Source organism: Nitratireductor sp., assembly GCF_017794765.1.
Classification (GTDB): Bacteria; Pseudomonadota; Alphaproteobacteria; order Rhizobiales; family Rhizobiaceae; genus Nitratireductor.
Window position 1 is genome coordinate 403069 of the sequence record NZ_CP051236.1, and the last position, 111887, is coordinate 514955.

The following is a 111887-nucleotide window of genomic DNA, read 5'->3' on the forward strand; positions in this document are numbered from 1 at the left end:
CCCAGAGTTCCTGCCCGCGCGCCGCATCGGGCGCGACGGCGGAAGCAAAATAGGGCGCGAAGACAAAGGTGATGATGAGCGTGTGAAAGGGTTGCTGCGCCCAGTCAAAGAACATCCAGCCCCATATGCCACGGCGGGGCACGGTTCCGTGCTCCGCCGGTGGCATGTTCATCCCGGCGTCTTCCGGCGCCCCGGCGAGATCAGACACTCAAATCGCTCATCAGACCCGAGGCCACAGTGAGGCGCGACACGCTGATTTCGCCGCCCTCCACGAGGGACTGCAGCCTCTCGCGCACGCGCACCACATGCTCACCGCCGGCCTCGACCCATTTTTCCGCCGGATCCTCCTCCTTGCCATAGTCGGTAAGCGCGGCGATCGTCATCCCGCGCCGCGCCGCGCTGATCATGTCGGTCGCGCGGAAAAGCGCCAGCCCGTCATAATAGTCCGACGGCACGATCGTGTGCGCGGCGTCCTCGATGCGCCCGATGCGAAACGCATCGGTAATGCCGAAGAACGCTTTCGCGGCCTTTTCCAGCGGCGCACCGGCTTTCTCGGCCACCAGTTCGATATCGGGCACCATCTCCGCGACCGAAAGGAACGCAAGCTTCTTCGCCAGATCCTCCGGCGCGCCAAGCGCCACAAGTTGCGCCCGGCGGTTTTCCAGGCGCTCGCGCATGAAGGCCGGCAGCATCGGCATGAGCTTGCCTTCCAGCGCCTTGCGCGCAGCCCGCAGCCGGTCGATCCGTGCGCCGACGGTTTCCTTATCGCTGTCGTTCTTGAGCTGCCAGGACGTCGCCGAATAGATCAGCCGCCATACGAGCTGGTAGAGATCGAGCTGCGCCATACCGTCGATATTGTTGTCCAGCGCATCGATGGCCTTGTAGATCCTGCGCAGTTCAAATCCCTCACGCACCACGGCGAAGGCCGCGACGATGTCGGCTGCCGGTCGCCCTGTCAGGTCCTGAAGCCGCGTCACGAAGCTGGGTCCGCCGCGGTTGATCACGTCATTGGCCAGTTCCGTGGCGATGATCTCGCGCTTCAGCCGGTGCGAACGGATTTCGCTTTCGTATTTCTTCGCCATACGGCCTGGGAAATAGGCGAAAAGATCTTCCTCCAGATGCGGCGCGTCCGGCACCTTGCTGGCGACGATCTCGTCGAAGAGCACGATCTTCGCATAGGCAAGCAGCACGCCCACCTCGGCGCGCGTCAGCGGCTCACCCCGGCTTTCCCGGTCCGCCAGTTCCTGCGGACCGGGCAGGAACTCCACCGCCCGGTCGAGCAGCCCGCGCTGCTCGAAGAGGGTCATCATCCGCGCCTGATGCGGCATTTCCGGGATGCCACGCTTCTGAACCTGCGAGATCGCGAGCGTCTGCTGATAGTTGTTTGCCAGAACCAGCTCGGCGACTTCATCCGTCATTTCGGCCAGAAGCTTGTCACGCGCCGGCCGCTCGAGCGCGCCGGAACGCATGGCCGCCGCCAGCGCGATCTTGATGTTCACCTCAACGTCGGAAGAGTTCACGCCGGCAGAGTTGTCGATGGCGTCGGAGTTGCAGCGCCCGCCATGGCGGCCAAACTCGATGCGCGCCAGCTGCGTCATGCCCAGATTGGCGCCCTCACCGATCACCTTGGCGCCCACTTCGCGCGCGGTGACGCGGATTGCATCATTGGCCCGGTCGCCCACGTCCTGATTGCTTTCCGTGTGTGAGCGCACATAGGTGCCGATACCACCGAACCAGAGGAGATCGACCGGTGCTTTCAGGATCGCGGTCATGATCTCGGTCGGCGAGGCGGTTGTCTTGTCGAGCCCGATGGCATCGGCTGCCGCCTTGCTGAGCGTGATCGATTTCTGGGCCCGCGAAACGATGATGCCGCCCTTGGAAAGCTTGCTTGTGTCGTAATCCTGCCAGCTCGAGCGCCCCATGTCGAAAAGACGCTTGCGCTCGGCATAGGACACCGCCGGGTCAGGGTCTGGGTCAATGAAGATGTCGCGATGGTCGAACGCCGCCACCACCTTGGTGCAGGTGGACAAAAGCATGCCATTGCCGAACACATCGCCCGACATGTCGCCAACGCCCACTGCCGTGAAAGGTTCGGTCTGTATGTCGCGGTTCATCTCGCGGAAGTGCCGCTTCACCGCTTCCCACGCGCCCCGTGCGGTGATGCCCATCTTCTTGTGGTCATAGCCGGCGGAACCGCCGGAGGCGAAGGCGTCGTCGAGCCAGAAATCATGCGCCTGGCTGATCGCATTGGCGGTGTCGGAGAAGGTCGCCGTTCCCTTGTCGGCCGCCACCACGAAATACGGGTCGTTGCCGTCGTGGCGCACCACGCCTTCTGGCGGAATGACCTTGTCGCCATCCAGATTGTCGGTCAGCGACAAAAGACTGGAGATGAAATTGATGTAGGCCGCGCGGCCTGCCTCGAACACCTCCTGGCGGCTGCCATTCTCCGGCAGGCGGCGCGGGTAGAAACCGCCCTTCGCGCCCACCGGCACGATCACAGCATTCTTGACCTGCTGTGCCTTCACCAGGCCCAGCACTTCGGTGCGATAATCCTGTGCCCGGTCAGACCAGCGCAGGCCGCCGCGCGCCACCGGTCCAAACCTGAGGTGAACACCTTCCACCTCTGGCCCATAGACGAAAATCTCGCGCCACGGCCGCGGTTGGGGCAGGCCCGTGATGGCGCGAGAATCGAATTTCAGCGCCAGTGAGCGGACTGTCTCATCGGCTTTTGGCCGATAATGATTGGTGCGCAGCGTTGCCTCGATCAGGTTGAGGAAGCGCCGGATGATCGTGTCGTCGTCGAGGTTGGGCACCGCATCGAGATCTGTCTCCATCGCGCTCTTCAGCGCCATTGCCTCATCGCGAGCCTTCGCCTTCCCTGCCTTGGCAGGGTCGAAGCGCAGTACGAACAATTCAAACAGCTTTCGCGCGATATGCGGATAGCGGTTCATCGTCGCGGCGATGAAATCCTGGCTCTGCGGAATGCTCGCCTGATGCAGGAAGCGGCTGTAGGCGCGCAGAATCGCGATCTCGTCGACGCGAAGGCGGGCTCTCTGCGCCAGTGCGTTGAGCCGGTCGTCGTCATGTTCCTTGCGCCAGACAGAAAGGAACAGTTCCTCGAACAGTACACCGTTGTCCGAAAGATCTATTGGCCCATCGAACGCGTTTTCCAGCTCCATGTCATGGATGAATATCTGGGCGCTCTCTTCATCGTCGGCATCGCCGACTTCGAAGGTGCGCTCGGAGATGACACGGAAGCCCATGTTTTCAAGCAGCGGAACGCGCTCCGTCAGCGGAACCGGGGTGCCGTGATGATAGATCTTCAGTGCTGCCTGCGTTTCATCCTGATCATCATGCCTGTGAAAATCGATGGCGATGGGATTGCTCTCGGAGAGCTTGGCCATACGCTCGGCATCGATTAGCGCCGTTTCGGCAGAAAAACCATTGCGGTAGCTCTCTGGAAACGCCGCGGCGACGGCTGCGAGCCTGCGGTCTGCCCCGGTTTCTTCCAGCGCTTCCTGCAGGGCATCGTCCCAGGTTCGCACGATCTTGCGAATGCCCGCCTCAAGCGTCTCCGTATCGATGCGCGGCGTCTTGCCGCCAGAACGTCCGATGATGAAATGGACACGTGCCAGTGTGCCTTCAGGGAAGGCCGGATAATAGGCTGAAACCCGTCCCTTGAAGACGGTCTTGAGGTAGTTGCCGATCTCGATACGAACCTGTGAATCGTATCGGTCCCGCGGCACGAAGACGATCACGGAGACGAAACGGTCGAACTGGTCGATGCGGTAGAGCGCGCGGACACGAGGCCGCTCTCCCAGCGCCAGTATCGCTTCCGCATGCTTGCGCAGGATCGGCAGACCGATCTGGAAAAGCTCGTCGCGTGGATAGGACTCCAGAACGTTGATCAGTGCCTTGCCCGAATGGTCGGTCGGTGCAAATCCGGACTTGGCGATAACAGCCTCGGCCTTCGACCGCAGATACGGGATCTTCATCACCGATCGCGTGTAGGCCGTGGAGGTGAACAGGCCGACAATGCGCAGTTCACCGGTCAGTTTTCCCTTGTCGTCAAAGGTTTTGACGCCGATGTAATCGAGATAGGCACGGCGATGAACCACCGATTTGGCGTTGGCCTTGGTCACGATGAACGGATCGGGGCCATGGAGAAAGGCGCGAATCTCCGGAGTGGTCGAAACCGCCTCCTTGCCACGGCGCAGAACGAGAACGTCCGGATCGGCCAGAATGCCCAGCCCTTTCTTGTTGGCGCGCTCCAGCGTCCCGTTCTCCTCGCCTCCCGAATACCGAAACTCGCGCATGCCGAGAAACGTGAAATTGTCGTCGCGCAGCCATTCCAGAAAGGCGATTGCTTCTGAAACAGCATCCTTGTCCAGCGGCACGGGGGCATAGCGCAATTCGGTGATCTGCTGATCGAGCCGGGCAAGCATCGGCTTCCAGTCGACCACCGCCGCGCGCACCTGCGCCAGTGTTGCGTTGAGGCGAGTTTCCAGCTCCTTGCACTGGTCATCGGACAATCGGGGAAGATGGACGTGAATGAGGCTGATCTTGTCCTCACCGGCAGCGGGTTTTGTGCCGGCTGCGTCGCCGACAATCTCTTCCACGCCTTTTTTGCTGTGGCGAACCACGAGAACCGGATGCGCGACGAGTGTCGCTTCAGCACCGAAATCGCTGAGTTCTCCCAGCACCGAATCGAACAGAAACGGCATGTTGTCATTCACGACCGTCAGGACGCTGACCGCGCGGCCAAGCCGTTCGATCCCGGCAACATTGTCTATCCGTACAACGCTGGTTCCCGGCTTGTGAGCCTTGATGGCGGCGACAGCATCCTCGGCCGCACGCAGCAGCGCTGCCTCGTCATAGGGGTGAAGATCCTCCGCCGGCGTCCGCGCGCTGATGATCTCATGCAGGACCTTGCCCATCGGTCCGCCCTTTTTCGCGGTCTTGGAGGTCTTTGCTTTGGCTACCATGCCGAAAATCCCTGTTGGTTGACCAAACTGGCCCATCGTATTCAGACAAAAGCGGTTTGACGACCCGTCATTCCACCGTGCAGGCTGAATACAACCTATTCCTATCGAAAGGGTGTCTGCATCATGACGAAACCGGTCACTGCACTGCATTTTCCCCCGCTCGAATCGCTGAGCGAGGATACCCGAGCCTATTTCGAAAAGTGCGAGGAGAAACTTGGCCTCGTGCCCAATGTTCTCCGCGCCTACGCGTTCGATGAGAACAAGCTCAGAGCGTTCACGCAGATGTACAACGATCTGATGCTGGGTGATTCGGCTCTGACGAAGCTCGAGCGCGAAATGATTGCCGTCACGGTGTCGAGCATCAACCACTGCTTCTACTGCCTCACCGCTCACGGCGCCGCCGTTCGTCAGCTATCCGGCGACCCGGTGCTGGGCGAACTCATGGTCATGAATTATCGGGCGGCAAAACTTGACCCGCGACAAAAGGCGATGCTTGATTTCGCCGTCAAACTTACCGAAAGCCCTGCAAAGATTGAGGAAACGGATCGGGAAGCGCTGCGCGCGGCCGGCTTCTCCGAGCGCGACATCTGGGACATTGCCGCCGTCGCCAGCTTCTTCAACATGTCAAACCGCATGGCCGCTGCCGTCGATATGCACCCCAATGAGGAGTATCACGCGATGGCGCGCCAGCCGGCAGCAGACTGACCGTCAGGAGCGATCGACGACCCGGCTACCGATACACTCTGATTCGCGTAGTCGGGCCGATGAGCGGCAGAATGCGTGCCATGGCGCGAGGCGATACGGCTATACAGCCCTCGGTGGGCGGGAAACCGGGCTTGGCAATATGAAAGAAAATTGCACTGCCGCGATTGCGGATTGCCGGCCGCATGTTCCAGTCCGACACCATGCAGATATCGTAGAGACGATCCTCGCGCCTCATGCGTTCATGGCTGGCCGGATAAGGAAGACGAACCGGGCGATTGTAATTGCGGTCGCCCGCCGCGTCGCACCACCCATCCCCGTCGTTGATCTGCCGAAGCGAAAAACGGCATTTGGGCGGCCCGGAAGGGGCTCTGTCACCACGAAAATAGCCATAGAGGCACCGCAATTCTCCGATTGGAGTGGCACCATCCCCTTCGCGCTTGAGCATCGCTGTGCCTGTTCGCCCCAGCGCGCATGGAAAGACGAATGGGCCCACCGTCATCAAGCCCTCGGTCGGCCTGCCCGGTCTGCGTCGCACCTCGATCAGAGGAATCGATTTGCCGGCTTCACACGTCATCTTGAGGAATATCCACCTGTCAGCTTACGTTAAATTGATTGGAACAAATGTTCGCCATGGTGTTCTCGCACTGTTAGGTTTCGCATAAAGCGGGAACGGTCAACACTGCAATTCCATTTGAATCGGCAGCATTTTTCCTGGATAGTGGATACAACCATGACGTCACGCACCATCCTAATCGTCGATGATGACGAAGACCTGAGGACGACGCTCGTCGAGCAGCTGTCGCTCTATGAGGAATTCGATATTCTTCAGGAGAACACGGCCACGAAGGGCATTCAGTCTGCACGCAACGCGATTGTCGATTTGCTCATCATGGATGTCGGCCTGCCGGACATGGATGGGCGTGAAGCGGTCAAGCTTCTGCGCAAGGGCGGCTATCGTGCACCGATCATCATGCTGACGGCGCAGGACACCGATTCGGATACGATCCTTGGCCTTGAGGCCGGCGCCAACGATTATGTCACGAAGCCGTTCCGCTTTGCGGTGCTTCTCGCCCGCATCCGTGCCCAGCTTCGCCAGCACGAGCAGAGCGAGGACGCCACCTTCGCCGTTGGTCCCTATACGTTCAAGCCCTCGCAGAAACTGCTCATCGATGAACGCGGCGGCAAGATCCGCCTGACAGAAAAAGAAGCCGCGATCATCAAATACCTCTATCGCGCCGAGCAGAAAGTGGTGACGCGCGACATCCTTCTGGAAGAAGTCTGGGGATACAATTCCGGCGTTACCACCCACACGCTCGAGACCCATGTCTACCGTCTTCGGCAAAAGATCGAGCGCGATCCTTCCAAAGCTGAAATTCTTGTGACAGAAAGCGGTGGTTATAAGCTCGTTCCGTGAGACTGCGCCATGAGGGCGTTCGGGGATCGCCGGGAACGGGTCGGGGACAACGTCAATGGCGCTGGACGATGATATTCGCATTCTGTCCGGCGTGGGTCTGTTTGAGGGATTCACGCGCGAACAGTTGCGCCTCATGGCATTCGGCGCCGAAAGCATGACGCTTTCCGCCGGACGGGAAATCTATGCCGAAGGAGCACCTGCCGACTGCGCCTTCATCGTCGCCTCCGGAAGCGTTGTTCTGTTTACCGAACGGGATGGCGAACGACAGATTGTCGAAAGGCTTGGGCCCGGCGACATGATGGGCGAGTTCGCACTGATTGTCGAAGGCCGCCGTATGACAAATGCGATGGCTGAAAGCGAAACGCGGCTTGTGAGGATCAGTCGTTCAAGCTTTCACCGGATCCTCGAGGAATTCCCCGAAACAGCGGTCCGCCTGCATGAGAGAATTGTCGATAATTTGCAACTCATGATCTCCCGGATGGAGCAAATCGCAGCGCGATTCGCCGACTGATTTTTTTGGAAAACACGCACGTTTTACCCCTTTTTCTTTCAAAAAAGGCGTTTTCGCTGAAAATACGTGAAATTCCCGAAAAATCGGTCAGCCGAAGTCGAAGCCTGCTATGACAGGGACGTGGTCAGACGGCCGGTCCCACCCACGCGCCTCGCGCAGCACTTCGATCCGGTTCAGCGCCGGTGAGAGATTGGGCGACGACCAGATATGGTCGAGCCTGCGTCCACGATCAGAGAGCGCCCAGTCCTTGGCGCGATAGCTCCACCACGTAAAGACTTTCTCCTCCGGCGGTATCTTCTCCCGCATCAGATCCACCCAGCCGCCTTCCTTCCGCAGCCTTTCCAGCCCCTCGGTCTCGACCGGTGTGTGGCTGACGACTTTGAGAAGCTGCTTGTGTGACCAGACATCGGTTTCGAGCGGCGCGATATTGAGGTCGCCGACGAGAATGGTCCCCGAATTGCCGCTCTCTTCGGCGCGCAGCGCATGCATTTCTGCAAGAAAGTCAAGCTTGTGGCGAAACTTCGGATTGATCTCCGGATCGGGCTCGTCGCCACCGGCCGGCACATAGAAATTATGGAGAAGGACGGTGCGCCCCGCGCCCGCATCCAGGGATACGGAAATGTGCCGGCTATCGCCCATCCCGCAAAACGCGCGCTTTTCAACGAGTTTCAGCGGGCGGCGCGCGATGGTGGCAACACCGTGATAACCCTTCTGGCCATGGATCGCCATGTGCTCATATCCAGCCTTTCGGAAAGCCGCGGCGGGGAACTGGTCATCGGCACATTTGGTTTCCTGCAGGCAAAGGACGTCCGGGCTATACCGTTCCAGAAACTGCTCGACGAGCGGCATGCGCAGCCGCACGGAGTTGATGTTCCAGGTGGCGATGGTGAAGGGCATGGAGACAGTCCGGGCTAGAAAGCTTGCAGGAGGCGCAAACCTGCCCGGAACGGGAAAGAATGACAAGCAGATCGGCCTGCCACAAAAGAAAAGGCCGGACTTTCCACAGCCCGGCCACGCGCCAATTCGCAGGTATCAGCGCCCGTTGCGGCTCATTTCATCAACCCGCCGGTAATCGATCTTGAATACGCTTGGATCGAAGGTCACGCCCTGCTGGACATTGAAAATCATGACCGTCGTGTCCTTGCCCTGCGCATCGGTGATGGTCCATTGGCGCAGGTCATATGAATTCGTGTCGAACATCATGGTGATGGTCGAATCTCCGAAAACGGACTTGTCGGACATCTTGATCGTCGTGAGATCATTGTCCTCACGCACGGTCTGGACCTTGTCGCCCGAGAGGTCGATACGCTCGTCGAGAAGAAGCTTCAGCGGCGTTTTCGAGAGCGGGTAAAGGTCCGCCGTGTTGAGCTTCTTGTTCATAATGACCACCGAACTGCCGTCCGAGGTGACACGAAAGCCTGACGGTTCCTCATAGTCGAAACGGATCTTGCCCGGCCGTTCGATATAGAACTTGCCGCCGGTCTGCTCTCCGCGCGGCCCGAATTGCACAAATTCGCCCATCATGGTGCGGACGCTGGAAAAATGCGCCGCGATCTGGTCAGCACTCTGCGCAGCCTGCGCCGCCAGAGGCGCAACGCACAACGCCGACAGAGCGATCGCCGCGATCGCGATACGCCGGGCCAGAAAGTCGGTTACCCCAAAATTCATCGTGTTCGATCTCCACATTTGCCCTCCCGAATAACCAACCAGTAGGGCCGAAATTTGGCTGCAGGTTAACGGCCAGTGCCGACGCCGGTTCCAGCGCCGGGCATGATCAGACCTCGTCCTGCTCCGTCGGCACGAGAATCTCGCGCTTGCCCGCATGATTGGCGGGGCCGACAATGCCCTCTTCCTCCATGCGTTCGATGATCGAAGCGGCACGGTTGTAGCCGATGCCCAGGCGGCGCTGGATATAGCTGGTGGACGCCTTTCCGTCGCGCAGAACCACCGCAACCGCCTGATCGTAGGGATCGGCAGAATCGCCCAGATTGCCGCCGCCCGATCCACCGCCACCGGCAGACCCGCCATCCTCCTCGTCATCATCCTCGGTAACAGCGTCAAGATAATCCGGCACGCCCTGCATCTTCAGGTGACTGACGATGCTCTCCACCTCGCCATCGGAAACGAACGGGCCGTGGACACGCTGTATACGCCCGCCACCGGCCATGTAGAGCATGTCACCCATGCCCAGAAGCTGCTCGGCACCCTGCTCTCCCAGGATCGTGCGGCTGTCGATCTTCGATGTCACCTGGAAGGAGATACGTGTCGGGAAGTTCGCCTTGATCGTGCCGGTGATGACGTCCACCGAAGGCCGCTGTGTGGCCATGATCACATGGATGCCGGCGGCGCGCGCCATCTGAGCCAGACGCTGCACGGCGCCTTCGATATCCTTGCCGGCGACCATCATCAGGTCGGCCATCTCATCGATGATGACGACGATGAAGGGCATCGGCTCGAGATCCAGATCCTCGCTCTCGTAGATCGCCTCGCCCGTCTCGCGGTCGAAGCCCGTCTGCACCGTGCGCTTGATCGTCTCGCCCTTCTTCTTGGCGGCAACGACACGCTGGTTGAAGCCCTCGATGTTGCGCACGCCGACCTTGGACATCTTGCGATAGCGGTCTTCCATCTCCCGCACGGTCCATTTGAGCGCGACGACCGCCTTCTTGGGGTCAGTCACAACCGGGGTCAGGAGATGCGGGATGCCATCGTAAATCGACAGTTCCAGCATCTTCGGATCGATCATGATCAGGCGGCACTGCTCGGGCGTCATGCGGTAGAGCAGCGACAGGATCATGGTGTTGATGGCAACCGACTTGCCGGAACCGGTGGTACCGGCCACCAGAAGGTGAGGCATCTTTGCGAGATCTGCGATCACCGCTTCACCATTGATGGTCTTGCCCAGCGAAAGAGCAAGCTTGGCCTTGCTCGCCTCGAAATCGCGGCTGGCAAGCAGCTCGCGCAGATAAACGGTTTCACGCGTGGAATTCGGCAGTTCGATGCCGATGGCGTTGCGGCCGGGGACGACCGCGACGCGAGCCGCGATGGCGCTCATCGAGCGGGCGATGTCATCGGCAAGGCCAATGACACGCGACGACTTGATGCCGGGTGCAGGCTCCAGCTCATAGAGCGTGACCACGGGGCCCGGACGCACATGGATGATCTCGCCCTTGACGCCGAAATCCTCCAGAACGCCTTCGAGAAGGCGGGCATTCTGCTCCAGCGCATCCCGGGAAAGCGAAGGGTCCTTTGTCGAGGTTTTTGGTTCCGCAAGCAGATGGAGTTCTGGAAGTTCAAAGGTTCCGCTGTCGAGGAAAGAGGGCTGTGCCTCGCGGCGAACACGCGCACCTTCCGCCGGTCTTGGTGCAGGATTCTCAACCCGTTGCGTCGCAGGCGCGGACACTGCCTGCCGCGATGATGCGGCAATAGGCTGCGGCACCGGGGCGTCAAATTCGGGTTCAACGCGCGCGCGCGGGGCTGCAGGCGCCTCGTTGAAGTCCGGCTCAACCCGGGCATCCATATCAAAATCGTCGAAGCCCGTCTCTTCATCCTCGTCCAGATCCATCGCCCGCATCCGATGGCTATCGCGAGGGCCGGCACGGACAAGGTTGCGTCGGAAAAATGCGCAGAAGGACAACCACCAATGGGCCATATAGCCAAGGATGACCGAACCTCCGCTTTCTTCCTCATCGTCCAGCGTATCGAAGGCGGTTTCGTCTTCCAGATCGTCGACGAACTCTTCCGCATCCGGACGCGAGACCAGACCCGCACCGAAGACAAGCAACCAGCCGGCGGGCACCGCGAGAATGGCAGCGATGACGAAACCTGCAAAGCCACGCGGATAAGCGCCCGTGAATTTCGCAGGGACGGAAAGGATCATGTCCCCCAGCACGCCGCCAAGGCCCGTGGGCAAGGGCCAGGTTGGCGGCGGCGCGAAAGCGCCGACAATGCCGGCGGCCAGAACCGCACCAAGGAACCATGCACCGGCGCGCTTCACGGTACGATCAATCTGCCGCCCGAGCAGAAGAAGAGCGCCCCAGCACACCGCAGGCACAAGCCCGATCAGCGCCGCCAGGCCGTAAAACTGCATGGCAAGATCGGAGAAAACCGCCCCGGGATACCCCATCGCATTGGTGACAGGATTGGCAGTGGCATGGCTGAAGCTCGGATCGGCAACGTTCCATGTGGCAAGCGCCGCCACACCAAACGCCACGAAGGCAAGCAGCGCAAGGCCGCCTGCACGCGCTGCCTGACGGCGCAGGAAGGCCTGCAGACCGTAGCTGTTTTCATCCATCGCCAAGAATGCCGAAGACCCGGAACTCATGCGCTCAATTCTCCGCTCGCGCGTTGCTTTCGACGCGAAACGCGCCGTGATGACTCGCCTGTGACCCTAGCGAGCGGATGGTTAAGACGGCATTAACCATGGAGGGGCGGGTTGCAATTTCTCAAATCAATAAAAAAGGGCCCGGCGAACCGGGCCCCTTCAGGAAGGCAACCGGCCCGAAGGCCGATTGTCAGGCAAGTGCTTGCCCGATCAACGCCCATGCATGGGCATGAACTCGGGATAGGCTTCGACACCCACCTCGGCGACGTCGAGACCACTCATCTCGTCTTCCGCGCTCACGCGCAGTCCCATGGTGGCCTTGAGGATCATCCAGACCACGAAGGAGACGACGAAGGTGAAGACACCATAGGCAACGATGCCGACGATCTGGACACCGAAGCTGGCGTCGCTGTTGGTGAGCGGAACGGCGAGCGTTCCCCATATACCTGCAATCAGGTGAACCGGGATGGCACCGACAACATCGTCGATCTTCAGCTTGTCGAGCAGCGGCACGGTGAGCACCACGATGACACCGCCAATGGCACCGATGATGATGGCCATGAACGGGCTCGGCGTGAGCGGTTCAGCGGTGATCGACACCAGACCGGCCAGAGCACCATTGAGCACAAAGGTGATGTCGACCTTCTTGTAGAGGATCTGCGTGAGGATCAGCGCAGCGACGACACCTGCAGCGGCGGCCAGATTGGTGTTGGCGAAGATGCGGCTGATGTCGGATGCATCGGCATTGGAGCCCATGGCAAGCTGCGAGGCACCATTGAAGCCGAACCAGCCGAGCCAGAGAATGAAGGTGCCAAGTGTGGCAAGCGCCATGTTGGACCCTGGAATTGGCGAGACCTTGCCGTCGGAGGAAAATTTGCCATTGCGCGCGCCCAGAAGGATCGCACCGGCAAGAGCTGCCCAGCCACCCACGGAGTGAACCAGAGTGGAGCCAGCGAAATCCTGGAAGCCCATGGCATCGAGCCAGCCGGCACCCCATTTCCACGAACCTGCGATCGGATAGATGAAGCCGGTGAGCACGACGACGAAGATCAGGAACGGCCACAGCTTGATTCGCTCGGCCAGCGTGCCCGAGACGATGGAAGCAGCGGTGGCGACAAAGACCATCTGGAAAAACCAGTCGGAGGCGACGGAATAATCGCCCTCATTGGCCGTACCGGCAGCGGGCCAGCTATAGGGCGCGAAGGTGCCGATATAGCTCGACACATCCACATACATCAGGCTGTAACCCACCACCCAGTACATGATGCCGGCGATGGAATAGAGCGCGACGTTTTTCAAGAGCTGCATGGAAACATTCTTGGTGCGCACCATGCCCGCTTCGAGCATGGCAAAACCCGCCGCCATCCACATGACGAGAAAACCGCCCATGAGAAAGAGCAGGGTGTTGAAAATAAACGCCGTCTCGGAAGCCGAGGCAAATTCCGGGGCCGCCTCAGCGGAATCCTGTGCCAGAGCCGGAAAGGACATGGCTGCCAGCGCGAGCCCGCCCAGCGCCAGCGGACCCGCGGCGCTCTTCAGTGTTCGATACATCATCTGATTCTCCATCGGAATATGCTGCCGCTTAAAGGGCTTCGACGCCGGACTCGCCGGTGCGGATGCGCACCGCCTTGTCGAGCGCGTGGACAAAGACCTTGCCGTCACCGATCTGTCCGGTGCGGGCGGCCTCGACGATGGCTTCAACCACCTGGTCGACCATGTCGGAATCGACCGCCACCTCGATCTTGACCTTGGGCAGGAAGGTCACGGCGTACTCGGCGCCGCGATAGATTTCCGTGTGTCCTTTCTGTCGTCCGTAGCCCTTGACCTCCGTGACGGTGAGGCCTTGGATGCCGAGGCCGGTGAGCGCTTCGCGCACGGCCTCCAGCTTGAAGGGCTTGACGATTGCCATCACTATTTTCATGGCAGTTCACCTTTGCTGTTGCGGGATCCCGCGGGTTGCCTGCATCGCGCGAACCGCCATGCGGACCGCGACAGCAAAGGAGAATCAAATGCCGTGCCAGTTCGAATGAACAAGCTTCAAGCTATTGAAAAATATATTAAAATAATCGGCCCGCTCGGGCAGAGGAGAATCTGGCGCCGCAAGATCTGCGCAATAAATAGGCAAAACTTTCATTTTGCCTATTTTGTGCGCAATCGCACCAGTCCTTCTTGAGCAACAGATGCGATCAGCGTGCCATCAAGCGCATAGAGACTGCCACGGGAGAAGCCACGCGCGCCCTGCGCCGATGGGCTGTCCTGCGTGTAGAGAAGCCAGTCATCAAGCTTGTGCTGTCGATGAAACCACATGGCGTGGTCGAGGCTTGCCATCTGGATATCCGGATCGAACCCGTTGCGACCATGGGCGAAGGTGGAGGTATCGAGCAGCGTCATGTCGGAAAGATAAGCAAGCACAGCGGCCTGCAGTGCCCGATCGTCCGGCACCGGACCCGTGGTGCGGATCCACACGTCCTGGCGCGGCGGCAGCTTGTCGCGGCTGGTATAGTGCTCAATGATGACCGGTCGCACCTCGATGGGACGCTCGCGCGCCCAGTAACGCCGGATGTTTTCCGGCACACGCTCGCCAAACTCGGCCAGAAACTCGCGCTGGGTGCGCAGATTTTCCGGAGGCGTGACGCCCTCAGGCATGGGAAGCTGATGATCGAGGCCGGGCTCCTCTTTCTGGAAAGAGGCGGAGAGCGAAAAGATGGCGTGGCCATGCTGAATGGCAACCACGCGGCGGGTGGTGAAGCTGCCGCCATCGCGGATGCGATCCACTTCGTAGATGATCGGCACTGCCGGATCACCAGGCCGCATGAAATAGCAATGGAGCGAGTGGACATGACGGGCGGCATCGACGGTGCGCTGGGCGGCGACGAGCGCCTGACCGATCACCTGCCCGCCGAAAACGCGTTGCCAGGCCGATTGCGGACTGCGACCACGAAACAGATTGTGTTCGAGCGTCTCAAGATCGAGTATGGCAAGCAGGTCTTGCATGGCCGACGACATGAATGGGCTCCCTCCGGCGCAAAATGTATGGCTGACCGTTTCCAAGACGAAGGCGGGAACCAAGTCAAGCCCCCCCGGATTGGGTCAAAGACACGCTGGAACGCTGATTTAAATGAGGTGCCGCTATGGCCAGGAATACGAAACAGACATCCAGGCGCGAACTCGACATCCTGATCGCCGGGGCCGGCTATGTGGGGCTGGCGACCGCTGTTTCCATTGTGCGCGCCCAGCCAGGTCTCAAAGTGGCGCTGGTGGACGCCGCGCCCGAAGGGGTGTGGCAGCGGGACGGGCGCGCTTCGGCCATCGCGGCTGCGGCCTGCCGCATGCTCAAACGGCTCGATTGCTGGACAGAGATAGAGCCGGAAGCTCAGCCCATCACAGAGATGGAAATCACCGATTCGCGCACCGCCGATGTGGTGCGGCCGGTGTTTCTCACCTTTGGAGGAGAGGCCGGGGAGGGCGAGCCCTTCGCCCACATGGTGCCGAACCGCGTGATGAATGGCGCATTGCGCGCCCGCGCTGCCGAGAGCGGCATTGAGATTATTGACGGTGTCGCAGTCGACGGCTTTGCCAATATGGGTGGCCATGTGACGGTGAGCCTTGCAGATGGCACGACCTGCCGCACCCGGCTTCTCATTGCTGCCGATGGCGTGCGCTCGCGCCTGCGCGACATGGCCGGTATCAAGACGGTGAAGTGGGATTACGGCCAGTCGGGCATCGTTTGCACCGTGGCGCATGAGCGCCCGCACCATGGTCGCGCGGAGGAGCATTTCCTGCCCGCCGGCCCGTTCGCAACGCTGCCGTTGACAGGCAACCGCTCGTCCATCGTGTGGACTGAGCGCACGGAAGATGCTGAGCGCCTCGTGAGCGAGGATGACCTCGTCTTCGAGCAGGAGCTGGAGCTGCGCTTCGGCCTAAAACTGGGCGAGATACGCGTGGAAGGCCCGCGCCGCGCGTGGCCTCTGGGGCTCACGCTGGCGCGCGAATTCGTGAAACCGCGCTTCGCACTGGCGGGCGATGCGGCGCATGGCATCCACCCCATTGCGGGGCAGGGTTTGAATCTCGGCTTCAAGGACGCGGCAGCGCTGGCCGAGGTGATTGTGGAGGCCGAACGGCTGGGCGAGGATATCGGTGCGCTCGACGTGTTGCAGCGCTATGAGCGCTGGCGGCGGTTCGACACGGTGCAGATGGGTGTGACAACCGACATTCTGAACCGGTTGTTCTCCAACGATATCGGCCCGGTGCGGGCGCTGCGTGATTTTGGTCTTGGCCTGGTTGAACGAATGCCGGCCATGAAGCGTTACTTCATCCAGCAGGCTTCGGGACTGGCCCCCGGCACGCCGAGACTGCTGCGCGGAGAGGCGATCTAGCCTTTTGGCTTCAACGCACTATTTCCAATAAGGAGAAGACCATGGCAATGAAACGGCATGCGGACGTCACCTGGAAGGGATCACTGGTCGAAGGCTCGGGCAGCCTCAACACACAGAGCGGTGCGCTTTCGGGCCTGCCCCTCGGTTTCAAGGCCCGTTTTGAGGACGAGAGCGGCAAGACGGGCACCAATCCCGAAGAGTTGATCGCGGGCGCCCATGCCGGCTGTTTCGCCATGCAACTCTCCCACATGCTGGCCGAGAGCGGCACACCGGCGGAGAAGCTGGACGTGCGAGCCGACGTCTCCCTGCAGCCGGCCAAAGGCGGCGGCTTCGAGATTACCAAAAGCGCCCTAACGCTTGTGGGCAAGGTGCCGGATCTCGACGAGGCAAAATTCGTTGAGATCGCCGAGAAGGCCAAGGCCTCCTGCCCCGTCTCCAAGGCGCTCGGCGCAATCGAGATAACGCTGGACGCCAAATACGGCTGACGACACTTTCGCGATGAAAAACCGTCGGCCGACGCAATGGAAGGTCGTTCGATGGCACCACTTCGCAACCAAAAATCAGGCGATGCAGCTAGAATTTCCTTACGAAACAAGTCGTTCGGGAGGAATGGCATGCTGCATACTCACACACCGCGGACGCTGAAAACCGCGGCACAGAAACCCTCACTCACCATAACCGACATCACGGCCGAGGCCGCGAAGCTGGACGCGTTCGATCATCACGAACGCGTCTGGCACGGCCGCGACGGGGAACGTGGTCTGAACGCCATCGTGGCAATCCACAACACCGCGCTTGGTCCCGGTCTCGGCGGTACGCGTGTATGGCCGCACGAGAGCTTCGAGGCGGCCCTCACCGACGTCTTACGCCTGTCGCGCGGAATGACATTCAAGTCGGCGGTGGCGGGCATGGATTTCGGTGGTGGCAAGGCACTGATCATCGCCAATTCCAAGACCGACAAGACGCCGGCCCTGCTTGAGGCCTATGCGGAGATGCTGGCAGCGCTCGACGGCCAGTATTTCACCGGAGAAGATGTCGGTTTCACCGTCGCTGATGCGGATTTTCTGCGCGAGCGTACCCCAAATGTGACCGGCACCACCGTGGGCGGCAGCGGCAACCCTTCGCCCGTGACCGCCCATGGCGTGTTTCTGGGGATCAAGGCCGCGCTGAAGCACCGTGGCGTCGCCACGCTCGACGGCGTGCACGTTGCCGTGCAGGGGCTTGGCTCGGTGGGCTGGACCCTGTGCGAAAAGCTTCACGCGGAAGGCGCGAGGCTTTCGGTGACCGACATCGACGCAGCCCGGATGGAGCAGGCGAAAGACACATTCGGCGCAACACCGATTGCGCTGGACGACATTCTGAAAGTGAACGCCGACGTATTCGCCCCCTGCGCGCTGGGTGGCGTGCTCTCTTCCGAAACGATCCCGGCGCTCGGCGCGCAGATTGTTGCGGGTGCCGCCAATAACCCGCTGGTCCGACACGAGGATGCCCGGCTCCTGATGGAGCGCGGTGTGCTCTATGCGCCTGACTATGTGATCAATGCCGGCGGGCTTCTGAACGTTGCAGCCGAGCTCGCGCCAGGCGGCTACGACCGTGAAGCCACGATGGCGAAAGTGGCGAAGATACCCGAGACTCTCGCAGACATTTTCACCCGCGCCGAGGCACAGAAGCGCGCCACCAACGATGTGGCCGCAGAGATCGCGTTTGAGCGGATTAACGCGGCGCGGTAGCGCTGAACAACTGGCGGGTTGCGCGCGATGGGCGCAGCCCGCTCAGTTCAAACGCGGATCACTTGATCCCCGTAAAGGCCGCCTCACCCCAGACCTGGCGAACGCGTGCATCGCGACCGCAGCCCTCGCGGTAGCCCTTGTAGGCGTCTTTCTTCTTCACCAGCCCAAAGCGGGAGAGGATGCGCTCGTCGCTCTGGTAATAATTCTGGTGGTAATCCTCCGCCGGCCAGAATTTAGCAGCCCCGAGTATCGGCGTGACGACATTGCCACCGAGCGCGGCGCTTGCTTCCTGTTTGGCTTTCTCGGCTGCAGCCTTCTGTGCATCGTCAAGCGCATAGACTGCTGTTGAATAACTCTCGCCCCGGTCGCAGAACTGGCCGCCGGCATCGGTCGGGTCGACCGAACGGAAGAAGATTTCCAGCAACCGGTCATAGCTGACCGTCGCATCGTCGAAATCGATCTTCACCACCTCCCGGTGGCCGCCCGAGGAATAGGTGCGGTAGGTCGGGTTTTCCGTGCTGCCGCCCGCATAGCCGGACACCGTGTCGAGCACGCCGGGGACCTTGTCGAAATCGGCCTCGACGCACCAGAAACAGCCCCCTGCGAATATGGCGGTCTGCTTTTCAGCCGATGCTGGCTGTGAAAACGTCGCAATGGCGGTAAGGGAAAAGGCCGCGGCCAAAAGGGAACGTCGCAACATCGATATCTCTCCTGTATTCGCCACAGAGCTACAACGTAGGCCGGCGAATTCAAATCAACCCGCTACACGCTTGCGTGAGGTGAATGAAGCTGAAGAGAGAGGGCAGCGATCCTCCCTGCCGTGACAGACAGCGGGCAGGGAGGAAAGACGTATTCTAGACGCGGCGCTCGACCATCATCTTCTTGATGTTGGCGATCGCCTTGGCCGGGTTAAGGCCCTTGGGGCAGGCCTGGGTGCAGTTCATGATCGTGTGGCAACGATAGAGCCGGAAGGGGTCTTCCAGATTGTCAAGACGCTCACCCGTCTTCTCGTCGCGCGAATCGATCAGCCAGCGATAGGCCTGAAGCAGCACGGCAGGGCCGAGATAACGCTCGCCATTCCACCAGTAGCTCGGGCACGAGGTCTGGCAGCAGAAGCACAGGATGCACTCGTAAAGCCCGTCGAGCTTGGTGCGGTCCTCATGGCTCTGCTTCCACTCGGTCGCAGGCTCCGGCGTGATGGTCTGCAGCCACGGCTCGATGGAGGAAAGCTGTGCATAGGGCACGGAAAGATCCGGCACCAGATCCTTGACCACCGGCATGTGCGGCAGCGGGTAGATCTTCACCGCATCCTGAGCAACCTCATCCATGCCCTTGGTGCAGGCAAGCGTGTTGGTGCCGTCGATGTTCATCGCGCAGGAGCCGCAGATGCCCTCGCGGCAGGAGCGGCGGAAGGTCAGCGTCGGGTCGATCTTGTTCTTGATGTAGATCAGCCCATCGAGGACCATCGGTCCGCAATCGTCCATGTCGACATAATAGGTATCGACACGCGGGTTTTCTTCATCATCCGGCGACCAGCGATAGATCTTGTATTCGCGCAGATTGGTCGCGCCCTCGGGCTTCGGCCAGACCTTGCCCTCCTTGACGCGGGAATTCTTGGGAAGGGTGATTTCAACCATGATTTCCTCGCCTCAGTAGACCCGCGCCTTGGGCGCGATTTTCTTGGGATCGATGCCGCCGTCTTCCGGCCTCAGCATCGGGTCGGTGTGGACGGGACGATAGTCGAGCGTGACCTTGCCGGCCTCATCGACCCAGGACAGCGTGTGCTTGCGCCAATCCTCGTCGTTGCGGCCGCCCATCGGACCATCCTTGTAGTCCTCGCGGGCATGGGCGCCACGGCTCTCCTTGCGCGCTTCGGCGCTGTAAACCGTGGTGATGGCGTTGGCCATCAGGTTTTCCAGCTCCAGCGTCTCCATGAGATCCGAGTTCCAGATCATTGAGCGGTCGGAGACCTTGACGTCGGGAAGCTCTTTCCAGACGGCGCTGATGCGCTCGCAGCCCTGCTCGAGCGATTCCTGCGTGCGGAAAACGGCGGCGTCTTCCTGCATGGCGCGCTGCATCTTCTCGCGCAGTTCCGCCGTGGGCGTGGAACCCGAAGCATGACGCAGTCGGTCGAAACGCTCCATGATCTTTTCGCAGGCTGCCTCGTTGAGCGCCGGAACGGGAGCTTCACGGTCCACCACCTCGCCGGCGCGAATGGCGGCGGCACGGCCAAAGACCACAAGGTCGATCAGCGAGTTGGAGCCCAGACGGTTGGCACCATGCACGGAGGCACAGGCCGCCTCGCCAACGGCCATCAGGCCGGGTGCTACCGCATCGGGGTTGTCCTTCGTCGGGTTCAGCACCTCACCCCAATAGTTGGTCGGGATGCCGCCCATATTGTAGTGGACCGTCGGCAGGACCGGGATCGGCTCGCGGGTCACATCGACACCGGCGAAGATGCGGGCCGATTCGGCGATGCCGGGCAGGCGCTCGTGGATGACCGCCGGATCCAGATGGTCGAGATGCAGGAAGATGTGATCCTTGTTCTTGCCGACGCCGCGGCCTTCACGGATCTCCATGGTCATGCAGCGCGACACCACGTCACGCGAGGCAAGGTCCTTGGCCGATGGCGCATAACGCTCCATGAAGCGCTCGCCCTCGGAATTGACCAGATAGCCACCCTCGCCGCGCACACCCTCGGTGATGAGGCAGCCGGCACCATAAATGCCGGTCGGGTGGAACTGCACGAACTCCATATCCTGCAGCGGCAGGCCGGCGCGGGCGATCATGCCATTGCCGTCGCCCGTGCAGGTGTGGGCGGAGGTGCAGGAGAAATAGGCGCGGCCATAACCGCCCGTCGCCAGCACCACCATCTTGGCGGAGAAGCGGTGAATCGTACCGTCTTCGAGGTTCCACGCCACGACACCGGTGCACACACCATCGTCGGACATGATGAGATCGAGCGCGAAATACTCGATGAAGAACTCGGCGTGATTCTTGACGGACTGGCCATAGAGCGTGTGCAGGATGGCGTGGCCGGTGCGGTCTGCCGCCGCACAGGTGCGCTGCACGGGCGGGCCGTCGCCAAAATTCTGCATGTGGCCGCCGAAGGGACGCTGGTAGATCTTGCCTTCCTCGGTGCGCGAAAACGGCACGCCGTAATGCTCCAGCTCGTAAACGGCGGCGGGCGCCTCACGGGCGAGATATTCCATGGCGTCGACATCGCCGAGCCAATCCGAACCCTTCACCGTGTCGTAAAGGTGCCACTGCCAGTGGTCCGGGCCCATGTTCTTGAGCGAGGCGGCGATGCCGCCCTGTGCCGCCACCGTGTGCGAACGGGTCGGGAAGACCTTGGTGATACAGGCCGTTTTCAGACCCTGTTCGGCCATGCCGAGCGTGGCGCGAAGGCCGGCACCACCGGCCCCGACGACGACGACGTCGAACTTGTGGTCGACATAGGTGTAGGCGCTTCCCGCCTTCTTTTCTGTTGCCTTTGCCATAACCGGGTTCAGCCTCCGAGGGCGATCTTGACGAGGGCGAGGAGAGAAACGACGCCCAGAATGAGTGTGAAGAAGATGTTGCCGATCAGGAGCGCGACCTTGCCGCCCTCGCCGTGGACGTAGTCCTCAATGATGACCTGCATGCCGAGTTTCATGTGGTAGAGCACCGACAGGACGGCGAAAGCCAGAAGCACGGTGACGACCGGATTGGCGATGGCCGCGCGAACCTCTTCATAGGATGCGCCATTGTTGGCGATGACGAAGCCGATGAAGAAGATGACAAGCGGAATGTTGGCGATGGCCGTGAGGCGCTGACGCCAGAAGTGATCCGTGCCTTCCTTGGCCGAACCGAGACCGCGAACGCGGTTGAGCGGTGTGCGCATGTCGCTCATGATCAAAACCCTCCACGGACGGCATAGCCGATGATCCAGACCAGGATGGTCAGCACGATGGAGACGGCGATAGTGGCCTTGGCCATTTTCGTGGCCGTCGTCTTTTCAAGGCCGCGCCCCGTGTCCCAGACGAGATGGCGAAGCCCGCCGACCAGGTGATGGATCATGGCCCAGGTGAAGCCGAGCAGGACGAGACGGCCGAACCAGGACCCGTAGATGCCGTTGACGGTGTCGAAGGTTTCCTTCGAGCCGCTAGCGGCGGCAAGCCAGATGACGAAAAGCACCATGCCGAAATAAAGCGCGCCACCGGTGATGCGGTGGACGATCGACATAAGCATTGTCGGAATGAGGCGATAGACTTGAAGGTGAGGCGAAAGCGGCCTTGCCTTTACAGTTGCGGTTTTGCTCATGGCTTCCCCAATTCGATACCGGCGCGGCGGGGTGGCTGTTGCGAGAGCGACATCGGGTCCCGAACTCGCGCCCTGCGGCTGTGGCTTTCTAATGCGGTTTTTGCAGTGCGTCAAAGCCGCAAAAGCAATCCTTTGGCCGAATATATTGCAGCACGCGCGCAGGACGACCGGCATTGTGCGACTTCAAACGATTGAAGGCATTTTTTGCCTGTCGACACGGCGGCCCTTCTATCTGCGACAGGTAATTGGCACCTTGCCGCTAACCATCCACAGCGCCTCGCTACCCTCGATCACAACAGCGTAAAGCGACTCGCCGTAGCGGACGCTTTGCCCCGGCGGCGACGCCGGCAAATCCAGCTCCAGCCCCCGAGGGCTGACCACGGATATACCGCCACGCCTCGGGGAAATCGTCATCTCCATACCGTCATCGCAGGCCAGCTTGACCGGTCCTGAAAAAGCAAGTCCGGTGGCCTTGTTCGCCTCCTGAGAGGATGGCGCGACACAACCAGCCAACCCAGGCACGGATGCGGTGAGCAGGAAACCGAGCATGCCGAACTGGCACGTCCGCCATGAAGGCAGTCCTGAAAACGTCATTCGAAAGCCTCTATTGCGGATCTGAAGCCGGCATACGTTCGCTGGACTGCTCAAAACGGATGACATGTGTGGTCCAGTCTGCCGGGGCCGCCATCGCCTCGTAAAGCTTGCGCCCTTCTTCCGGCTGGCGCGGCGCATTGAGCGCGAGGCGCGCCCAGCCGCGCTCTTCGGCCTGATCGGCAATAACATCGACCAGTGCCTTGCCGATACCCTTGCGGCGGTGATCGTGATGTACGAAGAGATGGTCGACCAGGCCATGACGCATGCCGGAAACCGGATCCGGCAGATCGTAGAACAGCGCGAACCCGACCAGGACGCCGTCGAGACTGGCACCGACCACCTCCACGGCGCGATCCTGCAACAGCGTTTCGGCGTAGTATTCGTCGGGACGACGCGGCGCACCGCGCTTCAGCGACTGGGTGTAGGCTGCCAGCAGGGGCGCCAGAACATGCGCATCCTTGAGACGCAGCGGATTGATGTCGATCTGATGATTCTCGCCCATGGAGCACCCTTCCCCGAAATTAACCACGTCTGTCAATCGGCATGTTTGAGAACCATGCTCCACGTGACAAAGGTTAAGAAAGGATTAATGTGTGGAGAATGAGGAGGCCACGAGGATTCAAGGAGCGATGGCGCATGCCTTTACGACCTCTATTCGTGGCAGCGGCCCTTGCGGCCGCAGCGATCACTGTGCCGGCTATAGCCGGAGGTTTTTATGACGCAGGCGGTGGCCGGGTCTATGCGGATGCCTATGGCAATCTGGTGATCCACAGCCGCGCTGGCTTCAAACGTATTCTGGTCGGCAAGGGACACCTGGCTGACGACTATCGCGCGCTCGAGATCGAATCGCCGCGCCAGACCGCCTATCTGGAACGCAGCGGCGGGAAGCTCTATCTGCGCCGCGCCGCACCGTGCAGCGCCGGGGCCCTGATCAAGGGCCGCAGCTATATGTACGGCCTGTCCGAGGGCGAGCTCCCGGTGCTTGTTTCACCCTGCGACTGACCGCGACCCATGAACTATCCACGCACAGCGACCGCAGACTGGGCATTCGCGATCAAGCGGGCAATAACGCCCGTTAACGGGTCCGTGCTGCGTGCCGCCGTGGTCGGCGCGGCGATTGGCGCAGCGGTTGTTCTCGGGATGGAGTTGCGTGAACTGACCGACCGGCAGGGCGGCCTGAAGGCGAGCCTGCGATTGGCATTGGATCATGCAGCGCAGCGTGTGCAGACTGTTGCTGGCTCGGAAAACAGACATCCTCTATGGCAGCGCCCGGCGGAGGATACCGCTCCGCCCCGACGACCGGTTTCATCATCAGCGTCCGGCCTCATTTTCACGACCGGACGAAACGGCGTCCTTTCACTCAAGGGCGTGATCCAGCCGGGGAGCGCCAGCCGTCTGCGTGATGTGCTGACCGCATCGGCATTGCCGATCACCACTGTCACGCTCGATTCTCCGGGGGGTGCGCTTAACGACGCCATGGCCATGGCGCGGTTGATTCGCCAGCGGGGGCTGGCGACCCGGGTTGAGGCCGGCGCGACCTGCGCCTCCTCATGTCCGCTGGTTCTGGCTGGCGGTGCGGAGCGCCATGTCGGCCGCAATGCGACCGTCGCCTTGCACCAGTTCCACAGCCCCGGGAGCCTCTTCGATCCTCGGCAGGCCCTTTCGGATGCCCAGCTGGTGACCGCAAGGATTTCCCGCCATCTGGACGAAATGGGTGTCGACCCGGCCCTTTGGCTGCATGCGCTCGACACCCCGCCGCGTGCGCTCTACGTGCTCTCTCCGGAGCAGATGATCGCTTACCGGCTTGTTACAGATACCCGGTCGCTGGCGCTGAACTAGGCCGGCATGTGCCGCGACAGATTGGCCGGTAGCCGACGCAGCTAGGGCCCTGTCAGCCCTCTTCCACGTCCGGCTGATATTCAAGAATGTCGCCGGGCTGACAATCGAGCGCCCGGCATATCCTTTCGAGCGTCTCGAAGCGGACACCGCGCACCTTGCCCGATTTGAGCAGAGAGACATTCTGTTCAGTGATGCCGATCTGCTCGGCCAGTTCCTTGGAACGCATCTTACGGCGCGCCAGCATGACATCGAGATTGACGATTATCGGCATGGCGATCACACAAAGTCGCGCTGTTCAGCGCGCACCTCTGCCGCCACCGCCATGAGCCGCCCTGCCATATACATGACGCAGGCGATCAGAAGCGCCAGAAGCTCGGAACTTCCAAACCCTATCGACAAGGCCTTCTGACCAGGTGGATTGCCAAGGGTCAGAACGAGGATCATCAATGTCTGCAACAGGATGCTTCCTCCCGCCACGGCCACGAATGCAAGGCTGGCTCGGCGCAGCCAATGGGCCGATTCAACCGACAGCGGCTCCTCTGCTGCAAAAGCACCAAACATCCGCCAGACACAATAAAGCGCAGCCGCGAGCAGCCCGAACTGAACAACCATCAACGCGACCGTGGCACCCACGGCCAAAGGCGTAAAGGTCAGCGGACCGGAAAGAGAAAGACCATTTCGAACAAGCTCCTCGAAACGAGCTGGCTCCCCGCCAGCACTCAGCACCAGCCAGCAAACCGCAAGAGCGATCAGAAGGCCAACACCAAGGACAATGTGCTGCATCAGGCGCCCAAGACGGCGCAATTCGGCCACGTCATGCATCAAATCACCTCTTGCTTGATTTAATTAATGTATTACGATAATTAATTATCCTGTTTCAACCTTTTTCAAAAGGACTATCTCCATGTTTCCCCCAAAATCCATCGGACGCACCGCCCTCCCCCTCTGTGCGCTGGCAGCTTTTACCTTGAGCCTGGCGGCAGGCCCCGCCAGAGCAGAGAATTTTGATCCATTGAGCGCCGATCCGGCCACGCTCGGGATTGCCGTCAAGATCAATGGGAATTTGCGTCTGCAGAAAGGCGATGCCGTGCTGGTGATGCAGCTTCCCAGCGAACGCAGGGAATGGGCGATCGATGAAACCTTCATTCTCGACATCGCCAAGGTCCAACAGGACGTGAAAAGTTCGAACGCGTCCGAGACCACGGATCATTACGAACTGGCGATGATTGCGCCAACCGACCGCAGCCGGTTCAAGGAAGCGCTGAGAAAGGCGCGGGAAGCGAGAAAAGCGACCGCCACCGGCGGGAAAGGGTCGATCAGCGTGTCTGTAACGGGAGGCTGCAAGACAGGCCCACTGGATCCTGCCGTCGCGACCCTGCAGGGCTTTCTGCGCGCCAGCGCAGACGCCCCGCTAGTCCCTTTGACCGGCACGATGAAACTGTCGGATGTTTTCCGGCAGGCCGGCGTGCCTTTTACAGCCATTCCTGACTGTAAGTGAGCGTGGAAGCGGCGGGGCTTAGCCCTGCCGCGGCCACTCGCGAATATCCACGAAATGGCCGGCAATGGCAGCAGCAGCAGCCATTGCCGGCGAAACCAGGTGGGTGCGGCCCTTGAAGCCCTGACGCCCCTCGAAATTGCGGTTCGAGGTGGACGCGCAGCGCTCGCCTGGCTTCAGGCGGTCGTCGTTCATGGCAAGGCACATGGAACAACCCGGTTCACGCCAGTCGAAACCGGCAGCCTTGAAGATCTTGTCCAGCCCTTCAGCCTCGGCCTGCGCCTTCACGAGACCGGAGCCCGGCACGATCATGGCGTTCAGACCGTCCTTGACCTTCTGGCCCTCGGCAATCTTCGCAGCTTCGCGCAGATCCTCGATACGGCCATTGGTGCAGGAGCCGATGAAGACACGATCAACGGCAATGTCGGTGATCTTCGTGCCAGGCGTGAGGCCCATATACTCGAGCGCGCGCTTCTTGGAGAGGCGCTTGGTCTCTTCGGTGATGTCATCCGGGTTCGGCACGACACCGGTAACGGAAACGACATCCTCGGGCGAGGAACCCCAGGTGACGATGGGCGGCAGATTGGCGGCGTCAAGCTTGACGACGCGATCATACTCGGCGCCTTCGTCGGTCCGCAGGGAATCCCAATAGGCAAGCGCCATGTCCCAGGCCTTGCCCTTCGGCGCGCGCGGGCGATCCTTGATATAGGCATAGGTGGTCTCATCCGGCGCAATGAGGCCGGCGCGGGCACCGCCTTCGATGGACATGTTGCAGACAGTCATGCGGCCTTCCATGGAGAGCGCGCGGATCGCTTCCCCCGCATACTCCATGACGTGTCCGGTGCCGCCAGCCGTACCGATCTCACCGATGATGGCGAGGATGATGTCTTTCGCAGTCACACCTTCGGGCAGAGCACCATCCACCTCGATCAGCATGTTCTTCGCGCGGCGCTGGATCAGAGTCTGCGTGGCAAGCACATGTTCGACCTCGGACGTGCCGATACCGTGCGCCAGCGCACCGAACGCGCCATGCGTGGAGGTGTGGCTGTCGCCACAGACGATGGTCATGCCCGGAAGGGTGAAACCCTGCTCGGGACCGACAATGTGCACAATGCCCTGACGTTCGTCGTTGGCGTCGTAATATTCAATGCCGAAGTCGGCGGCATTCTTCGCCAGCGCTTCGACCTGGATGCGGCTCTCGGGGTTCTTGATGCCGAATTTGCGGTCGGGCGAGGTGGGAACGTTGTGGTCGACCACCGCGAGGGTCTTTTCCGGATGACGGACATTGCGGCTGGCCATGCGGAGCCCCTCGAAGGCCTGCGGGCTGGTCACCTCGTGCACCAGATGCCGGTCGATATAGAGCAGGCATGTGCCGTCGTCCTGCTGATCGACCAGATGGTCGTCGAAAATCTTGTCGTAGATCGTGCGTGCTTTGGTCATTTTGTTCATCCCTAGCGGAGCGAAATGGAAGGCTGGCCGGCTAATCTTGTGTCTCGTTGCATTCCCGATCGATAGACTGGATGGGAATGCCGAGCCGGTTGGCGTGTCCGCCTAAGGCAGTCGGCTCAGAAGCGAGCCGGAAACCCGCGCAAAAAAGCGGCTCGGCAGGCGCTTGATGTCCTGCAGAACAAAGCCCTTGTAGGCTGGGTTTCCAAAAAGTGCTTCCATGAGAGGGCTAATACCAGCCTTTCATGGGATCGGCAATCGCCACGGCACGGCCGACTGCCGCTCAGGCTGCCTCATGCTCCACGCAGATATGGGTCGCATCCTCATCACTGAGTGGTTCCTTCAGCAATCCACACAGATGCTTTCCCGGACCGCGCTCACCTTCGCGGAAATGACGGCATTCACGGCACAGGCCGAATGGCCTGCCACCATCGGCAGCGATACGCGCACTGAGCAGCGCCGACAGCCCGATCCGGAGCGCCCGGCGCTCCTCCTCGTTCATCGTTTCCATCGCCGCTTCAAACCGCAGGGTTTCATCCCGTGGCAGCAGGGATAGCGCCGCCTCCGTCAATTCGAGCCGCACCGAGCGCCGGTCGGCAGGGTCGGCGGACTTACGGATCAGTCCGGCGCGTTCGAGAGCCATCAGCGTCTGCGAGACCGTGCCTTTCGTAGCACCCAGATAAGCCGTCAACGCCCCCGGCGTGCGCGAAAAGCGATTGGCGCGCGCCAGATAGCGCAAGGCCTCCCATTGCGCAGGCTTCAAGCCGGCGGCATGGCCGTCATGGGTCACGATGCGGGCAAGGCGCCCGATCATCGCCAAGGCGTCGGAATCGTTCATGGCGAAAAAGTATTGTGTCGACACCATGATTGCAATCCCCTCATTCGCATGCTAGCAATTATGTATCGAGTCGATACTAAAGGAAAATCCGATGACCGTCTCACCCAATCGCAAGTGTACGTTTCTCAGCCCCCGGACAGCGTTCGGAGCCGCGCTTACAACCATGTTCCTTCTGACGGGCTCGCTTGCCGCGCACGAAATTGAAAGCGCGGCCGATGCCGCTATCGAGCCAGCCTTTGATATTCGTCGTGCCGGCGCGACGGCCACCGACCGGCTCATGACCTTTTCGATGGAACTCTCCGGCGAAGCGGGCAGCATAAAGCCGGCGGCGACTGGCGATCTGCCGGGGGCAGGCGTTGCCGCCTATGTCTGGCCGACCGGTCTCGACCCGGCGACGGTCGGTTTCGACAAAGCGTCCGGCATTCTCGCGCTTGCCATCACCGCCCATCCGGATTTCGACGACACGCCGCTGTTCGACGAGAATGCCGACGGCGATCCGGCCAATGACGGCGCAGACTGGCATTCCCACTGGGTGGTACTGGAAAAGGCCGAAGCCTGTGGCGCCGGATACAAGGTGCGCGATGTCTCTCCCGGCGTCGATGCGTTGCCGTCAACCGCACCGATGCTGCCCATCGCACTCGATAGCCCCGGCATGTCGCCGCGTCTCGACGGCAACGCCGTCCGTATCACCGTGCCAATGGCCAACGGTGCCGACGTCGCCTTCGATGCGGTAACGGCCGCGCTGCGCGTGCACCCGCAAGGCAAGATGCCGCTACTTTGCGTTACCGGCGTTCACGACATTGCCTCCGGTGATCTTTCGCTGCCGGGCCGCGTCATTGCGGAATAGGCCATTGGCAGTTTAAGCCCCGAAGCGGCCGCACCTGTGACCGCTCCGGCCCATTGCTGCAGGCCACATCCCGGCACGGGATCTAACGCCGGGCCTGGCTCTTGCGCATGCGCTGTTCGAGCGCCCGAAGGGCAAGAGACAGACCAACAGTCAGAATGAGATAGATATAGGCGACGATCGAGTAGGTCTCGAAGAAGCGGAACGAGCCCGAAGCATAGATCTTGCCCATCTGGGTGATGTCGGCAACGCCGAGCACCGAGACCAGGGAGGAGTCCTTGACCATCGCCACAAAGTCATTGCCAAGCGGCGGCAGGATGGTGCGGATCGCCTGCGGCAGGACGATCAGGCGAAACCGCTGGAAGCGTGAAAGCCCGAGCGCCTTGGCCGCTTCCACCTGGCCTTCGTCCACCGATTGGATGCCTGCACGAAACACTTCGGCGATAAAGGCCGAGTAACCGATACTGAGTGCAATGATGGCGCGCCATAGAAGCGAGATGTCGCGGACCTTAAGCTCATCAAGAACCCCGGCTTCCTGCAATGTCGCCGTCATGGCATTCCAGCCGGTCACGACGATGGGCACGCCGGCAAAGGCGATCCAGAAAAGGAGAACGAGGACGGGCACACCGCGAATGATCTCGACATAGAAGCGCGCAATCTGCCGAAGCGCCAGCGACCCAGACAGGCTCATCAGCGCGATACCGAGGCCAACCGCCGTCGCGAGTGCAAATCCGACAACTGTCACGAACACCGTGATGCCGATGCCTCTGGAGACGATCGCGAAGACCTGCGCATAGAGATCGCTGGTGGCAATGAGAATAGCGACGCCGAGAGCGATGCCCCCGGCGGCAACCAGCCACCAGGGAAAATCCCGCTTGGCAGAAGGTCTGGAAGACGTCACCGCCACAAGCTCTGAATGCTTCTCAAAAGACCGGCGGTCAGGCCGGCGGAACGCGGGTCGGCCACGCCTTATTCACCCATCTTGTATTCGAGAAACCATTTCTTGTTGAGCGCGTCCAGCGTGCCATCTGCCTTCATCGAAGCGATGGCTGCGTTGACGGGCGCGACAAGGTCGGAGCCCCTGGCGAAAATAAAACCGAAATCTTCCGAGCCAAGCGGCTCGCCGAGAAGCTTCAGCGCACCGTTCGACGCGTCCACATAGCCCTGCCCACCCGTGCTGTCGGTCAAAACCACGTCCACATCGCCCGCACGCAGCGCCTGCACGGAAGCGCCAAAAGTCTCAAACAGCTTTATGCGCGGATTGGCCTCGTCGCCATCGAGCACCTCATAGACCGCGGTGTAGAAGGGCGAGGTGCCCGGCTGAGCCCCAACGAGACCATCTTCATAGGCAGCGAAGCTTTTCGCGTCGGTGAAATTCGTTTCGTCGCTGCGCACGAGCATGTACATTTCCGAGCGCATATAGGGATCGGAGAAATCCACCTTCTCCTTGCGGTCGTCCCGAATGGTGATACCGGTCATGCCCATATCGTACTGGCCATCGGAGACAGACTGGATCATCGCGTCCCAACTCGTATTCTGGTAGGTGACATTGATGTTGAGCCTCCTGGCGATCTCGTTCACGGCATCATATTCCCAGCCGACCTGCTCACCGGAGTTGGGATCTATGAACTGCAGTGGCGGGTACGCGTTTTCGGTGACCACGACAACTTCGCGGCCCTGAAGGTCCGGTAGATCGTTCGCATAGGCGGAAAAACCAGAGACCGCGAAAACTGAGGCCGCGAAGGACGCAGCCAGAAGGGACGTGCGCAACGTCATAACCAATCTCCCTGTGGCAGGCCGATGCTCGGCCGGGTGATTGCTTTTCCTTAAAGCAGAGCGATTTCGAGTAAAAGAGCCAAGACGATTTCAAACTGTGGCAGCGGGACCGTCAAATGCAAAAAAGGCGCGCCGAAGCGCGCCTTTTGAGGAATTTCGATGCCGAATGAGACTATTCGGCGTTGTTCTCGGCGGCAGCAGCTTCCTGCGCCTTGGCAGCCTCTTCAGCAGCCTTTTCCGCCGCGAGCGCCTCGGCAGCGGCAACCTTCTCCGCCTCAATGCGGGCTTTCTCTTCGGCAGCGGCCTGACGCACGGCATCATTCAGGCGGCGTGCGCGCACGCCGGTGTTCTCGGTGATGCGAGCCGATTTGCCGCGGCGATCACGCAGGTAATAGAGCTTCGCGCGGCGAACCTTGCCGCGGCGGACCACCTCGACGCCCTCAACGAGCGGAGAGTAGACCGGGAAAACACGCTCGACGCCTTCGCCGTAAGAAATCTTGCGGACGGTGAAGTTTTCCTGGAAGCCGGAGCCGGAACGGGCAATGCAGACACCCTCATAGGCCTGGACGCGGGTGCGCGTGCCTTCGGTGATGCGCACCAGAACGCGAACCGTGTCGCCGGGCTGGAATTCGGGAAGCTGACGCTGTGCAGCAATCTTCTCGGCCTGCTCGGCCTCGAGCTGACGGATAATGTCCATCTCTGTGTCCTCTTGTTCTTCGCGAACCGTCAGAGCGCTCATCCCAGTGGCAGTTTCAACACCGCCTGAAGAGTGCCCTCCGCAAGGAGGAACAGGAGCGAATTCACGTGTTCTTTGGTTAGATCCAAACCGGCCTTGGCCGTTTACGTGCGGGGCACATACACGACATTCCTGCCGGAATCAACATGAGAGACGTCTCAATTGCCGTTTTCATAACGTTTCCAGAGATCCGGGCGGCGCTCACGCGTCAGCCTTTCCGCCTCGCCGCGGCGCCATCTGGCGATCTTCGCATGGTTGCCGGAAAGCAGGACTTCCGGGATGGGCATTTCCTCGAAAAGCTGCGGGCGCGTATATTGCGGGTGTTCCAGAAGCCCACCTTCAAAGCTCTCCTCCTCGCCCGACGCATCATTGCCCATGACGCCTGGCAGAAGACGGATCACCGCATCGAGCATAACCAGAGCAGCCGGTTCACCGCCCGAAAGCACATAGTCGCCGACAGAGATCTCTTCCAGGGCTCGCCCCTCGATCACGCGCTGATCGACCCCCTCAAAACGACCGCAAAGGATGACCGCGCCGGGCCCGGCAGCCAGTTCACGCACCCGCTGCTGATCTAGCGGCCGGCCGCGCGGGCTCATCAGAAGGCGCGGCCTTGGATCTGCCGGCGGCGCGGCATGGTCGATCGCGCGTGCAAGCACGTCGGCGCGCATCACCATACCCGCACCCCCGCCAGCGGGTGTGTCATCCACATTACGGTGTTTCGTCGTGGCGAAGTCGCGTATCTGGACCGTCTCCAGAGACCACTTCCCCGCCTCACGCGCCTTTCCCGCCAGAGAAACATCAAGCGGGCCCGGAAACATTTCGGGATAAAGCGTGAGGATCGTCGCGCGGAACGTCACGTGCTCTCTCCCTCCCCCTCGCGCGGCATCTCGGGATCCTCGTCCTCTACCAGACCGGCCGCGACACGGTCGATCTCGACCTGACCCTTTGATACACGGACATGAGGCACGGCCGCGCGGGTGAATGGAACCATCGCCGAGCCACCTTCGGCCAGCAGAACCTCGAGAATGTCACCTCCCCCGAAATTGTGCAGCGCTCGCACCTTGCCGACCCGCTCTCCCTCGCCATCAACAACCGCGAGCCCGATCAGATCGGCGTGATAAAATTCCTCTTCCTCAAGATCATCCGGCAACGCTTCGCGCTCGACATACAGCGCGGTTCCGTTCAGCGCCTCGGCGGAGGTGCGGTCGCCAATCTCTGCAAAGCGCACCACGACCACGTTCTTTGCCGGCCTCACATTGAGAACGGTCAGCGTGCGTCCATCCTCCGTGCTCAGCGGCCCATAATCTCCAATAGCCAGGGGATCGGCGGTGAACGTCTTAACGCGCACCTCTCCACGCAAGCCCTGCGCCGCCCCGACAATGGCGAGCTGAATGCGGGTATCGCTTGTCTTCTGCCTGTTCATCTGCCTGATTTGCCACTAAGCCGTTCGGAAAAACAGGCTTATGCGCCGTTTTACGGCTTTCCGGCAAGCTTTCCGGCAAGACTTTCCATGCGCGTGGCGAGATCGTTGAGCGCGCCGGTCACGGCCGCGTCGTTCTTGCCGGACTGGTTGAGGGCTTCATCCCGCGTCTTGCGAAGCGTCGCGACCTCTCCTTCCATGGTGCGCATCCGCTTCTGCAGTTCCGAGAGCTCGTCCATCACCATGATCCCGGCCATGACTGCCAGCCGGTGGTCTCCGATCTCACCGAAAGAATCTTTCAGATGCGTGATGTATCGGTCGAAGCGCTGCGCAAGATTGACAAGATGCTCTTCCTGTCCCTCATCGCACGCCATGCGATAGGACTTGCCGTCGATCGTGACTGTAACCTGTGCCATCGCCCGCCCTACCGATCCAGCACGGCACGGATGGTCTCCATGGCCGTGACCAAACGCCGCGAGACTTCGCGGTTCACCTCTTCGAGACGCTTGGCGCGTGCCTCGGATTTGTCGATCTCCTGAGCGAGACGCGCGCGGTCCGCGTTCATGCGCTGCAGTTCGGCATCGGAATCCGCAACCGCGCGGTCCCGTTCCAAGCGTGCCTCAACCGCATCCTCCAGCGAAGACAGCGCCTTGCTCAGGCGCTCGATCGCCCCCTTGAGCGTGCTTTCACCACTCATGGCCGCCACCCCCAGTCGAGCATTCCCGGAACATGCCGGCCGCCAATGCGGCCAAGGCACGCGGTCTCCGAAAATGTTGTGACACAGGCAATCTTGCTTACTCTCATCCGCCCAGTGATGCACCCGGACACGTGCCGGCAGACAAATGCGCGACAGCTTTTACGAGGCCTCGGCTGCGAATCGCTGGCCTTACTAACCAGTTACGCCGAAAAGATTAGGCGGCGTGTGAAGGTCCCGTCAACAAAACACGACGGCTAATCCCCCAAAATGCTGTAACAAGGTTGATACAAAATCCTCCTTCCCCTGGGGCAGGCAGCGGCCTGCAAACCGCACCTTTGTTGACTTCAAGGCCGCAACTGCTATGTGTCGCCTGCTTTTTCCAAAGGGCCCGGGCTGCCCGTGCAGCCTGCCCGACAACTGCCTAAAGCGGACCAGCGAGCAATCATGATCTCACGCGACAAACACGACCGGATGGCCAACGCGATCCGCTTCCTATCGATGGATGCGGTGGAGAAGGCCAATTCGGGTCACCCCGGCCTGCCCATGGGCGCAGCCGACATCGCCACCGTTCTTTTCACCCGCTTCATGAAGCACGACCCCAAGAACCCCGATTGGGCCGACCGCGACCGGTTCATCCTGTCCGCCGGTCATGGGTCGATGCTGCTCTATTCGCTGCTTTACCTGCTGGGTTATGAAGACATCACGATCGACGAGATCAAGAACTTCCGCCAGCTCGGCTCGCGCACGGCCGGCCACCCGGAATTCGGCCATGCGGCCGGTATCGAGACAACGACCGGACCGCTGGGCCAGGGCCTCGCAAACTCCGTCGGCATGGCAATCGCCGAACGCATCCTGAATGCGCGCTTCGGCGATGATCTCGTGGACCATTACACCTATGTTCTGGCCGGCGACGGCTGCCTGATGGAGGGCATCAGCCAGGAAGCGCTGACGCTTGCCGGGCACCTCAAGCTGAACAAGCTGATCGTTCTTTTCGACGACAACCAGATCTCCATCGACGGCTCCACCTCGCTGACAGACTCCACCGACCAGTGCGAGCGCTTCGAGGCTTCGGGCTGGAACACGATGCGCATCGACGGGCATGATCCGGATGCCATTGCCGGCGCCATTGAATCCGCGAGGAAGGCGGACAAGCCGACCCTGATCGCCTGCCGCACGACCATCGGCTTTGGCGCACCGTCCAAATCCGGCACGGCAAAGGTGCACGGCTCCCCGCTTGGTGCGGAGGAAATTGCTGGCGCACGCAAGGCGCTTGGCTGGGATGCCGATCCCTTTGTCGTTCCTTCCGACATTCTTGACGACTGGCGTCTGGCCGGCCTGCACTCCGCCAAGGAGCGCAAGGCCTGGGAAGACCGTCTTGCGGCTGCCGACGCGGAGACACGCGGGGAATTCGAGCGCCGCATGCGCGGAGATCTGCCGGAAACCTTCTCTGCCGCCATGCTCGAATACAAGGAAAAGCTCGCAGCCGAGCCTCCAAAGGTGGCGAGCCGCAAGGCTTCGGAAATGGCGCTCGAAGCCATCAACGCAGTGCTGCCTGAAACCATCGGCGGCTCTGCGGACCTGACCGGTTCCAACAATACCAAGACGAGCCAGACCGGCCCCATCAGCGCCGAGGACTTCTCCGGTCGCTATATCCACTACGGCATCCGCGAGCACGGCATGGCCGCCGCCATGAACGGCATGACGCTGCATGGCGGCATCATACCCTATGGCGGCACCTTCCTGACCTTCTCGGACTATGCCCGCCCGGCGATGCGTCTCGCCTCGCTGATGCAGATTCGCTCCATCTTCGTGATGACGCATGATTCCATCGGCCTTGGCGAGGACGGCCCGACCCACCAGCCGGTGGAGCACTTGGCCGCGCTGCGCGCAATCCCCAACCATCTCGTGTTCCGCCCGGCAGATGCGATCGAAACAGCTGAATGCTGGCAGGTGGCGATCGAAAGCCGCAAGGCGCCATCCACGCTTGCCCTTTCGCGCCAGAACCTTGCACCGGTACGCACCAGCCATGAAGCTGACAATCTCTGCGCCCGTGGCGCGTATGAACTCGCCGGTTCCGAAGACGACGCTAGGGTGACGCTCTTCGCCACCGGCTCGGAAGTGGAAGTGGCAATGAAGGCGAAGTCCCTTCTCGATGCCGCCGGTCACCCGGCCCGCGTTGTCTCCGTGCCGTGTTTCGAATTGTTCGAACAGCAAAGCGATGACTACCGCAAGGCAGTGATCGGCAACGCCCCCGTAAAGGTGGCAATCGAAGCTGGCATTCGGCAGGGCTGGGATGCGATCATCGGGTCCGACGGTATCTTCATTGGCATGACCGGGTTCGGCGCCAGTGCGCCCGCTCCGGAGCTCTACAGGCATTTCGGCATCACTGCCGAGGCTGCTGCAAACGCCGCCCAGAAGCGGCTGGCAGAGATCGGTTGAGGCCAATATCGGGCTTGTTATGGTTTGGGACGGGCGAATGCCTGCCCCACCATCTGGATTCTCGACGCAGACGCCGCTATGAAGCGGCGTCTCCTTCCGTGCCTGCGCACGACCACCCACTCTCCGGAGGAAGTTCATGACCGTCAAAGTTGCCATCAACGGATTTGGCCGCATCGGCCGCAATGTCGTACGCGCGATCTACGAGTCGGGCCGCAAGGATATCGACATCGTCGCGATCAACGATCTCGGCCCAGTCGAGACCAACGCCCACCTTCTGCGCTATGACAGCGTGCATGGCCGCTTCCCCTCCGAGGTGAAGGTCGACGGCGACGCGATCAACATCGGATCCGATTCCTTCAAGGTTTTCGCAGAGCGTGACCCGTCCAAGCTCCCCTGGGGTGAGCTGGGTGTCGACATTGTGATGGAATGTACCGGCATCTTCACTGCCAAGGAAAAGGCATCGCTGCATCTCGATGCCGGCGCAAAGCGCGTGCTGGTTTCGGCTCCGGCCTCCGGAGCCGACCTGACGGTGGTCTATGGTGTCAACCATGACAAGCTTTCCAGCGAACACCGCGTCGTCTCCAACGCTTCCTGCACCACAAACTGCCTGGCGCCGGTCGCAAAGGTTCTCAACGATGCCTTCGGCATCGAGAAGGGCTTCATGACCACGGTTCACGCCTATACGGGTGACCAGCCGACGCTCGATACGATGCACAAGGATCTTTACCGCGCCCGCGCTGCCGCCATGTCGATGATCCCGACCTCGACGGGTGCGGCCAAGGCTGTCGGCCTCGTGCTGCCGGAGCTCAACGGAAAGCTGGACGGCGTATCCATCCGCGTTCCGACCCCGAATGTTTCGGTCATCGACTTCAAGTTCGTGCCGAAGAAGAAGGTCACTGTCGAAGAGGTCAACCAGGCGCTGGTCGCTGCCGCCGATGGAAGTCTCAAGGGCATACTCGCCTATACCAACGAGCCACTCGTTTCCATCGATATGAACCACAACCCGGCCTCCTCCACCTTCGCGCTTGACCAGACCAAGGTGATCGAAGGCGACCTGGTGCGTGTCATGTCCTGGTACGACAATGAATGGGGCTTCTCGAACCGCATGGCCGACACGGCCGTCGCCTTCGGCAAGACCATCTGATACGGTTTACAGGCCATTCTGAACGCCCGGCCGTCGCGCCGGGCGTTTTTCTTTTGGCCCGGCTCTTGCATCTCACTTCCGCCGCACCTTTTATGAAAAAAGAACAGCAACTTGCGGCAGGCGGGATCAAGAGACGCGGATGGATCAGGGAATTTATGTTATTACGCTGGTGGGCACGACCCTCGTGCTGTTTGCCGCATTTTCCAGCGTGATTGCTTTCCGCTTCGGCGCACCGCTGCTTCTCATCTTCCTCGGTATCGGCCTCGCAGCAGGAACAGATGGGCTCGGGCTTGATTTCGACAATGCTGCCATTGCCTATTTCATTGGCTCGCTCGCGCTCGCGGTCATCCTCTTCGATTCGGGCTTCGGCACATCCATAGCTGCGTTTCGGCAAGCCGCAGCGCCAGCGATCATTCTGGCAACAATCGGTGTTTTGCTGACGGCGGGCCTCGTGGGTGTCGCAGCCTATTATGTCACCGGCTTCAGCTGGCTTGAATCCTTTCTGCTGGGAGCCACCGTAGCATCTACAGACGCCGCGGCTGTGTTCTTTCTGCTCCGGGTGGGGAACATCTCGGTGCGTGAGCGCGTTCGCTCGACGCTGGAAGTCGAATCCGGATCGAACGATCCGATCGCGATCTTCCTCACCCTCTCGCTAGTTGGCCTGATCGCCGGTGGCGAGGCCATCAAGGCAGGAGAGCTTGCGGCTGACGTGGCTCTCGGCTTTCTGCAGCAGATGGGCATCGGTCTCGCCGCGGGTCTCCTCGGCGGCTGGAGTATTGTCCGGCTGGTCATTCGTCTCCGGCTCGAGCAGGGGCTCCTGCCAATCTTCGTTATTGCATTGTCGCTACTCGTGTTCGCGCTGGCTGGGGCAGTGGGCGGTTCGGGCTTTCTTGCCGTTTATGTGGCTGGCCTGATCGCCGGCAACGCCAAGCTCCGCTCGACCGCCATGCTCAAACGCTTTCAGGACGGCGTGACCTGGCTGGCCCAGATCATCATGTTCCTCGTGCTCGGTCTCTTTGCCACGCCTTCACAATTTGCCGAGATCGTATTTCAGGCGCTCTTCATCGGCCTGTTCCTGATTTTCATCGCCCGGCCGATTGCGGTGACCCTTTGCCTGATGCCGTTTCGGTTTTCACCGGCGGAAAGCGCGTTCATCTCATGGGTGGGCCTGCGCGGCGCCGTGTCCATCCTGCTTGCGATCACGCCATTGATCGACGAACTGCCCAATGGCCGGCCCCTGTTCAACATCGTCTTCATCATCGTGCTTGTTTCGCTGATCGTGCAGGGCTGGACGGTGGGCCCGCTGGCCCGCCGGCTGGGGCTGACACTGCCGCCACGCATGGGTCCGCTGAACAAGGTGGAACTGGAGTTGCCCGGCTCGGCCCGCCACGAGCTTCTCGCCTATCGGGTGGTGGCGGGTAGCCCTGTGGAACGCGGCCAGCGGATCCCACGCTGGGCGAAGCCTTCCCTCGTGGTACGCGACGGACGCTCGATGACCTACCAGTATGCCGGACGGCTTGCAGCGGGCGATCACGTTTATATTTTCGTGCCTGATCGCTATCCCCGTCTCCTCGACCGCCTGTTTGCCAGCCCCGTGGAGATGGACCCGGAAGACGCAGAGTTTTTCGGAGCCTTTGCAGTCGACCCCGAGCGGCCCGCATCCGACATCGAGGCGGCCTATGCGACCGGTCTCAACGAAGAAGACCAGAAGAAGACTATTGCCGATCTCCTGCGGGAGCGGTTGGGCGGACGCGCAGAGTATGGCGACCGCACGACGCTTGGCGAGATCGAGCTGATCGTACGGGATGTCGACGAGAACGGACGCATAAGCGCCGTGGGACTTTCCGTCGAACCGCAGGCACCGGAAACCCGTTTGCCGCTGCTCCTCAGTCCTCGCGATCTCGTGCGGCGTATTTTTCAAAAACCATAGGCATTGCCAGCTTATAATCAGCACCCTCCATCTTGCACCAGTCGCAAGGCATTGTATGGTCCCGACAAATTCACATCCTTCTTCAACCCGCGGTTCCGGGCGTCCGATTTCTCCACCCCGAGGAACCCCTTAAAGGAGACTTCAACGCGCCATGCCGGATTTTAAGACCCTCGACGATCTCAACGATATCGCAGGCAAGCGTGTACTCGTACGGGTCGACCTGAACGTGCCCGTAAAAGATGGCAAGGTGAGCGACACGACCCGCATTGAACGCGTCGCGCCAACCATCCAGGAGCTTTCCGGCAAGGGCGCGAAGGTGATCCTGATGGCACATTTTGGTCGGCCTAAGGGCAAGCCAGATCCGGCAGCTTCGCTGGAACCCATCGCCTATGCGGTGGAGAGTGTGCTCGACCATCGCGTGCATTTCGCCAGGGATTGCATCGGAACCCCGGCGGCAGACGCCATTGCTGAAATGGCCAATGGCGACATCCTGCTCCTTGAGAACACGCGCTTCCACGAGGGCGAGGAGAAGAACGATCCGGAGTTCGCAAAGGCGCTGGCCGGGAATGGCGATATCTACGTGAACGACGCATTCTCCGCCGCCCACCGCGCCCACGCCTCCACGGAGGGGCTCGCACATCTGCTGCCAGCCTATGCCGGGCGCACCATGCAGGCGGAGTTGGAGGCGCTGGAGAAGGGGCTCGGCAAGCCGGCCAAGCCGGTGCTTGCGATTGTCGGCGGAGCAAAGGTTTCCACCAAGATCGATCTTCTCATGAACCTTGTGAAGAAGGTCGACGCACTGGTTATAGGCGGCGGCATGGCCAACACCTTCCTCGCCGCGCGCGGAACGGAAGTGGGTAAATCGCTGTGCGAACACGACCTGGCATCTACGGCCAAGCAGATCATGATCGAGGCAGCAGAATCCGGCTGTGCGCTTGTCCTGCCCGTGGATGGCGTGGTCGCGCGCGAGTTCAAGGCGGGTGCTGAGAACGAAACGGTCGCGATCGAAAGCGTTCCGTCAGACGCCATGATCCTCGATGTAGGACCGAAGAGCGTCGAGAAGGTGAACGAATGGCTCGACCGCGCCGACACGGTGGTGTGGAACGGCCCGCTGGGAGCCTTCGAGATCGAGCCATTCGATGCGGCAACCGTTGCTGCGGCAAAACACGCGGCACACCGCACCTCAGAAGGATTGCTCGTTTCAGTCGCCGGCGGCGGCGACACGGTGGCAGCGCTCAACCACGCCGGCGTGGCCGAAGAATTCTCCTACGTGTCGACCGCAGGCGGGGCATTTCTTGAATGGATGGAAGGCAAGAAACTGCCCGGCGTGGAGGCCCTTTCGAAGTCGCGTTAAGCAAAATGTGAATAGTCTGTCATTTCAATCGATTAGGGGTCTTAAGGGCGCATTCCGTTTGTCATCGGCATCTGCTATCGCCCGGTCATGAACAGACAGGAGACCTGAAATGAGCGAACGGCTTGAGGATATTGCATCCGCCATGGTGACCCCCGGACAGGGGATTCTGGCGGCGGATGAAAGCTCCGGCACCATCAAGAAGCGCTTTGACACGATCGGCCTGGAATCGACGGAAGAGAACCGCCGTGACTATCGCGAGATGATGTTCCGCGCCGATGATGCTATGAAGAGCTGCATCTCCGGCGTTATCCTCTACGACGAGACGATCCGCCAGAAGGCCGCCGACGGCACGCCGCTGGTGGATGTCATCAAGGCCTCCGGCGCTGTTCCGGGAATCAAGGTCGATGGCGGCGCGAAGCCGCTGGCCGGTTTTGACGGCGAGACCATCACTGAAGGTCTCGATGGCCTGCGCGAACGTCTTGCGGAATATTACGGTCTTGGCGCGCGCTTTGCCAAATGGCGCGGTGTGATCTCGATTTCGAACGATCTGCCAAGCTGGGGGGCCGTGAAGCAGAACGCACAGGCCCTCGCCCGCTACGCGGCACTTTGCCAGGAAGCCGGCATTGTGCCGATCGTGGAGCCCGAAGTTCTGATGGATGGCAAGCCGGGCGATCATTCCATCGACCGCTGCTACGAGGTGACCGAGTGGGTTCTGAAGACCGTCTTTGCCGAGCTCTACGATGCGCGTGTTTCGCTTGAGGGCATGGTCTTGAAACCGAACATGGTGATCGACGGCAAGAACGCCCGCAAGGCGAGCCGCGAGGAAGTGGCTGAAAAGACCGTGCGCTGCCTGAAATCGACCGTGCCGGCCGCGGTGCCCGGCATCGCCTTCCTTTCGGGCGGCCAGTCGGATGAAGAGGCCACGGCGCATCTCTCGCTCATGAATGCTGGCTTCGACATGCCCTGGGCTCTGACATTTTCCTATGGTCGCGCGCTGCAGGCTGCCGCGCTCAAGACCTGGGCCGGCAAGAAGGAAAACGTGGCAGCAGCGCAGAAGGCTTTCGCGCACCGCGCGAAGATGAACAGCCTTGCCGCCACCGGCCAGTGGAAGCAGGACCTCGAGGCTGCCTGATCAGGCGGATTTGAAGACACGGAATCGGCCCGTCGGCGCTTGTCGGCGGGTCTTTTCTTTTGGTCTCCTACGGGAAAAGGCCTACTCTCCCCCACGCAGAAGGATCGTGAGCGAGACCATGGCTAGCGCGATCAGGGCCAGCTTCCAGAAATCTGCCCGCCGCCTGAGGCCCGGAAGGCCGAGCGGCTTTATAATGTGCACGATCATCATCGCCAGGATGAGAAGAAGCAGGATCTTGGTCATGAAGGCCCGATTCGCGAAGTCATGCCCTGTTGTGCCTCCCTGCCGGCCTGCTGTCAAAAGCGCACCCTTCACCGCAAGTCTGATTTACGCACGACCCTGCGATCCGCTAACCTCTCAATAAAGAGGCTCAAACCGCAGGGAGGAGGCGGGATGACGTCGCGCTATCACGAGGTTTATTCGGGCTGGCAGCAGGATCCCGAGGGGTTCTGGGTGAAGGCCGCGGCCGAGATCGACTGGTTCAGTCCCTGGGAAAGGGTTTTCGACGTAGAGACCGGCGTCTATGGACGCTGGTTTCCCGGCGCGACCTGCAACACGTGTTTCAATGCGGTGGATCGGCATGTCGAGGGTGGGCGAAAGGATCAGCCCGCCCTTGTCTATGACAGCCCCATCAGCGGCCGGAAGAAAAGCTTCACCTATGGGGAAGTGAAAGACGAGGTTTCGGCGCTGGCCGCCGTACTGAAGGATTTCGGCGTCGGCAAGGGCGACCGCGTGGTCATCTACATGCCGATGGTGCCGGAGGCTGTGTTTGCCATGCTCGCCTGCGCGCGCATTGGTGCCGTGCATTCGGTGGTGTTTGGTGGGTTCGCCGCAAGAGAGCTTGCAGCGCGCATAGACGATGCAACGCCAAAGGCGATCATCTCGGCCTCCTGCGGACTGGAGCCCGGCCGTGTGGTTGCCTACAAGCCTCTGCTCGATGAGGCGATCCGTCTCTCCGCCGCCAAGCCGAAGGCCTGCCTGATCCTGCAGCGGGAGGATCGGCGCTGCGACCTGACGGAAGGCCGCGACCATGACTATGCGGAACTGGTGGGCGCTCACCGGGCAGCAGGAAGCGTGGTGGATTGCGAGCCCGTGCTTGCGACCGACCCGCTCTACATCCTCTACACGTCGGGCACGACGGGGCGGCCCAAGGGCGTGGTGCGCGACAATGGCGGCCACATGGTGCGGCTCAAATGGTCGATGTTCAACGAGTTCGGCATTGAGCCCGGCGAGACGTTCTGGGCAGCCTCGGACGTGGGTTGGGTGGTGGGCCATTCCTACATCGTCTATGCGCCGCTGCTCCACGGCTGTACCACAGTGCTTTTCGAGGGCAAGCCGGTCGGTACCCCTGATGCCGGCGTATTCTGGCGGGTGATCGCGGAGCACAAGGTGGCCGCACTCTTCACCGCGCCGACCGCGTTTCGCGCGATCCGCACGGCAGACCCGGACGCAGAGATGCTGGCCCCGCACGACCTCTCCGGCTTCCGCACGCTGTTCCTTGCCGGCGAAAGGGCAGATCCCGACACGGTGAAATGGGCGGAGAAGACCCTGGGCGTCCCGGTGATCGATCACTGGTGGCAGACGGAAACCGGCGCACCGATCAGCCAGGATCCGGTCGGGTTAGGAATGCTGCCTGTGAAATACGGCTCGCCCGGCGTGCCGATGCCGGGCTACGACGTTCAGGTTCTGGACGATGCGGGCCACCGGGTGCCGGCGGGCACGCTCGGCAATGTGGTGATCAAACTGCCGCTGCCTCCAGGCGCGCTTCCGACGCTTTGGAACGACGACAGGCGCTTTCGCGATGCCTATCTCACCGAATTTCCCGGCTATTACAAAACGGCGGATGCCGGCATGCTGGACGAAGATGGCTATCTCTTCATCATGGCGCGCACGGACGACATCATCAACGTGGCGGGCCACCGGCTTTCCACCGGCGGCATGGAGGAGGTGGTGGCCGAGCATCCGGCCGTCGCCGAATGCGCGGTGATCGGCATCGCCGATCCGCTCAAGGGACAGGTGCCCTGCGGCTTCGTGGTGCTGCACGGAAAGAATGCGGCTGATATCCGCACCGTTGAGCGCGAATTGATCGCCATGGTACGCGAGCGCATCGGTCCTGTAGCAGCGTTCAAGAAGGTGGTTTCGGTGAAGCGACTGCCCAAGACGCGTTCCGGCAAGATCCTGCGCGCCACCATGCAGAAGATCGCCGACCGTCAGGAGTGGTCGATGCCTGCCACCATCGACGACCCTGCCATTCTTGATGAAATCGGCGAAGCGCTGGGCAAGACGGATTCCTGATCGCGCGTTGGCGGGCACTTGACCTTCGGGGCCCCTCGTCGCAGGGTCCAGCCGTTTTCGGCACGGGGATTCACCATGGCACTGGACGGCAAGACGGCAATCGTAACAGGCGGGGCGGGTGGCATAGGCTATGCAATCGCAGAGCGGTTTCTGCGCCACGGCGTCAAGGTCGTGATCGCCGACCTGGACAGTGAAAAGGGCAAGCAGGCCCTTTCCGATCTTGAAAAGCTGGGCAATGCGCGCTTCGTGAAAGCCGATGTGAGCAAGAGGCTCGATGTGCACAACCTGCTGGCTGAAACGATTGACGCCTTCGGCGACGTGGACATTCTCGTCAACAATGCCGGCGTCGTGCACGCGGCGGGTTTCCTCGATTTGAAGGAAGAGGATTTCAACCGGGTTCTCGACACAAATCTCAAAGGCACTTTCCTCACTGGGCAAGCTGTCGCGCGCTATATGGTCGAAAAGGTCGAAGGCGGCGGCGCTGCAGGAACGATCATCAACATGTCGTCGATCAATGCCATTCTCGCCATACCGGAGCAGATTGCCTACACGGTGTCGAAGGGAGGTGTCAGCCAGCTTACCCGCGTCATGGCGCTGGCGCTGGCGCCCTATGGCATACGTGTAAACGCCATTGGACCGGGCTCGATCGCGACCGACATGTTGTCCAGTGTCAACAGCGATCAGACCGCACGCAACCGTATGCTGTCGCGCACCCCGCTCGGGCGTGTTGGAGAACCGGGCGAGATCGCATCGATAGCGACCTTTCTGGCCGACGACGATTCGAGCTATGTGACGGGGCAAACCATCTATGCCGACGGAGGCCGGCTGCCGCTGAATTACACGGTCGAGGTCAAGCCGGAAACCTCCTGACAAAACGCTGTCACCACCGGCAGGCGATAATGCTCCCGCCAGAATCAGGAGATTGTTGCCATGTCAGACTTCCCCGGAAGCCTCCTCAGCACTGTCCGCCGCTGGGCCGACCAAACCCGTGATCGCCGGCGGCGTCGGTTGACCAGACGGATGCTGAACGACCTGCCGATAACAGTGCAACGCGATATCGACTGGGATCCAACCGGTCGATACCGGCGATAGGCCCTCCAGAGATCTCAGGCAACACTTTTGCAGCCCTCCTGACGGAATGTTGTCAGGAGGGCTGTGTCATTGTCACCCATCGACAATGGAGGGTTGCGAAACATGTCCGATACGTTGCCGCTAAACGCAGTGGTCTGGGCGGAAATTCCTGTGACAGATCTCGACCGTGCGCGGGCCTTTTATGCCGCCGTGGTCCAGAACGAGCTGGTGCTGCGCGAGGATGGGCCAAATCCTTTTGCCATTTTTGACACCCGAGACCCGCAGGATTCTGTCGCCGGACATATCTACCCCGGCAAGCCGGCCCCGGAGGGGACCGGTCCGACAGTTCATCTGGCCGTGCCACCCCCGCTTGAAGACGCCATGGAGCGTGTCACAACGAATGGTGGTAAACTGGTATCACCCATAATCACTATTCCTGCCGGTCGTTTCGTGTATTGTCTCGACCCCGACGGAAACAGCTTCGGAATTTTTGCGTGAGGAGAAATACGCATGCGCCGTGCTGACCGACTTTTCCAGATTGTCCAGCATTTGCGGGGCGGGCGCCTGGTTACGGCGCGTCTTTTGAGCGAACGCCTCGAGGTTTCGGAGCGCACGATCTATCGCGATATTGCGGATCTTCAGTCCACCGGTGTGCCAATAGACGGTGAGGCTGGGGTCGGATATCTGATGCGGGAGGGGTTCGAACTTCCACCGCTCATGTTCACGCGTGACGAGATCGTGGCCCTCGTCGCTGGCGCGCGTATGGTCCGCGCCTTTGGCGGCGCCGCCATGGCCCGTGCGGCGGAAGAGGCGCTGGTGAAGATAGGAACCGTCCTGCCGGAGCCGGAGCGCGACCGCATTGCACGCACCGAAATCCACACACCGCGCTGGGTCGTCAGCGATATCGAGCGCGAGGCCATCGACACGCTTGAACGCTCTGTGGAAACGCGGGACGTGCTTTCCATCGATTATCGCGACGAAGCCGGACGCACCTCGAAGCGAGACGTTCGCCCGCTTGGTCTGTGGTTCTGGGGAAAGGTGTGGACGCTGGTAGCGTGGTGTGAGTTACGCGGAGATTTTCGCACGTTCCGCATCGACCGCATCGCCACCATGGCCCTCGCCGGGCGAACGTTCCGTCCCGAGCGCGGCAAGCAGCTTGCCGACTTCTATAGGCGGATGGAAATGCACGAGGCCATGATGGGCAGGGCTTGCGCGAGCTGAGGCGATGCTCCCCGATGGCCGGGGAGCGCCTCTATTTTCAGATCAGGACCGCTCGTCCTCGTCTTCTTCGTCCGCATCACTGGATTTCAGCGACGACAACTTGGCGAAAACTGCATCCGCGTCCAGTTCCTGTTCATCGGACGAGGTGTCGGCGGCTGCCTGGTCACCAAGCGGCAGGTCTTCCGTTTCCGAAGCGGGGAGCAGGGTTTCACCGGTGTTCTCTTGGGGCGGGAGGTATTTTGCCGCGCGCTGCACTTCCAGATCGAGATCAATCTGCGAGCAAAGCCCCAGCGTCACCGGGTCCATGGGAACGAGGTTCGCCGAGTTCCAGTGCGTACGCTCACGGATGGCCTCAATGGTCGATTTCGTGGTGCCCACGAGACGCGAGATCTGGGCGTCCTTGAGTTCAGGATGATTGCGCACCAGCCAGAGAATTGCGTTGGGGCGGTCCTGGCGTTTGGAAAGCGGCGTGTAGCGCGGTCCCTTCCTTTTGGCCTCGGGAACACGGACCTTCGGCTCAGACAACCGCAATTTGTGGTTCGGATTTTCCTCCCCGAGGGCGATCTCCTCGCGGGTAAGCTGTCCGGTCATCACCGGGTCCATACCCTTGATGCCCTGGGCAGCGTCACCATCTGCAATGGCGCCCACCTCAAGCGGATGCAGTTTGCAGAATTCGGCAATCTGATCGAAGGTCAGTGCCGTGTTATCGACCAGCCAGACGGCGGTGGCCTTGGGCATGAGAAGCGTGTTGGCCATGTTTCAAGAATCCTCTTCCTTCGCCCGCGTCCCTAGCGCGGGCGGTGGTCACAACCACCGATGTTGGGAAATATCGTCCGCGTTATAAACTGAAATACCCGGCAGACGCAACAAATTGCGCGCTCCCTCAATTGGGGAGCGTCACCGAACCGTCATCGATGTGTCATCGGGATGAAATCAACCCTCTCGATTGTGCCGCTCCTATGGGTCTTGAGGGAGTTTTCAGACATGGGACGCCAAGCAATAATTCTGAGCCTGCTGGCAAGCACGGCGACCGTTTTTCCTGCCTATGCGGATATGGCATTCAACCGTATCGCTACATTTCCGGTAGCAGAGAACCTGCCCGCAGAAACCGAAGCCGCGACCGAAACCTCATCCGAGATCATCGCACGCAGCGCGGACGGCAAGACATTGATCTACTCCGACAGTCCGCTGGGTGGCGTGGGTTTCGTGGATATCAGCGACGCCAAGGCCCCGAAGGCCGGCGGGATGCTCAAGCTGGAGGGTGAGCCGACCTCAGTGGGTGTGGCGGGCCAGAAAGCCATCGCGGCCGTGAACACCTCCGACAGTTTCACCAGCCCTTCGGGCAATCTCGTCGTGATCGACATGGCGTCGAAAACCGCCCGGAAGTCCTGCGACCTGGGTGGCCAGCCGGATTCCGTAGCCATTAGCAATGACGGCCGTTTCCTTGCCGTCGCCATCGAAAACGAGCGCGATGAAGACCTGAACGACGGTGCGATCCCGCAAATGCCCGCCGGTGACCTGAAGGTCTTCAATCTCACCGACGGCGTACCGGACTGCAGCAGCATGAAATCAGTGGCGCTGACCGGCCTCGCTGAGATTGCACCGGAGGATCCCGAGCCCGAGTTCGTCGATTTCAACGACGCCGGCGATATCGTCGTTACCCTCCAGGAGAATAACCATATCGCTGTGGTTTCGGCGGAAAGCGGCGAAGTAACGGGCCATTTCTCCGCGGGCCAAATCAGCCTTGAGAACATCGATACGCTGGACAATGGCTCCATCGATTTCAACCAGACAGCCAACGAGTTGAAGCGCGAACCGGACGCTGTGAAATGGCTGGACGATGATCGCATCGTCACTGCCAACGAAGGCGACTATCAAGGCGGATCGCGCAGCTTCACCATATTCAGCAGGTCGGGCGAGGTTCTGTTTGACAGCGGTAACGATCTCGAGTTTCGCGCCGCGGCTGCCGGCCATTACCCAGACAAACGCTCCGACGCCAAGGGAACGGAGCCGGAAGGTCTGGAAGTCGCGACCTTCGGCGATCAGCGGTATATTTTCGTGGCGCTGGAGCGCGCTTCTCTCGTGGCGGTTTACCGCGACACTGGCGCTGAACCGGAATTCGTCCAGGTCCTCCCGTCCGGTATCGGCCCCGAAGGCCTCGTGGCCATACCCGAACGTAACCTGCTTGTTACCGCAAATGAGGCCGATCTTGCTGAGGACGGCGCCGCCCGCTCTCACGTGATGGTCTACGAACTGACCGAGGGAAAGCCTGCCTATCCGACCATTGAATCGGCTCTGGACGACAGCGGGGCACCTTTCAGCTGGGGCGCCCTCTCTGGCCTCGTGGCAGACGCTGAAAAGCCGGGCACGCTCTACGCCGTGTCCGATTCCTTCTACAGCAACCAGCCGGCCATCTTCACCATTGATGCGACTGAGAGACCGGCGCGGATCATCGCCAAGACCGTTGTCACGCGTGACGGGATGACCGCCCAGAAGCTCGACCTCGAGGGCATCGCCAATGACGGCGAAGGCGGTTTCTGGCTCGCTTCGGAAGGCCGCACCGACCGTCTGACGCCGCATGCGCTCTTCCGCGTCGATGCAGCCGGCGAGATCAGGGAGGAGATCGCACTTCCCACCGAGCTCCTCGCAGGCGAAAAGCGCTTCGGAATGGAAGGCGTGACGGTCGTCGGTGAAGGCAATGACCGGATGCTGGTCATGGCCGTTCAGCGCGAATGGAGCGATGATCCGAAGGGGCAGGTAAAGCTGGTAAGCTACAGGCCTGGTTCCGGCGAGTGGGCCGCCGTGCGTTACCCGCTTGATACAGCCGAGAAGGGCTGGGTCGGCCTCTCCGAGATCACCGCTCACGATGGAAAACTCTATATCATCGAGCGTGACAACCAGATCGGCACGTCTGCGAAGATCAAGAAACTCTACAGCGTTTCCCTTGATGATTTTCAGCCTGCGGCACTCGATAAAGAGCTGCCTCTGGTCGAAAAAACGCTGGTGCGCGACCTGCTGCCTGACATGAAATCCGCCACCAACGGCTATGTCGTTGACAAGATTGAAGGCTTCGCCATCGACATGGAAGGCACGGCTTACTTCGTCACTGACAATGATGGCGTGGATGATTCCTCCGGCGAGACGATTTTTGTCAATCTTGGCAAACTCGACGCCACCAACTGACACAGCCTCCCAGGGCAGCGAAGCTCCGGCGCCAACGCCGGAGCTTCGTTTTTGTCAGGCGACCTGAAGCACGATCTTGCCAATGTGAGCTCCATCCTCCATGCGCTCATGCGCACGCCACGCCTCCTCCAGCGGAAAGGTCATGTCCATGACTGGAGAGATGCGGCCGGCGGCCAGAAGCGGCCAGACATGCGCTTCCAGTTCCGTGGCAATACGAGCCTTGAAGGCAACCGATCGGGGCCTGAGGGTGGACCCCGTATGGACAAGCCGCTTGCGCATGATCAGCGAGAAATCGACCGTGGCGCGGGATCCCTTCAAAAAGGCGATCTGCACGATGCGTCCGTCGATGGCGGCCGCATCGTAATTGCGTTCGATATAGTCGCCGCCAATCATGTCGAGAATGACATCAGCGCCATGGCCGTCAGTCTCTTCCTTCACGGCCTCGACGAAATCCTCATTGCGATAATTGATCGAGCGCACCGCACCCAGCGAAGCGCAGGCGGCGCATTTCTCGGCAGAGCCCGCTGTCGCGATTACCCTGGATCCCAAAGCCGTCGCCATCTGGATCGCCGTCGTTCCGATCCCCGAGGAACCACCATGAACCAGCAGTGTCTCGCCCTCCTTCAGGCTCCCACGCTGAAACACATTGTGCCACACAGTGAAGAAAGTTTCGGGGATCGCCGCCGCTTCCGCAAAGGTGAGATCGCCCGGGATCGGCAGGGCATTTGTCTCGTGGGTCAGGCAATACTCGGCATAGCCACCGCCAGGTGTCAGCGCGGCAACGCGGTCGCCAACCTGCCAGCGCTTCACGCCTTCGCCAACTGCAGCCACCTCGCCGGCAACCTCCAGTCCGGGCAGGTCCGAAGCACCGGGGGGTGCCGGATACAACCCCTTCCTCTGAAAAACATCCGGCCGGTTTATGCCGGCCGCGCGCACCCGGATAAGGATTTCCCCTTCGCCCGGCTTCGGCACATCCCGCCGCTCCGGTTTCAAAACACCTGGTTCGCCCGGTTCGCTGATTGCCACCGCCGTCATCTTCTCTGAAAGTGCTGTGTTGTTCATCATGCCCCTGTTGATTTGAAAAACATCTGACAACACAATCGGCGAGCGATGCAATTGGATCAAGGCCAATCCTGAAGGCTGCGAGCCTGTCACGGTCGGCAGGCTGAAAGCTTCGCCGGCATCCGAGGACAGCAATCCAGATGACGGGAGAACAAACAATGGGCATTTTCGACGAGGAAGAGAGAAAACCGGCTGCTCCCCACCAGCTTGGGCAGGATCTCTCCCTGCTATCGGTGGATGAGCTCAAGCACCGGATCACGCTGCTTCAGGACGAGGTATCGCGGCTTGAACGAGAGGTCGAAAGCAAAGGCGCAACCAAAAATGCGGCCGAGGCGTTGTTTCATCGAGGCTGACACGGTTCAAATTGCGCTATCGCGGCCTTGAACGACGGTTTTGCGATGCAAACCACGGACTTATTCGCACATACTGTCAATCGCGTGTCTCGAAGACGCCACCAATCATTCTGTGGCCTTGCTCACGCCATCTTTGGATGGCGGGGGCATCTGGCAACAGACGCCCGGCCTGTTCGAACCCATACCCTCCTCGGAAGCATCTCATGCTGTCACCTCTCGGCTCAATAATCGCTCTTCTACTCGGCACTGCCTTCCTGTTGACGGGGTCGGGTCTTCACGGGCTTCTACTGCCCCTGCGCGGCCAGATGGAAGGGTTTCCCACAGCTTCTCTGGGCGCTCTGGGCGCTGCCTGGGCGGTGGGTTTCGTGGCCGGCTGTTTCATTGCGCCCCGTATCGTCCGCCGAGCCGGCCATGTACGCGCTTTTGGCGCTTTTGCTGCTTCGGGCGCGATCATTGCATTGCTCACCGGCATGTGGGTGGACCCGGCCGGCTGGGTGGTCCTGCGTATATTCACCGGCTTCACCATGGCGGGCGCTTTCATGGTGATCGAGAGCTGGTTGAACGAAAAGTCGACGAATGAGAATCGCGGCACCGTTTTCGGCATATACATGATGCTGACCTACGCATCGCTGACCGCGGGACAGATGACAGTAGCCTTCGGCAACGTTTCCAACACGATCCTTTTTATGACAACGGGCATACTGTTCTGCATGGCGCTCATCCCGACAGCGGTCTCCAAGGCTGTGAGCCCCGAGCCTCTGGCGCAGGTATCGCTGGACCTAAAGGGACTGTATCAGAACTCGCCGGTCTCATTTCTCGGCTGTGTGCTCGTCGGCATCGCGAACGGCGCCTGGGGCACGCTTGGAGCTGTCTACGGCGGGCTGATAGGCATTTCGACACTGCAGATCGCCACGATGATGAGCATCGCCGTTCTTGCAGGGGCGGCACTGCAGCTTCCCGCAGGGCGCCTCTCCGACCGGATCGATCGCCGCCTCGTCATTGCGGGCGCCTCCTTCGGCTCGGGTCTGCTGGGACTGCTCATTCTTTTGAGCGCACCGCGCGACGGAACCTCTGTGATCGTGATGACCGCGATCTACGGCGCTTTCGCCTACACGCTCTATTCGATCATCGTGGCGCATGCCAACGATCACGCCACCCCGGAAGATTTTGTCAAAGTCGCAAGCGGACTGCTCTTCCTTTACGGCTTCGGCACCATGCTTGGGCCGTTGATCGGAGGCTTGCTCATGGAAATCATGCGGCCGGAGAGCCTGTTCCTCATTACCGCGCTCGCGCATTTCGGCCTGGGCGCCTACGCCCTGCTTCGCATCTCGCAGCGCGCTCCGGTTCCGGTGGACGAGCGCGAGGCCTTCAAGACGCTGCCGTCCGAACGCGCCGTCACACCGCAGGCAGCCGTTTTGGATCCGCGCAGCGACACCGAGGAGAATTTGGCTGAGACTGTCGAATAAGATTCACGAAACCAGTCTATGAGTCTCGTGGCAGCGCTGAATCCAGATTGCGCCAACGACAAGGCCCCCGCACCCGGAAACATTCGAGGCGGAGGCCGAAGGCCCTGTGCGGACCGCATGTCAAAAAGCAATCCGCCAGCCACGGGAACATCTGTGATGTCCGGCTGACAGTCCTGCCACAAGACGAAATCTCTTCAATCGATTTCGCTTCGCAAAGTGCCCCTGAAACATCGGCCGGAATGGGGCTCCGGCTTTCAGTTGATCGGACGTTCCGTCTATGCGTCAGGTTGTTTCACGCGCATCCGAATGGATGTGCAATGACCTAGTGACGGGTAACCGCCGACTTGAGCTTTTCCATCTCGTCCTTGATGGCCAGCTTGCGTCGCTTGAGTTGAACCACATCGAGTTCGTCTACAGATGGATGGAGCTTCGCATTGTCGATTTCACGCTCCAGTTCGCCGTGTTTACGCTTCAACTCTGCAAGATGGGATTCAAGAGACATGATTGGGATCTCCTTTGCTTCCTCGAGAACTCACCGGCCCCGATGCCCGCCCGCAGGAACCGGCGATCAGAATAGTGTGCCATCACAAATGTGGCTTGTCGAACACCGTCTGGTAGCATTTCCTGAAACACTGAAATGTGGTATAAGCGCCGCCGCTGCCGGGATGATCTCGACGGCGTCGCTGGGTTGCGGACTGAGATGCGGACTCAACAGCGGACCCCGCATTTGTGTTTGCAGCCAAAGTTTCGCGCATGTAGGTCAACTGACTGTGGTGACATCTGAACAGGAACAGGCGGAGATACGTCTGGAATTCGCCCGCCTCAAACAGGATCACGCGGATTTCGATGCCGCAATCAACGCGATGATCGCCACCGGTTGCGATCCACTTCGCATCCAGCGCATGAAGAAAAAGAAACTGGCTCTGAAAGACAGGCTCCAGGAACTGGAAGACAATATTATCCCGGACATCATCGCCTGAGTTCTCTTGAATGGGGGACTTGCCGCCAGGCAAGCTTGCGATGGCGTCCGGTTTTGACTACAGCCTCATTTTTGAATGCGAGGGGATTTGATGGCTGAGCGGTCCGCCCGAGTGGCGATTATCATGGGGAGCCAATCCGACTGGGCAACAATGCGGCATGCCGCAGACACGCTCGACCAGCTCGGTGTAGAATATGAGGCGAGAATTGTCTCTGCGCACCGTACGCCGGAGCGTCTCTACGACTTCGCCAGGAACGCCCGCGACGAGGGTTTTCAGACGATTATCGCAGGCGCTGGTGGCGCTGCTCACCTTCCAGGCATGACCGCCGCATTGACCCCGCTTCCCGTCTTTGGCGTACCGGTAGAATCGAAAGCGCTTGCCGGGCAGGATTCACTTCTTTCCATCGTGCAGATGCCGGCTGGTATCCCGGTGGGAACACTTGCCATCGGCCGCGCCGGCGCGATCAACGCAGCGCTGCTGTCCGCGGCCGTGTTGGCGCTCCACGACGAGAACCTGGCAGACCGGCTTGATGCCTGGCGCACAGAACAGACGGCGAGCGTCGCCGACTATCCGGTCGATTGAACATGAATGCTCCGCTCCCTCAAGGCGCCACGATTGGAATCCTCGGCGGAGGCCAGCTTGGACGCATGCTGGCGATGGCCGCAGCGAAACTGGGCTACCGCACCGTGGTGCTGGACCCCGCCGGTGACAGTCCCGCAGCTCAGGTTGCCAACACTTTCGTTCACGCCGCCTATGATGACACGCCCGCTCTCAAGGCACTCCTCCGGCAGAGCGATGTCATAACCTACGAGTTTGAGAATGTGCCTGTAGCAACGGCCTTGTCTCTATCCGAGGAAGTTTCCGTCTTCCCCCCTCCGGAAGCTCTTGAGGCAGCACAGGACAGGCTGGCGGAAAAAATTTTCCTGAACGCCGCAGGGATATCCACAGCCCCCTTCATGTCTGTGGACAATGATGACGACCTTGCGCGCGGGCTCGAGCGTTTTTCAGGTGGTGTGCTCAAGACGCGCCGAATGGGCTATGACGGCAAGGGCCAGCGTGTCTTTCGCAACGTCGATCCCGGCACACACCAAGGTGTTTTCTCCGAAATGGGAGGCGTTCCCCTCATTCTGGAAGCCCTGGTTCCGTTCCGACGGGAAATTTCCGTAATCGCTGCGCGATCAATAGACGGAAGCATCGCCATCTACGACCCTGCTGAGAACGAGCACAGGGACGGCATCCTGCATCGCTCAACCGTGCCCGCCCGTGTCGACCCCGGAACTCTCGGCGCGGCAAAACAGGCGGCGACTGAAATTCTGGGTTCGCTGCACTATGTGGGCGTGCTTGGCGTGGAGTTTTTTGTGCTCGATAGTGGCAAGGTCCTCGTCAACGAGATTGCACCACGAGTCCACAATTCCGGACACTGGACCGAAGCGGCCTGCACCGTCTCCCAGTTCGAACAGCACATTCGCGCCGTGGCCGGCCTGCCGCTCGGCGACACACGCCGCCATTCAAACTGCGTGATGGAAAACCTGATCGGCGATGAAGTGCTAAGCGCGCCAGAACTGCTCAGAGAACCTGATCTGATGCTCCATCTCTACGGCAAGACCGAAAGCAGGCCTGGCCGCAAGATGGGTCACTTCACGCGCCTCACACGCAGCTGAGATCGCCTTCCTCGCATTCGGCAAGGGCCGCCAGCTGCTCTGTACGCTCCTCGGTGAGCTTCTGAAGGCATTGAGCGCGGATCATTGGTTCTATGGAACCGCCGCGCACGGCCAGTGTCTCAAGATCGCAGTGAGCGTCACGAAAGCCGATCCACGCCCGCTGCGCGTCGCGCAACAGGGTGCGTGCATCCTCATTCCCTGAATACCGCTGTCTCACAGAGGCATACTGAGCGTTCAGCGCCTTGTCGGCAGCTTCATACTCCCTGGCTGCACACTGCGTCATGTCGAGTTGCGTCTGCGCATTGTCGCAGTCCAGATCCTCAGCCTGAGCTACGAAACCGAAGGGGGCAAGTACCAGTGCCAGGATGGCGACCGAACAAAGATAATGGCGAAAAGACATATCAAACTCCTCTGAGCTGCATCATCGATGCAGGACCGACATTTTCAGCCGCCAGAATCACGCGATTCATCCACCGCGACCCGCCGAAAGGTTGACACGGACAAGCATCCTCGTCTATGAGCCCATCGACTTGTGGCGCGCCATGGATGCGCGCCTTCTCATTTCGGGCCGCAAGGCCAACCACGGACAAGAACGATGAAGATCAAAAACTCGCTCAAGGCGCTGAAGACCCGTCACCGGGAAAACCGCATGGTCCGTCGCAAGGGCCGCATCTACATCATCAACAAGTCCAACCCGCGCTTCAAGGCACGGCAGGGCTGATCCGCCGATTCTGGCGGTCCTCACGCGAAATTCAGTTTCTCTTTAACCATGCCGCGCCTATGATTGCGGCATGGTACGATTCATGATCGCTATTTTTGTTGCTGCTCTCATGGGCCTGCCAATGGCGCAGGCGGCGGAAGGCAGTAGGCCGGCGCCAGGCTTCGAAACCCAGGCGCCCGACAGGCAGGCGCGCCTCAATGCGCTATTCCTTGATCTCAAGAAAGAAACCAACGAACGCGCCGCGCGTCGCATTGCGCTGCGAATTGGCGAAACGTGGGCCAATTCAGGCAGTGATACCGCGAATCTGCTCATTGGCTGGGCGAACGATGCCATCAAGGCGGAGAAGTTTTCCGTCGCGCTCGATTTTCTCGATCAGGTGGTCATGCTGTACCCCGACTATGCCGAGGGATGGAATCGTCGGGCCACGGTTCATTTCATGATGAACGACTATGCCCGCTCGATGGCGGACATATCGCGCACGCTGGAGCTTGAGCCGCGCCATTTCGGCGCCCTGGCAGGAATGGCGCGCATCCTGCAGGCCACAGGCCGGCAGGAACAGGCGCTCACCGCCTATGAGCAGGTTCTGAACATCTACCCGATGCTTCGCAGTGCGCAGAACGCCGTCGCCGAAATATCTGACAAACTGGCCGGTCAGGGCATCTGAGAAAACTTCAGGCGTAAAAATATCCCGTGACCTTAAACGACCGGCGGACGCGCCGGCCGGTCGTCAACACATTCAACACCGGGTCAGATACCGCCCAGACCGTCCGAACCGATATAGGCGATGCGCAGCATATTGGTCGCACCGGGCGTACCGAGCGGCACACCGGCCGTGACGATCACGCGATTGCCGGGCTTCGCAAACCCTTCTTGATAGGCAATGCGGCAGGCACGGTTGACCATGTCGTCCAGATCTGCCGCATCCTCTGTAACAACGCAATGCGTGCCCCAGACGAGCGACAGGCGTCGTGCGGTCTCCACCACCGGCGACAGAGCAATGATCGGCACCTGCGGCCTCTCACGAGCCGCGCGCAGGCCCGTAGTGCCCGAGGAAGTGTAGGAAATGATCGCCGAAAGGTTGAGCGTTTCCGCAATCTGACGCGCGGCCATGGAGATCGCATCGGCGCCGGTTGGCTCAGGCTCGGTCCGCTGGCCATAAATGATGGTCGGATAGGTGGGATCCTGTTCCACCTTGGTAGCGATCGAGTTCATTGTCGCAACCGCCTCGACCGGATAGTCCCCCGCCGCAGACTCCGCCGACAGCATCACCGCATCAGCTCCCTCGAAGACGGCGGTCGCAACATCGGAAACCTCCGCGCGGGTCGGCACAGGGGCAGAAATCATCGATTCCAGCATTTGCGTGGCCACGACAACCGGCTTGCCTGCTCGCCGGCAGGCACGGGTGATCTGCTTCTGGATGCCCGGAACGGCCTCGAGCGGCATTTCCACGCCAAGATCGCCGCGCGCCACCATCAGCGCATCGGAAAGCTCGATGATCTCGGCCAGGCGCTTCACCGCCTGCGGCTTCTCGATCTTGGCAAGAAGCGCAGCCCGACCGCGCGCCACCTTGCGCACCTCGGCCAGATCTTCGGGTCGCTGAATGAAGGAGAGCGCGATCCAGTCAACGTCGGAAGAAAGCACCGCATCGAGATCCTTGCGATCCTTATCCGTGAGCGCCCCCATGGGGAGGTCCGTGTCCGGCAGGCTGACGCCCTTGCGGTCGGAGATTTTGTTGCCGGCCACCACCTCACAGGTGATCGCCTTGCCGTCATTCTTGACCGCCTTGAGTTGCAACCGCCCGTCATCGATAAGCAGGCGGTGTCCCGGCTCCACCGATTTCAGGATTTCGGGGTGCGGCAAATGAACCCGCTTGTCATTGCCGGGCTCGGAATTGTCATCGAGAGTGAAGGTCTGACCGATGGAAAGCTCGACACTCTTCTCGGCAAAGGTGCCCACACGGAGCTTGGGCCCCTGCAGATCGGCCAGAATGCCGATGGGATGGCCCACCTTCTTCTCTACTGCACGGATGCGCCCCACCAGCGTGCGCATCAGATCGTGGCTGGCGTGGCTCATATTGATGCGGAACACATCGGCCCCGGCCTCGAAGAGGCGCTGGATGCTCTCTTCTTCTGAAGAAGCGGGCCCGAGTGTGGCGAGAATCTTGACCTTGCGATTGCGCCTCATTGGGAGGCATCCGAATTCGTCAGCGTACTGTTGTCGGCCGGTCCGTCGGTCAAATCCACCATCCAGTTTTCCTGCTCACGCGTGTCATATTCCTGGAAGCCGGCACGCTGGAAGCCCCGCGCAAAACAATCATTGGTACCGGCAATCTTGAACTCGGTCAGTGCAACACACATCTGCACATTACCCTCCCATCGGCCGCCGCTGGCAGCGTCCTCGGCGTAGAGGTAATAATAGCGTGATTCAAGCGGCCCCTCGATCAGGGTCTTGCAACTTGATTTCTCGATCCGCCACCATCCCTCGCTCACCCAGCCCGAAGCTGTGCGATAGCCTATGGCGACACCAACAAGATTCTGTGTGGAGTTACAGACGCGGAAATCTGCAAACGCCGGCGTGGGCGCGAAAACAACGCCCCCCAATCCGGCCGCTGCAGCAAGCAGAAGAGCCCACCGGCGTTTCGCGTGCGACGCCCGTCGAAGCATTTTTGAGAACCTTGAATTCGACCTGAGCATATTTTCCTTTTCGGCAATGTCCGGCCCCCTGTCAACGCGCCATTGCCTGCGAGCGCGTGTTTTCCATCACTGCCTTGCAGAACAGCGCGCATCATGAAAGGACGAGATTACGCCGTGATAGGCGCACATTTATGACCGCACCAGTTTTCCCGGGACCTGCCTGATGAACGCCCTCACCTTCACATCACCGTTTGAATTGATTCCCGGTGATCCCGCCAGGGGGCTGGTCCTGGTTGCCGACCACGCAAAGCGGGCGCTGCCTGAAACATACGGCGCGCTAGGTCTGCCGGCATCAGAGTTTGAACGTCATATTGCCTACGACATCGGCGTGGAGGCGGTGACCCGCGCCCTCTCCGCAAGGCTTGGCGTACCTGCGGTTCTGGGCGGCTTCTCAAGACTGCTCATCGATCCCAACCGCGGCATCGACGACCCGACCCTGATCAGACAGCTCTACGACGGAACGATCATTCCCGGAAACTACCCTCTGCCCCCGGAGGAGCGGCAAAACCGGATTGAACGCTTTTATCAACCCTTCCACCACGCCGTGGCCGAGGCGGTGGATGGAGTGCGGCAAACAACCGGTGGCGCACCATTGATCATCGCCATCCACTCCTTCACGCCGTCGCTGCTCGGCCGCAAACGGCCCTGGGAGGTGGGCGTGCTTTGGGACATCGACAACCGGGCGGCAGGCCCGCTGATTGCAGCGCTGAGAGCCGATGGCGATCTCACGGTGGGCGACAACGAACCCTATGACGGCGCCTATCCTGGCGATACCATGCATCAGCACGCCACGACGCGAGGCTTTCCCTATGCGCTCATCGAAATTCGCCAGGATTTGATTGCCGGCCAAGACGGTGCAATCGCCTGGGCAGAAAGGCTGGCCCCGATGCTTGAAGCCATCAATACGCGGCCCGATATCCATCAGGTGAAGCACTTTGGGTCTCGAACGGATCATATGTGAGGGAGAAGGCATGACAACGCTGAGTGAGGAAAAAAAGCGCGACCTGGAAGCCGCCGCGTTTCGCCGTTTGATCGATCACCTGCGCGCCCGGACAGATGTCCAGAACATCGACATGATGAACCTGGCCGGCTTTTGCCGCAATTGCTTGTCCAACTGGTACAGGGACGCCGCCGAAGCTGAAGGGATTGCGCTTTCCAAGGAGGAGTCGCGTGAGATCGTCTACGGTATACCCTATGCGGAATGGCGCGAGAAATATCAGACCGAGGCAAGTGCGGAACAGAAAGCGGCTTTCGAGGCCAATCGTCCGGAAGAAAGCTGACCAACCGTCAACCTGGCAAGCAAGAGCTTCGCCCAGATCAGCAAATCCCTTGACCGATGGGGCTCTCTGGGGCATCGAACCTGCCACGCCTCAACGCCCGACTCGCGGGCTTTCAGAACAATCGACCGGAGTTTCGCATGGCCGACGACATCACGACCGAGACCGCCGACACAGTGGCCGCTGGCCAGCTTCGCGCCTTCATTGAGCGTGTAGAGCGACTTGAGGAAGACAAGAAGACCATTTCGGAGGACATCAAGGAAGTCTACGCCGAAATGAAAGCCAACGGCTTCGATACCAAGGCCGTGCGCACAATCGTGCGCCTGCGCAAGAAGGACCAGGCCGAACGCCAGGAAGAAGAAGCCATGATCGACCTCTACAAAGCCGCACTCGGAATGGAGTGAACCCGGCGGAAAACCGGATAAAGAAAAGGGCGGCCCGAAGCCGCCCTTTGCAATTAATGGCCTGTGTTCCTATTCGATGTCGAAGGAGACGCCCTGTGCGAGCGGCAGCTCCTTTGAGTAGTTCACCGTATTTGTCGCACGGCGCATGTAAGCCTTCCAGGCGTCGGAGCCCGATTCGCGGCCACCGCCGGTTTCCTTTTCGCCACCGAACGCACCGCCGATCTCAGCGCCGGATGTGCCAATGTTGACATTGGCGATGCCACAGTCTGAACCACGTGCGCTGAGAAATTCCTCGGCCTCACGCATATCGGTGGTGAACACGCAGGATGAAAGCCCTGCCCCCACGGCGTTGTGAAGTTCAAGCGCCTCGTCGAAATCGCTGTACTTCATCACGTAGAGGATCGGAGCAAAAGTCTCTTCAAGAACGACACCCGCCTGTTCCGGCATTTCGACCAGAGCCGGATGGGCGTAGTAGGCATCGGCATCACCGCTGTCGAAACGCCCGCCGCCAACGACCTTGCCGCCGAGCTTCTTCGCCTCTTCAAGCGCTTTCTGCATATTGTCGAATGCACCCTTGTCGATCAGGGGGCCAACCAGCGCATCGGTCGTGAGCGGGCTGCCGACGGACACCGTTTCATAAGCCTTTCGCAGACGCGGCAGGAGCGCGTCGTAGACGGATTCGTGCACGAAGAGGCGGCGCAGTGTGGTGCAGCGCTGCCCGGCGGTGCCCATGGCACCAAAGGCAATGGCACGCAGCGCCATGTCGAGATCTGCCGAAGGGCAGACAATGCCGGCATTGTTGCCACCAAGCTCCAGCAGCGCGCGGGCAAAGCGCTTTGCCAGGCGCGGACCGACTTCGCGGCCCATCCGCGTGGAACCGGTGGCCGAAACCAGCGGCACCTTCGGATGATCGACCATCACTTCCCCCACGGCGCGATCGCCAATGAGGACGGTGAGAAGATCTGCCGGCGCGTCATCTCCAAAGCGCTTGACTGCCCGTTTGAAGATGGCCTCGCAGGCAAGCGCTGTCAGGGGCGTCTTTTCGGACGGTTTCCAGACGACGCTGTCGCCGCAAACGAAAGCAAGAGCGGCATTCCACGACCACACCGCCACCGGGAAGTTAAAGGCGGAGATGACGCCGACGACGCCGAGCGGATGCCAGGTCTCCATCATGCGATGTCCGGGGCGCTCGGTGGCAATGGTCAGGCCATAAAGCTGCCGTGAGAGGCCGACCGCGAAATCGCAAATGTCGATCATCTCCTGGACCTCGCCGAGGCCCTCCGAGCGAATCTTGCCGACCTCGATCGACACCAGACGCCCCAGGTCGTCCTTTGACGCACGCAGTTCCTCACCAAGAAGCCGCACCAACTCGCCGCGCCGCGGCGCGGGCACATTGCGCCATGTCTTGAAAGCCTCTTGGGCGCGCTCGATGGCAGCACCGGTCTCGTTTGCCGAGATGGAGGAGACTGCGGCGATTTCCTCGCCGGTGACCGGCGTGCGCACCGAGAGGTCGCCACCGGTAAAAGCCTTCTCGTCAACGCCGAGGCGCTTCAAAAGCTCGCGTGTTTCATTCTTGACGTTCATGGGTGCTTCGCTCCCTGGATAATCTTTTTGCGAAACGCGGACAAATGCCGCGCGGCCAGACCGGCCCCTGCCCGGAATGTAGGGAGGGCCGCTAAGGATGGGAAATGGAAAATCGGACTGTATTCATGATGTAGGGTCATGCAAACCAGCCTGACCGGTGGCAAGGCAACACAAGGACCACCACGCTAGACCTGCGCGAGAATCCATGAAACGAAGGCGTCCGCCAGTGGGTTTTCGACACCCAGCGGCCGAACGATGAAATAGCTGTTCTGCGTCTTGAGGGCTGTGTCCCCCACCTGAACCAGAAGGCCGGAGCGCAACTCTTCTTCAATGAGGTAGGCAGGCACAAGCCCGGCCCCAAGCCCCGCAGCCGCACCGGCGATGACCATGGTGAACTGATCAAACTGCTTGCCAGGGAGCGCTGGAACTTCCTGCAGCCCGGCCTCATGCATCCAGTCACCCCAGGCTCCCGGTCTGCTCTGGAGATGAAGAAGCGGTGCGTCGAGAAGGCCTTCCGGGCCACGAACTCCGTTCATCTCCATGAATTGCGGCGAGGCAACCGCGATCATCTCCTCATCGCAGAACTTGGTTAGCTGCGCATCTGGCCAGTTGTCACGCCCGAAATGAATGGCCACGTCAAAGCGCTCGTGAGCCAGATCGAAGGGATTGATGCGTGCAGTCAGATTGATCCCGATGCCCGGATGCGCCTTCTCGAATCCCGGCAGTCGCGGGATAAGCCATCGACTGGCAAAGGTAGGCAGGCTCGCCACATTGAGCGTTGCCCCCGACATCCCGGCGGCGATGGCCCGATGCAGGGTCTGGGTGATGCGACTGAGATCGTCCTCAAGGGCATCGGCGAGATTTTTGCCAGCCGGTGTCAGGACCACGCGCCGCCCCACACGCCGGAACAGGCTGAAGCCGAGCGCAGTTTCCATGTCGCGAATGTGGCGGCTGACAGCGCTCTGTGTCAGATTGAGCTCCTCCGCAGCCAGGGTGAAGCTCTGATGCCGCGCGGCGGATGCGAAGCTGCGCAGAACGGAGAAGGAAGGCAGAAAGCGCCGCGCAAACCTGTCCACCATCGTAGAATAAAGCTCCCCTATGCGATCTGCCGCCGACTTGAATGCTTTTGACACTTATAGCCGCGAAGAGACCGAATTCACACATCCGGCCTGAAATTGATGGATTTGCGACGATCAGGCTTGAGCAAGGATGCTGCGGGCGCTCTCCTCGTCCGTGATGAAGACTGTCGGCTCAACGAGTTTCATGGCGCCGATAAGCGCTTCGATCTTGTCATCACCACCGGAAGTCAGGATGCGCATCGGCGCCCGGCGCAGACGATCGACATCAACGGACATCACACGATCGTTGATCGGATGGTCCACGAGTTGCCCATCAATATCGTAGAAGTGATAGAGAATGTCACCGACCGCGCCCTTTTCCTCGAGAGCAGCGCGCACTGCCTCGGTCAGATAGCCTCCGCGATAAAAAGTGGTGGCGGACGCTAAGCCACCCACCGAGACAATAACGGCGTCCAGCGTATCGGCAAGAGCGAGGATTTCATGCAGACCGCAACGCTCGACCAGAGCCGTTTTCGTTTCGACGCTGTCGACCACGGCAGGTGCGGGAATGAGATAGCCATCGCCCTGGAAGGCGCGCGCAAACCGCCATGCGAACTCGGCGGGATTAAAACGCCGGGCAACGCCCACGCCACCGAGAAGCGAGATCACCTTGAAATCTGCCAGCGGTCGCGCTCGAATGAAGGGCAGAGAACCGAAAAGCGTGCGCCCCCAGCCGACACCTACCGACATGCCGGCCGCCATCACATCTGATACGAAACTGCCGGTGGCCGCGCTGATTGCGGGAATGGGGTCTGCGTTGGGGTCAGAAAGCGGCGCGACAACTGCACGCTCCAGCCCGAAGCGATCCTCCAGCGCGCGCTCGATGCGGGTTATCTCCGCAAGGTCGCCTTCGATGGTGATCTTCACTTCGTTGCGGGCGCGCGCATCGGCAAGCATCCGCACCACGCTGACCCGGCCTATACCGAGGATCTCTGCGATTTCGTTCTGCGTCTTCTGCTCGACGAAATACATCCATGCGGCACGCACGCGCAGTCGATCCGTCTTGCTGGTCACGCCTCCCCTGCCTGGCACAATCGCGATCTCCCCGGAACTGGTCGTACCGGCGGGCTGCCCAGCGGACTGTTTGCGCGCCTTCGCCTTGCTCATATGGTCTTCCTGCATTTTTCCCCCGGGGCGGATACAAGCATCTGGCTTGATTTCCGGAAAGACCAAAACAATGATGTCGCCATCGGGTCAATGCCCGGTAGCAGAAAACTGATTACCCAGGGATACTACTTTATGCTCCGTGACGCCTCGCAAGACATGGCGATTCATCTCAAGGACCGCTTGCGGGACATACGAGACTTCCTGCGTTCTCACAGGCATGAGCGGCAGGCGACAACCGCCGCAGGCAAGCACTTCAGCGACATGGAGAAACTCCTGGGGCGTGCCGCGAGCATGGTAGACGACACACTGACGCTGGCCGAAACCGCATCCCGGACCGTACTTCCAGGTGCGCAGAAACACGAACTGGTCCTATGGCCGCTCGGCGATTATTTCAGTGATCCAAACGCTGGTGAACACGCTTTCAGGCGCCACATGTATCGTGCAGCAAAAATCCTGGCGGCCACCCTCGAGTCTGCCGGGCCCCCAGTGATTCGCGAAACCGGGTTCACCGCGGCCCATGAGGCGCTACGTCAACGGCAGGGCCACATGGTTCTGGCTCTGAAGAATGCCACCGAACACGAAGCGAAGCGTGCACTGATCGCTGGCATGCTTGCACATCTCGTTCAGGACATTTGCCGCAGCGCTTTGAGCGATCCGGCAGCGTCGCCTTCCACACAGGATGCGAAAGCAGGCATACTTGTCTTTGCACCGGGGCTCCTCGCCTCGGCGCTGATCGGGTTCGACGAAAGTCTGCCCGCTTCGGATCTGCTTGACATCGCCACGATGGCCATTTCAGCGCGCCGGGATCGGATGGCCCGCAGCCTCGCGGCGGACCAACCGATCGCCGACCTGACGGCGGTCTTTGAAAGCCTGCTCACCCATCTTCCATAGACGGTGTGATCAGGCCGTTGTCTCAAGAAGCTCCGAGAGCTGTTTCTTGGTTGCCTGGATGGACGCGGGGCTCATGCTGAGCTCCGTCAGCCCCATGCGGATGAATTCCGGTATGAGATCGGGGCGCGCGGCGGCCTCGCCACACATGCCGATTTCGATACCCGCTTCCACCGCAGCCTTTGCCGCCTGCTCCACCGCCGCCATCACGGCCGGATGAGCGGCGTCGTTAAGATTGGCGACCGAGGGATTGAGGCGATCCGCAGCCATCACATACTGGGTCAGGTCGTTGGTGCCGATCGAAAAGAACGAAACCTCCTTTGCCAGTGCTGCTGCACCGAAAACGGCAGCGGGCGTCTCGATCATGACCCCCAGCGGGAATTCGCCGCAGGCGACCCCCTCGGCTTTCAGCTCGGCTGCACATTCATCGATGAGGGCGCGCGTGCGGCGCACTTCCTCAACATCCGAGACCATCGGCAGCATCACTCGCAGATTGCCATGAACGGCAGCACGCAGAAGCGCCCGCAGCTGCACCTTGAAGATATCCGGCCGATCAAGGCACATGCGAATGCCGCGCCAGCCGAGGAAGGGGTTCTCTTCTTCCGGAAACTCCACGCCGGAGATCGGCTTGTCACCGCCAATATCGAGCGTGCGCACGATAACCGGATGGTCCGGAAAGGCACGGGCGAGTTCCGCATAGGTTTCCGCCTGCATGTCCTCAGAAGGAAGGTGCATATGGCGCATGAAAAGAAGCTCGGTGCGGAACAGGCCAACGCCCATCGCGCCGGCCTCCTGGGCGGCTTCGACCTCTTCCAGCGAACCGAGATTGGCGGCAACCTGGATGACCGTTCCATCCGCCCGACGCGGCACCACGTCCTTGTAAGCTTTGAGAGCTTCCTTTTCACGCGCGGCAGCCCCGATCATCTCGGCAAAACGGGCACGGGTCTCCGCATCCGGCTCGACAACAACCTGCCCTGTATGACCGTCGATGGCTGCTTCCTTGGCTTCACGCAACTGGTTGACGGCCTCACCAAGGCCAAGCACCGCCGGAATGCCGTGGGTGCGGGCGATGATCGCCACATGCGAGGTAGCGCCGCCATGTCCACACACCACACCGCCAAGACGCTTGAGTGGCGCGCGCGCCAGATCCCAGGCACCGATGTCCTCGGCAACCAGAATTGCACCGTCTGGGATGTCATCAAGGCGGGCATCTTCCTGCCCGAGAAGCGTCAGACATATCTGCCGCGCAATGGACTCCATGTCCTCGGCACGAGCCGCCATATAGGCATCGTCCAGCTTGCGAAACTCATCTGCCAGGTTTGAGGAGGCGGCGATAACGGCGGACACGGCATCGAGTCCACCGTCTATGGCAGCGAGGGTCTCATCGCGCAGCGCATCGTCGGAGGCAATGTCACGCAGGGCCGCGACAATTCCGCGGTCGCTTTCCTGCATGCCATCGGATGCAAGCGAGCGGTCGAGCTTCTCCTGAAGCCGCAACACCGCATCTTCAAAGCGCTTCTTCTCCGGGCCGATTTCCTCGGCTGAAAGCGTCTTGTTGGCAGGCACGATCTGTTGCGGGAAATGCGCAAAGACGGGGCCAAACCCGAGGCCGGCGCTGGCAGCGACACCATGCAGCCCTGCCTCATCGGTCAGATTTTCTGCATCAGCCGCCTTTTTTTGAGGAGTAGCGTCTTTCTGAGGCTCAGACGGCTGCGCCGTACTCTCGCCGGCACCCTCTTCGATCCCCGAAAGCGGGTTTTCCAGATAGGCAATGAGCGCATCGACGGCCTCTATGGCATCGGCACCCTCGGCGCGAATGGAGACTTCGTCATTCTCCTTCACGCCAAGCAGCATCAGCTTAACCGAACTCTTGGCACTGACTGCCTTCTCTCCCTTTACGATCTCCACCTCACTCTCGAACCCCTTGGCGAGGCGCACAAAGCGTGTGGCAGGTCGGGCGTGCAGGCCATCCTGCACTCGGACGATAGTCGAGCGTTCCATACCGGTCTCGTGTCTTTTTCTTCGATTTCGTAACGGCGTCAGGCGCCGATGGTGATCACGGCATCCGCCTTCAGCGCCGCGACAAGCCTGTCCGGCTCTACAACAGATGCGCAAATCTCACCAGGGCGCTCCACGGCAGTCGCACCATTAAAATTCACCACGACGTGTCCGATCTCGCGCACCTTGTTCCAGGCTGCGTCGCCCATGGCGGTAATCTCTGCAGATACACTGTCGCCGACGCTGACACGCGTGCCGGGCACCGGTGCTTCGGTAGACGGCCCATCCTGAACCGCATGAAGAACGGAAACCTCGGCAAGTTCCTCCGGCGCACCATCAGCGAACAGAATCAGGACACCACCTTCCGCCAGATCCGCCACTTCCGGACCGACTGCGGTTATGCGCGTTTTGAGAAACACCGACATTCAAGAAAACTCCATGCAAACTAGAGCATCGGACCGAAAAGTGGAATCCGGTTTTCGGGCTACTCCGATGCTCCATCAATAGTTTAGATCGTCCATTGTGCGTCCGGATGGACGCACGGTGATCTGGTAATCCGGAGGCGGCGGCCACCCCAAGGCAGCCGCCAGCTCCGATGGTTAGAGCACCACGAGGCTCACAGCCCAGGCGAGTGCCACGGAAACGGGACCCATGATCTGACGGCTGATCAACACCGCCGGGACGCCGATTTCGATTGTCTTCGGCTTCGCTTCGCCGAGAGCCAGGCCCACGGGCACGAAGTCACAGCCCACCTGCGTGTTGTAGGCAAACAGGGCCGGCAGCGCCATGGCGGGCGAAATCGTGCCATTGGCAATCTGCGGACCGATGATCGCCACGCCAATCACCTGCGCAATAACCGCGCCCGGCCCGAGAATGGGTGACAGGAACGGCAGACCGCAGATGGCCGAGATGATGAGCAGGCCGATAATGTTGTTGGCAAGCGGACCCATGGGCTGAGCGAGCACATCGCCGATGCCCGTATAGAGGATCAGACCGATCAGCATGGTCACGAAGGCCATGAAGGGAAGCACGTTGCGGACCACCTGGTCGATGGTGCGACGGCCAGCGTTGAAGAAGATGCCAACAACGCGCCCCATGACGCGACCGACGCTGCTGATAAGACCGACAAGGCCACCCTCATTGGACGGCGCAGGTGCCGCCGCGGAGGCAGTGGCCTGTTCGCCGGCTTCCGCCCCGCTGGCAGCGCCGCCAGCAACAGTCGCCGCCTCGCTACCGTCAGCCATCTCAATGTTCTCCGGCTTCACACCGGACACATAGATGTCCTCGGTGATGAACTGGGCGAGCGGACCAGCCTGACCGACCGGTGTGAGATTGACGGTCGGAATCCGCTTGCGCGGATACACACCGCAACGCGCGGTACCGCCGCAATCGACCACGACGACGGCCATCTCGCTCTCGATCGGCGGGCTCTTGAACCCGTCGACCACTTCGGCGCCGGTCATGTCCGCAATGCGCTGTGCAACCGGATGAATGCCGCCACCGGTAACGGACACAACCTTGTTGCGCTGCGCCGTCGGTTCGATAACCAGCGGGCCACCCCAGCCGGAGGAACCCTTCGTGATCTTTACTGCTTTGTATGTTTTCGCCATGTCCTGCCCCTCCCCTAGAGCTCAACGCCCTGGCGGCGTGCCATGATGGCCGTGATCTTTTCGGTCAGAATGCCCTTGAGCAGAATGACCACAAGACCGACCAGCGCATACCAGATGGCCACGGTGATGTGGTACCCGCCCGGAACAACGCCCTGGCTCTCAAGCTCCAGAAGCGCGACAAGGATGCCACCCCAGACGAAATACTCGCCCGGATTGATATGCGGGAACAGACCAAGCGGTGGATGCACATAGGAGACCGCAGCATCATAGAACGCCGGCTTGTGCTTCTCTTCCAGGAATGAACCGAACGTGTACGCCATCGGGTTGGTGAGGAAGAAAACCGCAAGCACCGGAAGAACCGTGTAACGCGTGAGCGCAATCCGGCCCGCGCTCTGGGCCAGCCCGTGAACGCGCTTCTCGCCCACCAGTTCGGTGATGGCGTAGAATGCGGTCATCAGAACGACCAGCGTCGGAATGATTCCGGTGACGAAGCCGGCGAACACCTCGCCGCCTTTCTGGAAAATGCCGATGAAGTATTTGCCCGCGGCTGTCAGCCAGCCGAGTTGTTCCTCCTGGGCAACCGAATCCAGCTTCTGCCGGAATTCCTCGACAGAGATGTCGCTGCCCGCCTGGGCCAGAACGACGAGATCATTTGCTGCCGCCTTGGCGGCCAGCTTGCCGGTGAGTGCGGCATCACCGGCCACAGCACCAGCCATGTGCAGCCCCTGCATGGCCGTATCGGCATGCTGGGCCATTAGTGAAATGACAGACATAGTCCTCCCTCTCTCTTCTGCTCACCCCGGTGATTGAGCCCCGGTGAGCGTGCAGTCCCGTATGTCATGCGTTTGCTGAGGCCAGGGATTCCCGAAGCGGCGGTTCATCGCCCGCGCGCGTACGGTCTATCTGTGCCACCGCCTGGGTAATCGCCGCAGTGAGCCCCGGCTTGTCTTCGCCGAATAGCGCCGGCTCGGCCCGCAGCTGATCGAGGGACATTCCCTCGAACTCTTGATGTCTTTTAAACTTTGCAAAAACGGAGCGACCGCTCATGGTCAAAATGCGACGAACGGAAAGGTCCGGCGCGATTACGACAATGGCGATCGCTCCGCGCTTCAGAAAGCGCCCGTGAAAGGCACCCGTTCCGACAAATCCGTCAGTGAATTTTTGCGTGATGCCCTTGAAGACATCGGAGTAGTGCCGCATCTGCAGCCACACGCCGTAGGACTGCAATGCCCATACGACCGCGAGGAGCAAAAGCCCCCATTGCCATATTGCCATCAGGCCGCTCCTCCCGAAACGCTCATCCCAAGCGCACGCACTGCAAACACCTTAATCCCGAAACTAAGAACATTTGTTTTTTGAAATGTCAAATTGTATATTCCCCTCAGCCTGAACGCGCAGCAAATTTGATTGGAACCGTTCTGCCGCGTGCTATTGTCCAGGCTAAGGAGTTCATCGTTGGATCTGGATTTCAAGAACGAACTTGCGGTCATGCCCGATCTGCGCCACCGGCTGCGCCAGTTGCGCTGGTTTCGCGCCACGTTTCGCGGCAACGCGAAAGCCGTAACGCAGCATTACGGCGTCGAGTTTGTAGTGAACGAGGAAAAGCTGACGCGAGTCTTTCTCGACTGGGTGGAAATGGTCGATGCTCACAAGGCCTATGCCCAGTTTGATCGGGCCGATTTCATTATTTACTCTGCGGGTCTCGCTCTCAAGGAATTGATCCGCCACGCACCTGTCACCGTCGTCGGCGGGAGCACCGCGTCTCGCGATGCCGACAATGCCGAGATTGTGAAATTCTGGCCGGAGGGTTTTCTCTATACAAACTATTGTGTCTGCGCGATCGCTGCCATCTTCGAGCAGGAATTCGGCCAGGCACCGGGGCTCGACCACTGCGCCGACGATCTGCGTACATGGTGGTCTTATCGCGAAAACACGCGCGAGATGCCCGCCACAGCGGTCGCTTTTCTCGACCGGTTTCTCGGAGCGGAGCCCAACTGGGTTGCCCCCGACCTCGTGGAAGGGAGACTTGCCATGCGCTCAGCCATCGAGGCCGGACGGAAAAGCATCGACGCTCCTTCCATCTTCCCCGATCCGGCCAGCTGAAATTCAGCCCCGGCCATCTCCCTTTCACATCAGCTCTACGTCAATTCCGGAGTTTTCATGAGCAAGCCCCTGATCATATTCGATTGCGACGGCGTCCTCGTCGACAGCGAACCGCTGGCCGCAATCGCCTATGAACGCGTCTACAAAAAGCATGGCCTCGCGCTGACCCGCGACGTCGTTTCCCAATGCATCGGCATGAAGCAGGCCGACATCATCCTTCGCATCAAGGAACTCACCGGACACGCCTTCCCTGCCCATGCCGAGGACGACATCTGGCTGGAGACAAAGGCGCTTCTGGAAGAAGAGCTGAAGCCAACACGCGACATCCTGCCATTTCTCCGTAACCTTGAAGCGGCCCGCTGTGTTGCGTCATCGTCATCCATGGAACGGATCGCGCTCAGCCTTGAAGTGGCCGGAATAGCAGAATTCTTTGCGGACAATGTCTTCAGCACATCAATGGTAGAGAACGGCAAGCCGGCTCCCGACATCTTTCTATTCGCAGCGAAAAAGCTGGGCGGCGAGCCGGTCTCCTCGGTAGTGATCGAGGATTCTCCCTTCGGTGTGCAGGGCGCTGTTGCCGCCGGCATGACTGCCATCGGTTTCACAGGGGGAAGCCATACCTTCGAGGGCCACGCCGAAAAGCTGCGGGCTGCCGGTGCTCATGCGATATGCGGAAGCTGGAACGCGGTGGAGGCCGAGCTGACCCGGCGCGGTTTCATCCGCGAGACCGTGGCGGATATGTAAAGAAAAAGGCGCTGCCCGTGATGATCCAGGCAGCGCCAGCTGACGCGGTCAAAGTTCCAGGGTTGTCCCCCGGTTACCCACCCCAATAGCGGCCCTCATCCAAAAATGAATGCAGACCGCTCCCCCTCCGCTGCCCCGGCCACGAGCCCCTCTGCCAGCCGGGGCCGCGTATTACACCAGCATCGCCATCGGATTCTCGATGACCTTCTTGAAGGCGGCGAGGAGTTCAGCGCCAAGCGCACCGTCCACCGCCCGGTGATCGGTCGAAAGCGTCACCGACATCACCGTTGCAACCTTCACCTCGCCATCCTTCACCACGGGCCGCTGCTCGCCAGCACCCACCGCAAGGATCGTCGCATGCGGCGGGTTGATGACGGCGGCGAAGTCCTTGATGCCGAACATGCCGAGATTGGAAACGGCCGTGTTGCCGCCCTGATACTCTTCCGCCTTCAGCTTGCGCGAGCGCGCCCGCGCGGCCAGATCCTTCATCTCGTTGGAAATCGCCGACAGCGTCTTTTCGTCGGCGCGGCGGATGATCGGCGTGATCAGGCCACCGGGGATCGACACGGCCACGCCCACATCGGCATGTTTGTGCTTCACCATGGCGCTCTCGGTCCAGGAGACATTGGCCTCCGGCACCATGGCAAGCGCTTTTGCGTGCGCCTTGATGACCATGTCGTTGACCGACAGCTTGTAGGCCGGCTTCTCGCCATCCTCGGTTTTCACCTTCGGCGCGGCCTCGTTCAGCTGCTTGCGCAGCGCCAGAAGCGCGTCGATCTCGCAGTCGAGCGTCAGGTAGAAATGTGGGACGGTGGATTTCGCCTCGACCAGACGGCGCGCGATGGTCTTGCGCATGCTGTCATGCGGGATCAGCTCGTAGGAGCCTTCCTCGAACAGTTTCATGACCTGATCGTCGGACATGGCCGGCTGTGCGGCGGGCGCTGCAGAAGGTGCTGCTTCGGCTGATTTCGCGCCACCATCCTTCGCCGCTGCTTCCACATCGGCCTTGACGATCCGCCCCTTCGGACCGGAGCCCGAAATGGCCGCAAGATCGAGCCCGGCTTCCTTCGCCAGACGGCGGGCAAGCGGGGAGGCGCGAACGCCTGCGGAAGAGGCAGTGACTTCGGCTGCGGGCGCAACGGGCGCGGCAGCCTCGACGGGAGCCAGCGCTTCAGCCTTTGCAGGCTCCTCGGCAACCGCTTCTGCCGGTGCGGAAGCCGGTGCATCGGCCACGGCCTCGCCTTCCTCATAGATCCAGGCAACAACCTCCCCGACGGCGATATCGACGCCTTCCTTGCCGGTGATGTTGCGCACGATGCCCGCGGCGGGAGAATCGATCTCCATGGCCGCCTTGTCGGTCTCGATCTCGAACAGGAGATCGCCCTTCTTCACGGTCGCGCCTTCCTCGACATGCCAGGAAGAGATGCGGCCGGTCGCCATGTCCATGTCGACCTTGGGCAGGATGACTTCAACAGCCATGTCAGCGCGCTCCCGTGACGAGATCGCGGGCGGCCTTGACGATGCCGTCGACCTGCGGAACCGTCGCCTTCTCCAGCTCCGGATTGTAGGGGATCGGCGTCTCCGCGCCACCCAGGCGAACGACGGGGGCATCGAGATAATCGAAGGCCTCGCTCTCGGCGATCATGGCAGAGATTTCCGCCCCGACACCAAGCGTCTTGACGCCTTCATAAACGCACATCAGACGCGAAGTCTTGCAAACGCTCTCAATGATGGTCTGGCGATCCATCGGGCGGATGGTGCGCAGGTCAATCACCTCGACGTCAATGCCCTCTTCGGCAAGCTGCTTTGCGGCATCCAGCGACTTGTGCACCATAATGGACGTGGCGACGATGGTGAGATCCGCGCCTTCGCGACGAACCTCGGCCTTGCCGATCGGCACCGTGTAATAGCCTTCCGGCACTTCGCCCTTCATCTTGTAGAGGAGCTTGTGCTCGTAGATCATCACCGGATCGGGATCCTCGATGGCCGCAAGCAGCATGCCCTTCGCATCGTGTGGAGTGGCTGGCTGGATGACCTTCAGGCCGGGCACATGGCCGAGCCACGCTTCAAGGCTCTGGCTGTGCTGTGCGGCAGCGCCCGTGCCGGAACCGGCCGGGAAGCGCATGACGACCGGCACCGAAACGGCGCCGCCCAGCATGTAGCGCATCTTGGCGGCCTGGTTGACAATCTGCTCCATGGCAAGTGTGGCGAAATCGGAGAACTGGAATTCGAAGATCGGACGCATGCCGGTGACAGCGGCACCGACTGCAACACCTGCGCCGCCCAGTTCCGAAATCGGCGTGTCCATGACACGGTCGGTGCCGAAACGCTCGACCAGATCGCCGGTGACCTGAAAAGCACCGCCATAAACGCCGATGTCCTCACCCATCAGGAACACGCGCTCATCACGCTCCATGGCAATGGCCATGGCTTCCTGGATCGCCTGCGCGTAGCTCAGTTCACGCGTGGCTGTCTCGACTTGCGCGTCCATCAGGCCTGCTCCGTGTAGACGTATTTCTCAAGATTGGCGACCTCGGGCATCGGGCTTTCCTTGGCAAATTCGATGCCGGCCTCGATTTCCTTGCGGACCGATTCGCGGATCTCCTCGATCCCGTTCTGATCGATGACACCGAATTCCATAAGCTGCGATTCAAACGCCTCGATCGGATCGCGCTCGGTCATCCACTCCTCGATCTCTTCCTTGGTGCGGTAACGGTTGCGATCGCTCTTGGAATGGCCGCGATAACGATAGGTCTTGCATTCGATAAGCGTCGGACCCTCGCCATTGCGCGCGCGCTCGGTCGCGTCGTGCATCGCTTCGGCCACATCCGACACGACATTGCCGTCGACGATCACGCCAGGCATCGCATAGGCGGAAGCACGGTCGGCAATGTTGGGAACCGCTGTCGCGCGGGCGACGGAAGTCGACATGCCATAGCCATTGTTTTCGCACACGAAGATCACCGGCAGCTTCCAGATGGCCGCCATATTGAGCGCCTCGTGGAACGCGCCTTCGTTGTTTGCACCGTCTCCGAAGAAGCAGACGACAACATTGCCGGTCTTCATCTTCTTGGCGGTCAGCGCGGCGCCGACGGCAATCGGCAGACCGCCGCCGACAATGCCGTTTGCGCCGAGATTGCCCGTCGACACATCGGCGATGTGCATGGAGCCACCACGGCCACGGCAATAGCCGGTGGTCTTGCCGAAGAACTCGGCGAACATGCGCGAAACATCAGCACCCTTGGCGATGCAGTGGCCATGGCCACGGTGCGTGGAGGTGATCTGGTCTTCATCGGAAAGCCCGAGGCAGATGCCGACAGCACTTGCCTCCTGGCCGATGGAAAGATGCATCGTGCCGTGGATCAGACCACGCATATAGCTTTCTTCCGCGCCTTCCTCGAACTGGCGGATCAGATACATCTTGCGCAGCGCATCGCGCAGCTTTTCCTGATCATAATGCCTGTAAATGAAAGGCTGGTTGGCGCCGTCTTTTTTCGCGGCACCCTTCTTGGCCGTGGCCGACATATTCATGCTCCTGTCTAGCCGTAAACGAGCTTGTCCTGACGCGCGCGCAGCTCGGCAATCTTCGAACCGGCCGGCGGCGCAGCATTCTCGGACGTGATGAGTTCACCCTTCTTGATGGGTTTGGTGACCTTGCCGCCCTGAAGTAGGCCGCAGGGTATCGCGCTGGAAGCGCGGGCTTCCGGCACCGTCATGATCCATGCACGGTAGCAGTATTCCCCGATCGCATCGAGCGTATCGCCAGGCTGCATGTCCTTCTTGGCAACGGCACAAACCTCGGCAACCGGCTTGTCGAGCGGCACCATGTCCGGCTTGCCATAGAGCACCACGCGGGCGCAGGTGAGCGGCACTTCCAGCGAGGTCAGATGATAGGGACGATGGAAGGTGAAGTAAGGCCCCTTGCCCATCTTGAGATCTTCCATACGCTCCGAAATACGCGGATGCGACATGTCGGCGACGACGAAGACGCCGGGCGCGACGCCCTTGCCGATGGAGTAATCCACCACGCCGACGCGCGAGAGCACGCCGCCATCCTTTTCCGGCACCAGCACGGAAGAAAGTTCATCGAGCGTGGCCTTGGGGCCATGCATGCCCGGCTTGTCCGGCACGAGACCGGTAGCGTTGGCAATGGCAGCCATCTCGACCATGGTCTTCGAACCATCGACGAACTCGACAAGCATGCGCACATTCATGTTGCGGCGCGCTGCTTCCTCGGCATAGTCGTCCGGGATCGCATCGATGTTGAGCGGGTTGTTCTTGCCCTTGCCGGCCGCCACAATGGGATGCCCCATGGCGGAGACGAACTCGATCAATTCCATACAGGAAGACGGCTCGTCGCCGGCGCCCAGAGAATAGGTCACGCCAAGACGATCGGCTTCGCTCTTGAGATAGGCGCCAATGGTCACATCCGCCTCGACATTCATCATGACGAGGTGCTTGCCGTGTTCCATGGCTTTGAGGCCAATCTCCGCGCCGACGGCCGGAACGCCTGTCGCATCGATCACGACATCGATCAGATCGTTTTCAAGAAGCAGGTCGGCATTGTTTGTGACGGCCACCTTGCCGCCTTCCATGGCCGTGGTCATGGCCGACTGGCTGTCCACTTCCTTGGCATGGCCTTCTTCCTGATAGGCGATATCCACGGCACGGCTGGCCGCAGGCAGGTTCAGCTCCGAAATGGCGCCGATTTCGATACCCGGCATATGTGCGACGCGGGTGACGATATCGGTCCCCATTTCGCCAGACCCCACGAGGCCGATACGGATCGGCTTGCCGGATTTGGCCCGATCCTCAAGATCCCGGGCAAGACCGGTAAGCGCAACATTGGCAGACATTTCTGACCACTCTCCCAGATGGACGTTTCCTCGACCCGAGGCTTATTGAACATCTGTTTTGGTGTCAATACGAATGTCCATTCTTGGAGAATGCTCCACCGACCCGTCAGCGCCAGAGAGATCGCCGCGATGGAAGGAAGCTGCCCTGAAGGAAGGTGCAGATCGTAACATTCCAGGATTTGTGAACGCTCTGTTTCAAAATTACGATCTGACGAAACGAACAGTGGCTCCCTAAATGAGGAACCAGCAAGGGAATAACCCCATGCTGAAAGTAATATCACACCCTTCTTGAAGGACATGTGAATGGCTTGTTGAAAGCTATCAGGAGTATTAAAATGAAAACTGTTCTTTCTGCCCTCGTTATTTCATCTTTCGTTGCCGCCCCCGCTTTTGCTGTTGAGCCTATCAAAGGAAGCATCAGCTTTGATGGACCTTCCCAGTCCACTCTCAGCAAAACTCCGGTTGGCTCTGTTCTTCAGCACCAATTTACTTCGAACGGAAAAGATTATATCGAGATTTATGTTGTTGGCTCAGACGGTCGCCCGGAATTGGTAAGCCGTTCGGCCTCGAACAACAGCTAATGCTCGTAAAATCAATTTGACAAAGGCCCGGAAATCACTCCGGGCCTTTTTCTATCCAGCGCCATCATTTCTGCTCGACCAATACCACTTTACAAGAGCATGCTATCTGTTGCGCAAGACCACACATGGCAACCCATTCCGGCGGAAGTTCCCACAGACCTGAACGGCATCTGAGCGGCTGTCAGCGCCGATCCGTACAGCATAGATACCACGCCATCCCCGCGATGAGCGGACCCGCGTAATGACCGGTTCGTAATCCTCCAGGAGCACCGCGTGCCTGCGCAGCACCATCTGCCATAGCCTGATCGCCACATCACGGCGGAAGTGTCCTGCAACCTGCACACCCCAGGGCTTTGTGTGTACGCTGGTCATGGCCATGACAGCACGCGCAGAAACGGGTAGATCACGGCACGCCACATCGAAGGTCTTTTCTGGATGCAGCGGTTCGATGCTGACATCCGGCTTCCGGTCTGAAAACGTGTCGGCTGGCGCACCAAGTATCGCCATAACGTAGTTCTCGGTTTCCAGTGGCAGGAACCCTCCTTTCTCGAGCCAGCGGGAAACGCGCCCTTCTCCGGCATTGTATGCTGCGGCCGCCAGGCCGAGATTTCCGAATTTCTTTCTCAGCTCCGCCAGATATATGGCCGAGGCAGGGATGGCCTTCTCGATGTCGAATGCATCGTCGAGGCCCCTTAGCGCCGCCGTACCCGGCATGAACTGTGCCACGCCCTCGGCGCCCTTTGGGCTGACGGCATTGGGGTTGAAACGACTTTCCTTCCAGAGCAGCCGCGCCAAAAACGCAGGATCCAGCAAGTTTTCCCGGGCGTTGAACTCCACCAGACGGCAGATCGAAGCAACCAGTCTGGTCTTTTCGGTCTCGCCGGATGCTTCCTCGGCAACCACAGCGGAGACCCCCAGCACAAACAGCCCCAAAACGGCGCCAAGTCCGAACCGGCTGCAAGGACGCGCATGTCGCATCGGCCACCCCTTCTCTTCGATGAAAGCCTAGGACGCGCGACGTGGACAGACAAGATCACGGAGCCGGGCCGGACAAATCTGCGGCGGAGCCAAAGAGGCCGGGCTGCAAAAACCGGTCGGCATTACAACTTTCCAATTTGGGAGAGGCCGAAATTTCTGGATGGGGGAAATGTCAGGCGGAAGTCACGGTCAACTGCCAGCCAGCGCATCGGTCTCTTTGACGATTGCGCTCAGAAGAAGTCGGGATCCCCATGAACATCTCCTCCCCGAGAAACGCGGCTTATGAAGATTTCGACAGCTGTTACACTGGTGAAATCGAGCTGGCGCTCACCCGCGCAAACCAATACGGGAATCGGCACGAACAAAAGGACGAGCGCCACTCAAGCGCGGACAGCGGCACGACGGAGCGTCGTGATCGCGGGACCTCGATGGCGAACCCGTCAAACTCGAAATGGCTCTTTCCGGGGACGGCCTTGTGACCGCCCCAGTAAACCAGCTGCTCCGACAAGCGCAGCATCGTGATTGATTCGATGTTGCGGCTGACCGCTTCGCGGCTCGCAGACTCGCGCATTTCCCGAGAAGCTGTGACTTCCCGGCCGCGCCGCTTTCTTTGAGGCGTTGCAGTATGGTGCCGCCGATTTCCCGGTTGCCGGCACTGCAGTGGTTGGAGAGAATGAGCCCCTTGTCGAAAAGAGTCTCGTGGACCTCGCTGGTCAGAGGTTCCTCGGCGCTCGCGACATGCTGCCGATTGACCGTCCTCGGGGTCAGGCAGGGCCCGCAAAGTCATATCGAAGTCCCGTTCCGGCACTTTCCCCGGCCGGACGGTGTTTTCGCTCCCCTGGTTACGGCAACTGTCGCCGCCACCCGCAGCTCATAGTTTTCTACGGTGCCTTCATGCGCGCCAGCCAGAGGACAAAACCCCTCGTCGCCCGCAGTGGGCCCAGGCAATTGCGAAGACTTGTGCCAACCGCACTCATTCTCGTGACAGGCGGCAAAAAACTACTGCTTCAAGGCAGTCACTTCCAACTCCACCTTCATCACTTCCTCAGCGAAACCGCAAATGATGGTGGTATTGGTGGGGCGTGGATCAGAGAACGTTTTTCCGAGCACTTTGGAGACCGGAATCACATCCTCGCGGTTGGCCAGATAAACCCGGACACGAACAATGTCCGACATGGCCGCACCGGCTTTTTCAAGCGTCGCTTCGATGGTGCGCAAAGCCTGCCTGGCCTGCTCGGCGGCATCATCCGAAATCGAGCCATCCTCGAAATTGAAACCCGCGGTACCGGAAACGAAAATCCAGTTTCCCTCAATCACCGCCCGGGAGTAGCCGGCCAGTTCCTCAAAGCGGGAGCCGGAGTTGATCGTCCACCTTTTCGTGTCGCTCATAAATTTTAACCTCGAAATGTCTTGACGTGATCACGTGATCACAAATAGGCTCCTGGGTCAAGAAGCAACAAAAAGGGGAACCCATGAGCGAAAGCCTACCCCCAGGGGATAGCGCAAGCGGACTTTCGATCCGCGCGAGCAGCGCAGAAGGCGCGCGCCGTGGCCGGCTTGAAGCCGCCGGCGTGGTGAAGACATTCGGTGCCAATCGCGCGGTGGATGGTGTGAGCTTTGCCGCCGAAGCAGGGCGCATCACCGGGCTGATCGGACCGAATGGGGCCGGCAAGACGACGCTGTTCAACGCCATCGCCGGCGAATATGCGCTGGATGGCGGATCCGTGCGGCTGGACGGCACGGAGATCGGCTCGCTTCCGCCCTATCGCGTGTTCTCGAATGGGCTCGCCCGCACCTTTCAGATTCCGCGTCCCTTTGCCGGCATGACGGTACTGGAGAACGTCATGTTCGTTCCCGAGCGCCAGGCCGGAGAGCGTTTCTGGAACAGCTGGATCCGCCCGGGCACAGTGGCGCGCGAGGAGCGGCAGAACCGGGAGCGGGCGCGCGAAATCATCGAATTCTGCGGCCTCTTGCCTGTGGAACGGCAATTGGCAGGCTCCATCTCGGGCGGTCAGCAAAAGCTGGTCGAATTGGCGCGCGCCCTGATGGCGGATCCGAAGGTGCTCCTGCTCGATGAACCGGGTGCCGGTGTCAATCCCGCTCTGCTCGACACGATCGTCGACCGCATTGTCGAACTCAACAAGCGCGGTCTCACCTTCCTCATCATCGAGCACAATATGGATTTCATCATGTCGCTCTGCGACCACATCGTGGTCATGGCCACGGGCCGGGTGATCGCCGAAGGCACGCCAAAAGAGGTGATCGCACAGCCGCAGGTGATCGAGGCCTATCTCGGCGGAGCCGTGGCATGAGCGCGCTTCTCGACGTTCAGGACGTGGTGGCCGGTTACAAGCCGGACCTGCCGATCATTCACGGGCTCTCGCTCACCGTCGCGCCGCAGGAGATGGTCACCATCATCGGGCCGAACGGAGCAGGAAAATCCACCCTCATCAAGGCACTGGCGGGCGTGTTGACCGTTTCCTCCGGTATGGTGCGGCTCGAGGGCCGCGACATCACCAACCTGCCGACCCACCGCATGGCAGAGGCCTCCATGGCCTATGTGCCGCAGGTGGCCAATGTCTTCACCACGCTCACCATCAACGAGAACCTTTTGGTCGGCGCGTCGAGCCTCCCGAAGTCGGAAGCGAAAACCCGCATCGAGCGGGGCTATGAGGCCTTCCCGGATCTGAAGCGCTACCGCGACAAGAAGGCCGGCGTGCTGTCGGGCGGACAGCGGCAGATGCTGGCGGTGGCGCGCGCCCTTCTCACCGGCCCGCGCCTTCTGATGCTCGATGAACCGAGCGCAGGTCTCTCACCGCTCATGGTGAGCGAGGTTTTCGAGCGGTTGAAAGCGCTGGTCGAAGACGGTGTGGCAATCCTGATGGTCGAGCAGAACGCCAAGGCAGCGCTTGCCATCTCCCACCGCACCTATGTCTTCGCCGAGGGACGCAACCGTATCGACGGACCTTCCGCCGCCCTGGTCGAGGATCCCGAAGTCACTTCCATCTATCTGGGCGCCGGGGGGCGCAAACGCTGATGCTGCAAGCCATTGCCGACGGCATATTGAGCGGGTCCATCATCGCGCTTGGCGCGATCGGGCTCACCTTGACCATGGGGATATTGCGCTTTGCCAATTTCGCCCATGCGGAACTTGTCACCTGGGGCGCCTATATGGCGCTGGGTGTCCTTTCACTCACCGGGGCCTTCATGGGGCCGCTTGCGCCCTTCTCCTTCGGTGTGCCGCTTCTCATGGCAACTCTGGTCGCCATGGTGGCAACGGCGCTTCTGGCGCTCGCCATCGACTGGCTGGTCTACCGCCCCCTGCGCGGCCGCGCCAATCATCTGACGCTTGTGTTCGGCTCCTTTGGCGTCTCGCTTCTGGTGCGCATGGTGATCCTGCTGCTTTTTGGCGGCGCGGCGCAGTATTATTCCAACACGCTGCAGATCGCCATGAAGGTTGCGCCGGGTCTGCGCATCATGCCCGACCAGATCTTCACTCTTGGCCTGACGGCTGTGATCGTCGTGGCGCTGCATCTCTTCCTGCAGAAAACGCGGCTGGGCCTGTCGATGCGTGCCCTTGCTGAAAACCCGGAGCTTGCCCGCGTCAATGGCATCGACACCCGTCATGTGGTGCGCTGGACCTGGATCATCGGCGCCTCGCTCGCCGCCATTGCAGGTGTGCTTTACGGTCTCACCGTGCAGCTTCGGCCCGAGATCGGCTTCCACCTTCTTCTGCCGCTCTTTGCCGCGGCGATCCTTGGTGGTGTGGGCAATGTCTTCGGCGCGGTGATCGGCGGGCTGATCGTCGGCCTTGCCGAATCCATCTCCGTCCTCTTCATCCCCGCAGGATACAAGCTGGCCGTGCCCTTCATGATCCTGCTTCTGGTTCTCTACATCAGGCCCACCGGCATTTTCGCCGGCACGGTCGGGGGAGGCAAATCATGACCGGCTTTGCTGCCTATCTCGTTTTCTTCCTCATCGTCGCGCTCACCTATTCCATCGTGGTGATGGGGCTCAACATCCAGTGGGGCTATACCGGGCTCTTCAATGCCGGCGTGGTGGGCTTTTTCGCCATCGGTGCCTATGGCACGGCAATCCTCGTCGGCCCCGACCGTGCTCATCTCATCGGCGGGTTCGGCCTGCCCTTCCCGCTTGCCGTTCTTGGCGGCATGGCGCTCTGCGCGCTTGCGGCGCTGATCGTGGGGCTCGCCACGCTGCGATTGCGCGAGGAGTATCTCGCCATCGCCACTTTCGGCATCGCCATCTCGATCCAGCTCGTCGCGCTCAACTTCGAGAGCCTGACCGGCGGAGCGCAAGGGCTTGTCGGCCTGCCGCGTCCGCTGTTTGGCCTGTTCGATAGCCCCGCCGGCTACAACCTTTTCTATCTGGGCGTCGTCGCCGTGATGGCCGGTCTCGTCTACTGGGCACTGGAAACGGCTGTTCGCTCGCCCTGGGGCCGGCTTTTGAAAGCCGTGCGTGAGGATGAGACCGCAGCCCGCTCGCTCGGGCGGAACCCTGCACGGGTGCGGCTGGAGGTCTTCGTGCTCGGCTGCGTTCTGATGGGCCTGGCCGGCGGGCTTTATGTTGGCTTCATCGGCTATGTCAGCCCGCTCGATTTCCTGCCCATCCTCACTTTCCAGATCTGGGCCATGCTGATTGTGGGCGGCAGCGGCAACAATCGGGGCGCCATTGTCGGCGCGGTCGGCGTATGGGCCCTGTGGGCCATGAGCGGGCTCGCCATCAGCCGCTTCCTGCCAGTCGCCTATCAGTCTCAGGGTGGCGCTATTCAGGTGATCCTGATCGGCCTTCTGATCGTCCTAACGCTGATTTTCCGCCCGCGCGGCCTGATCGGCGAAGCCGAATCCGTGTCGAAACACGCGGACTGAGCCGATGAGAACTGCTCACCCCGACACATTGTGGCGCAAGACAGCCGGGCCCAAACCGGTTTTCCCCGCCGCCACGGGTGCGCGCAGGGCAGATGTGGCTGTAATCGGAGGCGGCATTGCCGGCCTGACAACAGCACTGCGGCTTGCAGAGCGCGGGGTGAGCACGGTTCTCCTCGAAGCCGAGCAAATCGGCTTCGGTGCCAGCGGACGCAATGCGGGTTTCGTGGTCCCCAATTTCTCCAAGGCCGATCCCGAAACGGTGGTTCGACGCCTCGGCGATGAAAAAGGCAAGGCCCTGCTGGACCTCGTCGGCAGGGGTGGCGAGCGCGTCTTCTCCCTGGCAAACGCCATGGGGCTTGGCAAGCAGGCAGAGCAGACCGGCTGGCTGCAACCGGCGCATTCACAAGCCGCAGCGAAGGATTTGCAAAAACGCGTTGCCGCCTGGCAGGCGCTTGGCCGACCTGTCACATGGCTAAACGCGGAAGAAACGGCCACCCGCACCGGCATGCCGCTCTACCATGGCGCGTTGCATGATGCGTCGGGCGGCATGATCAATCCGCTGGCCTATGTTCAGGGTCTCGCTCATCTGGCGAACACCGCCGGAGCGGCCATTGTCGAAAACGCTCCGGTGACCGGCATATCCGCGCGCAATGGTGGATGGGTTGTGCAGACGCCCCATCTGGAAATCACCGCCCGGCGGGTGGTCATGTGCACCAATGCCTCCGAAAGAGGCATCGCCGCTCGTCTTGGACACGCCATCCTTCCGCTCACCGTATTCCAGATGGCGACCGAGCCGTTGCAGGGTGATGCCGTCAGGCGCTTCTCACCAAACCGCGAACCCGTTTCAGACACGCGTGCCAATATCTTCACCTACAGGCTCGATGCCGCCAATCGGCTGATTTCCGGAGGCATGGCGCTCAGCCCCTTCACCGGCGAGCGTCGCATGGGCGAGAAGATCCTCGACCGCCTGGTGAGCGAATTGGGCCTCGACCATCGACCCCGGCTCGCCCATGCCTGGCGTGGCACGGCAGCGGTCACCACCGATTTTCTGCCCCATCTCTACAGGCTTGGACCGGGTTTCGTCGGAGCGATCGGCTGCAATGGCCGCGGTGTCGCCTTCACCACCATGCTGGGAGACGTGCTCGCCGACGCCGCCACTGGCAGGGATCTCGGCTCTCTGGCCGTGCCGCTCGCCCCGGCGCGTCCACTTCCCTTCCGCCGCCTCGCCGGCCTCGCGCCCCGTTTCTACCTTGCGAAAGGCATCTGGGACGACCGGCGGACGACGAAAATGCGGCCCAAAGGCCATGTGACAACCAAAACGAAGAAAGGGGAACTGACATGAAATCAATGATCGCCTCCGGCCTGATGGGGGCCGGGCTCGTATTATCGGGAGCAGCAAGCGCACAGGCGCAGGATTGCAAGATCGCCGTTGGCTCGGTGCTCTCCATCACAGGCTCCATGGCGGCCATCGGCTCGGCCATTGGCGATGCCGGAAAGCTCGCCATCGACCATTTCAACGAGGCCGGCGGCGTCAATGGCTGCGAGGTCAATTTCATCCTGCGCGATGATCAGGGCTCGCCCAATGTCGGCGTCGATGCCGCAAAGACCCTCGTCGAAATCGAGAAGGTGCCCGTGCTTCTGGGCGCCATCCAGTCCGGTGTTTCGCTGCCGATTCTCACCTCGGTCACGGTGCCGGCCAAGGTCACGCAGATTTCCTGCTGCTCCAGCGCGCCGAGCTTCACCGAACTGGCCAGGGAAGGTGGCACGCAAGGCTATTGGTTCCGCACCCTGCCAACCGACCGCCCACAGGCGGCAGTTCTTGCCACCATCGCTGCCGAGAAAGGCTACAAGAAAATCGCCGTCATCCATGTCAACTCGGATTACGGTGTCAGCCTCGCTACCCGCTTCAGGGACGATGCCGAAAAGCTCGGTATCGAGGTGACGGGCGTCACGCCCTATAATCAGGAGCAGGCCTCCTACCGCGCCGAGGTGAATGCGGCGCTTCAGGCCGAGCCTGACGCCCTGTTCCTCGTCGCCTTCCCGGCGGACGGAGCCACTGTTGCCCGCGAGTGGATTTCTTTCGGCGGCAGCCAGAACCTCATCCTCAGCAATGCGCTTCGCGCGGATGAATTCGTGGAATCCGTCGGCGCTCAATATCTCGAAAATGCCTATGGCATCGACAATGCACAGGTCGAGGGCGAGTCGGTGGAAGCCTTCAACACGAGCTGGAAGGACGCCAAGGGCTCCGACCCGAACGGCCCCGGCCTCCACGTGATGTATGACGCTGCCGCTGTCGCACTTCTGGCAATGGAACAGGCGGGCGAAGCCGATGGCACCGCAATCCGCGACAATATCCGCAAGGTGACTGGCGGCGAAGGCGAGCCGATCTATCCTGGCGCCGAGGGCTTCAAGAAGGCCAAGACCCTGATCGCCGAGGGCAAGCCCATCCGCTATGTGGGTGCGACCGGGCCCATCACCTTTGACGAGAACGGCGATGTGACCGGCCCTTACCTCATCTACGGCGTCAAGGACGGAGAACTGGCAACGCTCGACCGCTGGGACAAAGCCCGCGTCGAGGCAGCGCTCGAAAAACTGCAATAGCAGTCAGGGGCTGGCCTTCGCTCTCGCAGCCCGGCCAGCCCTTTTGTTTCAAAGCCCCAATGACAGGACTGAAATTCCATGCCGAGTTTCGCAAAACGCATCACCCACACGTCCAAGAAGAGCTACGGCATGGTTGCCAAGGCGGCCGCGCTCCCTACCGAAGGTCGGGACATCATTCATCTCGAACTCGGCCAGCCCATTCACGACACACCCGACCATATCAAGGACGCCGCCATTCAGGCCCTCAGGGACGGGCACGTCCACTACAGCGATCTACAGGGCATCCTGCCGCTGCGCGAAGCCATGGCGGAGAAGGTTCGCAGCTATAATGGCATCGATGTTTCGGCTTCCGAGATCGTGGTCACCAACGGACTGACCCAGGCTTCTTTTGCTGCCTTCATGGCGCTGCTCGACCATGATCAGGAGTGCATTCTTCTCGAACCCTATTACCCGCAGCATGTCGGCAAGATCGAGATGGCAGGCGGCAAGCCGGTCATGGCCCCGCTGGACCGGGAGAACGGATTTGCCATCCGACGCGACCTCATCGAGAAGCACATCACCCCCAAAACGCGCATGATCGCCATCGTCAACCCGTGCAACCCAACTGGCCGCGTCTATACGCGCGAGGAGTTGCAGGTGGTGGCGGACCTTGCCATCGAGCATGATCTGTGGGTCATCGCGGACGAAGTCTACGAGCAGATTCTTTTCGACAACGCCAGACACATCAGCATTGCCTCCCTGCCTGGCATGAAGGAACGCACCGTAACCATGTTCGCCTTTACCAAGGCTTACGCGATGGATGGCTGGCGGCTCGGCTACATCGCCGCCGATCAAAGCCTGATCTCCGCCCTGATGAAAATCACCACCACCGAGGTCACCCACGTCAACACCTTCATCCAGCACGCTGCGATAGCCGCCCTCAAGGGGCCGGCCTCCGCGCTTCAGGACATGGTGGATGATGATTGTCGCAAGCGTGATATGGTGGTGAGCCGCCTGAACCAGATGCCCGGCGTGAAGTGCGCCCGGCCCGAAGGCACGATCTATGCCTTTCCCGACATCAGCGGAACAGGGCTAAGCGCACAGGCTGCCGCCGACGCCATTCTGGAAAAGGTCGATGTGGTGGTCGAGGCGGGAAGTTTTTATGGCACAGCCGGCGAACACCATCTGCGCGTGTGCTTCGGGTCGCAAAGCCACGAACGCCTCGAGGAGGCCATGGATCGTCTTGGACGCTTCTTCAACGATCTGTAGAGCGAGGATCGCAGATATGGACCCTCGCCCATTGTACGGCTATCAAGGGGCCGAGCGGCACAAAACGAGGAAACGGCGATGAGTGAATTGCAACTGGGGGAAGGACTGCAGCCCGTCTCCACTCGAGTCACCATCGGCGACGGCGTCTACCATCAGTTGCGCAACGCATTGATTGTCGGCCGGTTTGATCCGGGCCAGATCATGACCATAAAGGCGCTTGCCGCCACCTTCGGCACCAGCCCCATGCCAGTCCGTGAAGCCTTGCGTCGGCTCGGCGCCGAAAATGCCCTGGAAATCGCGGCCAACGGCTCAGCACATGTGCCGCCCGTTTCCGCCCGGAGGCTCGACGATATCTGCCAGGCGCGGGTGGCGCTTGAAGGACTGGCAACCGAGCAGGCCGCCGAACGTATCAGCGACGAGGAAGTTGCCAATCTGGAGCGGCTGGTCGAAGCGCATGAATCCATTCATGCGGCGGGTGACGTTTATGAAATGCTGCTCAAGAACCGGGATTTCCACTTCGCCATCTATGCGGCATCACGTTCTGATGTGCTTATGCAGCTGATCGATTCCTTATGGCTGCGCTACGGCCCCTATATGCGGATGCTTTCATCCTATATCGCGCCGAAACTTGGGACAGGGCTGCATGAGCCATTCTCCAAGCACCACCACGCTATTGTCGGAGCTCTCAAACAGCGCAATGCCGTGGAAGCGCGCGCCCATATGGTCGCCGACATCACTGGCACGCAGACCCTGCTGCGCCAACTCTGCGAGGATGACACCGCCTAGTGCGCCGCATATCAGGCGAAAAGTGCCTCGCACTGCGCCTTGATCAGAAAAATCTCAGCCTCGTGGGCCCGGCGAAGCCGCTCCCATCGCGCTTCATCCATTCCAGCTGAACGCCACGCGTCAAGCGTCAGGTAACAACTGCCTTCTTCAAGCCCGCAGACTTCCGCCGGGATGATGCGCGCCGAGATGCGCGGCTGGCGCTGTTTGAGATCCCCCAGGCGGAAATCGACGATGAGCCGCTTTTCATCGGCATCGATCTCGAAAAACCCCATCCCGCCATCAAACAGCGAGGTGCCGGTATAGACCCCTTCCAACTCGGTCGGCCTCGTCTCCATGCAACCCAGCGACCAGCGACCCAGAAGCAGCGGGTCGCACATGAAGGCGAATGCTTTTTCTGCCGGCACATTCACAAGCGCCGTGACGGAATGGGCAAATTCAGAGCTCGTCACTGTCCAAGTCCTTCCGCATCACGCAAGTGCCGGAACAGCGCCTCGATCCCTTCCGGCTTTGTAACGATGCCCGGCGAAAGCCGCATGACCGGCCCCCGGCAATCGGTGAAGACACCGATCTTGCGCAGCCGGTCGATCAGCCCTGCGCCATCGACATTCTCCGGCAGGCGCACCATCAGGCTGCCGCCGCGCCTCTCGTCTTCGCGAGGGGTCACGAGATCAAGTCCAAGCTTGTCAGCTTCCGCAATGATCATTGCGCCCAGTTCGCGGTTCTGGGCAAGCAGTGCCGTCTGGTCCTGCCTCCCATGCCATTCCAGCGCCGGCACGGACCCTGCGCAGGCGAGAACCGATGGCGTTCCATGATCAAAGCGCCGCGCATCACCGGCATATTGAAATGCATCCAGATCCCAGGAGAAAATATTCTCCTGGCTGAACCAGCCACGCAGTTCCGGACTGCACGCTGCAATCAGCTCCGGCTTCATGTGCAATATGCCCGCCCCCGGCGTGCCGCAGAGCCATTTGAGCGTAGTGGAAACGGTGAAATCCGCATCCGTCTCTTTCACGGAATAAGGAACAAGCCCCGCTCCCTGCGTGATGTCGACGCCCACCAGACTGCCCATCTTGCGCCCATGAGCGATAAGCCGGGCGACATCGCTCCTGTGCGACGCGGTGGAGGTGACGAAGGTCAAAAGCGCTACGCCGACACTCTCGTCCCAGGCGGCCATCATGTCTTCGTCGCGCACCCAGCTTTCACCCGCGCGCAAGGGCACGGTCTTCAGCGTGAAGCCAAGGCGCGGCGCAAGCCCTGCCAGTAGAAAATGCAGGCTCGGGAAACAGTCGCCGGCCACCAGAAGCGTTTTGCCCTTCAGATGCTTTTCCGGCAGGCTACCGACAACGCTGTAAAGCGCAGTGGTGACATTCTCCGCTGATGTCAGCGTCCCGGGATCCGCCGCAATCAGATCACGCCACAGATCGATGAATCGCGCGCGCAGGGTGAGCGCCTGCATCCACTGCCCGTCATCGAGCGCCGCCCAGAGCCCTGAGAAATCGGTGAAGGCTTTCGCCATCGCCTCGCCCTTGCCGGGATACATGCCGATGGAGTGATAGAGCAGATAGCCCGATCCATCGGAGGGAAGCGGTGTCGCAGTCATGAAACCATCCTTCAAAAGCCGAGAATGTGCGGCAGCCACAGGCTGAGCCCGGGAAAGGCCACGATGATCGTCAGCGCAATGAGATTGACAAGGAGAAAGGGGGCAGTGGCCCTGAGAAGCGCCGCAAAGCCGCAATTGGCAATACGCTCCGCCGCAAAAAGACACACACCCAGAGGCGGCGTCAAAAGCCCGATGTTGAGATTGAGGATCGCGACGACGCCGAAATGCAACGGGTCGATGCCCGCATGGCCAGCAGCTGCCGAAAGCAGGGGCCCGAACAGGATGATCACCGTGGTCGGATCGATGAACATGCCGAGCACGAGCAGGATCACGTTGAACACCAGCATGGTGCCGATCAGGCCGAGATCCCAGGTCGAGATCATCTCACCCACCATACGCGGCACGTTCTCCATGCCCATCACCCATGAAAAGGCCGCACCACAACCCACGATGATGAGAAGCTGACCGGAGAACAGCGCAGAACGGTTGAAAACGGCTGCCAGCGAAGAGAATGTCACGCTGCGATAAAGCACCAGCGAAACAACCAGCGCATAGACCGCCGCGACACCGCCGGCTTCCGTGGGTGTCATGATCCCGCCCAGCATGCCGGCGAGGATGATCACAGGGATCATCAGCGGCACGATTGCGTGGCCCGTAGCCGAAGCGACAGCGGCAGGATTGCGATCCATCTCTATGCGGGGAAAATTGTTGAGCCGCGCCTGAATGGCAACAAGGATCATCTGCGCCAGACCGATCAGCAGGCCGGGAATGAGTGTGGCCGCCATCAGCGCGCCGATGGAGAGACCGGTCATCGATCCATAGATCACCGCCACCAGCGAAGGCGGCACCATGGGCCCGATGATGGAGGAGGAGGCGGTGACAGCCGCCGCATAAGCGCTGGAATAGCCCTGTTTGACCATGGAGGGAATGAAGACGCGTCCCAGCGAGGCAATGTCGCCCAGCGCCACGCCGGTGATGCCGGCAAACAGGATTGACGCGCCGATATTCACCTGCGCCAGCCCGCCGCGCATCCAGCCGAACAGCACATTGGCGAAATGGATCAGCCGGTCGGTGATCTTGCCTTCATTGACGAGCTCACCGGCGAGGATGAAAAGCGGGATCGCCATAAGAACGAAGGAATCCATGCCCTGATAAAGCCGCTCCGGCACGATGGGCAGAAATGCCCATTGGCCGGTAAAGGCCATCCATGCGATCACCGCCGCGATCATGCCCCAGGCAATGGGGAGCCCGACAATGATCAGCCCCAGAAAGGTGATGAGAAGAACGGAAAGGGACGCGCTCATGACCGGGCGACGCGCTCCTTGAGGCGCAGAAAAGCAAAGAGCGCTGCAAAGACAAAACTCACCGGCACCGCCAGATAGGGATAGGAGAGCGGCAGGCGCAGCCCTTCGCTGGTCTGGCCAGCGGCGAACATCACCATGTCCACGCCATACCAGATGAGCACCAGAAAGCCGGTCAGCGAAACAAGGTCGAGCACCGCCTCAAGCACCAGATTGAGGCGCGGTGCGACACCCTCCAGCAGACCGGGCACGAAGTCGATGCGGATATGGCTTGCCTCGCGCACACCAACGGCAGCGGCCAGCAGCGACATCCAGATCATGGCATAGCGCGCCACTTCCTCGGTGAAGATCGGCACCGAGCCGATGCCGTAGCGCGCCACCACCTGAAAGGTGACAAGCAGGGTCAGGCCGGCAAGGCAGAGCGCGGCGACGACGCGCAACGCCGTCTCCACACCCCGTATCAGCCTTGAAGCAAAGCCCGCGCTCACTGGTTTGCGGCAGCCTTGACGGCAGCTTCCGCAGCGTCGATCAGATCCGGATTGTCTACATTCTCTTTGAGCCATGCCCGTGCCGGCGGCTGCATGACACCCTTGAAGGCCGCACGCGCCTCATCGTCGAGTTCGATGATCTCCACACCCTGCTCCCTGGCAAAAGCGATGGCATTGGCCTCGATCTCACGCGATTTCTGGCGGTTGAACCTGATGGCCTTTTCCGCCGCATCGGTGATCACCTTCTGCTTGTCTTCCGAGAGACCGGAGAAGAAGGCATCATTGATGCCGAGCGGGCCGAAGGCGTAGGTGTGGCCGGTCAGCGCCAGATGGGGCTGGACCTCATAAAGCTTGACGAGGTTGAACACGGAAACCGAATTGTCCTGCCCGTCGACGACGCCGGTCTTGAGCGAGGTGTAAAGCTCGCCAAAGGCGATCGGCGCCGCCGATGCGCCGAGCGCTTCCACCGGAATGGTGGCAAGCGGGCCGAGCACGCGCATTTTCAGACTCTTCATATCGTCCGGGCCGTTGATGGCGCGGCTGGCGCTGAAATGCTTGAAGCCACCCGATTCCCACCAGCCCAGCACACGCACGCCGGTCTTCTCGCGGATGGATTCGGCAAGCTCGTCGCCAAAGGGACCATCGAATACGGCCCATGCCGTTTCCTCATCGGGAAACAGGTAAGGCATGTTGAGGATCTGCACATCGCTGTGAATGGTCGCGAAATTACCATCGGCCGCATCGCTCATCTGTATGACGCCGCGACGCATCTGCGCAAGGCGTTCATTGGGGGCGCCAAGCGCACCGGCATAGACGAGATCGACCGTCATGTCGGAATTGGCTTCCACCTCGGCCTTGAAGGTCTCATACATGCCGTTGACGAAGTCGAAGCCGGGCAGATCCTGTGGCAGCGAAAGGCCAACCTTGATCTCCTGAGCCTCTGCGCTACTGAAAGCGGCAAAGCCCGCGATGGCCAGCGTAGCGATGAATTTTTTCAATGTTCTTCTCCCTGATTGTCACGATCAGCGTTGACCTCACCGTGTGCAGGTGTCGATGGTTTCGCCAAAGGCTGAAGACTGATGCGCCCAAAGAACGGCCTGTCGTCCGCGCGGCCCATGCCGAAAACACTTCCCGACATCGCGGCTAAGAGTTCCCCACAGTTTGATGATCATATGATCACAGAACGGACTGTCGATCAATAATATCTTTCAAACTTGAAACATCGACAGCTTGCTCGGCAATCCATGCGAGCGTCCTTTGACCTGCGGAACTCGTGCATCCGAAGGCTCCCCCCGGCATCCCTCTGGCTTCCGGACATCAGAGAGAGAGCTTTCTTCGTTGCAGAAGCACTTCCCCCGGATCCCGCAACGCCCTTCAGAATGTGCCTGAAGCGAGACGCGCCAGAGCAGCCCACTCGTCGGTGGGAGAAGGCGAATGACAGCGTTTATGGCGCCGCCCAGGCGTGCCCCCCGACATTATGAGCCTCAGAAAGTCACGAGAACACGATCCCGCCATCGACGTTTAGCGTCTGACCGGTAACGAAGCCCGCATCGTCGGAAGCGAAGAAAGCAACAGGGCCGATAACATCTTCAGGATCGCCAATGCGGGCCATTGCGGTTTTCGATTTCCAGGCATCGCGCACGAGCGGGTCATCCAGATTCACCCGTCCCATATCGGTCAGGATAATGCCGGGGCATACGCAGTTCACGGTGATCCCCAGCGGCCCGACCTCCTGAGCAAGAACGCGTGAAAATCCCATCACCGCAGCCTTGGAGGCGGAGTAGTGCGCCTGTTCCGGAGCACCATGCTTCCCGCCGATGGAGGCGATATTCACGATACGCCCATAGCCGCGGCTCTTCATTGAGGGCAGGAGCGCCTGGATCACCATGAACGCGCCTTTCGCATTCACATCCATCACTGCGTCCCAGGTCTTCTCGGGAAGGCCATCGACCTCACCGGCAATGAGGATGCCGGCATTGTTGACGATAACATCGATCTTGCCGAAAGCTTCCAGCGCCTTCTGGGCCATGGTCTCGACTTCTGCTTTGCTGCTGACATCCGCATAGAGCAGCTCCGCTCGCTGACCCAGAGCGCTAATGTCTTCCGCCACCCGCTCGAGATCGCTTTTTTGCCGCTCAATATCATTCAGCGCCACATCATATCCACGTTTCGCCAGCCCTCTGGCAATCGCCGCCCCAATGCCACGGCTTGCTCCTGTCACGAGAGCCGTTCTGCCGGCGGAGCCGGAATGTTCATGAGCCGTCATGCCAAGACCTCCTTCAAAGCCGGATAAAGCGCAGCGTATTTCGCGTAAATTTCATCGTATCTCGCGACACTGTCTGCACGGGGCTCGATCAACCTGCCCGCATGGACCATCGCTTCGATACCCTCATCGATGGTTGCGAAGCGGCCAGCTCCCACTCCGGCAAGCACCGCCGAGCCCGTCGACGGTGCATCGGGCGAAGCCGGTACCCGCACCGGAATACCTGCCGTGTCCGCATGGATTTGCAGCCACAGATCCGAACCGGTGGCACCGCCTCCCACGGTCATCTCCTCGCCGGCATACCCGGCCGACCGGAAAGCATCGAGAATGGCGCGGGTACCGAAACCAATACCCTCCATGATGGCACGAAAGACGTGGTGAATTTCATGGCCGAGCGTAAGTCCAACGATCGCACCACGTGAAAGTGGATCGGTATGTGGCGTGCGGTTACCCTGAAAATGATCCTGAACGATGAGCCCGTCACACCCGGGTTCCAGGGCTGCGGCCTTTCGGTTGAGATCATCGAAATCGAGCGGGGCACCCTTGAGCCGCGAAAGCCAGTTGATGATGGAGCCTGTGGAAGTCTGACCGCCTTCCACTATCCAACGGTCGGGATACACAATGTCGGCGTAGCTGCCCCACACGCCGGGCGCATGGATGGGGCTCTCGGTCACCCCGAATTGAAGATGGGAAGAGCCTGTGATCATGGCCAGCTGTCCAGGTTTGTGAACCCCCAGACCAATCATGCCGATGAGCGCATCCGCGCCACCCTGTATCACTTTCACATTCGCCGACAGGCCCAGCTCGTTGGCCGCAGCCGAGGTGAGCGTTCCGATCACCTCGCCCGGCGCCACCACCCGCTCGGGCCATTTCTGTTCAAGCTCCGACAGGTCCAGTGCGGCGAGCAGGCTTGAGGCCCATCCCCCCGAGCGGGAACGGTAGTGCCAGCGCAGTCCGGCATTGTCGAGGCTCGCCGCCCATGTGCCTGTGAGGCGGTAGGTGAGAAAGTCCTGGTACTCGCAGATCCTGTGGGCATTCGCGAAGGTCCGTGGTTCGTTGCGCTTCAACCACAGGGCTTTCGGGATCATCCACTCTGCGGAGACCGGACCCTGCCCAGCCCCATTCAAAAGCAGGGCTTCATCGCCCGTGGCCAGCACATCCTCAGCCTCCTGATGCGCACGCACATCCATCCACATGATGGCAGGGCGCAGGGCACGGCCGTTTTCATCAAGGGCAACAACGGTACAGCAGGTTGTGGCGTAGCAGATGGCCTCGATGCCATCTGAGTTAACGCCTGCTTTGCGGATCGCTTCGCGCGCGGCGCGAACGAAGTTCGCCCACCAGTCCTCCGGATTTTGCTCCACGCGCCCGGGCTTGAAATCGGTCTGGTAAGGCACCGCACTTGTTCCAAGGCAGTTTCCCTTCAAGTCATAGACACGCGCTCGTATGCTCTCGGTCCCGCCGTCAGCCGTCAGGAAATAAGCCACGCATTCCTCCTCCCATCTGACCCGCCTCAACGATCCATAGGCTCTGCAAGGCGGCTAAACTTCTTTGGTTCGAAAACTCGAAAAGCAATCCTCGTTTTCGTCGAACTGCCTCCGGCGCTGTTTAGAGCTCCCGAAACGCCTCCATCGCCTTGCCGGCATACATGACGGCAGGTCCGCCGCCCATTTCGACCGCCACCTCAAGAGCCTCGACAAGAGCCGCTTCTTCCGCGCCATGCCGCTTCGCGGCATCCACATGATAGAGAATGCAATCCTCGCAGCCGCTCGCCACGGCAATGGCTGTCGCCAGCAATTCACGATCGGAAGCGGAGAAATGACCCTGCCGTGTCGCCACCGCGGAAATGGAAGCGAAACCTTTCATCAGTTCCGGGGCGGATCTGGCAAATCCCCCCATCCGTGCTTTTGCAGCCTTCAATCTTGTTCGGATATCAACCTCGGTCATGGGCCACCCCCTTTTTGATGATCGCCGCCGCCTCGGCTGGTGCATCCCAGTGAGGCATGTGACCAGCGCCTGGAAAAACATGGAGTGCGATGGCCGGCGAGACATCGAGAGTGTCGCGCCAGTTAAGAATTCGATCCTCCGTACCCACAAGGATACGCACCGGAATTTGATTGGCGAGCGATGCAAGAGCGCTTCGCACGTTCACCAATTGCCTGCCCTCGCGGCAAATATCATCCGCCAGGCGGGACAGACGGCCACGCGAGAGAACCTTGTGGATTTGCGCTACCAGCGTCGGAGAGAATGCATCGGCGCGGCTTGAGAGCCTTCGCAGCAAATGACCTACCGCGCCCACACTGTCGGCTTGAGCCATCCCGGAAACAAACTCCGCATCGATATGCAATCCGAGACCGGCCGGCGCGATGAGAGTGAGCGAGGAGACACCGCCCTTGCGGTTGGCCGCCGCAATCGCCGCCGCTGCCCCGAGCGAGTGGCCAACCAACGCGACCGGACGGGACGGGTTCAGCTCACCGCACAATGCGTCGACAAGATCATCGAACGTCTGAGCCTCCGCCTCCGTTTCTCCGTGGGAAGGAAGATCAATCGCCCGCACAGAAAGCTGCGCCCGCCCCAGCGCCCTGCCCAGCTGATCGAAGGTCTGGCGATCCCCCGCAAAACCGTGAACGAGGAGCACGGGCGAGCCAGTCTCGGAACCCCAGCTTTCCGCTGCAAGTGCGGAGACAACCGAGCCGGAGATGGAACGCTCGACGTCAGACAGTTCCACACGTCCTCTGCGCCCTGTGCCGGGGACGGCCTCTATGCTGATCCCCGCACGGCGGGCCGCAAGGCGGGCCAGAGGAGTGGCACGCACGCGGCCACCCTGTTCGGACGAAGCCATTGGAGGCTCGGCATGCTTCTGCGCATCCGTAGCCTCATCAATGACCGCATCGTCCGGCTCATCGCTCGCGGCAGCCTGATTTTCCTGCCCTCCGGAAACCCAGTCCTCTTCTCCCATCAGATCAATCTCGGCAATCGGGTCGCCCACCTGAACAAGATCACCCTGGGTGACCAGTGTGCGAACCAGTCGTCCGGGCCCGAGCGCAGGGTACTCGACAGCAGTCTTGTCGGTTTCAAACTCCACAAGAGGCGTCCCGCGATCAAAAGCCTGCCCTTCGGGCACAAGCCATTCAGAGACGGTTCCTTCCTCCATCGTCTCGCCCAGGCGAGGCATTGTGAGCATGACGGTGCTCATGCCGCACTCCTCAAACCCACAAGTTTTTCACCCGCCGTCTGGATAAAGGCTGCAGTGGGCACGGAGTTCTTCTCAAGTTCGACGGAAACCGAAATCGGAATATCTTCACCACAGACGCGGATCACCGGCTCGGCCAGGAAGTCGAAACACTCCTCGTGGATACGGGCAGAGAGCTCCGCCCCGACGCCGGCAGTCATCACACCCTCGGAGACGACCATCACCCGACCGACGCGTTCAACATGTGCCCGCACGGTATCGAAATCGAGCGGATTCAGGGAGCGAAGATCGATCACCGTCGCTTCCACGCCTTTCCGGGCCATTGCCTCCGCGGCTGCGAGCGCATGGTGCAATTGGCGGGAATAGGTCACGATCACCAGATCGTCTCCCGTACGGTGAACCCTGGCTTTCCCCCATTCCGGCGCAGGGGCGGCCAGATCCACATCTTCCTTCATCGTGTAGAGCGCCTTGTGCTCAATGAAGACGACCGGATCCGGCTGCCTCAGCGACTGCCGCAGAAGATGATAGGCATCCGAGACGGTTGCTGGCATGACGAGCCGAAGACCGGGCGTATGCATCACATAGGCTTCGAGCGATTGGGAATGCTGGGCACCGGCCGAACGGCCTGTTCCGCCCTGGGTCCGCAGCACCATGGGCACACCCACCTGACCGCCGAACATATAGCGGATTTTCGCTGCCTGATTTCCAAGCTGATCCATCGTCATCCCGATGAAGTCGACATACATGAGCTCGGCAACGGGTCTCAGGCCGGACATGGCGGCACCCACTGCAGCGCCAACGATCGCCGGTTCGGAAATCGGCGTGTCGATCAAGCGGTCGGGACCGAACTCCTCGTACAGGCCTTTGGTAACACCGTAGGCGCCACCGTAGCGACCGACCTCTTCACCGATCACCATCACGGTATCGTCTTCGGCCATAGCATCGCGCAGAGCCTGTTTGAGCGCGTCTCTATAGGTCATCTCTGCCATAGTCTCAGTCCCCTGCCAGAATGCGGTCGATGCGGGCTGCCACGGATTCCGGCTCCGGTTCACCAGGCGCATAAACGTCGCGGAACATCGTTTGCAGTGCCGGTTCACGCGCGGCGACCGTAAAGTCGATGGTCGCATCCATTTCCCGTGCAATCTCGGCGTCGAGGGCATCGAGGACAGCCTCGCTGCTCTCCCCGCTTTCAACCAGGGCTTTGCGGGCAAACCCGACCGGATCCTTGGCGCGCCCCCGCTCCTCATCCTCAGGCGTACGATAGGGGCTCTTGTCCATGCGGGCATGGCCGAAGAAGCGGTAGCATTCGACCGCGAGAAAGCCGGGCGTGCCTCCCCGGGCACCATCGATAATCCGGCCCGCCGCCGCGCGTACGTCGCGCACGTCCAGCCCGTCCACGGTTTCCGAGTTGAGCCCAAATGCCAGACCACGCTCATGAAGCGCGCGGCCTTTTGTTGCCTGCTCGATGCGTGTGCCCATACCGTATTGGTTGTTGATGCAGACGAAGATGACCGGCAGGTCCCAAAGCGCAGCCATGTTCATGCTCTCATAGAGAATGCCCTGCTGCATCGCGCCATCACCGAAGAACGCGATGGAGACCGCACCCTTGCCCTCACGCTTTGATGCAAGTCCGGCACCGACCACGGCAGGGATGCCGCCGCCAACAATGGCGTTGGCACCCAGGTGTCCGAGCCCCATGTCGGCAATGTGCATGGAGCCGCCTTTCCCGCGACAGTAGCCCTCTTCCTTGCCGCCGATCTCCGCCATCATGCGATTGGGATCTGCACCGCGCGCAAGGAATATCCCATGGCCCCGGTGGTGGGTGGTGAACGTGTCTCCATCCCTCATCAGGGAGGCCACGCCCACTGCCGCCGACTCTTCGCCAATGGACAAATGCAGCATGGAGCCTGCCGATTGCCCGCGAACGAAAAGCTCGCCAACCCGCTCCTCGAATGTGCGCACCCGGCGCATCTGCCGGTAGAGCGCGAGAAGCCCGGTGTTCGAGCGCGGCACTTTTTCCGCAACTGCCGTGTCGATGGGTGCAGTCATGTTGCCTTCCTTACAGGAGATTGAGTTTGGTGGTGCGCGATACGATGGCGACCGCGACGAGAATGATCACACCCTTCACGATGTTCTGGATGTAAGTGTCCATTCCGATGAGGTTCAGGCCATTGTTGATCACGCCGATGAAGAGAGCGCCGCAGAGTGTTCCGAGCACCGTCGCAGTGCCGGGTCGGAACATGGTCATGCCGATGAACACGGTGGCGAGCCCATCGAGCAGGTAGCGTTCACCTGCATTGGGTTGCCCGGACCCCAGTCTTGCAGCCAGCAGAGCGCCGGCGATAACCGCAAAGACGGAGACCAGTATAAGTGCCGCCATCCGATAGAGCGTGATATGCACGCCCGATAGCTCCGCCGCCTTCTGGTTTCCGCCAACCGCGTAGACATAGCGGCCGAACACCGTTCGCTCCATCACGAACCAGGCAATCGCCACAGCGATGATCATGAAGTAAGCCAGATTGGGAATTCCAAAAATCCGCCCCTGGCCAAGCATGAGATAGGCATCAGGCAGCCCGCCATATATCGCGCGGCCTCCGGTCATCAGAAAGTTGATACCGAAGAGGATGGATCCCACCGCGAGAGTGGCGATAAGCGATGGAATACCGATTTTCGTGACCAGCAGGCCGTTGACGAGACCAACTCCGATGCCGGCCGCCAATCCGGCGCCAAGAGCGACCGCAAGTGGATATCCCATCGTCAGAAGCAGCGGCACCAAGATGCCCGAAAGGCCCACCGTATAGCCAACGGAAAGATCGATCTCCCTGGCTGCGAAGCCAAATGTCAGTCCGGAACCGACGATCGTCAGGATCGCGATTTGCTGGAAAATGTTCGTCAGATTAAATGGCGTCAGAAAGCGATCCACGAAGAGCGAGAACCCGAGGAACATGAGGATGAGAACCCCGAGCGTCGAGTAACGCTGGATGAAATCGGAGCGGACAGACTTGCTTTCGGCGGCAGCGGGGGCCTTGCCGAGGGAGCCGGCTTGCGGTGTCATGCGGCATCTCCAGTGATGGCTTGGATGAAACGGCTTTCGGAGAATTCGCAGGCCGGTATGTCATCGCCTGGCCTGCCGTGAACAAATGGGACGGCGCGATGGCACAGTTGTGCAACCTCGCCGAGATCCGACGAGGCGATGAGAATTGCCGCTCCACGCTCTGCGAGACGGCGCAGATGAGCATAGATTTCCATCTTCGCCCCGATGTCCACGCCTTCGGTCGGCTCAACAAAGATCAGGACGCTATACTTGTCGTCGGCACCATACAGCCATTTGCCTATGGAGACTTTCTGCTTGTTTCCGCCCGAGAGATTGCGGATCAGCTGGCGCTGGCTCGGTGTTTTGACGTTCAAAAGGTCGATGATGCGCGCCGCTTCTTGGCTTTCCACGCGGCGGCTCAACACGCCGGCACGCGCAGCAAACTGCGAATGAACCATGGTCAGGTTCTCAACGACGCTTCCATCGCCGGCGAGTGCGTTCTCCATACGCTGATCGGGAACCAGCGCTACGCCGGCTCTTTGCATGGCGCGAATTCCCCCAGCGCGAACCTCGCTGCCGTTAACGGAAATCGTCCCGCGCAATTTGCCGTGGCGCGTGTAGAGCGAGCGCGCAAAGCCGAAATGTCCGGCCCCTGTCAGCCCTATCAGCCCGACAATCTCGCCCCGCCGCAACACGAAACGGTCCACTTCGACTGCTCCTGTCTTCCAGCCTTCGACAGACAGCACGACTGGTTCTGTAGTTGTGGCCAGTGCGTGGTCTTGTGGCTTGCGGGTGTCGGATGATTCCGAATGGGCATCCTGTTCCCGCCTCAACATGAGATTTGTGAGACCGGCCTCTGTCGCGTCGCCCTTGTCCAGCGTCCCGACATGTCTGCCGTCACGCAGAACGGTGATCCGGTCGCACAGTGCGACGACCTCGCTCAGAAAATGGGAGATCAACACGACACCCACGCCCTTTTGCGGCAATGACCGGATAATGTCCCAGAGCCGTTTCTTCTCCCTCGCCTCCAGTGTCGCTGTGGGCTCATCGAGAATGAGAAGGCGAATATCCCCCCTGAGCGCGCGAACGATCTCGATGACTTTCTGGTCGGCCATCGCAAGGTCCTTGACCGGCCGGTGAAGGTCCGTCTCCAAACCCGGGAACCATGTGGACATGAGGCGTTCGGCTTCGCTTCGCAGAGTGCGCCGGCGCACGATACCAAAAGGCCGGCGCGGCTCTGCCCCAAGCATGATGTTCTCCGCGCCGGTCAGCGAGGGAACAAGGCTCCCTTCCTGGCTAACATGCGCAATGCCATAGCCAAGCGCGACGCGTGGGCTGGAAAGAACCACCGTGCTGTCATTGACGGTAACGGATCCCCGCGTGGGCTGGAGCGAACCACCGAGAATATTGACGAATGTGCTTTTTCCGGCACCGTTTTCGCCGACAAGGCCGTGCACTTCATCATACCGGAATGTCACATCGACGCGATCCAGTGCTCGCGTACCCGGGAACTCCATGAAAATATCGGCAAGATGCACCGACATGCACGGTCTCCTGTAAGATTGGTGAGCTGGGTGGCGTGGGACGGGCCGCGCAACGCGCCCCGTCCCGCAGGGGCTGCACGACTACATGAAATCTTTGCAGTTCTGCTTCGTCACGAGAGGCGCATCCATGTAGACGATGTCGCTTGGGATCACCTCATCGCGCGCCTTGCCGTCAACCACGATGGATTTGATCCACTCGCCCACCTGTGCGCCCATGCCTTCGAAAGGCTGGCTCACAGTTGCGATCATCATGCTGTCCGGCTTGCAGACCTCTGCAACGGCTTGCGGGTGGCCATCGATGCCGATGACTTTCACATCGGTCAGACCGGCAGCTTTCATGACGTTGATGGTCGCTTGCGCCGGTTCATCCCAGGGCGCCCAGACAGCGTCAATCTCCTCACCGAAGCGTGCCACGTAGTCCTGCATCGAAGACGTCGTATCCTCGAAGAAGGCCGTATAGTCGATGTTGTGCTCTGCCAGCACTTTCACATTGCCGTATTCCTGAAGAACCTTCTCCATGACGTCGCCGCGCTTGCGCGTTCCGTGGTGCTCGGCCATGCGGAAGAAGACGAGATTGCCCTCGCCGCCAATCTGGTCGAGAAGATACGGAGAGACATCGGCGGACATCGCCCAGTTGTTGGTGGTGACATCCACCTGAATGCCCTCCACGAAACCGCTATCGACGGAAAAAACGGGGATCCCGGCCTCGATGGCGACGTCGATTGCCGCCTTGGATGCGCGCAAATCGGACATGGTGATGATGATCGCGTCCACACCGCGCGAAACGGCATCCTGAAGATTTGACGCGGTGGCCTCGCCCGACCCCTGGCTGTCGAGGAAACTGACATTCCAGGAGTTTCCGCTCTCACCCAGCCATTCTTCGAAGCCGGCCTTCACCCGCTGCTCGGACTGCGCTGCGGCATTTGAATGAACCCACGCAATATCGAGTGCATCCTGCGTGAAGCCGACAACGGTTGTTGCTGCAAGAACGGTCCCTACGGCCACGTAGCCCGCCAGGTTCTTTGCAAACTTGTTCATGTTTTCCTCCCTGAATTGAAGACGCCCACGGCCCTCCCGATGGCATCCACGAGCCAAACGTGACGATGCTTGATACATTTGTCAAGCATCGATACATTTGTAATTCGCTACCGATATTCGATTGTCAGTGCAAGCCCCACCGTTTAGGAAATCATCATGATCGAGAATGATGACCACGAACTGATGAGCCGCGCGGCATGGATCTACTATGTTGGAGGTCTCAATCAGGAAGAAACCGCAAACCGCCTGGGCACCACCCGAGCGCGGGTGAACAAGCTGCTGCAAAGCGCCAAGGATGCCGGCATCGTATCGATCTCGATCGATTCACGCAGCAACGGGCTTCTGGAGGTGGAGGACAGGCTGCGCCAACGCTTCAATCTCGAACGGTGCATCTGCTCCCCGGCTCTGGGACTTAGTAGAACCGACAAATTGCCTGGTAATCTTTCCGAATACCCGCGCCGCGCGGTAGGTTCGCTTGCGGCAACGCTGGTCAAAGAGTTGATCGCACGCAAGGGTGATGCCGTGATCGGTACGGGCTGGGGTCGCACCCTCGACCAGATCACGCGCAACATGGCCGGCGTTAGCGCACCCAGAGCGCGCTTTGTCAGTCTTATGGGCTCACTCACCGCCAACAGCGCCTTCAACCCTTTTGAAGTGGTTCAGGCCCTGGCGAGGGCGACCGGTGCGGAGGGCTATTTCCTGCCAGTGCCGTTCATCGCAAACACTCCGCGGGACCGCGACATACTTCTGTCGCAGACCACCGTGCGGTCAGTTCTCGAAATGGCCCGGCAACCGGACATGGCCATCATCTCCGTTGGTGAACTCACGGAGCACTCATTGCTCCGTCGTTCAGGCATGATCTCGCAACTCGAACTCGACGAGCTTCACGAGGCCGGCGCTATCGGTGACACAAATGGCATTTTCTTTGATGCCCACGGAGCGCCTGTCAGGCATGTTCTCAACCAGCGGACGCTTGCCGTGAACTTCGACGCACTCCGCGCCACCCACACGGTTTTGCTGTCGGGAGGCATAGAGAAAGCGGAAGCCACCTGCGCCCTGCTCGAAAGCGGCATCGTCAAAACACTTGTGGTGGATGGCGATACCGCACACGCAGTTTACAAGATCGCTGTAAATGAGAGCGGCGCTTCCGCTTGACCTCCTGAACACGCTCATTGGATATCAGCTTATCCGCCGCTCGCCAAACAGGGACGGCCAGAAGGTCAGGAGAAGTGTACATCGTATTCTGACGGCAATGTCCGCATGGCTCCACCCGACAAAGCTGACCCTGACGCAAACCTCATTCGGCAGTCACTCGTTTCCATAAGTGATTTTTCACAGACGCCTGATCCAGAATAGCCCCCAGACCCGGAAGCGGGTTGAGGGGCATTCGACCATTCCTCACATTGTCTTCCCACGGATTCTCGAGGATTGGCCGAAAATCCGGCTCCTTTGCATAATCGGGAAAACACTCCAGAACCATGAAATTGGGGATGCATGCGGATAGCTGCGCGGAGATCGCCGTGGCAAGCGTGCTTCCGTAATTGTGCGGGGCAACCCGGGCGTTGTAGATTTCCGCCAGTGCTGCAATCTTCTTCCCCTCCATCAGCCCACCCGTGTTGCAGATGTCCGGCTGGACGATGGAAATGGCTTCGGTTTCGAGCAGAGAGTGGAAGCCGAAACGGGTGTAAATCCGCTCGCCCGCCGCGAGAGGAATAGATGTCGTACGGCCCACCCTTGCCAATGCACCTGGCAGTGCAGGATCCACCGGCTCCTCCACGAAACATGGATTGAAGGGTTCCAAGCGTTCCAGAAGCGGCAAAAGCTGATCGCTGGAAAGCCCGCCGCCGAAATCAAGCATGATCGCGATGTCTTCGCCGACGGCCGCGCGAAGCTTCTCGACACGCTCGATCACAAGAGCGCTCTCGCCTTCGCGCAGTCTACGGCGTACCGGATGCCGGATTACCGTGACAGGGTCGGCCATGCCGAGCGGATAAAGCTTCAGTCCGCGATAGCCACGTTCAACCGTGCGCAGGCCCGCCTCCGCAAACTCGCTACCGCTGTTGCAGCCAAGCCACCAGCCATTGGCATAGACCTCGAGTTCGGGCTCGATCGGGCCACCGAGCAGCGTATAGACCGGCACGCCGAGCGCCTTGCCCTTGATATCCCAAAGCGCGTGGTCGATGGCGCTTAGACCGGCCATCGAGATTGCACCGCCCCCCTTGGTCCAGAAGCCCTGGTCGTAGATGTCGTTCCAGATCAGCTCGACGGGCGATGGATCGCGGCCAATCACCAAACGTTCAAGCATCGCCACCAGCATCTCGGCCGCCGCTGTCGTACCAAGACCGTAGGCAATGCCGGCTTCGCCCAGCCCGGTTATGCCTGCATCGGTTTCCAACTCCAGAATGACGGCGCGGCGAAAGCCTGTCGGCACGACATAGATATTGGCGGCAGTGATTTTCATGAACATATCCAGACCGGTTGCTTACACCCGACTGTCCAATGCCGGGGCAGGCATCACAATGGAATTGTGGTCAGAGGCCTGTGCCTGGGAGGAATAGGCTCCCGCCTGAAATCAGCCCAGCATCTTGGCAAGCTGCCGCTCTTCCTGCTCCATCTCTGCGATCAGCCAGTCCCGCACGAGCTCAACCACGGGGCGGATTGCCCGCTGGCTCGACGAGACGAGGTGATAGCTCCGGTCAGTGAGAATGACCCTGTCGCTGGCGCTTACCAGCATGCCATCAATGACAAGGCGCGACACCACTGAGGTCCAGCCGAGCGCCAGGCCCTGCCCGCTGAGTGCTGCCTGCAACACAACGGAATAGTCCGAAAAGGAGAGCTGGTTCCACGTGGTGGGAATTCGCCTGCCCGCTTCCAGCGCGAACTCGGACCAGCCAAACCAGTGATCAGGCAGGTTGATCAGCGTGTGTGGTGAAACCGGTGTATCGAAGGTGCCACGTTCGCGAACGTATCCCGGCGCACCGATGGCAAGAACCCGCTCGGGGGCGAACCAGCCGCCGAGCTTGCGCGCATCGTCGCCGGCCGCGACCCGCAGGCCCAGATCACAGTTGGCCAGCGGTCCGCCCACACTGCCCGGCAGCAGCTGGAACTGCAGGTCCGTGTTCGGAAACTGTTCGCGGAAACTGCTATAGCGCGGCATCAGCCAGTGAGTTGCCATGCCCGACGAGATTGAGAGCATCACCACCTCGCGGGTGCCGTCGCGCCCCTCGATCTCATCCAGAACGTCTTCAATGGAATGAAAGGCGCGGGTGGTGACCCGGCTGAGCTTCTTGCCGGCTTCGGTGAGCGCAAGGTTTGGGCCAGAGCGGATGAACAGCTTCTCCCCAAGATGCTTCTCAAGCGACGCCACTGCGTGGCTGACAGCAGGCTGGGTGATGTTCAGTTCGTCTGCGGCTTTGGAAAAGTTCGAATGCCGGGCCGCGACCTCGAAAACGAAAAGCGTGCTGGGAGAAGGAAGATGCCGACGCAATACCATAAGCAGAGCTTATACTGAGGATGAATCTTTTCAACCTGTTTAAACCCTAAATCCCATGGCAACTTTACAGGAAACCAATCGCAAGAGCGGCAAAAAATAATAAGCGGAACGCTATGCTTGCGCACGACGGGAACGTTGCCGGGCTTTATTTCCGAGATGAGAGCAGAAGGTCCGGGCATGGCATTGGACACGCAACGGCTACGGGCTGAAACGCCGGGCTGCAGACCAGAACTGGTTCATTTCAACAATGCGGGTGCCAGCCTCATGCCGCGACCGGTTATCGAGGCGGTTGAGCGTCATTGGACCGAGGAGATCATGTCGGGAGGCTACGAAGCAGCGGAAAGGATGGCTGGGCAGATGCAGGCGACCTACGATGTCACGGCGCGGCTTGTCGGTGGCGCACCGGACGAGATAGCCTTCTTCGACAACGCCACCCGTGCCTGGCAAGCCGCCTTTTATGCCATTGGCTGGAAATCGGGGGATCAACTGATCACCGGTCAGTCTGAATACAATTCCAACATGATTGCCTTTCGCCATGCCGAAGCGCGTTTGGGAATAAAAGTGATTCTGGCGCCGGATACACCCGCCGGTATCGTCGATGTAGCGGCGCTCGAAACGCTGATTACCGACCGCACGCGCCTCATCGCCATCTCGCATATGCCGACAAACGATGGTCTCATAAACCCGGCGCAGGAAATCGGAGCGGTTGCCAGCAGGCATGGCGTCCCGTTTCTGCTGGATGCCTGCCAATCGGTTGGCCAGATGCCGATCAATGCGAAAGCCCTCGGCTGCACCATGCTTTCGGCCACGGGCCGCAAATATCTGCGGGGCCCCCGCGGAACCGGTTTTCTGTGGGTAGACCGTGCGTCGCTGCACGCGCTTCAGCCCCATGCACTCGACATCCAGTCGGCGCACTGGACAGACGTAGACCAGTTCGAACTCGCAGCCGGTGCACGCCGCTTCGAACTCTGGGAACGCAATGTTGCCGCCCAACTGGGGCTTGGCGCTGCCTGCCGCTATGCGCTGGATATCGGACTGGAGAACATCTGGGCTCATATCAGCGATCTTGCGACGCAAATGCGTAGAATGCTCACCGGGCTGCCGGACATCACTGTTCAGGACCGTGGCCTGGAGAAGAGCGGTATCGTGACCTTTTTCCACGAGACCGTGCCGGCGGAGACGCTTGTAGGCGCATTGCGCGAGCGCTTCGGCATCAACACATCGGTCTCCAACACCCAGCTCACCCGCAGGTCGCTGCGGGCACGGGGCGTAAAGACACTGGTGAGGGCATCGGTGCATGCCTACAACACGGCTGACGAGGTCGAACGCCTGGGCGAGGCGCTTGCGAACCTGACGGCAGGGAAACAGCCAAAGACAGAATTGAACGCAGGACAGAACGCCTGATCTGACCTAGTTCGGGGAACCCATAAATCAGAGCAAAAAAACAGAGGAGAACGGCCATGACATTCAAGCCGACGAGACGAACGGTACTGACCGGAATGGGGATTGCCGGTGTTGCCGGTCTGTGCGCACCCGGACTGATCAGACCGGCTCATGCCGCCAGCGGTGAACTCAACATCTGGGCCTATGACGGGTTTATCACCGACGCCTTCCGCAAGCGGTTCGAGGACGAAACCGGCATTCGCCTGAACATCCGCACCGTCACCGACCAGGGCGAACAGTTCAATCTGATGGCAGCGGAGAACGGCAAGTTCAGCGCCGACATCGTGACCTGCGCCGGCCACCGCTTCTACCAGTTCATCGATGCTGGTTTCCTCGCGCCCATCGACCGCGCAAAGCTCGGAAACTGGAGCCGTATCGAGGACGAATATGCGAGCGCCTCCTGGGTCTCGCGCTCGGGAGAGCAGTGGGGTGTGCCGCTCGTGGTGGTTTCCACCGGCCTTCTCTACAATACCGAGGAGATCGAAGCGCCGACGAGCTGGGACGTGATGTTCGACAAGGCCAATGCCGGACGCACCGCCTACCAGATCCAGGATTTCTTCCAGATCGTCATGAACTATCTTGGCTATGACGGCTCGGCCGCCTCCTACATGAACACGCCCGATGTCGCGCAGCGCGCGGTTGATGCAACGCGCGATTTCCTCATTGAGCACAAGCATATGGTGCGGCGCTACTATGAAGCGGCAACCGAAATCCAGCAGATGATGGTAACGGGTGACGTGGCGCTGGCGCAGGCGGGTTCCGGCCCGTCCTCGCAGCTCATCATCGACGGCTTCCCTGCGGGCTACACCATCCCCAAGGAAGGCGGGCTTGCCTATGCCTATGGTTTCAACATCACGAAGGATGCGGCGAACATGGAAAACGCCTACACCTTCCTGAACGCGCTTCTGGCGGATGCAGAAAACGGTGCGGAGATCGTTCGCTCCACCGGCCTCTCTTCCACCATCAAGGGCACCGAAGCACTGCTGACGGATCAGGAGAAGGAAGCACTGGCTCTGACTGCCGAAGAGCGCAGCCGTCTTTCCTGGGTGGATGTCGAAACGGCGCCCTTCATCTTCGATCTGATCGACAAGGCGGCGGAAGAAATCCGCGCCGCCTGATCCATGATCCGGAACTGCCGGCTGCCTCTCCGGCGGCCGGCATCGAAGTCGAAAACGAGTATCGATGACCAGCCTGCTCATTCATCTGCGACGGTTCTCCGTCTATCGCGGCCTGACCGACCTCTATGCCCGCTCGCCGCTGGCGCGGCTCTTGATCGTCAGCATCGTGCCGCTTCTGTGGATTCTCGGCACAACCGCCGCGCCCCTGGCGCAGATGGTAATTGTCAGCTTCTATGAGAGCTTTCCGGTGGCCGAGGGCGAGACAGCGCGCTGGACGCTCGCCAATTATGCAAGCTTCTTCGAGCGTCCGCTCTATCTGACCGCGTTCCTTCGGTCTTTCGTCTTTGCCACAGTGGTCACCCTCCTGACGCTGCTCGTTGTCTTTCCCATCGCCTATTACATTGCAAAAGTGGCACCGCGCGGCCGCCGCACAAGGCTGCTCCTGCTCGTGATCGCGCCCTTCTGGGTGAGCGAGATCATTCGCAGCTTTGCCTGGATCGTGATGCTCGCCAATCGTGGCGCGGTGAATTCGTTTCTCTCCTTCATCGGCATTCCCGGCACGCCGGTGGAGCTGCTCTACAACAATGTTTCGCTGACCATCGGCGTCATCTACCTGACCTCACTCTACATGCTCCTGCCGCTCTATGCAGCGCTGGAGAAAATCGACGACAACGTTCTGGAGGCGGCAGCCAATCTGGGCGCGCCTGGCTGGCGGCGCTTCCTGCGCATCGTCCTGCCGCTATCGCGCGACGGCGTTGTGGCCGGGTGCTCGCTCGTGTTCCTGCTGGTAATCGGACTTTACGCGATGCCGCAGCTTCTGGGCGGGCCGGGCAACACGTTGTTTGCGACGACAATCGGCCAGATATTCGCCAAGGCCGGTGCATCCTGGCCGCAGGGCAGCGCCTTCAGCATCATCCTGACAGGAGCAGCGCTAGCCTATGTCGGCCTGTTCGTGGCAATCTTTCAGCGGCGCGGCCGCGGGGGGGCATGAGCATGAAACTGCGCCATCTCGCGCTGCCTGGCCTTTTCTGGCTGTTTGTCGCCTACCTCTTCCTCCCGCTTCTTGTCATGGCGGCCATGGGCTTCCGTGATTCCAATTTCGTTGCCTTCCCGATTCATAGCTGGACCACGAAATGGTACAGCGAAGTGCTGCTTGACCGCGACGTGATGGAAGCGCTGTGGCTTTCAGCCAGGGTGGCGGTCTTCTCAACGCTCATCTCGGTCGCTGTCGGCCTGCCGGTTGCTTTCGCCGTTGCCCGCACATCCGGCATCGCGCGCGGTCTGCTGATCGCACTCATTCTCCTGCCCGCATTCCTGCCGGTGGTTGTCTCGGCGATCTCGCTGCGCATCTTCATCGGCCGTATCGGTCTCGAAACGGGCACTGCGGCAATTGCCTTCGGGCATGCTGTCGGCTCAGTTCCCTTTGTCGTCATCATGATCCTGACCCGTCTCAACACGATGGGCCGCAACATGGCCGATGCGGCACGCAATCTCGGTGCGGATGATGTCATCATTCTGGTGCGCATCGTGCTGCCCTATCTGTCGCCGGCGCTGCTGGGCGCATTCATGTTCTGCCTGCTGCTTTCGTTCGAGGACTTCGTGCGCTCGTTCTTCCTCGGCGGGTTCGAGCAGACCTTCCCGGTTCTCCTGTTCGCCCGGCTGCGCTTCGGCTTCGATCCGGGCCTTGCCGCCATCTCGACAATCGTCCTCATCGCCACGACTGGCTTTGGCCTCTATGCCGAACGCTTTGTCCGAAAGCGCAGCCTGCGCAGCGAAACCTCCCTGACTTCCGGTGCCAAGAATGACTGATCCCGTACCCGCCATCGAGATGAAGAACATCTGCAAGGCCTATGGCGCCCTGCGGGTCATCGACGATGTTTCACTGAAGATCGAGCGGGGCGTGTTCATCACCCTGCTGGGGCCATCCGGCTGCGGAAAATCAACGCTGCTGCGCTCCATTGTCGGTCTGGCCGAGCCTGACAGCGGCGAAATTCTGGTCGATGGAAAAGACATCACCCACGCCGCCGCGCACAACCGCCCGGTGAAAATGGTGTTTCAGGACTACGCGCTCTTTCCTCACATGACCGTTGCCCAGAACATCGGCTTCGGCTGCGAGATGCAGGGCATGGAGAAGGGCGCCATTGCCCGCCGCTGCACCGAACTTCTGGAACTGATCCGCCTGCCAGACATCGCCAATCGCTACCCCGATGCTCTGTCGGGTGGTCAGAGGCAGCGTGTTGCGTTGGCCCGTGCGCTAGCGCCCGATCCGGCGGCACTGTTGCTCGACGAGCCGCTTGGCGCGCTCGATCTGAAATTGCGGCAGGACATGCAGCGCGAGCTGAAGGCGATCCAGCGGCGCACGGGCAAGACCTTTGTTTTCGTCACCCACGACCAGCAGGAAGCCATGTCCATGTCGGATCTGGTGGCTGTGATGAACAAGGGCAAGATCGAACAGCTCGACAGCCCCGAAAACATCTACGCCAACCCCGCAACCCTCTTCATCGCCGACTTCGTTGGCGCAACCAATATCTTCGGAGCGAAGGTAGAGGCGGCTGACGGCGATCATCTCATGCTGGCCGTCGGCGATGCCCGGTGGCGCGTGCCTGCCGCACGCGTGACCTCACGGGGCAAGCCGGCAATGGGCGAAACCGTTTCCGTGGTGATCAGGCCGGAGGCGTTCAACATCGGCGCAAGCCGTCGAAAGGACGACATCGTGCTGTCGGCTCGCCTGACCGACCAGACCTATCTCGGCGACCGTGTGCATCTGAATGTCGAGACCGTGGATGGCGCATCGCTGCTTGTCGATGCCCGGCCTCCGGTAACCGCCAGGCAGAATGCGGAAATCACCCTGCACTGCCGGCCCGACAACCTGGCAATCATCGCCGGCTGACCGGCGCAAGAAACAAACTGAGTGTGAAATGGAGATTTTTTGATGGAAATGATCGATGCCCGGCGGGTGCATGAACTGCTAGATTATGAAGGCCTGTTCGCAGCGCTTGAAGCCGCGCACAGGGGCGGCATGCCCAAACAGTCCGACCGCCTGATCTATCAGGAGCCGAATCCCGATGGCCAGCCGGACATCTTCATTATCCTGCCCGCCTGGGAGCCGCAGGAAGGCATTCTGGCAAAACTTGTCACCTCTTTCCCGAACAACAAGGCACGACACAACCTGCCGACCGTCAACTCCATCTATGTCTTCATCAATGCTGACACGGGTGTTGCCGAAGCGGTGATTGACGGCGAGGCCGTGATCTTCCGCAAGACCTCTTCGGATTCGGCCTTCGGCTCGAAGCTTCTTTCACGTGAGGATGCGGAGAACTTCCTGATGATCGGCGCTGGCGGGCTGGCACCCTTTCTCGTCAAGGCTCATCTCACAGCCCGTCCGAATCTGAAACGTGTCACGCTTTGGAACCGCACCACGGCCAACGCCGAAGCACTCGCAAAGACGCTCGCCGCGGAAGGGATCGAAGCGGAAGTCGCCTCCGACCTCGACGCGGCCGTGAGTGAGGCCGACATCATCTCAAGCGCCACCATGGCAAACGAACCGCATCTCAAGGGCAGGCTGCTGAAGCCCGGCGCGCATGTGGATCTTGTCGGCTCCTTTACGCCGGAGATGCGCGAAGCCGACGACGATGTCCTCAAACGCGCCTCGATCTTCGTCGACCACCGCCAGACCACAACGCGCTCCGGCGAGTTCCTGGGGCCCTACGAGCGCGGCATCATCACGCCGGAGGATGTGCGCGGCGACCTCTTCGAACTTTGCCAGGGCAAGGTGAAAGGCCGCCAGTCTGCCGATGAAATCACAATGATGAAGAATGGCGGCGGCAGCCACATCGACTATTACGTCGCCAAATATCTGATGGACCGGC

General features: G+C 60.6%; 113 protein-coding genes (2 of these 113 only partly in view). 49 read left to right on the forward strand and 64 right to left on the reverse strand.

The window, feature by feature from the left end:
• Positions 1-172 carry the start of an MFS transporter gene (locus HF949_RS01920; protein WP_292899967.1) on the reverse strand. The gene continues 1229 nt to the left of window position 1, outside the view, so 172 of the gene's 1401 nt are visible here — the first part of the coding sequence; it begins with the start codon at positions 170-172; its stop codon lies beyond the left edge, outside the window.
• Positions 173-200: 28 nt separating this feature from the next.
• A complete protein-coding gene (locus HF949_RS01925) occupies positions 201-4985 on the reverse strand; it encodes an NAD-glutamate dehydrogenase (RefSeq protein ID WP_292898038.1) in 4785 nt (1594 codons plus the stop codon).
• 123 nt (positions 4986-5108) lie between these two features.
• On the opposite strand from HF949_RS01925, the gene HF949_RS01930 reads away from it, so the two are divergent.
• The gene (locus HF949_RS01930; protein ID WP_292898039.1) at positions 5109-5690 is read left to right on the forward strand and encodes a peroxidase-related enzyme; all 582 of its coding nucleotides are present in this window, start codon (positions 5109-5111) and stop codon (positions 5688-5690) included.
• 25 nt (positions 5691-5715) lie between these two features.
• On the opposite strand, the gene HF949_RS01935 is transcribed toward HF949_RS01930, so the two are convergent.
• Positions 5716-6264 carry a L,D-transpeptidase family protein gene (locus HF949_RS01935; RefSeq protein ID WP_292898040.1) on the reverse strand — a complete coding sequence of 183 codons (549 nt, stop codon included), beginning with the start codon at positions 6262-6264 and terminating at the stop codon, positions 5716-5718.
• A gap of 156 nt (positions 6265-6420) precedes the next feature.
• Here HF949_RS01935 and HF949_RS01940 point away from each other — a divergent pair, with 156 nt between their 5' ends.
• Both HF949_RS01940 and HF949_RS01945 read left to right on the forward strand, forming a co-directional pair.
• Positions 6421-7104 carry a response regulator transcription factor gene (locus HF949_RS01940; protein ID WP_025031550.1) on the forward strand — a complete coding sequence of 228 codons (684 nt, stop codon included), beginning with the start codon at positions 6421-6423 and terminating at the stop codon, positions 7102-7104.
• A 55-nt stretch (positions 7105-7159) separates the two neighbouring features.
• On the forward strand, positions 7160-7615 hold the full coding sequence (locus HF949_RS01945; protein WP_292898041.1) for a cyclic nucleotide-binding domain-containing protein: 456 nt from the start codon (positions 7160-7162) through the stop codon (positions 7613-7615).
• 87 nt (positions 7616-7702) lie between these two features.
• Here the strand turns inward: HF949_RS01945 and HF949_RS01950 are convergent, their stop codons facing one another.
• The 6 genes from HF949_RS01950 to tesB all read right to left on the reverse strand — a co-directional run bounded on the left by HF949_RS01950 (position 7703) and on the right by tesB (position 14942).
• Complete coding sequence (locus tag HF949_RS01950) at positions 7703-8512, reverse strand: exodeoxyribonuclease III (RefSeq protein ID WP_292898042.1); 810 nt, start codon at positions 8510-8512, stop codon at positions 7703-7705.
• A 135-nt stretch (positions 8513-8647) separates the two neighbouring features.
• On the reverse strand, positions 8648-9283 hold the full coding sequence (locus HF949_RS01955; protein ID WP_292898043.1) for an outer membrane lipoprotein carrier protein LolA: 636 nt from the start codon (positions 9281-9283) through the stop codon (positions 8648-8650).
• 106 nt (positions 9284-9389) lie between these two features.
• Positions 9390-11936 carry a DNA translocase FtsK gene (locus HF949_RS01960; protein ID WP_292898044.1) on the reverse strand — a complete coding sequence of 849 codons (2547 nt, stop codon included), beginning with the start codon at positions 11934-11936 and terminating at the stop codon, positions 9390-9392.
• 210 nt (positions 11937-12146) lie between these two features.
• Positions 12147-13490 carry an ammonium transporter gene (gene amt / locus HF949_RS01965; RefSeq protein ID WP_292898045.1) on the reverse strand — a complete coding sequence of 448 codons (1344 nt, stop codon included), beginning with the start codon at positions 13488-13490 and terminating at the stop codon, positions 12147-12149.
• A 28-nt stretch (positions 13491-13518) separates the two neighbouring features.
• Positions 13519-13857, reverse strand: coding sequence for a P-II family nitrogen regulator (locus tag HF949_RS01970; protein WP_065816944.1), 339 nt, complete (start codon positions 13855-13857; stop codon positions 13519-13521).
• Between the two features lie 218 nt (positions 13858-14075).
• The gene (gene tesB, locus HF949_RS01975; RefSeq protein WP_292898046.1) at positions 14076-14942 is read right to left on the reverse strand and encodes an acyl-CoA thioesterase II; all 867 of its coding nucleotides are present in this window, start codon (positions 14940-14942) and stop codon (positions 14076-14078) included.
• A gap of 125 nt (positions 14943-15067) precedes the next feature.
• Between tesB and HF949_RS01980 the strand changes: the two genes are divergently transcribed.
• From HF949_RS01980 to HF949_RS01990, 3 genes are all read left to right on the forward strand, one after another.
• Entirely contained in the window at positions 15068-16312 is a 1245-nt protein-coding gene (locus HF949_RS01980; protein WP_292898047.1) for a ubiquinone biosynthesis hydroxylase, read from the forward strand.
• Positions 16313-16359: 47 nt separating this feature from the next.
• Positions 16360-16797: an OsmC family protein gene (locus tag HF949_RS01985; RefSeq protein WP_292899968.1), complete on the forward strand. Its 438-nt coding sequence runs from the start codon at positions 16360-16362 to the stop codon at positions 16795-16797.
• A gap of 129 nt (positions 16798-16926) precedes the next feature.
• Entirely contained in the window at positions 16927-18042 is a 1116-nt protein-coding gene (locus HF949_RS01990; RefSeq protein ID WP_292898048.1) for a Glu/Leu/Phe/Val family dehydrogenase, read from the forward strand.
• A gap of 58 nt (positions 18043-18100) precedes the next feature.
• Here the strand turns inward: HF949_RS01990 and msrA are convergent, their stop codons facing one another.
• The 7 genes from msrA to HF949_RS02025 form a co-directional block, all read right to left on the reverse strand.
• On the reverse strand, positions 18101-18742 hold the full coding sequence (gene msrA, locus HF949_RS01995; RefSeq protein ID WP_292898049.1) for a peptide-methionine (S)-S-oxide reductase MsrA: 642 nt from the start codon (positions 18740-18742) through the stop codon (positions 18101-18103).
• A gap of 154 nt (positions 18743-18896) precedes the next feature.
• Positions 18897-19679, reverse strand: coding sequence for a succinate dehydrogenase iron-sulfur subunit (locus HF949_RS02000; protein WP_065816939.1), 783 nt, complete (start codon positions 19677-19679; stop codon positions 18897-18899).
• Positions 19680-19691: 12 nt separating this feature from the next.
• Positions 19692-21542 (reverse strand): succinate dehydrogenase flavoprotein subunit, encoded by a 1851-nt coding sequence (sdhA, locus tag HF949_RS02005; RefSeq protein WP_229449632.1) that lies wholly within the window; start codon positions 21540-21542, stop codon positions 19692-19694.
• 8 nt (positions 21543-21550) lie between these two features.
• On the reverse strand, positions 21551-21934 hold the full coding sequence (gene sdhD, locus HF949_RS02010) for a succinate dehydrogenase, hydrophobic membrane anchor protein (protein WP_292898050.1): 384 nt from the start codon (positions 21932-21934) through the stop codon (positions 21551-21553).
• A gap of 2 nt (positions 21935-21936) precedes the next feature.
• Complete coding sequence (gene sdhC, locus HF949_RS02015) at positions 21937-22344, reverse strand: succinate dehydrogenase, cytochrome b556 subunit (protein WP_292898051.1); 408 nt, start codon at positions 22342-22344, stop codon at positions 21937-21939.
• Between the two features lie 228 nt (positions 22345-22572).
• Positions 22573-22938 carry a hypothetical protein gene (locus tag HF949_RS02020; RefSeq protein WP_292898052.1) on the reverse strand — a complete coding sequence of 122 codons (366 nt, stop codon included), beginning with the start codon at positions 22936-22938 and terminating at the stop codon, positions 22573-22575.
• A 10-nt stretch (positions 22939-22948) separates the two neighbouring features.
• Positions 22949-23440: a GNAT family N-acetyltransferase gene (locus tag HF949_RS02025; RefSeq protein ID WP_292898053.1), complete on the reverse strand. Its 492-nt coding sequence runs from the start codon at positions 23438-23440 to the stop codon at positions 22949-22951.
• Positions 23441-23574: 134 nt separating this feature from the next.
• Here HF949_RS02025 and HF949_RS02030 point away from each other — a divergent pair, with 134 nt between their 5' ends.
• On the forward strand, positions 23575-23940 hold the full coding sequence (locus HF949_RS02030; protein WP_292898054.1) for a hypothetical protein: 366 nt from the start codon (positions 23575-23577) through the stop codon (positions 23938-23940).
• Positions 23941-23949: 9 nt separating this feature from the next.
• Positions 23950-24777 (forward strand): hypothetical protein, encoded by an 828-nt coding sequence (locus HF949_RS02035; RefSeq protein WP_292898055.1) that lies wholly within the window; start codon positions 23950-23952, stop codon positions 24775-24777.
• Between the two features lie 52 nt (positions 24778-24829).
• On the opposite strand, the gene HF949_RS02040 is transcribed toward HF949_RS02035, so the two are convergent.
• The gene (locus HF949_RS02040) at positions 24830-25048 is read right to left on the reverse strand and encodes a helix-turn-helix domain-containing protein (RefSeq protein ID WP_292898056.1); all 219 of its coding nucleotides are present in this window, start codon (positions 25046-25048) and stop codon (positions 24830-24832) included.
• Between the two features lie 5 nt (positions 25049-25053).
• Positions 25054-25599, reverse strand: a complete 546-nt coding sequence (locus tag HF949_RS02045) for a DUF2975 domain-containing protein (RefSeq protein ID WP_292898057.1) — start codon at positions 25597-25599, stop codon at positions 25054-25056.
• A gap of 82 nt (positions 25600-25681) precedes the next feature.
• Here HF949_RS02045 and HF949_RS02050 point away from each other — a divergent pair, with 82 nt between their 5' ends.
• Complete coding sequence (locus HF949_RS02050; RefSeq protein ID WP_292898058.1) at positions 25682-26275, forward strand: hypothetical protein; 594 nt, start codon at positions 25682-25684, stop codon at positions 26273-26275.
• Positions 26276-26293: 18 nt separating this feature from the next.
• On the opposite strand, the gene leuC is transcribed toward HF949_RS02050, so the two are convergent.
• The gene (gene leuC, locus HF949_RS02055) at positions 26294-27712 is read right to left on the reverse strand and encodes a 3-isopropylmalate dehydratase large subunit (protein WP_292898059.1); all 1419 of its coding nucleotides are present in this window, start codon (positions 27710-27712) and stop codon (positions 26294-26296) included.
• Positions 27713-28001: 289 nt separating this feature from the next.
• Positions 28002-28583 carry a MarR family winged helix-turn-helix transcriptional regulator gene (locus HF949_RS02060; protein ID WP_292898060.1) on the reverse strand — a complete coding sequence of 194 codons (582 nt, stop codon included), beginning with the start codon at positions 28581-28583 and terminating at the stop codon, positions 28002-28004.
• Between the two features lie 136 nt (positions 28584-28719).
• Here HF949_RS02060 and HF949_RS02065 point away from each other — a divergent pair, with 136 nt between their 5' ends.
• On the forward strand, positions 28720-29403 hold the full coding sequence (locus HF949_RS02065) for a hypothetical protein (protein WP_292898061.1): 684 nt from the start codon (positions 28720-28722) through the stop codon (positions 29401-29403).
• Between the two features lie 82 nt (positions 29404-29485).
• Here HF949_RS02065 and HF949_RS02070 read toward each other — a convergent pair whose 3' ends face one another.
• From HF949_RS02070 to HF949_RS02100, 7 genes are all read right to left on the reverse strand, one after another.
• Positions 29486-30301, reverse strand: coding sequence for an amino acid ABC transporter permease (locus HF949_RS02070; protein ID WP_441338382.1), 816 nt, complete (start codon positions 30299-30301; stop codon positions 29486-29488).
• A 68-nt stretch (positions 30302-30369) separates the two neighbouring features.
• The gene (locus tag HF949_RS02075; protein ID WP_292898063.1) at positions 30370-31176 is read right to left on the reverse strand and encodes a transporter substrate-binding domain-containing protein; all 807 of its coding nucleotides are present in this window, start codon (positions 31174-31176) and stop codon (positions 30370-30372) included.
• Positions 31177-31348: 172 nt separating this feature from the next.
• Positions 31349-31873 carry a 50S ribosomal protein L19 gene (gene rplS, locus HF949_RS02080; RefSeq protein ID WP_292898064.1) on the reverse strand — a complete coding sequence of 175 codons (525 nt, stop codon included), beginning with the start codon at positions 31871-31873 and terminating at the stop codon, positions 31349-31351.
• Positions 31874-32070: 197 nt separating this feature from the next.
• Positions 32071-32769: a tRNA (guanosine(37)-N1)-methyltransferase TrmD gene (gene trmD / locus HF949_RS02085; protein WP_292898065.1), complete on the reverse strand. Its 699-nt coding sequence runs from the start codon at positions 32767-32769 to the stop codon at positions 32071-32073.
• Positions 32766-33335, reverse strand: coding sequence for a ribosome maturation factor RimM (gene rimM / locus HF949_RS02090; RefSeq protein WP_292898066.1), 570 nt, complete (start codon positions 33333-33335; stop codon positions 32766-32768). The genes trmD and rimM overlap by 4 nt, the downstream gene beginning before the upstream one ends.
• 50 nt (positions 33336-33385) lie before the next feature.
• Positions 33386-33748: a cell division protein ZapA gene (locus HF949_RS02095; RefSeq protein ID WP_229449616.1), complete on the reverse strand. Its 363-nt coding sequence runs from the start codon at positions 33746-33748 to the stop codon at positions 33386-33388.
• 8 nt (positions 33749-33756) lie between these two features.
• Positions 33757-34029, reverse strand: a complete 273-nt coding sequence (locus tag HF949_RS02100; RefSeq protein ID WP_292898067.1) for a DUF4164 domain-containing protein — start codon at positions 34027-34029, stop codon at positions 33757-33759.
• 444 nt (positions 34030-34473) lie between these two features.
• Here HF949_RS02100 and tkt point away from each other — a divergent pair, with 444 nt between their 5' ends.
• From tkt to HF949_RS02125, 5 genes are all read left to right on the forward strand, one after another.
• Positions 34474-36468, forward strand: coding sequence for a transketolase (tkt, locus tag HF949_RS02105; protein ID WP_292898068.1), 1995 nt, complete (start codon positions 34474-34476; stop codon positions 36466-36468).
• A gap of 136 nt (positions 36469-36604) precedes the next feature.
• Positions 36605-37612 (forward strand): type I glyceraldehyde-3-phosphate dehydrogenase, encoded by a 1008-nt coding sequence (gene gap, locus HF949_RS02110; protein ID WP_292898069.1) that lies wholly within the window; start codon positions 36605-36607, stop codon positions 37610-37612.
• Positions 37613-37751: 139 nt separating this feature from the next.
• Complete coding sequence (locus HF949_RS02115; protein ID WP_292898070.1) at positions 37752-39542, forward strand: potassium/proton antiporter; 1791 nt, start codon at positions 37752-37754, stop codon at positions 39540-39542.
• A gap of 151 nt (positions 39543-39693) precedes the next feature.
• Positions 39694-40896: a phosphoglycerate kinase gene (locus tag HF949_RS02120; protein ID WP_292898071.1), complete on the forward strand. Its 1203-nt coding sequence runs from the start codon at positions 39694-39696 to the stop codon at positions 40894-40896.
• Positions 40897-41005: 109 nt separating this feature from the next.
• Entirely contained in the window at positions 41006-42028 is a 1023-nt protein-coding gene (locus tag HF949_RS02125; protein WP_292898072.1) for a class I fructose-bisphosphate aldolase, read from the forward strand.
• A gap of 81 nt (positions 42029-42109) precedes the next feature.
• On the opposite strand, the gene HF949_RS02130 is transcribed toward HF949_RS02125, so the two are convergent.
• Positions 42110-42271 carry a hypothetical protein gene (locus HF949_RS02130; RefSeq protein WP_292898073.1) on the reverse strand — a complete coding sequence of 54 codons (162 nt, stop codon included), beginning with the start codon at positions 42269-42271 and terminating at the stop codon, positions 42110-42112.
• A 150-nt stretch (positions 42272-42421) separates the two neighbouring features.
• Here HF949_RS02130 and HF949_RS02135 point away from each other — a divergent pair, with 150 nt between their 5' ends.
• The 4 genes from HF949_RS02135 to HF949_RS02150 all read left to right on the forward strand — a co-directional run bounded on the left by HF949_RS02135 (position 42422) and on the right by HF949_RS02150 (position 46615).
• Positions 42422-44323 (forward strand): propionyl-CoA synthetase, encoded by a 1902-nt coding sequence (locus HF949_RS02135; protein ID WP_292898074.1) that lies wholly within the window; start codon positions 42422-42424, stop codon positions 44321-44323.
• Between the two features lie 75 nt (positions 44324-44398).
• Complete coding sequence (locus HF949_RS02140; RefSeq protein ID WP_292898075.1) at positions 44399-45193, forward strand: SDR family NAD(P)-dependent oxidoreductase; 795 nt, start codon at positions 44399-44401, stop codon at positions 45191-45193.
• A 324-nt stretch (positions 45194-45517) separates the two neighbouring features.
• The gene (locus HF949_RS02145) at positions 45518-45892 is read left to right on the forward strand and encodes a VOC family protein (RefSeq protein WP_292898076.1); all 375 of its coding nucleotides are present in this window, start codon (positions 45518-45520) and stop codon (positions 45890-45892) included.
• Between the two features lie 12 nt (positions 45893-45904).
• On the forward strand, positions 45905-46615 hold the full coding sequence (locus tag HF949_RS02150) for a helix-turn-helix transcriptional regulator (RefSeq protein ID WP_292898077.1): 711 nt from the start codon (positions 45905-45907) through the stop codon (positions 46613-46615).
• Positions 46616-46657: 42 nt separating this feature from the next.
• On the opposite strand, the gene HF949_RS02155 is transcribed toward HF949_RS02150, so the two are convergent.
• Positions 46658-47371, reverse strand: coding sequence for a DUF1013 domain-containing protein (locus HF949_RS02155; RefSeq protein WP_292898078.1), 714 nt, complete (start codon positions 47369-47371; stop codon positions 46658-46660).
• Positions 47372-47599: 228 nt separating this feature from the next.
• Between HF949_RS02155 and HF949_RS02160 the strand changes: the two genes are divergently transcribed.
• Entirely contained in the window at positions 47600-49798 is a 2199-nt protein-coding gene (locus HF949_RS02160; RefSeq protein WP_292898079.1) for an esterase-like activity of phytase family protein, read from the forward strand.
• A 54-nt stretch (positions 49799-49852) separates the two neighbouring features.
• Here the strand turns inward: HF949_RS02160 and HF949_RS02165 are convergent, their stop codons facing one another.
• Positions 49853-50833 carry an NAD(P)H-quinone oxidoreductase gene (locus tag HF949_RS02165; RefSeq protein ID WP_292899969.1) on the reverse strand — a complete coding sequence of 327 codons (981 nt, stop codon included), beginning with the start codon at positions 50831-50833 and terminating at the stop codon, positions 49853-49855.
• A 185-nt stretch (positions 50834-51018) separates the two neighbouring features.
• Between HF949_RS02165 and HF949_RS02170 the strand changes: the two genes are divergently transcribed.
• Both HF949_RS02170 and HF949_RS02175 read left to right on the forward strand, forming a co-directional pair.
• A complete protein-coding gene (locus HF949_RS02170; RefSeq protein WP_292898080.1) occupies positions 51019-51213 on the forward strand; it encodes a DUF1192 domain-containing protein in 195 nt (64 codons plus the stop codon).
• Positions 51214-51416: 203 nt separating this feature from the next.
• Positions 51417-52679 carry an MFS transporter gene (locus HF949_RS02175; protein WP_292898081.1) on the forward strand — a complete coding sequence of 421 codons (1263 nt, stop codon included), beginning with the start codon at positions 51417-51419 and terminating at the stop codon, positions 52677-52679.
• Between the two features lie 322 nt (positions 52680-53001).
• On the opposite strand, the gene HF949_RS02180 is transcribed toward HF949_RS02175, so the two are convergent.
• Positions 53002-53181: a YdcH family protein gene (locus HF949_RS02180; RefSeq protein ID WP_292898082.1), complete on the reverse strand. Its 180-nt coding sequence runs from the start codon at positions 53179-53181 to the stop codon at positions 53002-53004.
• Positions 53182-53449: 268 nt separating this feature from the next.
• On the opposite strand from HF949_RS02180, the gene HF949_RS02185 reads away from it, so the two are divergent.
• From HF949_RS02185 to HF949_RS02195, 3 genes are all read left to right on the forward strand, one after another.
• Positions 53450-53659 carry a YdcH family protein gene (locus tag HF949_RS02185; RefSeq protein ID WP_171900098.1) on the forward strand — a complete coding sequence of 70 codons (210 nt, stop codon included), beginning with the start codon at positions 53450-53452 and terminating at the stop codon, positions 53657-53659.
• Between the two features lie 90 nt (positions 53660-53749).
• The gene (purE, locus tag HF949_RS02190; RefSeq protein ID WP_292898083.1) at positions 53750-54241 is read left to right on the forward strand and encodes a 5-(carboxyamino)imidazole ribonucleotide mutase; all 492 of its coding nucleotides are present in this window, start codon (positions 53750-53752) and stop codon (positions 54239-54241) included.
• 2 nt (positions 54242-54243) lie between these two features.
• Entirely contained in the window at positions 54244-55320 is a 1077-nt protein-coding gene (locus tag HF949_RS02195) for a 5-(carboxyamino)imidazole ribonucleotide synthase (protein ID WP_292898084.1), read from the forward strand.
• Here HF949_RS02195 and HF949_RS02200 read toward each other — a convergent pair.
• Complete coding sequence (locus HF949_RS02200; RefSeq protein WP_292898085.1) at positions 55307-55720, reverse strand: lysozyme inhibitor LprI family protein; 414 nt, start codon at positions 55718-55720, stop codon at positions 55307-55309. The two genes, HF949_RS02195 and HF949_RS02200, sit on opposite strands and share 14 nt — an antisense overlap.
• 195 nt (positions 55721-55915) lie before the next feature.
• On the opposite strand from HF949_RS02200, the gene ykgO reads away from it, so the two are divergent.
• Positions 55916-56041: a type B 50S ribosomal protein L36 gene (gene ykgO / locus HF949_RS02205; RefSeq protein ID WP_007008283.1), complete on the forward strand. Its 126-nt coding sequence runs from the start codon at positions 55916-55918 to the stop codon at positions 56039-56041.
• A 70-nt stretch (positions 56042-56111) separates the two neighbouring features.
• Positions 56112-56705: a hypothetical protein gene (locus HF949_RS02210; RefSeq protein WP_292898086.1), complete on the forward strand. Its 594-nt coding sequence runs from the start codon at positions 56112-56114 to the stop codon at positions 56703-56705.
• Between the two features lie 83 nt (positions 56706-56788).
• Here the strand turns inward: HF949_RS02210 and pyk are convergent, their stop codons facing one another.
• Positions 56789-58225, reverse strand: coding sequence for a pyruvate kinase (pyk, locus tag HF949_RS02215; RefSeq protein ID WP_292898087.1), 1437 nt, complete (start codon positions 58223-58225; stop codon positions 56789-56791).
• On the reverse strand, positions 58222-58704 hold the full coding sequence (locus tag HF949_RS02220; protein WP_292898088.1) for a DUF1036 domain-containing protein: 483 nt from the start codon (positions 58702-58704) through the stop codon (positions 58222-58224). The genes pyk and HF949_RS02220 overlap by 4 nt, the downstream gene beginning before the upstream one ends.
• Before the next feature lie 193 nt (positions 58705-58897).
• Between HF949_RS02220 and HF949_RS02225 the strand changes: the two genes are divergently transcribed.
• The 3 genes from HF949_RS02225 to HF949_RS02235 all read left to right on the forward strand — a co-directional run bounded on the left by HF949_RS02225 (position 58898) and on the right by HF949_RS02235 (position 60415).
• Positions 58898-59695, forward strand: a complete 798-nt coding sequence (locus tag HF949_RS02225) for an N-formylglutamate amidohydrolase (RefSeq protein ID WP_292898089.1) — start codon at positions 58898-58900, stop codon at positions 59693-59695.
• A 10-nt stretch (positions 59696-59705) separates the two neighbouring features.
• Positions 59706-60014: a DUF1244 domain-containing protein gene (locus HF949_RS02230; RefSeq protein ID WP_292898090.1), complete on the forward strand. Its 309-nt coding sequence runs from the start codon at positions 59706-59708 to the stop codon at positions 60012-60014.
• A gap of 137 nt (positions 60015-60151) precedes the next feature.
• Entirely contained in the window at positions 60152-60415 is a 264-nt protein-coding gene (locus tag HF949_RS02235; RefSeq protein ID WP_229449591.1) for a DUF2312 domain-containing protein, read from the forward strand.
• Positions 60416-60484: 69 nt separating this feature from the next.
• Here HF949_RS02235 and amaB read toward each other — a convergent pair whose 3' ends face one another.
• The 3 genes from amaB to HF949_RS02250 form a co-directional block, all read right to left on the reverse strand.
• On the reverse strand, positions 60485-61999 hold the full coding sequence (gene amaB, locus HF949_RS02240; protein WP_292898091.1) for an L-piperidine-6-carboxylate dehydrogenase: 1515 nt from the start codon (positions 61997-61999) through the stop codon (positions 60485-60487).
• A 185-nt stretch (positions 62000-62184) separates the two neighbouring features.
• Complete coding sequence (locus tag HF949_RS02245) at positions 62185-63078, reverse strand: LysR substrate-binding domain-containing protein (protein ID WP_292898092.1); 894 nt, start codon at positions 63076-63078, stop codon at positions 62185-62187.
• A 114-nt stretch (positions 63079-63192) separates the two neighbouring features.
• A complete protein-coding gene (locus HF949_RS02250; protein WP_292898093.1) occupies positions 63193-64224 on the reverse strand; it encodes a sugar-binding transcriptional regulator in 1032 nt (343 codons plus the stop codon).
• Between the two features lie 132 nt (positions 64225-64356).
• Here HF949_RS02250 and HF949_RS02255 point away from each other — a divergent pair, with 132 nt between their 5' ends.
• On the forward strand, positions 64357-65115 hold the full coding sequence (locus HF949_RS02255; RefSeq protein ID WP_292898094.1) for a hypothetical protein: 759 nt from the start codon (positions 64357-64359) through the stop codon (positions 65113-65115).
• A gap of 9 nt (positions 65116-65124) precedes the next feature.
• Here the strand turns inward: HF949_RS02255 and ptsP are convergent, their stop codons facing one another.
• The 5 genes from ptsP to HF949_RS02280 form a co-directional block, all read right to left on the reverse strand.
• Positions 65125-67113, reverse strand: a complete 1989-nt coding sequence (gene ptsP / locus HF949_RS02260) for a phosphoenolpyruvate--protein phosphotransferase (protein WP_292898095.1) — start codon at positions 67111-67113, stop codon at positions 65125-65127.
• A gap of 38 nt (positions 67114-67151) precedes the next feature.
• Positions 67152-67535, reverse strand: a complete 384-nt coding sequence (locus tag HF949_RS02265; RefSeq protein WP_292898096.1) for a PTS glucitol/sorbitol transporter subunit IIA — start codon at positions 67533-67535, stop codon at positions 67152-67154.
• 174 nt (positions 67536-67709) lie between these two features.
• Entirely contained in the window at positions 67710-68720 is a 1011-nt protein-coding gene (gene srlE / locus HF949_RS02270) for a PTS glucitol/sorbitol transporter subunit IIB (RefSeq protein WP_229449582.1), read from the reverse strand.
• A 14-nt stretch (positions 68721-68734) separates the two neighbouring features.
• Positions 68735-69475, reverse strand: coding sequence for a PTS glucitol/sorbitol transporter subunit IIC (gene srlA / locus HF949_RS02275; RefSeq protein WP_404934905.1), 741 nt, complete (start codon positions 69473-69475; stop codon positions 68735-68737).
• A gap of 82 nt (positions 69476-69557) precedes the next feature.
• On the reverse strand, positions 69558-69995 hold the full coding sequence (locus HF949_RS02280) for a transcriptional regulator GutM (RefSeq protein WP_292898098.1): 438 nt from the start codon (positions 69993-69995) through the stop codon (positions 69558-69560).
• A 180-nt stretch (positions 69996-70175) separates the two neighbouring features.
• On the opposite strand from HF949_RS02280, the gene HF949_RS02285 reads away from it, so the two are divergent.
• A complete protein-coding gene (locus HF949_RS02285; protein ID WP_292898099.1) occupies positions 70176-70823 on the forward strand; it encodes a hypothetical protein in 648 nt (215 codons plus the stop codon).
• A 57-nt stretch (positions 70824-70880) separates the two neighbouring features.
• Complete coding sequence (locus tag HF949_RS02290) at positions 70881-71567, forward strand: HAD family hydrolase (protein ID WP_292898100.1); 687 nt, start codon at positions 70881-70883, stop codon at positions 71565-71567.
• Positions 71568-71738: 171 nt separating this feature from the next.
• Here the strand turns inward: HF949_RS02290 and HF949_RS02295 are convergent, their stop codons facing one another.
• Genes HF949_RS02295 through HF949_RS02310 form a run of 4 tightly spaced genes read right to left on the reverse strand, consistent with a single transcriptional unit; the run spans position 71739 to position 76423 of the window.
• The gene (locus HF949_RS02295; RefSeq protein WP_292898101.1) at positions 71739-73046 is read right to left on the reverse strand and encodes a pyruvate dehydrogenase complex dihydrolipoamide acetyltransferase; all 1308 of its coding nucleotides are present in this window, start codon (positions 73044-73046) and stop codon (positions 71739-71741) included.
• Between the two features lies 1 nt (position 73047).
• Positions 73048-74058: an alpha-ketoacid dehydrogenase subunit beta gene (locus HF949_RS02300; protein ID WP_292898102.1), complete on the reverse strand. Its 1011-nt coding sequence runs from the start codon at positions 74056-74058 to the stop codon at positions 73048-73050.
• Positions 74058-75092 (reverse strand): thiamine pyrophosphate-dependent dehydrogenase E1 component subunit alpha, encoded by a 1035-nt coding sequence (locus HF949_RS02305; RefSeq protein WP_292898103.1) that lies wholly within the window; start codon positions 75090-75092, stop codon positions 74058-74060. Before HF949_RS02305 ends, HF949_RS02300 begins: the two co-directional genes overlap by 1 nt.
• A 14-nt stretch (positions 75093-75106) precedes the next feature.
• A complete protein-coding gene (locus tag HF949_RS02310; protein WP_292898104.1) occupies positions 75107-76423 on the reverse strand; it encodes an NAD(P)H-dependent oxidoreductase in 1317 nt (438 codons plus the stop codon).
• A gap of 335 nt (positions 76424-76758) precedes the next feature.
• Between HF949_RS02310 and HF949_RS02315 the strand changes: the two genes are divergently transcribed.
• Positions 76759-77004: a hypothetical protein gene (locus tag HF949_RS02315; protein WP_292898105.1), complete on the forward strand. Its 246-nt coding sequence runs from the start codon at positions 76759-76761 to the stop codon at positions 77002-77004.
• Between the two features lie 102 nt (positions 77005-77106).
• On the opposite strand, the gene HF949_RS02320 is transcribed toward HF949_RS02315, so the two are convergent.
• Together HF949_RS02320 and HF949_RS02325 are read right to left on the reverse strand one after the other, a co-directional pair.
• Positions 77107-77982, reverse strand: a complete 876-nt coding sequence (locus HF949_RS02320; RefSeq protein ID WP_292898106.1) for a lytic transglycosylase domain-containing protein — start codon at positions 77980-77982, stop codon at positions 77107-77109.
• Positions 77983-78981: 999 nt separating this feature from the next.
• Positions 78982-79371, reverse strand: a complete 390-nt coding sequence (locus HF949_RS02325; protein ID WP_292898107.1) for a RidA family protein — start codon at positions 79369-79371, stop codon at positions 78982-78984.
• 83 nt (positions 79372-79454) lie between these two features.
• On the opposite strand from HF949_RS02325, the gene HF949_RS02330 reads away from it, so the two are divergent.
• The 8 genes from HF949_RS02330 (at position 79455) to HF949_RS02365 (ending at position 87503) form a co-directional block, all read left to right on the forward strand.
• Positions 79455-80294, forward strand: a complete 840-nt coding sequence (locus HF949_RS02330) for an ABC transporter ATP-binding protein (RefSeq protein ID WP_292898108.1) — start codon at positions 79455-79457, stop codon at positions 80292-80294.
• Positions 80291-81019 carry an ABC transporter ATP-binding protein gene (locus HF949_RS02335; protein ID WP_292898109.1) on the forward strand — a complete coding sequence of 243 codons (729 nt, stop codon included), beginning with the start codon at positions 80291-80293 and terminating at the stop codon, positions 81017-81019. The genes HF949_RS02330 and HF949_RS02335 overlap by 4 nt, the downstream gene beginning before the upstream one ends.
• A complete protein-coding gene (locus HF949_RS02340; protein WP_292898110.1) occupies positions 81019-81927 on the forward strand; it encodes a branched-chain amino acid ABC transporter permease in 909 nt (302 codons plus the stop codon). The genes HF949_RS02335 and HF949_RS02340 overlap by 1 nt, the downstream gene beginning before the upstream one ends.
• Positions 81924-82868 (forward strand): branched-chain amino acid ABC transporter permease, encoded by a 945-nt coding sequence (locus tag HF949_RS02345; protein WP_292898111.1) that lies wholly within the window; start codon positions 81924-81926, stop codon positions 82866-82868. The genes HF949_RS02340 and HF949_RS02345 overlap by 4 nt, the downstream gene beginning before the upstream one ends.
• 4 nt (positions 82869-82872) lie before the next feature.
• Positions 82873-84210 carry an NAD(P)/FAD-dependent oxidoreductase gene (locus tag HF949_RS02350; protein ID WP_292898112.1) on the forward strand — a complete coding sequence of 446 codons (1338 nt, stop codon included), beginning with the start codon at positions 82873-82875 and terminating at the stop codon, positions 84208-84210.
• A complete protein-coding gene (locus tag HF949_RS02355) occupies positions 84207-85469 on the forward strand; it encodes an ABC transporter substrate-binding protein (protein WP_292898113.1) in 1263 nt (420 codons plus the stop codon). Before HF949_RS02350 ends, HF949_RS02355 begins: the two co-directional genes overlap by 4 nt.
• Before the next feature lie 78 nt (positions 85470-85547).
• Complete coding sequence (locus HF949_RS02360) at positions 85548-86717, forward strand: pyridoxal phosphate-dependent aminotransferase (RefSeq protein WP_292898114.1); 1170 nt, start codon at positions 85548-85550, stop codon at positions 86715-86717.
• Between the two features lie 78 nt (positions 86718-86795).
• The gene (locus HF949_RS02365; RefSeq protein WP_292898115.1) at positions 86796-87503 is read left to right on the forward strand and encodes a GntR family transcriptional regulator; all 708 of its coding nucleotides are present in this window, start codon (positions 86796-86798) and stop codon (positions 87501-87503) included.
• Between the two features lie 11 nt (positions 87504-87514).
• Here the strand turns inward: HF949_RS02365 and HF949_RS02370 are convergent, their stop codons facing one another.
• The 14 genes from HF949_RS02370 to HF949_RS02435 all read right to left on the reverse strand — a co-directional run bounded on the left by HF949_RS02370 (position 87515) and on the right by HF949_RS02435 (position 101964).
• Entirely contained in the window at positions 87515-87952 is a 438-nt protein-coding gene (locus tag HF949_RS02370) for an SRPBCC family protein (protein WP_292898116.1), read from the reverse strand.
• The gene (locus tag HF949_RS02375) at positions 87949-89103 is read right to left on the reverse strand and encodes an aminotransferase class V-fold PLP-dependent enzyme (RefSeq protein WP_292898117.1); all 1155 of its coding nucleotides are present in this window, start codon (positions 89101-89103) and stop codon (positions 87949-87951) included. The genes HF949_RS02370 and HF949_RS02375 overlap by 4 nt, the downstream gene beginning before the upstream one ends.
• A gap of 11 nt (positions 89104-89114) precedes the next feature.
• The gene (locus HF949_RS02380; protein WP_292898118.1) at positions 89115-90407 is read right to left on the reverse strand and encodes a TRAP transporter large permease; all 1293 of its coding nucleotides are present in this window, start codon (positions 90405-90407) and stop codon (positions 89115-89117) included.
• Positions 90404-90844: a TRAP transporter small permease gene (locus HF949_RS02385; protein ID WP_292898119.1), complete on the reverse strand. Its 441-nt coding sequence runs from the start codon at positions 90842-90844 to the stop codon at positions 90404-90406. Before HF949_RS02385 ends, HF949_RS02380 begins: the two co-directional genes overlap by 4 nt.
• 44 nt (positions 90845-90888) lie before the next feature.
• Positions 90889-91890, reverse strand: a complete 1002-nt coding sequence (locus HF949_RS02390) for a TRAP transporter substrate-binding protein (RefSeq protein WP_292898120.1) — start codon at positions 91888-91890, stop codon at positions 90889-90891.
• A 494-nt stretch (positions 91891-92384) separates the two neighbouring features.
• On the reverse strand, positions 92385-93158 hold the full coding sequence (locus HF949_RS02395; protein ID WP_292898121.1) for an SDR family NAD(P)-dependent oxidoreductase: 774 nt from the start codon (positions 93156-93158) through the stop codon (positions 92385-92387).
• Positions 93155-94642 (reverse strand): FGGY-family carbohydrate kinase, encoded by a 1488-nt coding sequence (locus HF949_RS02400; RefSeq protein ID WP_292898122.1) that lies wholly within the window; start codon positions 94640-94642, stop codon positions 93155-93157. The genes HF949_RS02395 and HF949_RS02400 overlap by 4 nt, the downstream gene beginning before the upstream one ends.
• A 121-nt stretch (positions 94643-94763) precedes the next feature.
• A complete protein-coding gene (locus tag HF949_RS02405; RefSeq protein ID WP_292898123.1) occupies positions 94764-95102 on the reverse strand; it encodes a carboxymuconolactone decarboxylase family protein in 339 nt (112 codons plus the stop codon).
• On the reverse strand, positions 95089-96351 hold the full coding sequence (locus HF949_RS02410; protein WP_292898124.1) for an alpha/beta fold hydrolase: 1263 nt from the start codon (positions 96349-96351) through the stop codon (positions 95089-95091). The genes HF949_RS02405 and HF949_RS02410 overlap by 14 nt, the downstream gene beginning before the upstream one ends.
• Positions 96348-97337, reverse strand: coding sequence for an alpha-ketoacid dehydrogenase subunit beta (locus HF949_RS02415; RefSeq protein WP_292898125.1), 990 nt, complete (start codon positions 97335-97337; stop codon positions 96348-96350). Before HF949_RS02415 ends, HF949_RS02410 begins: the two co-directional genes overlap by 4 nt.
• 4 nt (positions 97338-97341) lie before the next feature.
• Entirely contained in the window at positions 97342-98397 is a 1056-nt protein-coding gene (locus HF949_RS02420; protein WP_292898126.1) for a thiamine pyrophosphate-dependent dehydrogenase E1 component subunit alpha, read from the reverse strand.
• A 10-nt stretch (positions 98398-98407) separates the two neighbouring features.
• Positions 98408-99403, reverse strand: a complete 996-nt coding sequence (locus HF949_RS02425; RefSeq protein WP_292898127.1) for an ABC transporter permease — start codon at positions 99401-99403, stop codon at positions 98408-98410.
• Positions 99400-100926 (reverse strand): sugar ABC transporter ATP-binding protein, encoded by a 1527-nt coding sequence (locus HF949_RS02430; protein WP_292898128.1) that lies wholly within the window; start codon positions 100924-100926, stop codon positions 99400-99402. The genes HF949_RS02425 and HF949_RS02430 overlap by 4 nt, the downstream gene beginning before the upstream one ends.
• An 81-nt stretch (positions 100927-101007) precedes the next feature.
• A complete protein-coding gene (locus tag HF949_RS02435; RefSeq protein WP_292898129.1) occupies positions 101008-101964 on the reverse strand; it encodes a sugar ABC transporter substrate-binding protein in 957 nt (318 codons plus the stop codon).
• Between the two features lie 156 nt (positions 101965-102120).
• On the opposite strand from HF949_RS02435, the gene HF949_RS02440 reads away from it, so the two are divergent.
• On the forward strand, positions 102121-103119 hold the full coding sequence (locus HF949_RS02440; RefSeq protein WP_292898130.1) for a sugar-binding transcriptional regulator: 999 nt from the start codon (positions 102121-102123) through the stop codon (positions 103117-103119).
• 142 nt (positions 103120-103261) lie between these two features.
• Here the strand turns inward: HF949_RS02440 and HF949_RS02445 are convergent, their stop codons facing one another.
• A complete protein-coding gene (locus HF949_RS02445; RefSeq protein ID WP_292898131.1) occupies positions 103262-104425 on the reverse strand; it encodes a mandelate racemase/muconate lactonizing enzyme family protein in 1164 nt (387 codons plus the stop codon).
• A gap of 111 nt (positions 104426-104536) precedes the next feature.
• A complete protein-coding gene (locus HF949_RS02450; RefSeq protein ID WP_292898132.1) occupies positions 104537-105457 on the reverse strand; it encodes a LysR family transcriptional regulator in 921 nt (306 codons plus the stop codon).
• Between the two features lie 177 nt (positions 105458-105634).
• Here HF949_RS02450 and HF949_RS02455 point away from each other — a divergent pair, with 177 nt between their 5' ends.
• The 6 genes from HF949_RS02455 to HF949_RS02480 form a co-directional block, all read left to right on the forward strand.
• Complete coding sequence (locus HF949_RS02455; protein ID WP_292898133.1) at positions 105635-106861, forward strand: aminotransferase class V-fold PLP-dependent enzyme; 1227 nt, start codon at positions 105635-105637, stop codon at positions 106859-106861.
• 56 nt (positions 106862-106917) lie between these two features.
• Positions 106918-108018, forward strand: a complete 1101-nt coding sequence (locus tag HF949_RS02460) for an ABC transporter substrate-binding protein (RefSeq protein ID WP_292898134.1) — start codon at positions 106918-106920, stop codon at positions 108016-108018.
• Between the two features lie 64 nt (positions 108019-108082).
• Complete coding sequence (locus HF949_RS02465; protein WP_292898135.1) at positions 108083-109009, forward strand: ABC transporter permease; 927 nt, start codon at positions 108083-108085, stop codon at positions 109007-109009.
• A gap of 2 nt (positions 109010-109011) precedes the next feature.
• Positions 109012-109827, forward strand: a complete 816-nt coding sequence (locus HF949_RS02470) for an ABC transporter permease (protein ID WP_292898136.1) — start codon at positions 109012-109014, stop codon at positions 109825-109827.
• The gene (locus HF949_RS02475; RefSeq protein ID WP_292898137.1) at positions 109820-110908 is read left to right on the forward strand and encodes an ABC transporter ATP-binding protein; all 1089 of its coding nucleotides are present in this window, start codon (positions 109820-109822) and stop codon (positions 110906-110908) included. Before HF949_RS02470 ends, HF949_RS02475 begins: the two co-directional genes overlap by 8 nt.
• A 42-nt stretch (positions 110909-110950) precedes the next feature.
• On the forward strand, positions 110951-111887 hold the 5' portion of the coding sequence (locus HF949_RS02480) for an ornithine cyclodeaminase family protein (RefSeq protein WP_292898138.1). It continues 38 nt past the right edge of the window; only the first 937 of its 975 coding nucleotides appear in the window; its start codon is at positions 110951-110953; the stop codon falls past the right edge of the window.

What these genes read in the sequence shown, in the direction of transcription:
- srlA (WP_404934905.1), bottom strand. Translation starts at nt 69,475, where the DNA reads ATGGCCCAGCATGCCGATACGGCCATGCAGGGGCTGCACATGGCTGGT.
- HF949_RS02395 (WP_292898121.1), bottom strand. Translation starts at nt 93,158, where the DNA reads ATGACGGCTCATGAACATTCCGGCTCCGCCGGCAGAACGGCTCTCGTG.
- HF949_RS01930 (WP_292898039.1), top strand. Translation starts at nt 5,109, where the DNA reads ATGACGAAACCGGTCACTGCACTGCATTTTCCCCCGCTCGAATCGCTG.
- HF949_RS02350 (WP_292898112.1), top strand. Translation starts at nt 82,873, where the DNA reads ATGAGAACTGCTCACCCCGACACATTGTGGCGCAAGACAGCCGGGCCC.
- HF949_RS02025 (WP_292898053.1), bottom strand. Translation starts at nt 23,440, where the DNA reads ATGGGCGAGAATCATCAGATCGACATCAATCCGCTGCGTCTCAAGGAT.
- HF949_RS01945 (WP_292898041.1), top strand. Translation starts at nt 7,160, where the DNA reads ATGGCGCTGGACGATGATATTCGCATTCTGTCCGGCGTGGGTCTGTTT.
- HF949_RS01985 (WP_292899968.1), top strand. Translation starts at nt 16,360, where the DNA reads ATGAAACGGCATGCGGACGTCACCTGGAAGGGATCACTGGTCGAAGGC.
- HF949_RS02295 (WP_292898101.1), bottom strand. Translation starts at nt 73,046, where the DNA reads ATGGCTGTTGAAGTCATCCTGCCCAAGGTCGACATGGACATGGCGACC.
- HF949_RS02145 (WP_292898076.1), top strand. Translation starts at nt 45,518, where the DNA reads ATGTCCGATACGTTGCCGCTAAACGCAGTGGTCTGGGCGGAAATTCCT.
- HF949_RS02210 (WP_292898086.1), top strand. Translation starts at nt 56,112, where the DNA reads ATGGTACGATTCATGATCGCTATTTTTGTTGCTGCTCTCATGGGCCTG.
- amaB (WP_292898091.1), bottom strand. Translation starts at nt 61,999, where the DNA reads ATGAACGTCAAGAATGAAACACGCGAGCTTTTGAAGCGCCTCGGCGTT.
- tesB (WP_292898046.1), bottom strand. Translation starts at nt 14,942, where the DNA reads ATGTCGTCGGCCATGCAAGACCTGCTTGCCATACTCGATCTTGAGACG.
- HF949_RS02410 (WP_292898124.1), bottom strand. Translation starts at nt 96,351, where the DNA reads ATGAGCACCGTCATGCTCACAATGCCTCGCCTGGGCGAGACGATGGAG.
- HF949_RS02440 (WP_292898130.1), top strand. Translation starts at nt 102,121, where the DNA reads ATGATCGAGAATGATGACCACGAACTGATGAGCCGCGCGGCATGGATC.
- HF949_RS02115 (WP_292898070.1), top strand. Translation starts at nt 37,752, where the DNA reads ATGGATCAGGGAATTTATGTTATTACGCTGGTGGGCACGACCCTCGTG.
- HF949_RS02160 (WP_292898079.1), top strand. Translation starts at nt 47,600, where the DNA reads ATGGGACGCCAAGCAATAATTCTGAGCCTGCTGGCAAGCACGGCGACC.
- HF949_RS02305 (WP_292898103.1), bottom strand. Translation starts at nt 75,092, where the DNA reads ATGTCGGCCACGGCCAAGAAGGGTGCCGCGAAAAAAGACGGCGCCAAC.
- gap (WP_292898069.1), top strand. Translation starts at nt 36,605, where the DNA reads ATGACCGTCAAAGTTGCCATCAACGGATTTGGCCGCATCGGCCGCAAT.
- HF949_RS02325 (WP_292898107.1), bottom strand. Translation starts at nt 79,371, where the DNA reads ATGAGCGACACGAAAAGGTGGACGATCAACTCCGGCTCCCGCTTTGAG.
- HF949_RS02470 (WP_292898136.1), top strand. Translation starts at nt 109,012, where the DNA reads ATGAAACTGCGCCATCTCGCGCTGCCTGGCCTTTTCTGGCTGTTTGTC.
- amt (WP_292898045.1), bottom strand. Translation starts at nt 13,490, where the DNA reads ATGATGTATCGAACACTGAAGAGCGCCGCGGGTCCGCTGGCGCTGGGC.
- HF949_RS01925 (WP_292898038.1), bottom strand. Translation starts at nt 4,985, where the DNA reads ATGGTAGCCAAAGCAAAGACCTCCAAGACCGCGAAAAAGGGCGGACCG.
- sdhA (WP_229449632.1), bottom strand. Translation starts at nt 21,542, where the DNA reads ATGGCAAAGGCAACAGAAAAGAAGGCGGGAAGCGCCTACACCTATGTC.
- HF949_RS02180 (WP_292898082.1), bottom strand. Translation starts at nt 53,181, where the DNA reads ATGTCTCTTGAATCCCATCTTGCAGAGTTGAAGCGTAAACACGGCGAA.
- HF949_RS02125 (WP_292898072.1), top strand. Translation starts at nt 41,006, where the DNA reads ATGAGCGAACGGCTTGAGGATATTGCATCCGCCATGGTGACCCCCGGA.
- HF949_RS02250 (WP_292898093.1), bottom strand. Translation starts at nt 64,224, where the DNA reads ATGAGCAAGGCGAAGGCGCGCAAACAGTCCGCTGGGCAGCCCGCCGGT.
- sdhD (WP_292898050.1), bottom strand. Translation starts at nt 21,934, where the DNA reads ATGAGCGACATGCGCACACCGCTCAACCGCGTTCGCGGTCTCGGTTCG.
- HF949_RS02460 (WP_292898134.1), top strand. Translation starts at nt 106,918, where the DNA reads ATGACATTCAAGCCGACGAGACGAACGGTACTGACCGGAATGGGGATT.
- HF949_RS02020 (WP_292898052.1), bottom strand. Translation starts at nt 22,938, where the DNA reads ATGACGTTTTCAGGACTGCCTTCATGGCGGACGTGCCAGTTCGGCATG.
- HF949_RS02050 (WP_292898058.1), top strand. Translation starts at nt 25,682, where the DNA reads ATGTTTCCCCCAAAATCCATCGGACGCACCGCCCTCCCCCTCTGTGCG.
- HF949_RS02315 (WP_292898105.1), top strand. Translation starts at nt 76,759, where the DNA reads ATGAAAACTGTTCTTTCTGCCCTCGTTATTTCATCTTTCGTTGCCGCC.
- HF949_RS02200 (WP_292898085.1), bottom strand. Translation starts at nt 55,720, where the DNA reads ATGTCTTTTCGCCATTATCTTTGTTCGGTCGCCATCCTGGCACTGGTA.
- HF949_RS02465 (WP_292898135.1), top strand. Translation starts at nt 108,083, where the DNA reads ATGACCAGCCTGCTCATTCATCTGCGACGGTTCTCCGTCTATCGCGGC.
- srlE (WP_229449582.1), bottom strand. Translation starts at nt 68,720, where the DNA reads ATGGCGAAAACATACAAAGCAGTAAAGATCACGAAGGGTTCCTCCGGC.
- HF949_RS02030 (WP_292898054.1), top strand. Translation starts at nt 23,575, where the DNA reads ATGCCTTTACGACCTCTATTCGTGGCAGCGGCCCTTGCGGCCGCAGCG.
- HF949_RS01940 (WP_025031550.1), top strand. Translation starts at nt 6,421, where the DNA reads ATGACGTCACGCACCATCCTAATCGTCGATGATGACGAAGACCTGAGG.
- HF949_RS02135 (WP_292898074.1), top strand. Translation starts at nt 42,422, where the DNA reads ATGACGTCGCGCTATCACGAGGTTTATTCGGGCTGGCAGCAGGATCCC.
- HF949_RS02445 (WP_292898131.1), bottom strand. Translation starts at nt 104,425, where the DNA reads ATGAAAATCACTGCCGCCAATATCTATGTCGTGCCGACAGGCTTTCGC.
- HF949_RS01950 (WP_292898042.1), bottom strand. Translation starts at nt 8,512, where the DNA reads ATGCCCTTCACCATCGCCACCTGGAACATCAACTCCGTGCGGCTGCGC.
- pyk (WP_292898087.1), bottom strand. Translation starts at nt 58,225, where the DNA reads ATGAGGCGCAATCGCAAGGTCAAGATTCTCGCCACACTCGGGCCCGCT.
- HF949_RS02060 (WP_292898060.1), bottom strand. Translation starts at nt 28,583, where the DNA reads ATGGTGTCGACACAATACTTTTTCGCCATGAACGATTCCGACGCCTTG.
- HF949_RS02345 (WP_292898111.1), top strand. Translation starts at nt 81,924, where the DNA reads ATGACCGGCTTTGCTGCCTATCTCGTTTTCTTCCTCATCGTCGCGCTC.
- HF949_RS02195 (WP_292898084.1), top strand. Translation starts at nt 54,244, where the DNA reads ATGAATGCTCCGCTCCCTCAAGGCGCCACGATTGGAATCCTCGGCGGA.
- HF949_RS02380 (WP_292898118.1), bottom strand. Translation starts at nt 90,407, where the DNA reads ATGAGCGCGTCCCTTTCCGTTCTTCTCATCACCTTTCTGGGGCTGATC.
- HF949_RS02330 (WP_292898108.1), top strand. Translation starts at nt 79,455, where the DNA reads ATGAGCGAAAGCCTACCCCCAGGGGATAGCGCAAGCGGACTTTCGATC.
- HF949_RS02455 (WP_292898133.1), top strand. Translation starts at nt 105,635, where the DNA reads ATGGCATTGGACACGCAACGGCTACGGGCTGAAACGCCGGGCTGCAGA.
- rimM (WP_292898066.1), bottom strand. Translation starts at nt 33,335, where the DNA reads ATGAACAGGCAGAAGACAAGCGATACCCGCATTCAGCTCGCCATTGTC.
- HF949_RS02100 (WP_292898067.1), bottom strand. Translation starts at nt 34,029, where the DNA reads ATGAGTGGTGAAAGCACGCTCAAGGGGGCGATCGAGCGCCTGAGCAAG.
- HF949_RS01990 (WP_292898048.1), top strand. Translation starts at nt 16,927, where the DNA reads ATGCTGCATACTCACACACCGCGGACGCTGAAAACCGCGGCACAGAAA.
- HF949_RS02360 (WP_292898114.1), top strand. Translation starts at nt 85,548, where the DNA reads ATGCCGAGTTTCGCAAAACGCATCACCCACACGTCCAAGAAGAGCTAC.
- HF949_RS02040 (WP_292898056.1), bottom strand. Translation starts at nt 25,048, where the DNA reads ATGCCGATAATCGTCAATCTCGATGTCATGCTGGCGCGCCGTAAGATG.
- HF949_RS01960 (WP_292898044.1), bottom strand. Translation starts at nt 11,936, where the DNA reads ATGAGTTCCGGGTCTTCGGCATTCTTGGCGATGGATGAAAACAGCTAC.
- HF949_RS02165 (WP_292899969.1), bottom strand. Translation starts at nt 50,833, where the DNA reads ATGACGGCGGTGGCAATCAGCGAACCGGGCGAACCAGGTGTTTTGAAA.
- HF949_RS02255 (WP_292898094.1), top strand. Translation starts at nt 64,357, where the DNA reads ATGCTCCGTGACGCCTCGCAAGACATGGCGATTCATCTCAAGGACCGC.
- HF949_RS02220 (WP_292898088.1), bottom strand. Translation starts at nt 58,704, where the DNA reads ATGCTTCGACGGGCGTCGCACGCGAAACGCCGGTGGGCTCTTCTGCTT.
- HF949_RS02375 (WP_292898117.1), bottom strand. Translation starts at nt 89,103, where the DNA reads ATGACTGCGACACCGCTTCCCTCCGATGGATCGGGCTATCTGCTCTAT.
- HF949_RS02175 (WP_292898081.1), top strand. Translation starts at nt 51,417, where the DNA reads ATGCTGTCACCTCTCGGCTCAATAATCGCTCTTCTACTCGGCACTGCC.
- HF949_RS02340 (WP_292898110.1), top strand. Translation starts at nt 81,019, where the DNA reads ATGCTGCAAGCCATTGCCGACGGCATATTGAGCGGGTCCATCATCGCG.
- HF949_RS02000 (WP_065816939.1), bottom strand. Translation starts at nt 19,679, where the DNA reads ATGGTTGAAATCACCCTTCCCAAGAATTCCCGCGTCAAGGAGGGCAAG.
- HF949_RS02320 (WP_292898106.1), bottom strand. Translation starts at nt 77,982, where the DNA reads ATGCGACATGCGCGTCCTTGCAGCCGGTTCGGACTTGGCGCCGTTTTG.
- HF949_RS02170 (WP_292898080.1), top strand. Translation starts at nt 51,019, where the DNA reads ATGGGCATTTTCGACGAGGAAGAGAGAAAACCGGCTGCTCCCCACCAG.
- HF949_RS02140 (WP_292898075.1), top strand. Translation starts at nt 44,399, where the DNA reads ATGGCACTGGACGGCAAGACGGCAATCGTAACAGGCGGGGCGGGTGGC.
- HF949_RS02265 (WP_292898096.1), bottom strand. Translation starts at nt 67,535, where the DNA reads ATGTCGGTGTTTCTCAAAACGCGCATAACCGCAGTCGGTCCGGAAGTG.
- HF949_RS02475 (WP_292898137.1), top strand. Translation starts at nt 109,820, where the DNA reads ATGACTGATCCCGTACCCGCCATCGAGATGAAGAACATCTGCAAGGCC.
- HF949_RS01935 (WP_292898040.1), bottom strand. Translation starts at nt 6,264, where the DNA reads ATGACGTGTGAAGCCGGCAAATCGATTCCTCTGATCGAGGTGCGACGC.
- msrA (WP_292898049.1), bottom strand. Translation starts at nt 18,742, where the DNA reads ATGTTGCGACGTTCCCTTTTGGCCGCGGCCTTTTCCCTTACCGCCATT.
- ykgO (WP_007008283.1), top strand. Translation starts at nt 55,916, where the DNA reads ATGAAGATCAAAAACTCGCTCAAGGCGCTGAAGACCCGTCACCGGGAA.
- HF949_RS02450 (WP_292898132.1), bottom strand. Translation starts at nt 105,457, where the DNA reads ATGGTATTGCGTCGGCATCTTCCTTCTCCCAGCACGCTTTTCGTTTTC.
- HF949_RS02045 (WP_292898057.1), bottom strand. Translation starts at nt 25,599, where the DNA reads ATGCATGACGTGGCCGAATTGCGCCGTCTTGGGCGCCTGATGCAGCAC.
- sdhC (WP_292898051.1), bottom strand. Translation starts at nt 22,344, where the DNA reads ATGAGCAAAACCGCAACTGTAAAGGCAAGGCCGCTTTCGCCTCACCTT.
- HF949_RS02065 (WP_292898061.1), top strand. Translation starts at nt 28,720, where the DNA reads ATGTTCCTTCTGACGGGCTCGCTTGCCGCGCACGAAATTGAAAGCGCG.
- HF949_RS02310 (WP_292898104.1), bottom strand. Translation starts at nt 76,423, where the DNA reads ATGTCTGCCAATGTTGCGCTTACCGGTCTTGCCCGGGATCTTGAGGAT.
- HF949_RS02405 (WP_292898123.1), bottom strand. Translation starts at nt 95,102, where the DNA reads ATGACCGAGGTTGATATCCGAACAAGATTGAAGGCTGCAAAAGCACGG.
- HF949_RS02230 (WP_292898090.1), top strand. Translation starts at nt 59,706, where the DNA reads ATGACAACGCTGAGTGAGGAAAAAAAGCGCGACCTGGAAGCCGCCGCG.
- HF949_RS02430 (WP_292898128.1), bottom strand. Translation starts at nt 100,926, where the DNA reads ATGTCGGTGCATCTTGCCGATATTTTCATGGAGTTCCCGGGTACGCGA.
- HF949_RS02300 (WP_292898102.1), bottom strand. Translation starts at nt 74,058, where the DNA reads ATGGACGCGCAAGTCGAGACAGCCACGCGTGAACTGAGCTACGCGCAG.
- HF949_RS02075 (WP_292898063.1), bottom strand. Translation starts at nt 31,176, where the DNA reads ATGACGTTGCGCACGTCCCTTCTGGCTGCGTCCTTCGCGGCCTCAGTT.
- HF949_RS02365 (WP_292898115.1), top strand. Translation starts at nt 86,796, where the DNA reads ATGAGTGAATTGCAACTGGGGGAAGGACTGCAGCCCGTCTCCACTCGA.
- ptsP (WP_292898095.1), bottom strand. Translation starts at nt 67,113, where the DNA reads ATGGAACGCTCGACTATCGTCCGAGTGCAGGATGGCCTGCACGCCCGA.
- HF949_RS02355 (WP_292898113.1), top strand. Translation starts at nt 84,207, where the DNA reads ATGAAATCAATGATCGCCTCCGGCCTGATGGGGGCCGGGCTCGTATTA.
- HF949_RS02225 (WP_292898089.1), top strand. Translation starts at nt 58,898, where the DNA reads ATGAACGCCCTCACCTTCACATCACCGTTTGAATTGATTCCCGGTGAT.
- HF949_RS02150 (WP_292898077.1), top strand. Translation starts at nt 45,905, where the DNA reads ATGCGCCGTGCTGACCGACTTTTCCAGATTGTCCAGCATTTGCGGGGC.
- HF949_RS02245 (WP_292898092.1), bottom strand. Translation starts at nt 63,078, where the DNA reads ATGGTGGACAGGTTTGCGCGGCGCTTTCTGCCTTCCTTCTCCGTTCTG.
- HF949_RS02335 (WP_292898109.1), top strand. Translation starts at nt 80,291, where the DNA reads ATGAGCGCGCTTCTCGACGTTCAGGACGTGGTGGCCGGTTACAAGCCG.
- purE (WP_292898083.1), top strand. Translation starts at nt 53,750, where the DNA reads ATGGCTGAGCGGTCCGCCCGAGTGGCGATTATCATGGGGAGCCAATCC.
- HF949_RS01970 (WP_065816944.1), bottom strand. Translation starts at nt 13,857, where the DNA reads ATGAAAATAGTGATGGCAATCGTCAAGCCCTTCAAGCTGGAGGCCGTG.
- HF949_RS02155 (WP_292898078.1), bottom strand. Translation starts at nt 47,371, where the DNA reads ATGGCCAACACGCTTCTCATGCCCAAGGCCACCGCCGTCTGGCTGGTC.
- HF949_RS02420 (WP_292898126.1), bottom strand. Translation starts at nt 98,397, where the DNA reads ATGACTGCACCCATCGACACGGCAGTTGCGGAAAAAGTGCCGCGCTCG.
- leuC (WP_292898059.1), bottom strand. Translation starts at nt 27,712, where the DNA reads ATGACCAAAGCACGCACGATCTACGACAAGATTTTCGACGACCATCTG.
- HF949_RS02235 (WP_229449591.1), top strand. Translation starts at nt 60,152, where the DNA reads ATGGCCGACGACATCACGACCGAGACCGCCGACACAGTGGCCGCTGGC.
- HF949_RS02120 (WP_292898071.1), top strand. Translation starts at nt 39,694, where the DNA reads ATGCCGGATTTTAAGACCCTCGACGATCTCAACGATATCGCAGGCAAG.
- HF949_RS01980 (WP_292898047.1), top strand. Translation starts at nt 15,068, where the DNA reads ATGGCCAGGAATACGAAACAGACATCCAGGCGCGAACTCGACATCCTG.
- HF949_RS01955 (WP_292898043.1), bottom strand. Translation starts at nt 9,283, where the DNA reads ATGAATTTTGGGGTAACCGACTTTCTGGCCCGGCGTATCGCGATCGCG.
- HF949_RS02415 (WP_292898125.1), bottom strand. Translation starts at nt 97,337, where the DNA reads ATGGCAGAGATGACCTATAGAGACGCGCTCAAACAGGCTCTGCGCGAT.
- rplS (WP_292898064.1), bottom strand. Translation starts at nt 31,873, where the DNA reads ATGGACATTATCCGTCAGCTCGAGGCCGAGCAGGCCGAGAAGATTGCT.
- HF949_RS02280 (WP_292898098.1), bottom strand. Translation starts at nt 69,995, where the DNA reads ATGGCAATATGGCAATGGGGGCTTTTGCTCCTCGCGGTCGTATGGGCA.
- HF949_RS02035 (WP_292898055.1), top strand. Translation starts at nt 23,950, where the DNA reads ATGAACTATCCACGCACAGCGACCGCAGACTGGGCATTCGCGATCAAG.
- HF949_RS02130 (WP_292898073.1), bottom strand. Translation starts at nt 42,271, where the DNA reads ATGACCAAGATCCTGCTTCTTCTCATCCTGGCGATGATGATCGTGCAC.
- HF949_RS02290 (WP_292898100.1), top strand. Translation starts at nt 70,881, where the DNA reads ATGAGCAAGCCCCTGATCATATTCGATTGCGACGGCGTCCTCGTCGAC.
- HF949_RS02425 (WP_292898127.1), bottom strand. Translation starts at nt 99,403, where the DNA reads ATGACACCGCAAGCCGGCTCCCTCGGCAAGGCCCCCGCTGCCGCCGAA.
- HF949_RS02435 (WP_292898129.1), bottom strand. Translation starts at nt 101,964, where the DNA reads ATGAACAAGTTTGCAAAGAACCTGGCGGGCTACGTGGCCGTAGGGACC.
- HF949_RS02095 (WP_229449616.1), bottom strand. Translation starts at nt 33,748, where the DNA reads ATGGCACAGGTTACAGTCACGATCGACGGCAAGTCCTATCGCATGGCG.
- tkt (WP_292898068.1), top strand. Translation starts at nt 34,474, where the DNA reads ATGATCTCACGCGACAAACACGACCGGATGGCCAACGCGATCCGCTTC.